Origin of the sequence: Streptomyces sp. NPDC060366 (genome assembly GCF_042725135.1) — a bacterium.
In the GTDB taxonomy this organism is placed as follows: domain Bacteria; phylum Actinomycetota; class Actinomycetes; order Streptomycetales; family Streptomycetaceae; genus Streptomyces.
In genome coordinates this window covers 57,672-173,014 of the sequence record NZ_JBHXDC010000009.1, presented here as the reverse complement: position 1 = coordinate 173,014, position 115,343 = coordinate 57,672, and the positions used below count along the sequence as shown (strand labels likewise).

General features: G+C 71.5%; 93 protein-coding genes, 2 tRNA genes, 1 pseudogene and 1 riboswitch (2 of these 97 cut by a window edge). Of the genes and pseudogenes, 56 read left to right on the top strand and 40 right to left on the bottom strand.

Annotated features, from left to right (window positions below; genetic code table 11):
• Nucleotides 1-1,965, top strand: the 3' portion of a protein-coding gene (gene ppc / locus ACFWHU_RS22775) for a phosphoenolpyruvate carboxylase (RefSeq protein WP_385797320.1). Its footprint begins 813 nt before the window's first position; only the last 1,965 of its 2,778 coding nucleotides appear in the window; its start codon lies off the left edge, out of view; its stop codon occupies nucleotides 1,963-1,965.
• Between the two features lie 64 nt (nucleotides 1,966-2,029).
• Here the strand turns inward: ppc and ACFWHU_RS22770 are convergent, their stop codons facing one another.
• The 6 genes from ACFWHU_RS22770 to ACFWHU_RS22745 form a co-directional block, all read right to left on the bottom strand.
• Nucleotides 2,030-2,500 carry a hypothetical protein gene (locus tag ACFWHU_RS22770; RefSeq protein ID WP_385797318.1) on the bottom strand — a complete coding sequence of 157 codons (471 nt, stop codon included), beginning with the start codon at nucleotides 2,498-2,500 and terminating at the stop codon, nucleotides 2,030-2,032.
• Nucleotides 2,501-2,565: 65 nt separating this feature from the next.
• Nucleotides 2,566-3,162 carry an aminoacyl-tRNA hydrolase gene (pth, locus tag ACFWHU_RS22765; protein ID WP_387226700.1) on the bottom strand — a complete coding sequence of 199 codons (597 nt, stop codon included), beginning with the start codon at nucleotides 3,160-3,162 and terminating at the stop codon, nucleotides 2,566-2,568.
• 133 nt (nucleotides 3,163-3,295) lie between these two features.
• Entirely contained in the window at nucleotides 3,296-3,886 is a 591-nt protein-coding gene (locus tag ACFWHU_RS22760) for a 50S ribosomal protein L25/general stress protein Ctc (RefSeq protein ID WP_385797313.1), read from the bottom strand.
• 197 nt (nucleotides 3,887-4,083) lie between these two features.
• Nucleotides 4,084-5,061, bottom strand: a complete 978-nt coding sequence (locus ACFWHU_RS22755) for a ribose-phosphate diphosphokinase (RefSeq protein ID WP_385797310.1) — start codon at nucleotides 5,059-5,061, stop codon at nucleotides 4,084-4,086.
• Nucleotides 5,062-5,171: 110 nt separating this feature from the next.
• Entirely contained in the window at nucleotides 5,172-6,620 is a 1,449-nt protein-coding gene (glmU, locus tag ACFWHU_RS22750) for a bifunctional UDP-N-acetylglucosamine diphosphorylase/glucosamine-1-phosphate N-acetyltransferase GlmU (RefSeq protein WP_385797308.1), read from the bottom strand.
• 118 nt (nucleotides 6,621-6,738) lie between these two features.
• Nucleotides 6,739-6,810 (bottom strand) — tRNA-Gln (locus ACFWHU_RS22745).
• Between the two features lie 186 nt (nucleotides 6,811-6,996).
• Here ACFWHU_RS22745 and ACFWHU_RS22740 point away from each other — a divergent pair.
• Entirely contained in the window at nucleotides 6,997-8,322 is a 1,326-nt protein-coding gene (locus ACFWHU_RS22740; RefSeq protein ID WP_385797303.1) for a sensor histidine kinase, read from the top strand.
• 23 nt (nucleotides 8,323-8,345) lie between these two features.
• Here the strand turns inward: ACFWHU_RS22740 and ACFWHU_RS22735 are convergent, their stop codons facing one another.
• Together ACFWHU_RS22735 and ACFWHU_RS22730 are read right to left on the bottom strand one after the other, a co-directional pair.
• Nucleotides 8,346-8,834 carry an SUKH-3 domain-containing protein gene (locus ACFWHU_RS22735; protein WP_385797300.1) on the bottom strand — a complete coding sequence of 163 codons (489 nt, stop codon included), beginning with the start codon at nucleotides 8,832-8,834 and terminating at the stop codon, nucleotides 8,346-8,348.
• Nucleotides 8,835-8,841: 7 nt separating this feature from the next.
• Nucleotides 8,842-9,366 (bottom strand): YwqJ-related putative deaminase, encoded by a 525-nt coding sequence (locus tag ACFWHU_RS22730; protein ID WP_385797384.1) that lies wholly within the window; start codon nucleotides 9,364-9,366, stop codon nucleotides 8,842-8,844.
• A 402-nt stretch (nucleotides 9,367-9,768) separates the two neighbouring features.
• Here ACFWHU_RS22730 and ACFWHU_RS22725 point away from each other — a divergent pair, with 402 nt between their 5' ends.
• From ACFWHU_RS22725 to ACFWHU_RS22715, 3 genes are all read left to right on the top strand, one after another.
• The gene (locus ACFWHU_RS22725) at nucleotides 9,769-10,746 is read left to right on the top strand and encodes an SMI1/KNR4 family protein (protein ID WP_385797298.1); all 978 of its coding nucleotides are present in this window, start codon (nucleotides 9,769-9,771) and stop codon (nucleotides 10,744-10,746) included.
• A gap of 5 nt (nucleotides 10,747-10,751) precedes the next feature.
• Nucleotides 10,752-13,295, top strand: a complete 2,544-nt coding sequence (locus ACFWHU_RS22720) for an SUKH-4 family immunity protein (protein WP_387226694.1) — start codon at nucleotides 10,752-10,754, stop codon at nucleotides 13,293-13,295.
• A 290-nt stretch (nucleotides 13,296-13,585) separates the two neighbouring features.
• Nucleotides 13,586-14,509, top strand: coding sequence for a cellulose-binding protein (locus tag ACFWHU_RS22715; protein ID WP_387226692.1), 924 nt, complete (start codon nucleotides 13,586-13,588; stop codon nucleotides 14,507-14,509).
• A 15-nt stretch (nucleotides 14,510-14,524) separates the two neighbouring features.
• On the opposite strand, the gene ACFWHU_RS22710 is transcribed toward ACFWHU_RS22715, so the two are convergent.
• On the bottom strand, nucleotides 14,525-16,090 hold the full coding sequence (locus ACFWHU_RS22710; protein ID WP_387226925.1) for an MFS transporter: 1,566 nt from the start codon (nucleotides 16,088-16,090) through the stop codon (nucleotides 14,525-14,527).
• 594 nt (nucleotides 16,091-16,684) lie between these two features.
• On the opposite strand from ACFWHU_RS22710, the gene ACFWHU_RS22705 reads away from it, so the two are divergent.
• From ACFWHU_RS22705 to ACFWHU_RS22645, 13 genes are all read left to right on the top strand, one after another.
• On the top strand, nucleotides 16,685-17,473 hold the full coding sequence (locus tag ACFWHU_RS22705; RefSeq protein ID WP_387226690.1) for an ABC transporter ATP-binding protein: 789 nt from the start codon (nucleotides 16,685-16,687) through the stop codon (nucleotides 17,471-17,473).
• Nucleotides 17,470-20,046, top strand: coding sequence for an ABC transporter permease (locus tag ACFWHU_RS22700; protein ID WP_387226688.1), 2,577 nt, complete (start codon nucleotides 17,470-17,472; stop codon nucleotides 20,044-20,046). Before ACFWHU_RS22705 ends, ACFWHU_RS22700 begins: the two co-directional genes overlap by 4 nt.
• A 256-nt stretch (nucleotides 20,047-20,302) precedes the next feature.
• Nucleotides 20,303-20,572 (top strand): hypothetical protein, encoded by a 270-nt coding sequence (locus tag ACFWHU_RS22695; protein ID WP_387226686.1) that lies wholly within the window; start codon nucleotides 20,303-20,305, stop codon nucleotides 20,570-20,572.
• A 9-nt stretch (nucleotides 20,573-20,581) separates the two neighbouring features.
• Entirely contained in the window at nucleotides 20,582-22,378 is a 1,797-nt protein-coding gene (locus tag ACFWHU_RS22690; RefSeq protein ID WP_385797284.1) for a BTAD domain-containing putative transcriptional regulator, read from the top strand.
• 5 nt (nucleotides 22,379-22,383) lie between these two features.
• Complete coding sequence (locus tag ACFWHU_RS22685; protein ID WP_387226684.1) at nucleotides 22,384-24,813, top strand: TOMM precursor leader peptide-binding protein; 2,430 nt, start codon at nucleotides 22,384-22,386, stop codon at nucleotides 24,811-24,813.
• 37 nt (nucleotides 24,814-24,850) lie between these two features.
• Nucleotides 24,851-26,740 (top strand): TOMM precursor leader peptide-binding protein, encoded by a 1,890-nt coding sequence (locus ACFWHU_RS22680; RefSeq protein ID WP_387226923.1) that lies wholly within the window; start codon nucleotides 24,851-24,853, stop codon nucleotides 26,738-26,740.
• A 26-nt stretch (nucleotides 26,741-26,766) separates the two neighbouring features.
• Nucleotides 26,767-28,401, top strand: a complete 1,635-nt coding sequence (locus ACFWHU_RS22675) for a nitroreductase family protein (RefSeq protein WP_385797279.1) — start codon at nucleotides 26,767-26,769, stop codon at nucleotides 28,399-28,401.
• A gap of 35 nt (nucleotides 28,402-28,436) precedes the next feature.
• Nucleotides 28,437-31,235 (top strand): lantibiotic dehydratase, encoded by a 2,799-nt coding sequence (locus ACFWHU_RS22670; RefSeq protein ID WP_387226682.1) that lies wholly within the window; start codon nucleotides 28,437-28,439, stop codon nucleotides 31,233-31,235.
• On the top strand, nucleotides 31,232-32,335 hold the full coding sequence (locus tag ACFWHU_RS22665) for a lantibiotic dehydratase C-terminal domain-containing protein (RefSeq protein ID WP_385797274.1): 1,104 nt from the start codon (nucleotides 31,232-31,234) through the stop codon (nucleotides 32,333-32,335). Before ACFWHU_RS22670 ends, ACFWHU_RS22665 begins: the two co-directional genes overlap by 4 nt.
• Nucleotides 32,332-33,465, top strand: a complete 1,134-nt coding sequence (locus ACFWHU_RS22660) for a metalloprotease (protein WP_387226679.1) — start codon at nucleotides 32,332-32,334, stop codon at nucleotides 33,463-33,465. Before ACFWHU_RS22665 ends, ACFWHU_RS22660 begins: the two co-directional genes overlap by 4 nt.
• Before the next feature lie 49 nt (nucleotides 33,466-33,514).
• Nucleotides 33,515-34,456: an ABC transporter ATP-binding protein gene (locus tag ACFWHU_RS22655; protein WP_385797270.1), complete on the top strand. Its 942-nt coding sequence runs from the start codon at nucleotides 33,515-33,517 to the stop codon at nucleotides 34,454-34,456.
• 123 nt (nucleotides 34,457-34,579) lie between these two features.
• Nucleotides 34,580-35,335, top strand: a complete 756-nt coding sequence (locus ACFWHU_RS22650) for an ABC transporter permease (protein ID WP_359810986.1) — start codon at nucleotides 34,580-34,582, stop codon at nucleotides 35,333-35,335.
• Nucleotides 35,332-37,341, top strand: a complete 2,010-nt coding sequence (locus ACFWHU_RS22645) for a TOMM precursor leader peptide-binding protein (RefSeq protein WP_387226677.1) — start codon at nucleotides 35,332-35,334, stop codon at nucleotides 37,339-37,341. The genes ACFWHU_RS22650 and ACFWHU_RS22645 overlap by 4 nt, the downstream gene beginning before the upstream one ends.
• A gap of 134 nt (nucleotides 37,342-37,475) precedes the next feature.
• Here the strand turns inward: ACFWHU_RS22645 and ACFWHU_RS22640 are convergent, their stop codons facing one another.
• Entirely contained in the window at nucleotides 37,476-37,652 is a 177-nt protein-coding gene (locus ACFWHU_RS22640) for a thiazolylpeptide-type bacteriocin (RefSeq protein WP_078076938.1), read from the bottom strand.
• A gap of 221 nt (nucleotides 37,653-37,873) precedes the next feature.
• On the opposite strand from ACFWHU_RS22640, the gene ACFWHU_RS22635 reads away from it, so the two are divergent.
• Together ACFWHU_RS22635 and ACFWHU_RS22630 are read left to right on the top strand one after the other, a co-directional pair.
• A complete protein-coding gene (locus ACFWHU_RS22635; RefSeq protein WP_385797265.1) occupies nucleotides 37,874-39,154 on the top strand; it encodes an amidohydrolase in 1,281 nt (426 codons plus the stop codon).
• Entirely contained in the window at nucleotides 39,154-39,426 is a 273-nt protein-coding gene (locus ACFWHU_RS22630) for a hypothetical protein (protein ID WP_385797263.1), read from the top strand. Before ACFWHU_RS22635 ends, ACFWHU_RS22630 begins: the two co-directional genes overlap by 1 nt.
• Before the next feature lie 48 nt (nucleotides 39,427-39,474).
• On the opposite strand, the gene ACFWHU_RS22625 is transcribed toward ACFWHU_RS22630, so the two are convergent.
• Complete coding sequence (locus tag ACFWHU_RS22625; RefSeq protein ID WP_381901321.1) at nucleotides 39,475-40,470, bottom strand: helix-turn-helix transcriptional regulator; 996 nt, start codon at nucleotides 40,468-40,470, stop codon at nucleotides 39,475-39,477.
• Nucleotides 40,471-41,009: 539 nt separating this feature from the next.
• Here ACFWHU_RS22625 and mfd point away from each other — a divergent pair.
• The 5 genes from mfd (at nucleotide 41,010) to ACFWHU_RS22600 (ending at nucleotide 48,509) form a co-directional block, all read left to right on the top strand.
• Nucleotides 41,010-44,561: a transcription-repair coupling factor gene (gene mfd, locus ACFWHU_RS22620; protein ID WP_387226672.1), complete on the top strand. Its 3,552-nt coding sequence runs from the start codon at nucleotides 41,010-41,012 to the stop codon at nucleotides 44,559-44,561.
• The gene (locus ACFWHU_RS22615; protein ID WP_387226670.1) at nucleotides 44,558-45,367 is read left to right on the top strand and encodes an HNH endonuclease family protein; all 810 of its coding nucleotides are present in this window, start codon (nucleotides 44,558-44,560) and stop codon (nucleotides 45,365-45,367) included. The genes mfd and ACFWHU_RS22615 overlap by 4 nt, the downstream gene beginning before the upstream one ends.
• 64 nt (nucleotides 45,368-45,431) lie before the next feature.
• On the top strand, nucleotides 45,432-46,178 hold the full coding sequence (locus ACFWHU_RS22610) for an N-acetyltransferase (RefSeq protein WP_387226668.1): 747 nt from the start codon (nucleotides 45,432-45,434) through the stop codon (nucleotides 46,176-46,178).
• A gap of 115 nt (nucleotides 46,179-46,293) precedes the next feature.
• A complete protein-coding gene (locus ACFWHU_RS22605) occupies nucleotides 46,294-46,938 on the top strand; it encodes a hypothetical protein (protein WP_385797255.1) in 645 nt (214 codons plus the stop codon).
• Nucleotides 46,935-48,509 (top strand): protein kinase, encoded by a 1,575-nt coding sequence (locus tag ACFWHU_RS22600; RefSeq protein ID WP_385797252.1) that lies wholly within the window; start codon nucleotides 46,935-46,937, stop codon nucleotides 48,507-48,509. Before ACFWHU_RS22605 ends, ACFWHU_RS22600 begins: the two co-directional genes overlap by 4 nt.
• Here the strand turns inward: ACFWHU_RS22600 and ACFWHU_RS22595 are convergent.
• Complete coding sequence (locus tag ACFWHU_RS22595; protein WP_387226666.1) at nucleotides 48,450-50,978, bottom strand: YfhO family protein; 2,529 nt, start codon at nucleotides 50,976-50,978, stop codon at nucleotides 48,450-48,452. The genes ACFWHU_RS22600 and ACFWHU_RS22595 overlap by 60 nt on opposite strands.
• Before the next feature lie 124 nt (nucleotides 50,979-51,102).
• Here ACFWHU_RS22595 and ACFWHU_RS22590 point away from each other — a divergent pair, with 124 nt between their 5' ends.
• From ACFWHU_RS22590 to ACFWHU_RS22530, 13 genes are all read left to right on the top strand, one after another.
• The gene (locus ACFWHU_RS22590; RefSeq protein ID WP_385797246.1) at nucleotides 51,103-52,107 is read left to right on the top strand and encodes a glycosyltransferase family 2 protein; all 1,005 of its coding nucleotides are present in this window, start codon (nucleotides 51,103-51,105) and stop codon (nucleotides 52,105-52,107) included.
• Nucleotides 52,104-52,529, top strand: a complete 426-nt coding sequence (locus tag ACFWHU_RS22585; protein WP_387226663.1) for a GtrA family protein — start codon at nucleotides 52,104-52,106, stop codon at nucleotides 52,527-52,529. The genes ACFWHU_RS22590 and ACFWHU_RS22585 overlap by 4 nt, the downstream gene beginning before the upstream one ends.
• Before the next feature lie 142 nt (nucleotides 52,530-52,671).
• The gene (locus ACFWHU_RS22580) at nucleotides 52,672-53,331 is read left to right on the top strand and encodes a SurA N-terminal domain-containing protein (RefSeq protein WP_385797241.1); all 660 of its coding nucleotides are present in this window, start codon (nucleotides 52,672-52,674) and stop codon (nucleotides 53,329-53,331) included.
• Nucleotides 53,332-53,400: 69 nt separating this feature from the next.
• Entirely contained in the window at nucleotides 53,401-54,396 is a 996-nt protein-coding gene (locus tag ACFWHU_RS22575; RefSeq protein WP_385797238.1) for a nucleoside triphosphate pyrophosphohydrolase, read from the top strand.
• Nucleotides 54,393-55,658 (top strand): cytochrome P450, encoded by a 1,266-nt coding sequence (locus ACFWHU_RS22570; RefSeq protein ID WP_385797237.1) that lies wholly within the window; start codon nucleotides 54,393-54,395, stop codon nucleotides 55,656-55,658. The genes ACFWHU_RS22575 and ACFWHU_RS22570 overlap by 4 nt, the downstream gene beginning before the upstream one ends.
• A 141-nt stretch (nucleotides 55,659-55,799) precedes the next feature.
• Nucleotides 55,800-56,735, top strand: coding sequence for a transglycosylase family protein (locus ACFWHU_RS22565; protein WP_387226660.1), 936 nt, complete (start codon nucleotides 55,800-55,802; stop codon nucleotides 56,733-56,735).
• Between the two features lie 258 nt (nucleotides 56,736-56,993).
• A riboswitch (cyclic di-AMP (ydaO/yuaA leader) is annotated at nucleotides 56,994-57,170 on the top strand.
• A 3-nt stretch (nucleotides 57,171-57,173) separates the two neighbouring features.
• The gene (locus ACFWHU_RS22560; protein WP_387226658.1) at nucleotides 57,174-57,851 is read left to right on the top strand and encodes a transglycosylase family protein; all 678 of its coding nucleotides are present in this window, start codon (nucleotides 57,174-57,176) and stop codon (nucleotides 57,849-57,851) included.
• A gap of 282 nt (nucleotides 57,852-58,133) precedes the next feature.
• On the top strand, nucleotides 58,134-59,420 hold the full coding sequence (eno, locus tag ACFWHU_RS22555) for a phosphopyruvate hydratase (RefSeq protein ID WP_203233592.1): 1,287 nt from the start codon (nucleotides 58,134-58,136) through the stop codon (nucleotides 59,418-59,420).
• Nucleotides 59,421-59,618: 198 nt separating this feature from the next.
• Nucleotides 59,619-60,092 carry a septum formation initiator family protein gene (locus ACFWHU_RS22550; RefSeq protein ID WP_385797228.1) on the top strand — a complete coding sequence of 158 codons (474 nt, stop codon included), beginning with the start codon at nucleotides 59,619-59,621 and terminating at the stop codon, nucleotides 60,090-60,092.
• A 23-nt stretch (nucleotides 60,093-60,115) separates the two neighbouring features.
• Complete coding sequence (locus ACFWHU_RS22545) at nucleotides 60,116-60,700, top strand: DUF501 domain-containing protein (RefSeq protein WP_385797226.1); 585 nt, start codon at nucleotides 60,116-60,118, stop codon at nucleotides 60,698-60,700.
• A complete protein-coding gene (locus ACFWHU_RS22540) occupies nucleotides 60,697-61,623 on the top strand; it encodes an exopolyphosphatase (protein WP_387226655.1) in 927 nt (308 codons plus the stop codon). Before ACFWHU_RS22545 ends, ACFWHU_RS22540 begins: the two co-directional genes overlap by 4 nt.
• A 423-nt stretch (nucleotides 61,624-62,046) precedes the next feature.
• Nucleotides 62,047-63,489, top strand: coding sequence for an NAD(P)/FAD-dependent oxidoreductase (locus ACFWHU_RS22535; protein WP_385797221.1), 1,443 nt, complete (start codon nucleotides 62,047-62,049; stop codon nucleotides 63,487-63,489).
• Between the two features lie 258 nt (nucleotides 63,490-63,747).
• The gene (locus tag ACFWHU_RS22530; protein ID WP_385797219.1) at nucleotides 63,748-65,040 is read left to right on the top strand and encodes a class I SAM-dependent methyltransferase; all 1,293 of its coding nucleotides are present in this window, start codon (nucleotides 63,748-63,750) and stop codon (nucleotides 65,038-65,040) included.
• Between the two features lie 93 nt (nucleotides 65,041-65,133).
• Here ACFWHU_RS22530 and ACFWHU_RS22525 read toward each other — a convergent pair whose 3' ends face one another.
• A complete protein-coding gene (locus ACFWHU_RS22525) occupies nucleotides 65,134-67,674 on the bottom strand; it encodes an ABC transporter permease (protein ID WP_387226651.1) in 2,541 nt (846 codons plus the stop codon).
• Between the two features lie 156 nt (nucleotides 67,675-67,830).
• Nucleotides 67,831-68,589, bottom strand: coding sequence for an ABC transporter ATP-binding protein (locus ACFWHU_RS22520; RefSeq protein WP_385797378.1), 759 nt, complete (start codon nucleotides 68,587-68,589; stop codon nucleotides 67,831-67,833).
• A 436-nt stretch (nucleotides 68,590-69,025) separates the two neighbouring features.
• Here ACFWHU_RS22520 and ACFWHU_RS22515 point away from each other — a divergent pair.
• Nucleotides 69,026-69,109, top strand: a tRNA-Leu gene (locus ACFWHU_RS22515).
• A 435-nt stretch (nucleotides 69,110-69,544) separates the two neighbouring features.
• Nucleotides 69,545-70,435, top strand: a complete 891-nt coding sequence (locus ACFWHU_RS22510; RefSeq protein ID WP_385797215.1) for a Bax inhibitor-1/YccA family protein — start codon at nucleotides 69,545-69,547, stop codon at nucleotides 70,433-70,435.
• Nucleotides 70,436-70,531: 96 nt separating this feature from the next.
• Here ACFWHU_RS22510 and ACFWHU_RS22505 read toward each other — a convergent pair whose 3' ends face one another.
• On the bottom strand, nucleotides 70,532-70,762 hold the full coding sequence (locus ACFWHU_RS22505; RefSeq protein ID WP_078079724.1) for a DUF4287 domain-containing protein: 231 nt from the start codon (nucleotides 70,760-70,762) through the stop codon (nucleotides 70,532-70,534).
• Nucleotides 70,763-70,863: 101 nt separating this feature from the next.
• Here ACFWHU_RS22505 and ACFWHU_RS22500 point away from each other — a divergent pair, with 101 nt between their 5' ends.
• Complete coding sequence (locus tag ACFWHU_RS22500; protein ID WP_385797213.1) at nucleotides 70,864-71,196, top strand: hypothetical protein; 333 nt, start codon at nucleotides 70,864-70,866, stop codon at nucleotides 71,194-71,196.
• On the opposite strand, the gene ACFWHU_RS22495 is transcribed toward ACFWHU_RS22500, so the two are convergent.
• The 3 genes from ACFWHU_RS22495 to ACFWHU_RS22485 form a co-directional block, all read right to left on the bottom strand.
• Nucleotides 71,180-72,265, bottom strand: coding sequence for a hypothetical protein (locus tag ACFWHU_RS22495; RefSeq protein WP_385797211.1), 1,086 nt, complete (start codon nucleotides 72,263-72,265; stop codon nucleotides 71,180-71,182). The two genes, ACFWHU_RS22500 and ACFWHU_RS22495, sit on opposite strands and share 17 nt — an antisense overlap.
• A gap of 290 nt (nucleotides 72,266-72,555) precedes the next feature.
• On the bottom strand, nucleotides 72,556-73,776 hold the full coding sequence (locus tag ACFWHU_RS22490) for an acetyl-CoA C-acetyltransferase (protein ID WP_387226648.1): 1,221 nt from the start codon (nucleotides 73,774-73,776) through the stop codon (nucleotides 72,556-72,558).
• Between the two features lie 204 nt (nucleotides 73,777-73,980).
• Complete coding sequence (locus tag ACFWHU_RS22485; RefSeq protein ID WP_385797376.1) at nucleotides 73,981-74,994, bottom strand: SGNH/GDSL hydrolase family protein; 1,014 nt, start codon at nucleotides 74,992-74,994, stop codon at nucleotides 73,981-73,983.
• Nucleotides 74,995-75,183: 189 nt separating this feature from the next.
• On the opposite strand from ACFWHU_RS22485, the gene ACFWHU_RS22480 reads away from it, so the two are divergent.
• Nucleotides 75,184-76,581 carry a cystathionine beta-synthase gene (locus ACFWHU_RS22480; protein WP_385797206.1) on the top strand — a complete coding sequence of 466 codons (1,398 nt, stop codon included), beginning with the start codon at nucleotides 75,184-75,186 and terminating at the stop codon, nucleotides 76,579-76,581.
• 332 nt (nucleotides 76,582-76,913) lie between these two features.
• Here the strand turns inward: ACFWHU_RS22480 and ACFWHU_RS22475 are convergent, their stop codons facing one another.
• Entirely contained in the window at nucleotides 76,914-77,339 is a 426-nt protein-coding gene (locus ACFWHU_RS22475; RefSeq protein WP_385797203.1) for a hypothetical protein, read from the bottom strand.
• A gap of 192 nt (nucleotides 77,340-77,531) precedes the next feature.
• Between ACFWHU_RS22475 and ACFWHU_RS22470 the strand changes: the two genes are divergently transcribed.
• From ACFWHU_RS22470 to ACFWHU_RS22460, 3 genes and pseudogenes are all read left to right on the top strand, one after another.
• Nucleotides 77,532-79,100, top strand: a complete 1,569-nt coding sequence (locus ACFWHU_RS22470) for an aromatic amino acid ammonia-lyase (protein ID WP_385797200.1) — start codon at nucleotides 77,532-77,534, stop codon at nucleotides 79,098-79,100.
• Nucleotides 79,097-79,933: a MurR/RpiR family transcriptional regulator gene (locus ACFWHU_RS22465; RefSeq protein ID WP_385797197.1), complete on the top strand. Its 837-nt coding sequence runs from the start codon at nucleotides 79,097-79,099 to the stop codon at nucleotides 79,931-79,933. Before ACFWHU_RS22470 ends, ACFWHU_RS22465 begins: the two co-directional genes overlap by 4 nt.
• A gap of 95 nt (nucleotides 79,934-80,028) precedes the next feature.
• Nucleotides 80,029-80,595, top strand: a pseudogene (locus tag ACFWHU_RS22460) (hypothetical protein); the annotation flags it as partial.
• A gap of 91 nt (nucleotides 80,596-80,686) precedes the next feature.
• Here the strand turns inward: ACFWHU_RS22460 and ACFWHU_RS22455 are convergent.
• The 6 genes from ACFWHU_RS22455 to ACFWHU_RS22430 form a co-directional block, all read right to left on the bottom strand.
• Nucleotides 80,687-81,061 (bottom strand): hypothetical protein, encoded by a 375-nt coding sequence (locus ACFWHU_RS22455; protein ID WP_385797195.1) that lies wholly within the window; start codon nucleotides 81,059-81,061, stop codon nucleotides 80,687-80,689.
• Nucleotides 81,062-81,154: 93 nt separating this feature from the next.
• A complete protein-coding gene (locus ACFWHU_RS22450) occupies nucleotides 81,155-81,577 on the bottom strand; it encodes a roadblock/LC7 domain-containing protein (RefSeq protein ID WP_385797374.1) in 423 nt (140 codons plus the stop codon).
• A gap of 38 nt (nucleotides 81,578-81,615) precedes the next feature.
• Nucleotides 81,616-82,440 (bottom strand): transcriptional regulator, encoded by an 825-nt coding sequence (locus tag ACFWHU_RS22445; protein WP_387226645.1) that lies wholly within the window; start codon nucleotides 82,438-82,440, stop codon nucleotides 81,616-81,618.
• The gene (locus ACFWHU_RS22440) at nucleotides 82,437-82,868 is read right to left on the bottom strand and encodes a hypothetical protein (RefSeq protein WP_387226642.1); all 432 of its coding nucleotides are present in this window, start codon (nucleotides 82,866-82,868) and stop codon (nucleotides 82,437-82,439) included. Before ACFWHU_RS22440 ends, ACFWHU_RS22445 begins: the two co-directional genes overlap by 4 nt.
• A 178-nt stretch (nucleotides 82,869-83,046) precedes the next feature.
• Complete coding sequence (locus ACFWHU_RS22435) at nucleotides 83,047-84,453, bottom strand: APC family permease (protein WP_385797191.1); 1,407 nt, start codon at nucleotides 84,451-84,453, stop codon at nucleotides 83,047-83,049.
• A gap of 108 nt (nucleotides 84,454-84,561) precedes the next feature.
• Complete coding sequence (locus ACFWHU_RS22430) at nucleotides 84,562-85,962, bottom strand: diaminopimelate decarboxylase (protein ID WP_387226639.1); 1,401 nt, start codon at nucleotides 85,960-85,962, stop codon at nucleotides 84,562-84,564.
• A 115-nt stretch (nucleotides 85,963-86,077) separates the two neighbouring features.
• Between ACFWHU_RS22430 and hutU the strand changes: the two genes are divergently transcribed.
• From hutU to hutI, 4 genes are read left to right on the top strand one after another with little or no spacing between them, the layout of a single operon-like run.
• Entirely contained in the window at nucleotides 86,078-87,751 is a 1,674-nt protein-coding gene (gene hutU / locus ACFWHU_RS22425) for a urocanate hydratase (protein WP_387226637.1), read from the top strand.
• A complete protein-coding gene (locus ACFWHU_RS22420) occupies nucleotides 87,748-88,989 on the top strand; it encodes an allantoate amidohydrolase (protein WP_387226635.1) in 1,242 nt (413 codons plus the stop codon). Before hutU ends, ACFWHU_RS22420 begins: the two co-directional genes overlap by 4 nt.
• Complete coding sequence (locus ACFWHU_RS22415; protein ID WP_385797184.1) at nucleotides 88,980-90,347, top strand: formimidoylglutamate deiminase; 1,368 nt, start codon at nucleotides 88,980-88,982, stop codon at nucleotides 90,345-90,347. The genes ACFWHU_RS22420 and ACFWHU_RS22415 overlap by 10 nt, the downstream gene beginning before the upstream one ends.
• Before the next feature lie 17 nt (nucleotides 90,348-90,364).
• Nucleotides 90,365-91,588 (top strand): imidazolonepropionase, encoded by a 1,224-nt coding sequence (gene hutI, locus ACFWHU_RS22410; protein ID WP_387226632.1) that lies wholly within the window; start codon nucleotides 90,365-90,367, stop codon nucleotides 91,586-91,588.
• Nucleotides 91,589-91,672: 84 nt separating this feature from the next.
• On the opposite strand, the gene ACFWHU_RS22405 is transcribed toward hutI, so the two are convergent.
• From ACFWHU_RS22405 to ACFWHU_RS22375, 7 genes are all read right to left on the bottom strand, one after another.
• The gene (locus ACFWHU_RS22405) at nucleotides 91,673-92,881 is read right to left on the bottom strand and encodes a family 16 glycosylhydrolase (protein WP_385797179.1); all 1,209 of its coding nucleotides are present in this window, start codon (nucleotides 92,879-92,881) and stop codon (nucleotides 91,673-91,675) included.
• A gap of 254 nt (nucleotides 92,882-93,135) precedes the next feature.
• Nucleotides 93,136-94,347, bottom strand: a complete 1,212-nt coding sequence (locus ACFWHU_RS22400; protein WP_387226920.1) for a cytochrome P450 — start codon at nucleotides 94,345-94,347, stop codon at nucleotides 93,136-93,138.
• 100 nt (nucleotides 94,348-94,447) lie between these two features.
• The gene (locus tag ACFWHU_RS22395) at nucleotides 94,448-95,740 is read right to left on the bottom strand and encodes a cytochrome P450 (protein WP_387226630.1); all 1,293 of its coding nucleotides are present in this window, start codon (nucleotides 95,738-95,740) and stop codon (nucleotides 94,448-94,450) included.
• A gap of 30 nt (nucleotides 95,741-95,770) precedes the next feature.
• Nucleotides 95,771-96,295, bottom strand: a complete 525-nt coding sequence (locus ACFWHU_RS22390) for an ATP/GTP-binding protein (RefSeq protein WP_385797369.1) — start codon at nucleotides 96,293-96,295, stop codon at nucleotides 95,771-95,773.
• 124 nt (nucleotides 96,296-96,419) lie between these two features.
• Nucleotides 96,420-96,782, bottom strand: a complete 363-nt coding sequence (locus tag ACFWHU_RS22385) for a DUF742 domain-containing protein (protein ID WP_385797176.1) — start codon at nucleotides 96,780-96,782, stop codon at nucleotides 96,420-96,422.
• On the bottom strand, nucleotides 96,779-97,225 hold the full coding sequence (locus ACFWHU_RS22380; RefSeq protein ID WP_385797367.1) for a roadblock/LC7 domain-containing protein: 447 nt from the start codon (nucleotides 97,223-97,225) through the stop codon (nucleotides 96,779-96,781). The genes ACFWHU_RS22385 and ACFWHU_RS22380 overlap by 4 nt, the downstream gene beginning before the upstream one ends.
• Before the next feature lie 8 nt (nucleotides 97,226-97,233).
• The gene (locus ACFWHU_RS22375) at nucleotides 97,234-98,697 is read right to left on the bottom strand and encodes an ATP-binding protein (protein ID WP_387226918.1); all 1,464 of its coding nucleotides are present in this window, start codon (nucleotides 98,695-98,697) and stop codon (nucleotides 97,234-97,236) included.
• Nucleotides 98,698-99,247: 550 nt separating this feature from the next.
• Between ACFWHU_RS22375 and ACFWHU_RS22370 the strand changes: the two genes are divergently transcribed.
• The 6 genes from ACFWHU_RS22370 to ACFWHU_RS22345 all read left to right on the top strand — a co-directional run bounded on the left by ACFWHU_RS22370 (nucleotide 99,248) and on the right by ACFWHU_RS22345 (nucleotide 106,194).
• Complete coding sequence (locus ACFWHU_RS22370) at nucleotides 99,248-100,324, top strand: GNAT family N-acetyltransferase (protein WP_387226916.1); 1,077 nt, start codon at nucleotides 99,248-99,250, stop codon at nucleotides 100,322-100,324.
• A gap of 125 nt (nucleotides 100,325-100,449) precedes the next feature.
• Nucleotides 100,450-101,778: a glycosyltransferase gene (locus ACFWHU_RS22365; protein ID WP_387226914.1), complete on the top strand. Its 1,329-nt coding sequence runs from the start codon at nucleotides 100,450-100,452 to the stop codon at nucleotides 101,776-101,778.
• A complete protein-coding gene (locus ACFWHU_RS22360) occupies nucleotides 101,778-102,587 on the top strand; it encodes a polysaccharide deacetylase family protein (protein WP_387226628.1) in 810 nt (269 codons plus the stop codon). The genes ACFWHU_RS22365 and ACFWHU_RS22360 overlap by 1 nt, the downstream gene beginning before the upstream one ends.
• 333 nt (nucleotides 102,588-102,920) lie before the next feature.
• On the top strand, nucleotides 102,921-104,699 hold the full coding sequence (locus ACFWHU_RS22355) for a hypothetical protein (protein ID WP_387226626.1): 1,779 nt from the start codon (nucleotides 102,921-102,923) through the stop codon (nucleotides 104,697-104,699).
• Nucleotides 104,696-105,085, top strand: coding sequence for a hypothetical protein (locus tag ACFWHU_RS22350; RefSeq protein WP_387226623.1), 390 nt, complete (start codon nucleotides 104,696-104,698; stop codon nucleotides 105,083-105,085). Before ACFWHU_RS22355 ends, ACFWHU_RS22350 begins: the two co-directional genes overlap by 4 nt.
• Nucleotides 105,085-106,194 carry a glycoside hydrolase family 26 protein gene (locus ACFWHU_RS22345; RefSeq protein ID WP_385797168.1) on the top strand — a complete coding sequence of 370 codons (1,110 nt, stop codon included), beginning with the start codon at nucleotides 105,085-105,087 and terminating at the stop codon, nucleotides 106,192-106,194. The genes ACFWHU_RS22350 and ACFWHU_RS22345 overlap by 1 nt, the downstream gene beginning before the upstream one ends.
• A 29-nt stretch (nucleotides 106,195-106,223) precedes the next feature.
• Here ACFWHU_RS22345 and ACFWHU_RS22340 read toward each other — a convergent pair whose 3' ends face one another.
• From ACFWHU_RS22340 to ACFWHU_RS22305, 8 genes are all read right to left on the bottom strand, one after another.
• Nucleotides 106,224-107,273: a serine hydrolase domain-containing protein gene (locus ACFWHU_RS22340; RefSeq protein WP_387226621.1), complete on the bottom strand. Its 1,050-nt coding sequence runs from the start codon at nucleotides 107,271-107,273 to the stop codon at nucleotides 106,224-106,226.
• The gene (locus ACFWHU_RS22335) at nucleotides 107,270-108,232 is read right to left on the bottom strand and encodes a DUF6895 family protein (protein WP_385797163.1); all 963 of its coding nucleotides are present in this window, start codon (nucleotides 108,230-108,232) and stop codon (nucleotides 107,270-107,272) included. Before ACFWHU_RS22335 ends, ACFWHU_RS22340 begins: the two co-directional genes overlap by 4 nt.
• Nucleotides 108,229-109,209 carry a DUF6895 family protein gene (locus ACFWHU_RS22330; protein ID WP_387226618.1) on the bottom strand — a complete coding sequence of 327 codons (981 nt, stop codon included), beginning with the start codon at nucleotides 109,207-109,209 and terminating at the stop codon, nucleotides 108,229-108,231. Before ACFWHU_RS22330 ends, ACFWHU_RS22335 begins: the two co-directional genes overlap by 4 nt.
• Nucleotides 109,206-109,898 (bottom strand): hypothetical protein, encoded by a 693-nt coding sequence (locus tag ACFWHU_RS22325; RefSeq protein ID WP_387226616.1) that lies wholly within the window; start codon nucleotides 109,896-109,898, stop codon nucleotides 109,206-109,208. The genes ACFWHU_RS22330 and ACFWHU_RS22325 overlap by 4 nt, the downstream gene beginning before the upstream one ends.
• Before the next feature lie 13 nt (nucleotides 109,899-109,911).
• Nucleotides 109,912-110,097 (bottom strand): hypothetical protein, encoded by a 186-nt coding sequence (locus tag ACFWHU_RS22320; RefSeq protein WP_385797157.1) that lies wholly within the window; start codon nucleotides 110,095-110,097, stop codon nucleotides 109,912-109,914.
• A 78-nt stretch (nucleotides 110,098-110,175) separates the two neighbouring features.
• On the bottom strand, nucleotides 110,176-112,356 hold the full coding sequence (locus ACFWHU_RS22315; RefSeq protein WP_387226912.1) for a lipopolysaccharide biosynthesis protein: 2,181 nt from the start codon (nucleotides 112,354-112,356) through the stop codon (nucleotides 110,176-110,178).
• 19 nt (nucleotides 112,357-112,375) lie between these two features.
• On the bottom strand, nucleotides 112,376-113,527 hold the full coding sequence (locus ACFWHU_RS22310) for a DegT/DnrJ/EryC1/StrS family aminotransferase (protein WP_387226910.1): 1,152 nt from the start codon (nucleotides 113,525-113,527) through the stop codon (nucleotides 112,376-112,378).
• A gap of 100 nt (nucleotides 113,528-113,627) precedes the next feature.
• On the bottom strand, nucleotides 113,628-114,527 hold the full coding sequence (locus ACFWHU_RS22305) for a MarR family transcriptional regulator (protein ID WP_387226614.1): 900 nt from the start codon (nucleotides 114,525-114,527) through the stop codon (nucleotides 113,628-113,630).
• Nucleotides 114,528-114,776: 249 nt separating this feature from the next.
• Between ACFWHU_RS22305 and ACFWHU_RS22300 the strand changes: the two genes are divergently transcribed.
• On the top strand, nucleotides 114,777-115,343 hold the 5' portion of the coding sequence (locus tag ACFWHU_RS22300) for an ABC transporter ATP-binding protein (RefSeq protein ID WP_387226908.1). Its footprint extends 279 nt past the window's final position; the window shows 567 of its 846 coding nt (coding positions 1-567); it begins with the start codon at nucleotides 114,777-114,779; the stop codon falls past the right edge of the window.

The window sequence follows — 115,343 nt, the reverse complement described above, 5'->3', positions numbered from 1 at the left end:
ACCTGGGAAGTGCTGATCCTCCAGCACGAACACGGCATCACCGACGCGCTCGAACTCATCGACCAGCTGCGCGGCCAGCTCTCCAACTCCATCCGGTACGCGGGCGCCACCCAGGAACTCCTCGACTCGCTCGCCACCGACCTGGACCGCCTCCCCGAGATCAGCCCCCGCTACAAGCGCCTCAACGCCGAAGAGCCGTACCGCCTCAAGGCCACCTGCATCCGGCAGAAGCTCGTCAACACCCGTGAGCGCCTCGCCAAGGGCACCCCGCACAGCGCGGGCCGCGACTACCTCGGCACCTCACAGCTGCTGGATGACCTCACCCTCATCCAGGAGTCCCTGCGCTCCCACCGCGGCGGCCTCTTCGCCGACGGCCGCATGGACCGCACCATCCGCACCCTCGCCGCGTTCGGGCTCCAGCTCGCCACCATGGACGTACGCGAACACGCCGACGCCCACCACCACGCGCTCGGCCAGCTCTTCGACCGCCTCGGTGAAGAGTCCTGGCGGTACGCGGACATGCCGCGCGAGTACCGGCAGAAGCTCCTCGCCAAGGAACTGCGCTCGCGGCGCCCCCTCGCCCCCACCCCCGCGCCGCTCGACGCCGCCGGCGAGAAGACCCTCGGCGTCTTCCACACCGTCAAGCAGGCGTTCGAACGCTTCGGCCCCGAAGTCATCGAGTCCTACATCATCTCGATGTGCCAGGGCGCCGACGACGTCTTCGCCGCCGCCGTCCTCGCCCGCGAGGCCGGACTGCTCGACCTGCACTCCGGCTGGGCGAAGATCGGCATCGTGCCGCTCCTGGAGACCACCGACGAGCTGCGCGCCGCCGACATCATCCTCGACGAGATGCTCGCCGACCCCTCCTACCGACGGCTCGTCTCCCTGCGCGGCGACGTCCAGGAGGTCATGCTCGGCTACTCCGACTCCTCCAAGTTCGGCGGCATCACCACCAGCCAGTGGGAGATCCACCGCGCCCAGCGCCGCCTCCGCGACGTCGCCCACCGCTACGGCGTACGGCTCCGCCTCTTCCACGGCCGCGGCGGCACCGTCGGCCGCGGCGGCGGCCCCTCGCACGACGCGATCCTCGCGCAGCCCTGGGGCACCCTGGAGGGCGAGATCAAGGTGACCGAGCAGGGCGAGGTCATCTCCGACAAGTACCTGATCCCGGCCCTCGCCAGGGAGAACCTGGAACTGACCGTCGCCGCCACCCTCCAGGCATCCGCCCTGCACACCGCGCCCCGCCAGTCCGACGAGGCGCTGGCGCGCTGGGACGCCGCCATGGACACCGTCTCCGACGCGGCCCACGGCGCGTACCGCAAGCTCGTCGAGGACCCGGACCTGCCCGCGTACTTCTTCGCCGCGACGCCCGTCGACCAGCTCGCCGACCTGCACCTCGGCTCACGCCCCTCGCGGCGCCCGGACTCCGGCGCCGGACTCGACGGGCTGCGCGCCATCCCGTGGGTCTTCGGCTGGACGCAGTCGCGGCAGATCGTGCCCGGCTGGTACGGGGTCGGCTCCGGCCTCAAGGCGCTGCGGGAGTCGGGTCTCGACCCGGTCCTGGACGAGATGCACGAACACTGGCACTTCTTCCAGAACTTCCTCTCCAACGTCGAGATGACCCTCGCCAAGACCGACCTGCGGATCGCCAGGCACTACGTCGACACCCTGGTGCCCGACGAGCTCAAGCACGTCTTCACCGCCATCGAGGAGGAGCACGCGCTCACGGTGCGGGAAGTCCTGCGGATCACCGGCAACGAGCAGCTGCTGGGCTCCAACCCGGTACTGCGGCAGACGTTCGCCATCCGCGACGCCTACCTCGACCCGATCTCCTACCTCCAGGTCTCGCTGCTCGCGCGCCAGCGCGCGGCGGCGGCCCGCGAGGAAGCACCGGACCCGCTGCTCTCGCGGGCTCTGCTGCTGACGGTCAACGGAGTGGCGGCAGGGCTGCGCAACACAGGCTGAGCCAACGCCGAGTGGGGCGCCGGACGGGCCGATGGCGGCTCGTCCGGCGCTTTCGTGCCAGGTGTCAGAGTGCGAAGAACGCCGCCGCCAGGAGGAGCGCGCCCGCCAGCGCCGTACCCCATCCCGTACGCGTCAGCCGCATCCCGCCGCCGACCACCGGCGCCGCCAGCAGCAGCGCGCCGCCCAGCGGCACCCATGCCAGCAGTGCGCCGGACGAGCCCGCGCGGACCAGTTCCTCGGTGCCGGGCTTCAGTACCACCTCGTACTCGCGGCCCTTCTTCACCGCCACCGACCGCTCGATGGGCGCCCCGGCGCGCGGTGGCGGCGGCCCCTCGGGGTCGTACTTCCCCGTACAGGTCGTATCGCCGCACTCGGTGACCGACAGCGTGCCGTGCTCACGGCCCTTGGAGAGCAGTACGTGCTGCGCCGTGTCCCAGGACGTCCAGAAACCCGCGACGAGCAACAGCCCGGCGACGCACGCCATCGCGACGCGGCGGCCCACCGACAGGGCGAGTTGGGACGAGCTCGGCTTCATGGACCGCGATCCTTGGCCATTCGGACGCGGTCGGTCAACTTGTGCTCAAGAAATGGTCGTTGTTGTCAGGAGTTGTACGCGCTCTGCGCGCGCTCAAGCCCCTCCGTCACCAGACACTCCACGGCGTCGGCCGCCCGGTCCACGAGGAAGTCCAGCTCCTTGCGCTCCACGGACGAGAAGTCCTTCAGTACGAAGTCGGCCACCTGCATCCGTCCCGGCGGCCGGCCGATCCCGAAGCGGACCCGGTGATAGTCGGGGCCCATCGACTTCGTCATCGACTTCAGACCGTTGTGGCCGTTGTCCCCGCCGCCCAGCTTCAGCCGCAGGGTGCCGTAGTCGATGTCCAACTCGTCATGGATCGCCACGATATTGGCCGTCGGCACCTTGTAGAAGTCCCGCAGCCCGGCGACCGGCCCACCGGACAGATTCATGAACGACAGCGGCTTCGCCAGCACCACCCGCCGGCTGCCCGGTCCCATCGGCCCCACCCGGCCCTCAAGGACCTGCGCCTGTGCCTTCTGCGCGCGCTTGAACGAGCCGCCGATCCGGCCCGCGAGGAGATCGGCCACCATGTAACCCACGTTGTGACGGTTGGCCGCGTAACCCGGGCCGGGATTGCCCAGGCCCACGATCAGCCACGGGGCGGTGACATCGGTCGTCATCTGCGCTGCGTCTCCTCAGGACGAAGAAGAACGGGGTGGCGGGCACCGGCCCGCCACCCCGTCGGGCAAAGCGTTTTTCTCGGAAACCCGCCGGATCTCAGGATCCGGCGGAAACTCACATCCGGGCGGAGGCTCAGACCTCGGCGGCGGCCTCGTCGGCCGCGTCCTCGGCACTCGGCTCCTCGGCCTGCGCGGCCAGGATCTGGATGACGACCGCGTCCTCGTCGGTCACCAGCGTCGTGCCCTCGGGCAGCGGGACATCCTTCGCCAGGATGGAGGCACCGGCCTCCAGGCCCTCGACGGAGACCGTGACGGACTCGGGGATGTGCGTCGCCTCGGCCTCGACGGTCAGGGTGCTCAGCACGTTCTCCAGCAGGAACGGACCCGGGGCCAGCTCGCCCTCGGTGTGCACCGCGACCTCGACCGTGACCTTCTCGCCGAGCTTCACCGCGAGCAGGTCGACGTGCTTGATGAAGCCCTTGAGCGCGTCACGCTGGACGGCCTTGGGGATCACGAGCTCCTTGCGGCCCTCGATGTCGATGCTCAGGAGGGCGTTGGCCGTCTTGAGCGCCATCATCAGGTCGTGACCCGGCAGGGAGATGTGAACGGGGTCGGCGCCGTGACCGTAGATGACCGCGGGAACCTTGTTCTCACGACGGGTACGGCGGGCGGCGCCCTTGCCGAACTCGGACCGGACCTCAGCGCTGATCTTGACCTCAGCCATGGCTGCACTCCTCGTAGATGACACATAGGTGACGATGAGACTGGTGGTCACCCGGCCACGACAGGCCTGCTACGAAGAGCGCGTCGATAACGGACAGCCGCGAATGAAAGCGGCCTCCCTCGCCGAGCAACTCCGTGAGTCTACCCGGCGGGGAGGCCGCCCAGAAATCGATCTTCAGAACCGGTGCGGGGGCTGTGCTACGCCTGCTCGTCGAAGAGGCTGGTCACCGAACCGTCCTCGAACACCTCACGCACCGCACGCGCGATCGTCGGCGCGATCGACAGCACCGTGATCTTGTCCATCTCCAGATTGCCCGGGTCCGGCAGCGTGTCCGTGAAGATGAACTCGCTCACCTTCGAATTCTTCAGCCGGTCCCCGGCCGGACCGGACAGCACACCGTGCGTCGCCGTCACGATGACGTCCTCGGCGCCGTGCGCGAACAGCGCGTCCGCGGCGGCGCAGATCGTGCCACCGGTGTCGATCATGTCGTCCACCAGGACACAGACCCGGCCCTCGACGTTGCCCACGACCTCATGGACCGTCACCTCGTTCGCGACATCCTTGTCGCGACGCTTGTGCACGATCGCCAGCGGCGCGTCCAGCCGGTCGCACCAGCGGTCCGCCACCCGTACACGGCCGGCGTCCGGCGAGACCACCGTCAGCTTCGACCGGTCGACCTTCGTCGCCACGTAGTCCGCCAGGATCGGCAGCGCGAACAGATGGTCCACCGGACCGTCGAAGAAGCCCTGGATCTGGTCCGTGTGGAGGTCCACGGTCAGAATGCGGTGCGCGCCCGCCGTCTTCATCAGGTCCGCCACCATGCGGGCCGAGATCGGCTCGCGCCCACGGTGCTTCTTGTCCTGCCGGGCGTATCCGTAGAAGGGAACGATCACCGTGATGCTCCGGGCGGAGGCCCGCTTCAGAGCGTCGATCATGATCAACTGTTCCATGATCCATTTATTGATCGGAGCCGTGTGGCTCTGGATCAGAAAACAGTCCGCACCACGAGCCGACTCCTGATAGCGCACGTAGATCTCACCGTTGGCGAAATCGAACGCCTTGGTCGGCACTATCCCGACACCCAGCGTATGGGCGACAGCCTCGGCCAGCTCGGGGTGGGCGCGGCCGGAAAAGAGCATCAGCTTCTTCTCGCCGGTCGTCTTGATCCCGGTCACAGCACAGTCTCCTCAGACGTGTTGATTGCCGCTGAGCCCGCGCGTCCCTGCGAGCCAGCCGAACGTGAGCATCTATCACGGTACGCGCTGCACGAGGCGCCTGTTTCCGGTCAGCTTTCGACCGCGAGCTCCTCGGCCGCGGCGGCGGCGGCCTGCGCGGCGGCACTGCCAGGCCGCTTTCGGGCCACCCAACCCTCGATATTCCTTTGCTGGCCCCGCGCGACGGCCAGCGAACCCGACGGGACGTCCTTCGTGATGACCGACCCGGCGGCGGTGTAAGCACCGTCCCCGACAGTGACAGGCGCCACAAACATGTTGTCCGAGCCCGTCTTGCAGTGCGAGCCGATCGTCGTGTGGTGCTTCGACTCGCCGTCGTAGTTCACGAACACGCTCGCCGCACCGATGTTCGTCTGCTCACCGATCGTCGCGTCACCCACGTAACTCAGGTGCGGCACCTTCGAACCGGCGCCGATCGTCGCCTTCTTCATCTCGACGAACGTCCCGGCCTTCGACCTCACGCCGAGCTTCGTGCCCGGACGCAGATACGCGAACGGGCCCACCGAGGCCGACTCGCCCACCTCCGCGTCGATGGCCACCGTGTTGTCCACCCGGGCGCCCACGCCCACCTTCGTGTCCGTAAGCCGCGAGTTGGGACCCACCTCCGCGCCCTCCGACAGATGCGTCGCGCCCAGCAGCTGCGTACCCGGGTGCACGATCGAGTCCGGCTCGTACGTCACCGTCACATCGATCAGCACCGACCCCGGGTCCACCACGGTCACGCCGGCCGTCATCGCCCGCTCCAGCAGCCGCTCGTTCAGCAGCCCGCGCGCCGCGGCCAGTTGTACGCGGTTGTTGATGCCCAGGATCTCCCGGTGATCACCGGCCACCGAGGCGCCGACGCGGTGCCCCGCCGACCGCAGGATGCCGAGGACGTCGGTCAGATACTCCTCGCCCTGGCTGTTGTCCGTACGGACCTTGCCGAGCGCGTCCGCGAGCAGCCGACCGTCGAAGGCGAACACCCCCGAGTTGATCTCCCGCACCGCGAGCTGCTCGTCCGTCGCGTCCTTGTGCTCCACGATCCCTACGACGGCGCCGCTCGCCTCGTCCCGCACGATCCGCCCGTAACCGGTCGCGTCCGGCACCTCGGCGGTCAGCACGGTGACGGCGTTGCCGTCCTTCTCGTGCTGCGCGGCGAGCGCGGCGAGCGTCGAGCCGGACAGCAGCGGGGTGTCGCCGCACACGACGACGACGGTGCCGTCGGGGGCCTGCCCCAGCTCCTCGACGGCCATCCGGACGGCGTGCCCGGTGCCGTTCTGCTCGGCCTGGAAGGCGGTCCGCACCCCGTCGTACGAGGCGGCCAGATGCCCCTCGACCAGCTCCCGCGCGTGCCCGACGACGACGACGAGATGCTCCGGCTCCAGCTCACGCGCGGCGGAGACGACATGACCGACGAGCGAGCGCCCGCAGATCTCGTGCAGAACCTTGGGTGTCTTCGACTTCATGCGGGTGCCCTCACCCGCTGCGAGGACGACGACGGCGGCCGGGCGATTGGCGCTCACGGGAATGCCCTTCGGCTTCGGATGCTTGGCGTGGCGGACATCCGCAGGATACCGGGGGGTTTCGGGACGGAAACGAAGGCGGGTCCTGACCGGAGAGGTCAGGACCCGAGAAAGCCGGCTCCCCCGCCAGGACTCGAACCTGGACAGATGGCACCAAAAGCCACAGTGCTGCCAATTACACCACGGGGGAACATTGTGACCTAAACGGACATTCTGTCAGGTCGTTGATTCTGCACCCAACACTATGCCGTACCGGGTGCTGTCCACGCGACGTCATAGATCGGCGCTCTTGGTGACGGGGGCGACCGGGCGCCTGCGTGGACGGCGGTTCGCACTCGCCGGAAATTGGGTCGCGGCCGCCCGTAGGCTGGGAGGTATGACCACAACGGGGGCACCCCAGGAGGCCGAGGGTTTGACCACTCGCGGCTTCTGGTGGTGGAGACGGCGCCGCAGCGTCGTGCTGGATGTGGGGCTGGCCGTCGTGTCCGCCCTGGAGTGCGCGTTCGAGGGGATCCGGTTCGCGGGCAGTGCTCAGCTGCCGGTCGCTCTCGGGGTCGTTTTCGGCGTGTTGGTCGGGTCCGTGCTGCTGTTGCGGCGGCGGTGGCCGATGACCGTCGTGCTGGTCTCCGTCGCCGTCACACCGGCCGAGATGGGCGTGCTGCTCGCGATCGTCGGGCTGTACACGCTCGCCGCGTCCGACGCGCCCCGCCGCATCATCGGCGCGCTCGCCGGGATGTCGCTCGTGGGGACGCTCATCGTCGTCTTCGTACGGACGCGGCAGGACGTCAGTGGCGTGGACATCGACTCCGCCCGCTGGTACATCCCGCTCATCGCCGTCTTCATGGCGCTGAGCATGTCGTTGCCGCCCGTGCTCCTCGGTCTCTACGTGGGGGCCAGGCGCCGGCTGATGGAGAGCCTGCGGGAGCGGGCGGACAGTCTGGAGCAGGAGTTGTCGCTGCTGGCCGACCGGGCCGAGCAGCGGGCGGAGTGGGCTCGTACGGAGGAGCGCACGCGTATCGCGCGTGAGATGCACGACGTGGTGGCGCACCGGGTGAGTCTGATGGTGGTGCACGCCGCCGCGTTGCAGGCGGTGGCGTTGAAGGATCCGCAGAAGGCCGTGAAGAACGCCGCGCTGGTGGGGGACATGGGGCGGCAGGCGCTGACGGAGCTGCGGGAGATGCTGGGTGTGCTGCGGGCGGGGGAGCAGCAGGCGGCGCGGAAGGTGGCGGGTGCGGACCGTTCGACGGTGCCGTTGGCGTCGGTGGGTGTCGCCGCCGCGGCGGCAGCGGCCGCGGCGGCGGACGACGGCCCCGGTATGGAGGACATCGAGGCGCTGGTGGGTCAGTCGCGCGACGCCGGGATGGTCGTGGAGCTCGCGGTGCAGGGGGTGACGCGGGTGTACGCGCCGGAGGTGGAGCAGACGGCGTACCGGGTGGTGCAGGAGGCGCTGACGAATGTGCACAAGCACGCTGCGGGGGCGAAGGTGATGGTGCGGCTGGCGCACCGGGAGGCCGAGATCGCGATGCAGGTGGAGAACGGTCCCTCGTACGGCGAGGCCGACGCCGGGCTGCCCAGTGGCGGGAACGGGCTGGTGGGGATGCGGGAGCGGGTGCTCGCGCTGGGCGGGGTGTTCGTGTCCGGCGAGACGGACGCGGGAGGTTTCCGGGTGTCGGCGGTGCTGCCGTACCGGGACGCCGCGTAGGGGCGCTCGGTTCGAAGGGGCGCTCAGTTCGATGTGAGCCGTTGCGGCTGCGTTCCGGTCACCAGCGCCGCGAGCGCGTGGTCGATGTGCGGGCCGAGGTACCAGTCGCCGGTGTGGTCGATGGAGTAGACGCGTCCCGTCGCGTCGACGGCGACCACGGCCCGGCCGTCGCCTTCCTCACCGATGGGGCTGATCTCGGTGTCCAGGGAGCGTCCGAGGTCCCCGAGGGTACGGGCGAGATGGATGCCGGCCAGCGGGTCGAACCGTACGGACGTGGGGGCGATCTGCCGCCCGGGTCCGGGCCCGGTCACGGTCAGCCCGCCGAACTCCGCCCAGATCTCGACGACGGCCGCGAACACGGCGTGCATGTGTCCCGCCGGGGTGACGTGGGCGCGCAGCGCGTCCGCCCACTCCTCTGCCTGCCGCATGTCCCAGCGGCCCGGCTGCCAGCCGGCTTCGCGCAGGGCGGCGTCGACGGCGACGGGGAAGCGGGTCGTGGTGAGATCGGGCACGGGGTCGTCAGCCGTTCTGCGTCGGGTCGACGGGGCGTACGCCGAACTGGGCGAGCATCGCCGTACAGGAGCGGCAGGGCGGCGCGTAACTGCCGTGGAGCGGGTCGCCGTCCTCACGGATGCGGCGTGCGGTGAGTTTGGCGTGCTTGAGGGAGCGGCGGGCCTCGCCGGTGGTGAGGGGTTTGCGCTGGGCGCGTTTGGAGCGGGCGCCCTCGACGGCGGTCAGGTGCCGGGACAGCAGGATGGCTTCGGGGCAGCGTCCGGTGAATCGTTCACGCTGGCCGCTGGTGAGGGTGTCCAGGAAGTCCTGTACGAGGGGATGCAGGGCGGGCGGTTGGTCGGCCTTGCCCGCGGTGCAGGTGAGATTTTCACCACGCACGGAGAGCGCGGCGGCGACGGCGGGCAGGATTCCGTCGCGGCGCTGCCGCAGTACGGGCGGTCGGTGCGGTTCGGTGCTGCTCCAGCTGAGGCGCGGGTCTCCGGAGGTCTCGCCGGCCGCGGTCCCGGTGGTCCCGTCCGAAGTCCGGTTCAGCGGCCCGTCCGAGGTCCCGGCGGTGGTGCCGGGCCGGCCGGTCCCGGCGATGTCCGTGACAGGGCGCCCCGGCGTCGCTCCCGGGCGGCTCGGTGAACCGAGTCGAGGATCTCCCGATGTGTCCTGTTGTGCTGTGTGCAAAGCGTTGTCCCTCCCTACGCAATCCCCACGCAATCCCCCGAGTTGCGGGGGACAGCCTGCCAAATGTGACACGTCGTGGGGAAGCCGGGGCGGGTTCGGGGCGTGGCGTCGCCGCTGCGTGACCTGCGGTGACCCGTTGTCACCGGCACCCGAACGAGTGCCGTGGCGAGGGCCGTCGACGGAACGGAGGGGCAGCGTCCCCTGTTGCTTCACCGCATAGGCTGTGCCGAACCAGTCAGAAGCCAGCAGGGGGCATCCGCCATGACGACAGGTCGGCTCGGGCAGCAAGCCGCGCCACCGAATGCGGCCTATGCCGGGCAGGTCGTGCTTTTCCCGGACCCCGTCCGGGCCTCCCGCCACCCCAGGGGTGTGCCGGTGGACGGCAACGGCTTCCCGGACTTCTCGCCGTACGCGCGCGCCGCCGCCGAGATCGCCGAGCCCCCCGAGGGGTTCGGCGTCGACGAGTTGCGGCTCACGGACTACGTGTCTGCCAACGCCGCGCTGCACGCCGACGGCCATGAACTGTGGGACACGATCCCCGCCGTGGCGACCCCGCACGGCTGGACCTGGCACCACGCGCCGGGATCGCGCCGGCTGCTGCTGGTGCCGGTGGAGGTGAAGGCGCTGCTGCGCCATCACGGCGGGCTGGCGACGACTCCGGTGGATCACGGCAAGCGCGGAACGCGTCCTCTTCAGGAGACGCGGCCGGTGCACTTCGGGCTGCCGAAGAGTTCGGTGTCCGTGACCGAGCAGCAGTTGCTCGGTGTCGAGGAGGACCTCGGCTACCGGCTGCCCGGCGCGTACCGCACCTTCCTCAAGGCGGCGGGCGGCTGCGCCCCGGTGGGCGCGGCGCTGGACGCGGAGCTGGGGCTGCTGGTGGACCAGCCGTTCTTCACGGTGCGTGAAGAGGCGGCGGTCAACGACCTGTTGTACGTCAACAAGTGTCTGCGGGACCATCTGACCAAGGACTATCTGGGCGTGGCGTTCGTCCAGGGCGGCATCCTCGCGGTGAAGGTGCGGGGCGAGTCGGCCGGTTCGGTGTGGTTCTGCGCGTACGACGACGCACGCGACCGGGACGGCTGGAGTGTGCAGGAGCGGGTCGAGCGCCTGCTGCTGCCCTGCGGTGAGGACTTCGACGCCTTCCTCACACGACTGGCGGGCAATCCGCCGGAGCTGGACACGGTGGCGAACCTGATGGTGGACGGCGGCTTCGCCCGCGCCGTCCCGGTGGAGGGATGAGCGCGATGGTGACATTCGCTCAGGCGCAGGAACGCGCGGACGAGTGGGTCAACGGCGACGTGCCCGCGTATCAGCACCGTGAGGTGCGGGTGCGGGAGTTCGAGCTGGGGTTCGTGGTGTGGGCCGAGGACCGCGCGGACGGTCCGAGGTCGGACGGCGGGCTCCAGCGGCTGGTGATCGCGAGGGACAGCGGTGAGGCGACGCTGTGGCCGGGGCTGCCGGTGGGTGAGGTGATCCGGCGGTACGAGGAGGAGTACGGGTCGCAGGCGCAGGCCCCGGAGCCGCCGCAGGCGCCGCAGCGCATCGATCTGAATCAGACGTCGTTCCTGTTGACGCCGCCGGAGTGGTTGCAGGACGCGGCGGACAGGATGGGTGTTCCCGGGGGGCCCTCGGCGTCGTCCTCGTCGTCGGGCGCGGGCTCGTCAGCGGGCTCGGGCCCCGGCGCGGGTTCCTCCGGTGGTGGCGGGTACGGGCAGGGTGCGCCCGCGGCGCCGGTCTCGGCGTCGCAGAGCAGCAGTTCGCCGTGGCCCGACGCCGACCGCAGTGGGGATCACGGGCCCGCGGGGTCCGGCGCCGCGCCGCAGGCCGGGGCGACTCCCTGGGCCGGTACGGACACCAACGCCGCCGGTGAGGACGTGTCGGTGGGCCTTCCGGCGACGGTCTTCGCGCCGCCGCTCTCGGGCGCGGACGACGACACGCCGCCGCCCGGTGTGGCGGCCGAGGCGCCGACGGCGCTGATGTCGGGTGGCAGTCAACTGCCGCGTACGGCCATGGCCCCGGCTCTCGGCTCGGGGACTCCCGATCGGGGCGGGCCGAGTGCGCCCGGCCCCGGTTCCGGTCCCGGTGACATCGCCGACGCGGCGACGAGCAAGGCGACGGCGCCGCCGCGCGGTGCGCGTGGCGCGGGCTCCACGACCCCGCCGCCGCCCGGTGCTCCCGGCGTGCCCGGGGTTCCCGGCCCGCCCGGTCCTCCCGGCGCCCCGGCCGGTGGGTACCAGCCGACACAGCTCGCCCCGCACCTCGGTCCCGGCGGTCCGGGTGGTCCGCAGCCGCCCGGTCCTCCGGGCGCTCCCGGCGCCCCTGGTGCTCCCGGTACGCCGCCGCCCGGTGGTGTGCATCACGCGGCGACGATGTTCGCGGATCCGAGCCAGGGTGGTCAGTCCCCGTCGTCGGGCGGTCCTCGTCCTCCGGGTCCTCCGGGTCCGCCCGGTGCTCCGGGCGCTCCCGGCATGCCGCCGGGTCCGCCTGGTCCCCCCGGTGCTCCTGGGACGCCGCCGCCCGGTGGTGTCCACCATGCGGCGACGATGCTGGCGGACCCGAGCCAGGGCGGTCAGCACGGTGTTCCGGGCGTGCCTCCTGGGATGCCGCCCGGTCCTCCAGGCGCCCCCGGCGCTCCCGGTGCTCCTGGGACGCCGCCGCCCGGTGGTGTCCACCACGCCGCGACGATGCTGGCCGGCCCCGGTGCCGTACCCGGCCCGCCGCCCGGTGCCCCCGGTCCGCATCCGCCCGGCCCGCCCGGTGCGCCTCCCGGTGCCCCGCCCGGCTCGTACGGCTATCCGCAACAGGCCGCCGGCATGCCGACGGTCGGCCCCGGCTATCAGGCCGTACTGCGCTACCGCGCGCCCGACGGCTCCGAGGCCCAGCTCATCCGCCGTTCGGCGCCCGGCACTCCGCACCCCGAGTGGCAGATACTGCACGAGCTGCGCGCCATGAACGTGCCGCCGCAGCAGGTGCTCGAACTCCACACGGAGCTGGAGTCCTGCGAGCTGCCCGGTGGTTACTGCGCGCGGATGATCCGCGAGACCTGGCCCCAGGTGCGGATCACCAGCGTCGCCCCGTACGGCAGGGACCACTCCAGCCGCCAGCAGGGCATGCAGCATCTGCTCACCCACCAGGGCGAGTTGCACCAGGTCGCGGACGGTCCGGCGCGGCCGGCCCCGGTACGCGCCCCGCTGCCGCAGGTGCCGCCCGCGCAGCCGGTCCCGCCTGAGGCGATCGCGCAGGAGCTGGCGGGCGCGTTCGGCCCGCAGGGCATCTGCCGCTTCGACCAGCGGGCGGTGTCCCGTCAGGGCGTACCGGAAGTCGTTGCGCGCACGCTCGTGTGGGCGGGGCTGCCGGGCGACTTCGGCCCGTTCTTCTGGGCGCAGCCCCCGCAGCCGGTGGTGCCGACGCTGGCCGAGCTGGCCGCGCAGCGGCAGGTGCAGCCGGCGGCGGACGCGGGCTCGTACCTGGTGATGGGCAGCGACTTCGGCCGCGCGATCTGTGTCCAGTACGGCACGGCGCACATCATGGCCGTGTCGGTCGAGACGGGTCCGGGCGGTCAGACGATCCCGCCGCAGTTCGTGAACACCGGACTGCCGGAGTTCACTCGCTCGATGGCGCTGCTCGGCCGCATGTGGCGGCTGCGTTTCGGTCTGAATCCGGAGCAGGCAGGTCGCTGGACGGTCGATTTCCAGGCGCAGCTCGCCGCGATCGACCCGGCGGCGCTGTCGTCGCCGGAGAGCTGGTGGTCGGTGCTGCTGGAGCAGATGTGGGACGGGCTGCTCTGATCGACCCGGCGGTGCTCCGACCGTACGGAGCCGGTTTGGCGACGCCGACCGGGCGGTGAGATCCGCCACGTACGACCCCGCGCGCAGGCGCCCCCGTGGTTCACGGTGGGCGCCTTCGCCGTTCCGGCACCGGGATCGGGAATGGCTTGAACGCGTCGGCCGCGTCATCGGTACGGAAGCGGAGTCAGGCACCCGGCGTCAAATGCCGCATCCTTGAGAAGGATGGACGGGTGGGGCGTTTCGTAAGGACGTCTCATCTCGTCACCATCGGTCGGAGAGAGGCTTCACGAATGGCTGCTGCACGGGCTTCGGCTCACGGTTTCGATCCCGTCCGGGGCCGTGGTTACCGCCCCGAGCAGGTCGACCGGCGGGTCACGGAACTGGCCGGGGACCGGGAGGACGCCCAGGCGCACGAGCGGCGGCTCACGGAGCTCGCCGAGCGTCTGGAGGTGGAGGTCGAGCTGCTGCGGCGGCAGGTCGAGGCCCTGCCGCCGCAGACGTACGACTCCCTGAGCGACCGCGCCCGGCAGATCCTGGCTCTGGCCGCCGAGGAGGCGGACGCGGCGCGCACGGCCGCTCGGGAGGACGCGCAGGCTCTGTCCGACGAGGCGGACGACGGTGGCCGGCGGACGCGCGAGGCGGCCCGCGCGCACGCGGAGGCGGTCACGGCCGACGCGGACGCGCACGCGGCGCGGACGTTGGAGGGCGCGCGGGACGCGGCCGACGAGCTGCGGACGGCCGCGCGCCGGGACGCCGAGGGCGTACGGGGCGCGGCGCTGGCCCGTTTCGACGAGATCCGGCAGCGTACGGAGGCGCTGCTCACCGAGTTGTCGCGGGAGCACGCGGAGCGACTGGCCGCGACGGAACGGGAGTTCACCGACCGGGACGCGGCCGAGGAGGCCCAGCAGACGGAGGTGGCGACCCGCTCGGACGCTCGACTCGCGGACGCAAGGCGTGCTTTCGCGGAGGCGGAGGAGAACGCCCGGCACATCCGGGAGGACGCGGCCGCGCGCGCCGAGGAGTTGATCGGGCGGGCACGGGCGGCGCAGGAGCGGACGCTGCGGGAGACGGAGCGGATCCTGCGGGAGCACACCGAGATCCGTGAGGAGGTGCAGGCGCGGATGACGCATGTGCGCAACAGCCTGGCGGCGTTGACGGGCCGGGCTCCTGCGGAGGCCGAGGCCGGTCCGTCCGCCGATCGAGGATCCTCTTAAGGAGGAGCCCGTTCTTCAGGAGGCGTCCGTGGCGGGGTCGGTCGCCTTGCTGGGCCGCGCGTCCGGGGCCGGATCCGGTGTGGGGTCCTGGTGGACGGGGAAGCGGCGCGGCGCCACGAAGAGGAGCACCAGCAGGCAGAGCGCGGCGGCGCCGGCCGCTCCCAGGAAGACGGCGTCGACCGCCGAGTCGACCGCGCGGCGCAGGAAGTCGGCCGCGCGGGCGGTGAGGGCCGCCGGGTCGTCCAGGGCGTGTGCCACGGAGTCGAGGTCGCGCGGGAGGCCGCTGCCGGGCGCGTCGGCGAGCTTGTTGGTGAGGATGCCGTTGGCCAGCGCCCCGAAGAGCGCGGCGCCGACGCTCTGGCCGAGCTGGCGGCAGAAGAGTATCGACGCGGTGGCCGTACCGCGCTCCGACCAGCCGACCGTCCCCTGTACGGCGATGATCAGCGGGAGTTGGAACAGCCCGAGCGCCGCGCCGAGCAGCAGCATCAGCAGCGCGGGCTGCCATGCCTGGCCGGGGAAGGGCAGCAGGGGGAAGGCCAGCAGGACCAGCAGGGCGAAGGACATGCCGGTGATCGCGGTGCGGCGGAAGCCCACGCGGTTGTAGACGCGGTCGGAGAGGGCCGCGCTGATCGGCCAGGTCAGGGTCATCGCGGAGAGGACGAAGCCGGCGGCTATCGGTCCGAGGCCGAGGACGGACTGGGCGTACGTCGGCAGGAAGACCGTCGGGGCGATCATCAGCAGCCCGAGCGCGCCCAGCGCGAGGTTGACGGCGGCGATGGGGCGGCGGCGCCAGACCCAGCCGGGGATGATCGGTTCGGCCGCGCGCCGTTCGACGAGGAAGGTCACGACGGCGAGCAGCGCGCTGCCGCCGAGGAGCGCGATCGAGGGGGCGGAGAGCCAGGGCCAGGCGACACCGCCCTGTACGAGGGCGGTGACCAGGAGCGTGCCGGTGGCGAAGACGGCGAGCGCGCCCGCCCAGTCGATACGGGGCCGGGTGCCGGTCGCGGCGCGGGGACCCCGCTTCGTACGCGCGGTGTCCCCCCTCTCGCGGGTGCGCGTGCGGCCGGGCTCGTGGAGGTGGCGGACGGTCAGGTACAGCGCGAGCGCGCCCACCGGCAGATTGATCAGGAAGATCCAGCGCCAGTCGGCGTACCCCGCGAGCAGTCCGCCGACCGCCGGGCCCGCGATGGAGGACGTGGCCCAGACGGTGGAGAGCTTGGCCTGGATCTTGGGGCGTTCCTTCAGGGGGTAGAGGTCGGCGGCGATGGTCTGCACGGTGCCCTGGATCGCGCCGCCGCCGAGGCCCTGGACGACGCGGAAGGCGATCAGGGACCCCATGTTCCACGCGGTGGCGCAGAGGACGGAGCCGATGAGGAAGAGGATGATGCCCGCGATCAGCACGGGCTTGCGGCCGAAGGTGTCGGAGAGCTTTCCGTACACGGGGAGGGTGACCGTCGCGGCGAGCAGGTAGCCGGAGAAGAGCCAGGAGAAGACGGAGAAGCCGCCGAGGTCTCCGACGATCTGCGGGACGGCGGTGGAGAGGATCGTGCCGTCGAGCGCGGCCAGCGCCATGCCGAGCATGAGGGCGGCGACGACGGGACCGCGGCGGCGCTCGGGTGCGGCGCGCTCGGGTATGGCGGTCACAGGATCCCTTCCCTATGCAGGTATCTCCCCGGACACCATCTCACTTGACCCTCTCGTCGCGGCAGGGTGCAGCCTTCGACCCCGGAGGGAACCCTCAGGGCGGCTCCACCTGAGGGTGGAGAGCCCTTAGGTGGTTCTCCCTACTTACGGCCAGGGACGGTTCGTCCCGCTGGAGGAGGAGAAGAGGGGTGCCCATTCTTTAAGTTGGTCTTACACCGCGGGGGGCCGGTCGGGGGGCCGGGCGGTGAGGGGGAGCGGGCCCGAGGGGGGCTACCACCCGGAAATCCTGAGGAAAACCCCAGCAGAAGTCTGAGTTTTTCCCCAGCGCGCCGGAGGGGCTCGGGCGCGCAGACTCAAGTCGGAGCCGGCGGGACCACTCACCGGCCCACCTGCCGCACGACGGCCGGTCGCGCGACACCACGTCGCGCGACCACCCGCCGCATCACCGACACGTCACCACACCACCACACAGCGCGGGGCGCGCAGCGTGCCTCACGACGCCTGATTATCAACGGACTTAGGAGATTTACCGTGACAACGGCTATGACCATCCCCAAGCACGGGGGCACGGGAGGGCGTTTGGCCGTCGCCGCGCGAGCGCGGCAGGTCGTCAAGGCCTACGGCTCGGGGGAGACCCGGATCGTCGCGCTCGACCATGTCGATGTGGACATCGCCCGCGGGCAGTTCACCGCGATCATGGGCCCGTCCGGCTCCGGCAAGTCGACGCTGATGCACTGCCTCGCCGGGCTCGACACCGTGACTTCGGGGGAGATCTATCTCGACGAGACCGAGATCACGAAGCTCAAGGACAAGAAGCTCACGCAGCTGCGCAGGGACCGGATCGGCTTCATCTTCCAGGCCTACAACCTGCTGCCGACGCTGAACGCCCTGGAGAACATCACGCTGCCCATGGACATAGCGGGCCGCAAGCCCGACCGGCAGTGGCTCCAGCGGGTGGTGGAGACCGTCGGTCTGGCCGAGCGGCTCAAGCACCGGCCCACCCAGCTCTCCGGCGGCCAGCAGCAGCGCGTGGCCGTCGCCCGCGCGCTCGCCGCCCGTCCCGAGATCATCTTCGGTGACGAGCCGACCGGAAACCTGGACTCACGGGCCGGCGCCGAGGTGCTGAACTTCCTGCGCAAGTCGGTGGACGAGCTGGGACAGACCATGGTGATGGTCACGCACGACCCGGTCGCCGCCTCCTACGCGGACCGGGTGCTGTATCTCGCCGACGGCCGGATCGTCGACGAGATGCGCAGCCCGACCGCCGAGCAGGTCCTCGACCGCATGAAGAACTTCGACGCTCGGGGGCGGACGTCGTGACCGTCGTCAAGACTTCCGTGCGCAACTTCCTCGCGCACAAGGGCCGCATGGTGCTCTCCGCCGTCGCCGTCCTGCTGTCGGTGGCGTTCGTCTCGGGGACGCTCGTCTTCACGGACACGATGAACACCACGTTCGACAAACTCTTCGCCTCGACGTCGTCCGACGTCACCGTCAGCCCCAAGGGCGCGGCGGCGGCCGACGAAGCGCCGTCGCAGACCGGCAAGCCCGAGTCGCTGCCGGCCTCCGTCGTCGGACGCGTGGAGAAGTCGCCGGGCGTGAAGTCCGCCGAGGGCGCGGTCAGCAGCATGAGTGTCACGGTCGTCGACACGGAGAACAAGAACGTGGGCGCGACGTCCGGCGCCCCGACGATCGCCGGCAACTGGACGGACAACGACCTCAGGTCGATGGAGATCACCTCCGGGCACGCCCCGCGCGGTCCCACCGAGGTCATGGTCGACGCCGACACCGCGGACAAGCACGACCTGAAGCTCGGCGACGAGCTGCGCACCATCGTGGTCACGGGCGACCTCAAGGCGAAGATCGTCGGCATCGCCACCTTCAAGGTGACCAACCCGGGCGCCACCATCCTCTACTTCGACACCGAGACCGCCCAGCGTGGACTCCTCGGCGAGACCGGTCTGTTCACGCAAGTCAACGTCGTGGCCGACGACGGGGTGAGCGACGCCCGGCTGAAGGCGGACCTGGCGGGATCGCTCGGGGGCACGTACAAGCTCCAGACGCAGAAGGAGATGGCGGACGCGGGCCGGGACAGCGTCGGTTCGTTCCTCGACGTGATGAAGTACGCGATGCTCGGCTTCGCCGGAATCGCCTTCCTCGTCGGCATCTTCCTGATCGTCAACACCTTCTCCATGCTGGTCGCCCAGCGGACCCGCGAGATCGGCCTGATGCGGGCCATCGGGTCCAGCCGTAAGCAGGTCAACCGCTCGGTGCTGCTGGAGGCCGTCCTGCTCGGCGTCGTCGGCTCCATCGCCGGTGTCGCCGCGGGTGTGGGACTGGCCGTGGGTCTGATGGAACTGATGTCGTCCATGGGGATGGAGCTGTCCACCCAGGACCTCACCGTGAAGTGGACGACTCCCGCGATCGGGCTGGTGCTCGGCGTCGTCGTCACCGTCCTCGCCGCCTACATACCGGCCCGCAGGGCCGGGAAGATCTCGCCGATGGCGGCGCTGCGTGACGCCGGGACACCGGCCGACGGCCGCGCCGGACGGATCCGGGGCACGATCGGTCTGCTCCTCACCGCCGGTGGTGTCGCCGCGCTGCTCGTCTCGACGCAAGCCGAGAAGGCTAGTGAGGGCTCGCTGTTCCTCGGCGTGGGCGTCGTTCTCACGCTCATCGGCTTCGTCGTCATCGGCCCGCTGCTCGCCGGCTTCTTCGTCCGGATCCTGAGCACCGTGGTGCTGCGGGGCTTCGGCCCGGTCGGCCGGATGGCCGAGCGCAACGCGCTGCGCAACCCGCGGCGTACGGGAGCCACGGGCGCGGCCCTGATGATCGGCCTGGCCCTGGTGGCGTGTCTGTCGGTGGTCGGTTCGTCGATGGTCGCCTCGGCGACGGACGAGCTGGACAAGACCGTCGGCGCGGACTTCATCATCCAGTCCGACACCGGCCAGCCGATCGTGCCGCAGGCCCAGGAGGCGCTGGAGAAGGCCCCGGGAATCGCGCACGTCACCGAGTACAAGATGGTCGAGGCCAAGCTGACCACGCCCGACGGGAAGACCGTCAGCGAGGACCTGGCGGCGGCCGACTCGACGTACGCGCAGGATCTGCGCCGCGAGACCGTCGCGGGTGAGCTGTCCGCCGCCTACGACAAGGACTCCATGTCCGTCGGCGACATCTTCGCCGAGGAGCACGGCGTCAAGGTCGGGGACGAGCTGACCGTCGCGTTCAAGGGCGGCGAGAGCGCGAAGCTCAAGGTCGCGGCGATCACGTCGGACGACGTGTCGGTGGACAAGGGCGCCAAGTACCTGTCCATAGCGACCGCCGAGCGGTATCTGCCGGCCGAGAAGATGCCGAAGAACGTGATCATGTTCGCGGCGGCCGAGGACGGCAAGGAGAAGGAGGCGTACGCGGCGCTGAAGGACTCGCTCGCGGCGTACCCGCAGTACAAGGTCCAGGACCAGACGGACTTCAAGCAGGATCTGAAGGACCAGATCGGCCAACTGCTCAACATCGTCTACGGTCTGCTCGGACTCGCGATCATCGTCGCAGTGCTGGGTGTGGTGAACACCCTCGCGCTCTCGGTCGTGGAGCGGACCCGGGAGATCGGACTGCTGCGGGCCATCGGCCTGTCGCGCCGTCAACTGCGGCGGATGATCCGTCTGGAGTCGGTCGTCATCGCCCTCTTCGGAGCCCTGCTCGGACTCGGTCTGGGTATGGGCTGGGGCACGGCGGCACAGAAGCTCCTCGCCCTGGAGGGGTTGGGAGTCCTGGAGATCCCGTGGCCGACCATCATCGGGGTGTTCGTGGCCTCGGCCTTCGTGGGACTGTTCGCCGCGCTCGTCCCGGCGTTCCGGGCCGGCCGCATGAACGTCCTGAATGCGATCGCCACGGATTAGCGGTGCCCGGTGGTGCCCGGCGGTGACCGACCCGCCGCCACCGGCACGGCCTAGGTGATTTTCGGCTCCGGTGGGCGTCCTCGACGCCCATCGGAGCCGATTTTGTCTTCCCAGGTCAGAGCGGTGCTGACAACAAGCTGCGCGCGTAGATGCAACAAGCTGACACGCCCCGGCCCCCCATTTCGAGACACCCGCTGCCATGGTCGTGCCACCGGAAAGCGATCCGGTCCGACGGAACGATTCAACAGGGGGAATTGTGCTCGGTGTACCGCACTGCAACTCCAAGAAGATCATGGCCCGTTCGCGCACCGCTCGCACCGTCCGTACCGCACGAACCGCACTCGCTCTTGGTGTCTGTACGGCCGCACTGACCCTGTCCGCGGGGACCGCCTCGGCCTCCGCCCGCGTCGCCGGGCCGAGCGCGCCCGACCCGGTGACGGCGTGCCAGTCGGCCGCCGTCTTCGTCCCCGAGACGGTGGCCGGCGAGGCCCTGACGCTCTGCAAGCTTGTCAACGGCTGGGACTAGGCGTAGTCGGTGCGGTTTCAGCTCCTCGGGCCGCTCAGCATCACGGACGGTCCCGACACCGTCGTCCTCCAGCCGTCCAAGCCCACCATTCTCCTCGCCTCACTGCTCCTGCATGCCAACACGGTCGTCTCCGCCGACTACCTGCAGCGGACCATGTGGGGCGAGGAACAGCCCGCCACCTCCCGTGCCGCTCTCCAGACGTGCGTACTGCGGCTGCGCCGTCTGTTCACCAAGCACGGGGTGACCGAGACCCCCATCGAGGCCGTGCCCGGCGGATACCGGATCACGGCCGGGCCCCGGCATCTCGATCTGATCGGCTTCCGGGAAGAGGTACGGCGTGCCGCCGACGTCGCCGACCCGGAGAGTGAACTGCACGTGCTCAAAGGCGCGTTGTCGTTGTGGGAGGGCTCCGTCCTGGCCAACGTCCGCTCCGACGTACTGCACCGCGACGAAGTCCCCCGGCTCGTCGAGGAGCGGCTGCGGACCCTGGAGCGCGCCTGCGATCTCAAACTGCTGCTCGGCCGCTGCGGCGAGGCGCTGGTCGAGCTGTGGAGCGCCAGCCGGGCCCACCCCGGCCATGAGCGGTTCCGGGAACAGCTCATCGAGGCCCTGTACCGCACGGGCCGTCAGACCGAGGCGCTCGCCGAGTACCGGATGGTGAAGGAGTATCTGCACGACGAGTTGGGGGTGGACCCGTCGCCCGCGCTGCGCCGGCTGGAACTGGCCATCCTGCGCGGCGAGGACCTGGGGCCCGCCGACGACCGCCACCCCGCCGGCCCCGCGTACGTCTCCGCCGGCGGTGGCGAGCGCCGCCACACCACCGCCCCCGCCGCGCCGCCGTCGGCCGTGGTGGAACCCGTCGCGGCCGTGCACTCCTTCACCGGGCGCGCGGCCGAGACGACCGCCCTGCTGGAGCGGCTGACCGCGACCGGCCATGAACCCGTCACCCTCCTGGTGTCGGGGGCACCCGGAATCGGGAAGACCGCGCTGGCCCGGCACCTCGCCCACCAGGTCAAGGACAGCTTCCCCGCAGGGCTGTTCATGGTGCGGATGGTCGGCCCGGACGGTACGCCACGCAGCCCCGAAGACGCGGCCGCCGAGGTGGCGGCCGCCCTGCGCGACCAGGTGCGCGGCGAACGCGCCCTGCTCGTGCTGGACGACGTGGTCGACGCCGACCAGGTCAGGCCGCTGCTGCCGGCCGGCGCCGACGGCGCGGTGATCGTCACCAGCCGGCGCGGTCTCGCCGGTCTGGTCGCCACCCACGGCGGCTGGGTGCTGCGGCTCGGCACCTTCACCGAGGAGGAGTCGTACGCGCTGCTGGTCGCCGTCCTCGGCGCCGAACGCGTCGACGCGGAACCGGAGGAGGCCCGCCGCCTCGCCGAAGCCTGCGGTCACCATCCGCTCGCGCTGCGCATCATGTCGGCCCGGCTGCTCACCCGGCCGGCGCTGCGGCTGGCCGACTCGGTGAGCTGGCTGGCGGAGGACCCGCTGGCACGGCTCTCGCTCGCCGACTCGCCCGAGCTGTCGGTGCACCGGGTACTGGGCGGGGCGCTCGACCGGCTCGACCCGCGGCTCGTCGAGGCGTTCCTGAAGGTCGCCGCGCAGATCCCCGACCACTTCACGGCCGAGGACGGCGTGCGGGTGCTCGGGATGTCCCCCGTCGAGGCGGACGACGTACTGGACCGGCTCGCCGACGCCGGACTGCTGGAAGAAGGGCCGCCCGGCCCGTACCGGGTGCACGAACTGCTCCGTGTGTACGCGCGAAGAACCGCGCCGTTTCGATCCCGACCGATACAGAAGGTGTGAATCCCATGGCTGCAGAAGCGACAGCGACTCCCACGGCCGTCGCGCCTCCGGCGGCACAACAGACCGAGACGGCGTCCGCTTCGGCCTCGGATGCTTCGGCTGCCTCGGCACAGACCCCGGTGGCGCCCGCCGTGTCCGCCTTCGACTCCCTCGCGGGCACCAGACCCCGAGTCCGCCGGGACGTGCTGTTCACCGAGACGCCCGGCGGGGTCCTCTTCCACAACGCCGACGGCGGCTTCCACCTCACCGGCCGCACCGCCTACCGGTTCGCCTCGCTGATGGTGCCGCACCTCGCCGGCCACCACCGGCTCGGCGACATCTGCCAGGGCTTCGGCCCCGCCCAGCAGGCCATGGCCGCCGAACTGGTCAAGACGCTGTACGAGCGCGGCTTCGCCCGCGACATACCCGAGGACGAGACCGGCCCCGACGCCTCGGACGCGTCCGGCGCCCCTGCCCCCGACGTCCTCACCGACGCGGTCACCACCCGCTTCGCCGCCCAGATCGCGTACGCGGACCACTACGCCGACGGCGCCCTCGCCCGCTTCCGCCGCTACCGCACCACCCGTGTCGCGATCCTCGGCACCGGCCCCGTCGCCCGCTGGTGCGCGCTCAGCCTCGTCCGCAACGGCTGCGCCGGCCTCGCCGTCGAAGGCGACGCCGACAGCGACCCGACCCTGCTCGCCGAGATCGCCGAACTGGCCGCCCAGGACTGCCCGGTGACCCTCGACAGCCTCACCGCGCACCCCGGCTGGACCGCACTCGACGGCTACGACGTCGTCGTCGTGACCGGACCCGACGCCTCCGCCCGCACCCACGCCCTGCTTCTCGCGGGCGTGCCGGAGGGCACCACCCTCATCCCCGCCTGGACGTTCGGCCGCAGGTCGGTCACCGGCCCGCTCAGCAAGGCGGGTTCGACCGGCTGCTGGTCCTGCGCGGTGCTGCGCCTCGGTGGCAACACCGACGCCGGTACGGCCGCCGACATCTGGAGCGAGGTCGCGGGCGGCGCCACCGGCGGCGCCTCGGGACGGTCCGCACCGACCGGCCCCGTCGCCGCGATGTCCGGCAACCTCCTCGGCTACGAGATCTTCCGCCTCACCACCGGCGTGCTGCCCGCCGAGACCGAGGGGCAGGTCCTCGTCCAGGACCTCGAATCCCTCGACGTCATGGCCGAGCCCGTCCAGTCCCACCCGCGCTGCGCGCTGTGCGCGCCCGCCGCCGTGGCCCCGCGCCCCGCGCCGCCCGGCGGACTTACCCCGCCCGTCACGCCGACCGTGGAGAGCGCCGGCGACGCCGAGGCGCTGGTCGAGGACCTCAACCGGATCAGTACGGTGCTGGTGCGCCCCTTCACCGGTGTCTTCAGCCGGTACGACGACGAGAGCCTCACCCAGACCCCGCTCAAGATCAGCCGCGTCGAGCTGGCCGTCGGCCACGGACCGCGCAGGCGGATCGCCGCCTTCGACGTGCACCACCTGGCGGGCGCCCGGCTGCGCGCGCTGTACGCGGCGGCCGAGGCGTACGTCGAGCACGTCGTGCCCATCACCCCCGAGATCGTCGCGCCCGGCTCACCGGCACCCGACGAAGGGGTCGTCCCCGACCGTCTGACGACGGGCAGCGGCACCGGCGCGGGCGCCGGGGCGGTCGGCGCCTGGCTCACCGCGACGTCGCTGCTGACCAAGGAGTCCGTGAAGGTACCGGCCGCCGCCGTAAGGCCCTTCGGCCCGTACAACACCGAGCGTCTGCACCAGGCGACCACCGCCGGAGCGGGCGCGGGCCCCACCCCGCAGGAGGCGGCGGGCCGCGGTCTGCTGTCGGCGCTCGCCCACGGCGCGCTGCTGCGCGCGGTGCGGGGCGAGGCGCGCGGCGCGCTCGTCACCTCCCCGGCGGCCGGTGAGCCGGACGCCGACCCGGAGCTGGTGTTCCTGCTCAAGTCCGTGCCGAACGTGGGGATCCGGGCCGAACTCGTCGACCTCGGCGAGCAGGAGCACTCCGGCGCCCATGTCGTACTGGCCCGCGAGACGGGCGGCGTGGACGGGGACCGGCCCGAAGGGCTGGGACGCTGGGCCGTCGCCGCCGGGCTCTCCCGGACCGCGGCCGCGTGCTCCGCGCTGCGCGACCTCATCGGCCAGGTGCAGCTCGGCGCCGAGGACCCGGCGACCGCGGTCGACACCGGCGATCCGCTGATGGGTGAACTCGCCGCCGCGACCGTCCTGTTGACCGCCGAGCCGGTCGCCGCCGACGCGACGGCCACCACCTTCGACGCGGTTCTCGACCGGCTCCGCGAGGCCGGGCGCGACGTGCTGTACGTCGCCACCACCCCGGCCGACCTGCCCGCCGGCGGTATCAGCACGGCGCGCGTCCTGCTCACCACCGGTCCCACCACCGGTCGCGACGGCGCCGTCACCACCGGCGTGGAGGGTGCGCCCGATGCCCGTTGAGCCCTGGGCGAGGTCGGCCCTCGACCTCGCCACCCTGATGCGCCGCAGCTTCGACGCGGCCTTTGGGCCCGCGCCCGCGCTCGACGTCGCGCCGCTCGGCGTCCGCGACGCCTTCGCGGACGAGGGACCGGCCGACGGGGAGCCGGGGGACGGCGTGCCCGTGCGGTTCTACGGCCGCCACGCCGTCGTCGGACCCTTCCCGGAGCCCGGCGCGGCCACGCACCGCCCCTGCGCCCGCTGTCTCGCCCGCCGCTGGCAGGGCGTGCGCTCCGTCGCGCTGCGCGAGGCCCTGGAGCTGGGCTCCGGCACCAGGGCCGCCGGGGAGTCGCCGTACATCACCCCGTTCACCGCCGACGCCCTCGCCGGGATCGTCGCGGCCAGACTCGCCGGGAAGGGGCCGTCGACCGGCTCCTTCCCGGCGGTCCACCTCGTGGACCTCCAGACCCTTCAGGTCCGGCACTACCCGCTCGTGCCCGACCCCGAATGCCCGCGCTGCGGACGCGCCGAGGAGGACACCGCCGAGGCGGCCGTCCTCACGCTGAACCCCGCGCCCAAGCACAAGCCGGGGAGCTTCCGGCTGCGCGACATCAGCGCCTACGAGCTGCCCGTGGAGCCGTACGCCAATCCCGTCTGCGGCTCCCTCGGCCCCTCCGTCGTGCAGGACATCTCCTCCGCCTCGACCTCGGCCACCATCGGCTGCTTCTCGATGCGCAGCGGCGACTATCTGCGCGAGACGTTCTGGGGCGGGCACGCCGACACCTTCGCGCAGAGCGTGCGCATCGGTGTCCTGGAAGGGCTTGAGCGGTACGCCGGGATGCGCTCGCGCGCCAAGGTCGCGGGCGTGCACGGCTCACTCAGCGGTCTGCGGGCCGCCGGTGAACGCACGCTCGATCCGCGTGAAGTCGGCCTGTACTCCGAGGAGTTCCACCGCGCCAACCCGCGCGTCACGCCCTTCCACCCGGACCGTGAACTGCCCTGGGTCTGGGGCTACTCGCTCCGCGACCACCAGCCCGTCCTGGTGCCGGAGGTGCTGACGTACTATCACGCGCCCGGTCTGGAGAACCGGTTCGTGCAGGAGAGCTCCAACGGCTGCGCGTCCGGCGGCTGCATGGAAGAGGCCGTGTACTTCGGCCTCATGGAGGTCGTGGAACGCGACGCCTTCCTCCTCACCTGGTACGGGCGGGCCGCCCTCCCCGAGATCGACCCGCGCGCCAGTACCCGCGCCGCCACCCGGCAGATGGTCGACCGCCTGGAGATGTACGGCTACGAGGCCCGCTTCTTCGACACCCGGATCAGCTTCCCGATCCCCGTCATCACCGGTGTCGCCGTCCGCCCGGACGGCGGCAGGGGCCGGATGTGCTTCGGCGCGGGCGCCGGGCTCGACCCGGAGTCCGCGCTCTCCGGGGCGCTGTGCGAGATCGCCACCGACGCCGTCAACCTCCAGGGCCGCACCGAACGCGACGAGGTCAGGCTGCGCGCCATGGCCACCGACTACGACAAGGTCGCGGCGCTGCACGACCATCCGCTCGCCTACGGCATCCCGGAGATGGGGGACAACGCCCACTTCCTGATCGGCGAGCCCGGCGCGCCCCGGCCGCACAAGCGGTCACTGGCGCAGGCGTACGGCGACGGATCCGTACCGCCCGTCTCCGACGATCTGCGCGACGACCTCACACGGTGCGTAAGTGCCGTCACCGACAAGGGATTCGACGTGGTCGTCGTCGACCAGACCATGCCCGAACAGCGTGACCTCGGCCTGACGACGGTCTCCGTGATCGTCCCCGGCCTGCTGCCCATCGACTTCGGCTGGACCCGGCAGCGCGCGCTCGGCCTGCCCCGGTTGCGCACCGCGCTGCGCGAGGCGGGGATGCGTGAACGCGACCTGACCGACGCCGACCTGAACCTGGCGCCGCACCCCTTCCCCTGACCCGAACCCCCGAGAGGAGTCCCACCATGGGGTACGCCCATGACTACGCCGCCGCGATCATGCAGCGGGGCCGGGTCCCGATGGCACCGGCCGATTTCGTGCCGAACTGGTCCGACGGGCCCCGCAAGGCGAAGTACTACCCCGGGGCCGACAGCCTGCCGCTGCCCGTCGCCGGTTATCCGGCGGACGCGAGCCTGGACCGCGCCTTCGACGGCGGCGCGGGAGCGGCGGGCACGGCCACCGGCGACGGGGCGTTCGACCTGACGTCGCTCTCCGGCATGCTCCTCGACTCGTACGGACTGACCGGCCGCCGGCTCGGCGTCCAGGCCAACACCGATCTGAGCGCCCTGCCCTTCTACCCGCTCGCCAACTGGTCGCGCGGCTCCGCCTCCGGCGGCGGCCTCTACCCCGTGAGCGTCTACTGGGTCTCCGGGCCACGCGGCCCCGTCACGCCGGGCGTGCACTACTACTCCACCCGCCACCACACCATGCAGCGCCTGCTCACCGGCGACGTGTCCGGCGAGGTGCGCGCGTCGCTGGGCGAGCACGCCGACGACACCCTCACCGACCAGTACCTGGTCCTGGGCATCAAGTACTGGCAGAACTCGTTCAAGTACAACAGCTTCTCCTTCCACGCCGTGAGCATGGACCTCGGCGCCGCGGTGCAGACCTGGCGCATGTGGGCGGGCGCGCGGGGGCTGGCCGTCGAACCCGCGATGTGGTTCGACGAGGCGCGGCTCCAGAGGCTCCTCGGCCTACAGGGCGAGGAGGAGGGCGTGTTCGCGGTCATCCCGCTCAAGTGGGCGGGCAAGCAGGCCGGTTCGGCCCCGAGCCCCTCCGGGCCGGGCGCCGGGTCCGCCAACGCCTCCGTACAGCTCCGTGACGTCGAGCGCTCGCGCGAGGTCTTCACCTTCGACGCGCTGCTCAAGATGCAGGAGGCGACGTCAGCGCACGCCACCGAGCGCCCCGCCCCCGGCGCGCTCGCCCCGGCCGCCACGCCCCCGGCCGACCCGGATCTGCCGGTCGCGGCGCTGCCCGCCGCGCGGCCGATGCCCGCCGACGTACGGACCGTGCTGCGCCGCCGGCGCAGCAGCTTCGGCCGCTTCGACGCGAGCCGCCCCGTCACGGGCGAGCAGTTGGCCGCCTGCCTCGCCGCTTCCGCCGCGGGCTCCCGCCTCGGCGGTGACACCGGCACCGGCCGCGACGGCGACGGCGTACGGCTCACGAAGCTGTACGCGTTCGTCAACCACGTCGAGGGGATCGAGCCGGGCGCGTACGAGTACGACCCCGACGCCCGTGACCTGCGGCTGGTCAAGGCGGGCCGCCCCGGCGAATTCCTCCAGCGCAACTACTTCCTCTCCAACTACAACCTGGAGCAGGCCGGCGCCGTACTGGTGCCCACGATCCGTACCTCCGCCGTCCTCGACGCCGTCGGCGACCGCGGCTACCGCCTCGTCAACGCCACCATCGGCGCCGTCGCGCAGTCCGCCTACACGGCGTGCAGCGCACTGGAATTGGGCTGCGGTGTCGCCCTGGGCTTCGACAACGTCTCGTACATCGAGGAGTTGGGGCTCGACGCCACCGGCGAGGCCCCGCTCCTGATCATGATGATCGGCAACGAGCGCCCCGCACCCGCCGACTTCCGGTACGAGATCGCCTGAGCCTGAGCCGATGACCAACCGGATGGGGAAGCATGATGCCTGACCAGGCTTACGAATCGCGGGACCAGGACCCGAGACGCGCGTTCATGCTGCGCGTCGCCGGGCTGCCGATCGAGACCGTGCGCGCCCTGCGCTGCCCGGCGAGCCGCCGTTGGGCGGACGCCGTGCTCGCCGAGGACGAGCGGCTGCGGGCCGCGGGCGAGCGCGTCGGCGATCTGCTGCACGACCTGGTCGGCCGCACCGGCGACGGCGCGGACGCCGGGCCCGACGAGGCAGCCGACCGGCGCGCGCTGCTGAAACTGCGCCGCGAGGTGTTCAACAACCGGCTGCCGCAGCGGCCCGGCGAGGCCCTCGCGCTGGTCGCCGGGCGCGACGCGGCGACGGGCGAGGCCCTGTCGCGGTGGCTGCTCGACCGGCGGGACCTGGCCGCGCTGCGGGCCACCGGCGCGGAACTGTTCGCGGGCGAGAGCACCGAGGCGCGCGCCGCGCTGCGCGCCGTCGCGGGGGAGGAGCGGCTGCGCAAGGGGCTGCTGCTGGCCTCGCCGACGCTCGACGCGCAGATCGACGCGTTTCTGCGGCAGGGGGACGGCAAGCCCGACAAGCGCCGCAGGAAGATCGAGCGGTCGCTGCTGTCGTACCTCTACCGCACCGTCTGCAAGACCAGCCCGTTCTCGACGTTCACCGGGGTCGCGCTCGGTGAGTTCGACGACTTCCAGGAGGGTTCGGCCGCTGGCGGGTCGGGGCGCGGGAACGGCTTCGAGGTGCGGTTCGCCGAGAAGTGGACCGGGCACGCGCGGCTCAACGTCGTCGCGCTCGGCCGCCTCGCCGAGTGCGTGATCGCCGATCCCGTACGCCGTGCCGATCTGCCCGTCGCCCCCGCCTCCGGCTGGGGCAGGGACGACGACCGGGTGCGTTACGTACGCCGCTGGATCACCACCGGCGACGACGACACCGCCGTCACCTTCGACGCCGTGAAGGACCGGCTGTTCTTCCTGCGCCGCAGCGGCACCCTGGAGCGGCTGCTGGACTTCTTCGAGGAGAACCCGGCGCTGCGCTACGGCGAGCTGGCGGCATGGCTCGCCGAGGACGCCGAGGCCGGGGCGGAGGAGGTCGAGCAGTACCTCGCCGCGCTGCTGGACCTCGGCATGGTCCAAGTACCCGCGCTGCGCACGGCCGTTCACGACACCGACCCGCTGCGCGCCTTCCAGCGGTCGCTGCGCGAGCTGGACCGGCCGTGGGCCACCGAGCTGGCGGACCGGCTGACCGAGGCGGTCGCGCTGACCGACCGGTTCGCCGGGGCGGAGCCCGCCGAGCGCCGTGAGGTGCTCGCCGCGCTCCGGTCCACGATCAGCGACGTCCAGCTGGAACTGGGCGCCGAGAAGCCACGGGTGCCGCAGACCCTGCTGTACGAGGACGCGGCGGCCGGACGTGAGACGTCGATGGACCTCGGCGCCTGGCGCGAGCTGACGGCGGAGCCGCTCGGCAGGGTGGAGGGCGTACTGCCGGCCTTCGACCTGACCCTGCCCCAGCGCGTCACGTTCCGCGGCTTCTTCCTCGCGAGGTACGGACAGGGCGGGCGCTGCGACGATCTCCTCAAGCTGGTGCACGACTTCCACGAGGACTTCTTCGACCAGTACATGACGTTCACCGCGAGCCGTACGACCTTCGACGCGGACGGGCGGTACGTGCCCGAGGTGAACTGGCTCGGCCTGCCACAGCTCAAGGCCATCGACACGGCGCGCCAGATGTTCATCGACAGGATGCGCGCGCTCTGGGCCTCGGGAGCGGAGGGCGACGACGCGGACATCGACCTCGACGCCGGATTCCTCGCCGATGTCACCGCCGAAATCGCCCCGGCGGCACCGAGGTTCGCGCCGATGAGCCACCACATCCAGCTCGCCGACCGGCCGGACGACCCGCTGATCGTCCTCAACCGCTCCTACGGCGGCCTGTCCTTCCCCTTCAGCCGCTTCACCCAGTGCTTCGAAGGACTCGACACCGCCCTGCTGGCCGCCGCGGACCAAGTGCGCCCGCCCGGCGCGGTGTTCGCCGAGGTCACCGGTGGCACGGTCACCAGCAACCTCAATCTGCACGGGCAGCTCACCGAGTACGAGATCGTCTGCCCCGGCGAGAGCGGCACACTGCCCGAGGAGTACCGGATCCACCTGGACGACCTGTACATCGAGCACGACGAGACCGCGGACCGGCTGGTGCTGCGCTCGACACGGCTCGGCCGCGAGGTCATTCCCGTCTACCTCGGCTATCTCGTGCCGCTCGCCCTGCCCGAACTGCCCCGCACCCTGCTGCTCCTCTCGCCGACCTCGATGGCCCCGCTGAATGTGTGGGGCGGGGTCCCGGAGAGCGCGCCGGTGGGCGGAGTCACCCGCAGGCCGCGTGTGCGGCACGGCAGCGTCGTACTGAGCAGGCGCAGCTGGAGCGCGCCCGCCTCGGAGCTCCCGCTGCACACGCCGGGGACGTCCGACGACGAGTGGTTCCTCGGCTGGCACCGCTTCCGGCGCGCGACCGGGCTGCCGGACCGGGTCTTCGTGACCGTCTCGGACTCCGGAGCGCGCGGTGCGACGGGCGCCAAGCCGCAGTATCTGGACTTCGACAGCGCGCTCTCGCTCACCGCGTTCGAGGCGCTGCTCAAGACGGCCGGGGCACGCGTCGTGTTCCGCGAGATGCTGCCGGACGAGGACGGCCTGCACGCCGTCTCCGACCGCGGCGTCCATGTCGCCGAACTGGCCGTCGAAACAATGGCCGGCGTGCCCGAGCGTGCCCCGGCCGTCCCCGAACTCGTATCCGCCGACTCCGCACGGAAGGACGCCTCATGACCGGCCCCGGCAACTGGCAGGCCACGCATGTCTTCTACGCCGCCAACCCGCGGCCCTTCCTGCTCCAGTGCGTGCGCCCGCTCGTCGCCGAGCTGGAGTCGGAAGGTCTGATCGACAACTACTTCTTCATGAACTACTGGCTCGAAGGCCCGCACGTACGGCTGCGCCTCAAGCCCGTCAGCGAGGCGGCGGCCCCCGCCGTACGCGCCCGCACCGAGCAGGCCGTCGACACCTTCCTGGCCGAGCGCCCGGCGCTGTACGAGGTCGACTCCGGGTTCCTCAACGACTTCTACAACACGCTGTTCGAGATAGAGTTCCCCGGCAGCGAGCGCGGCCACTACATGGACGACAAGGGCCGGATGAATCTGCGCCCCAACAACTCGCGCAGCGCGGAGCCGTACGAGCCCGAGTACGGCAAGTACGGCGGCCCCGCCGGGATCGAGCTGGCCGAGTGGCACTTCAGGCACTCGAGCGATCTCGTCATCGAGGCCCTGCGCACCAAGAACCTCCATCTGCGGACCGTGCTGCTCGGCACATCGGCGCAGCTGATGATGGTCATGTCGGGGACCTTCCTGCCCGACGACCGTGAGCTGACCGACTACCTGGAGAGCTACTACGAGTTCTGGCACACGGCGTTCCCCGGCACCGGCTTCATCGGGACCTCCGAGTACGACAAGAACTACGCGGCGATGGCCCCCGGTCTCACCAGCCACTTCGCCCGTATCAGGGCCGCCGTCGGCGCCGGTGAACCCGGCCGGCTGCCCGACTTCCTGGCGGGCTGGGCCGAACACTGCGCCGAACTGAACGAGCGCGCACGGAAGTTGACGCTCGACGGTGACCTGGTGTTCCGGTCCTGGGACGGGGAGCGGGACGAGCGGGTCACCGACCCGGCGGTCGCGCTGCCGCTGCTGCTGTCCCCGTACATGCATATGACCAACAACCGGCTGCACGTGACCATCCGCGACGAGGCGTATCTGTCGCACGTACTGGGCCGGACACTGCGGGAGTCCGTCGCGCCTTCGAAGTCCGGGGCGGAGACGACCGGGGCGAAGTCCGAGACGGAGAAGGAGACGGAGGCGGAGGCGGTGGCCGCGCCATGACCGCCCCCGCGGACCGCGTCCCGACCGACCGGTACCGTCCGACTCTCCGCCCCGACGTGCTGGTCAGCGACGAGTTCCTGCTCGGCGCCAGGAGTGTGCACCTCGTCAAGAACCCGCGGAGCGGCAAGTCCTACGAGGTCGGGGTCAAGGAACACTTCCTGATGGCGCGCATGGACGGCACGCGCGGTCTGGACGAGCTGGGCGCGGAGTACGCGGCGGAGTACGGCAAACGACTCGGCGACGCCAACTGGCAGCGGCTGCTGGGCATGCTGGGGGTCCGCGGGCTGCTGGAGGGCGGTCCCGCGGCCCCACCCGCCGAGACCGCCGAGACGGCTGCCACCGCCGACGAGCCGCCGAGGCGCACCCTGCTGCGCGGCACGCTCCCGCTGGTCGCCGACGCCGACGCGACGGCCGACCGGCTCCACCGCGCCTTCGGCTTCCTGCTCGCCGCCCCCTTCATGGTCCCGCTGCTCCTGCTGATCACCGTCATGGAAGTGGTCGCGGTCGCGCGGCTCGGCGAACTCGTCGACGGAGCGTCGGCCCTCTTCACCAACCCGGTCCTGCTCGCCGGCGTCGCCGCGCTGCTCTGGTTCAGCACCGCGCTGCACGAACTGGCCCACGGGGTGGTGGCGAGACGCTACGGCGGGCAGGTGGCCGAGATCGGACTGCGCTGGCGCCTGCCCGTCGTGATCATGTACTGCACGGTCGACAACTACCTCTATCTGCGGACGCGTTGGCACCGGATCGCGACCGCCGTCGCGGGCGCGGTGATGAATCTCGTCGTGCTGCTGCCGTTCTGCGCGGTCTGGCTGTTCGTGCCGGTGGACGACGCCACCGGCGAGGCGCTGGCCGGGCTGCTGCTCCTCGGCAGTGTGCAGGCGCTGGCCATGCTCGTACCGTTCCCGCCGCTCGACGGGTACAAGATCGCCGCGCAACTGTGCGGCGCGACCGGCCTCGCCGCGTCCAGCCGGGAGTACGTGCGGCTGGCCGTGCGGCGCGACCCGGCGGCGAAGGCGTACCCGCGCCGGGCCCGTACCGCCTACCTCGGCTACACGGCGGGCTCGCTGCTCGTGTTCGCCGGGATCGTGGCGGCCGTCGTCGCGCTGGTCGTCCATCTCGTCGCCACCTGAGCCCGTATCCGCACCCCCGCACACCCGTCCCGCCCGCAAGGAGACCCGCATGACCGCCACCCCCACCGACGACTCCGCCGGCGGCTCCACCGCAGGACCCGCCGTCGTCCTCGACACGATCCACAAGCGGTACGGGGAGAAGCGGGCCGTCGACGGCATCTCGCTGACCGTCCCGCGCGGTGAGTTCTTCGGGCTCCTCGGCCCGAACGGCGCCGGCAAGACGACCCTCGTCGAGATCATGGAGGGCCTGCGCCGCCCCGACTCGGGCTCGGTCACCGTCCTCGGCCGCCACCCCTGGCCGCGCGACCCCGAACTGCTGCCCCGGCTCGGTGTCCAGACGCAGGCGTCCGCCTTCTTCGTACGGCTCACGGCCCGCGAGCATCTGGAGACGGTCGCCGCGCTCTACAAGGCCGACCGGGAGGCCGCCGAGCGCGGACTCGCCGCCGTCGACCTCACCGAACAGGCCGACGTCCGCGTCGACGACCTCTCCGGCGGCCAGCGCCAGCGGCTGGCCATCGCGTCCGCGCTCGTCCACGACCCCGAGCTGATCTTCCTCGACGAGCCGACGGCCGCGCTCGACCCGCAGGCCCGCCGCGCGCTGTGGCAGGTGCTTCGCGCGCTCAAGGGTGCCGGGCGGACCATCGTCTACACCACCCACCACCTGGACGAGGCCGAGGCGCTCTGCGACCGCGTCGCGATCGTCATCGACGGAAAGATCGTCGCGCTGGACACCCCGGGCAAGCTGGTCGCCGCCAGCAGCTCGGTCACCCGGCTGGTGGTCCCCGCCGACCGCCTCTCACTCACCGACGCGCGGGCCATCCCCGGTGTGCTGCGGGCCACCGAGGACGGCGACTCGATCGTGCTGGAGACCGAGGACTCGGGTCCGGTGCTGTCGGCGGTCGACGCGCTCGCCGGACTGCACGGCGTACAGACACGCACCGCCAGCCTGGAGGACGTGTACCTCGAACTGACCGGCAGCCCGCAGGCGTAGCCAGACGCCCCGGACCCCGACGCCCGCACTGAGAGACGGAGCACCGACACGATGAGCACCACGAGCGCCGCCGGCAACTCGCCCGGTCCCGGTACGACCACGACCACGGTGCGTCCGCGCGCCATGAGCGCCTACTCCGCGCTGAGCAAGGCCGGTTACAAGGCGTACACGCGCGACAAGACCACCCTCTTCTTCACCTTCGCCTTCCCCCTCCTCTTCCTGATCGTCTTCGGCCTGATCTTCCACGGCATGACGGTCGAGGAGAGCGGGCGTCCCTACATCAACTACATCGCCCCCGGTGTGCTGTCGTGGGGCGTCGCCAACGCCGCCGTCTTCGGCGTCGGGTTCGTCATCATGCAGTGGCGCCGCGACGACCTCCTGCGGCTGATCCGGATGACGCCGACCCCGCTGCCGACGATCCTCGGCTCGCGCTACGTGCTGGCGCTCGCCATCGGCACCGTGCAGGCCGCGATGTTCGTGCTCGTCGCGATGCTGCCGTTCTTCGGTCTCGAACCGGCCGGGAGCTGGCCGCTGGCGCTGCCGGTGCTGTTCCTCGGCATCACCGCGTTCCTCGCGATCGGCGTGATCGTCGGCTCGTTCGCGAGGACACCGGAGGCCGTCGCCGCCGTCGCCAACTGCCTGATGGTGCCGATGGCGTTCCTCTCCGGGTCGTTCTTCCCGCTCGACGCCATGCCCGGGTGGATGCAGAACGTGTCTCTGGTCCTGCCGCTGCGCTACTTCAACGACGGCATCTCCGCCGCCATCACCGGTGACGGAGGCGGCGGCGACATCCTGGTGGCCTGCGGTGGCATAACCGCCTTCGCCGTCGTCTTCGGCGCGATCGCGCTGAAGACCTTCCGCTGGAGCGACCAGTCATGACGACAGGGACCGCTACGGGAACAGTCGCGGGGGAGGAGGCGGGGGCGGCTGTGGCCCTCGCCGACGACAGCCCTCTGGAGCGCGGCCGCGCGCATCTCCAACACGCCCTGAATGTACGGTTCGAGGCCGCCGGATCCGCCGGGGGAGCCCTGCCCGCACCGCTCGTGGTGCCGCTCGGCGCCGCCGACGTCCTCGGCTTCGGGCTCCCCGACCCGTACGCCGCCGTACGCCCCCGGGCCAACGTCCAGCTCACCGCGCGCGCCGTCCTCGTCGGCCCGTGGGGCGGTGCCGACCTCATCGGGACCGCCGCCTGCGGCCAGTGCCTCGCCATCCGCTGGCAGCGGCTGCGCAGCCGCTCCGAGCGCGAGGCGCTGGAACTGGGCCACGAACCGCACGGCTCCGCCGACTGGCCGCTGCTCACCGACTACACCGTGGACGCGGTCTGGGCGGCGTATCTCGCCGTGCGTACAGGGGAGTTCACCCCGCCCGCCACCGCCGCCCCCGACCGGGAGCTGCCGCAGGTCACCCGGATCGACCTCGGCACCCTCGCCCTCGCGACGTTCCCGCTGCTGCCCGAACCGATCTGCCCGTCCTGCGTCCCCGAGCGTCCGGACACCGCCGACGCCGCGCGCATGCTGCTGACGGCGAAGCCCAAGCCGGACCCCGACGGCTACCGGCTGCACCCGCTCGGCTCGTACCCGCTGCCTACCGCCGCGCTCGCCAACCCCGTCTGCGGCGCGCTCGGCTCGGACACCTGGATCAACCCGACGTCCACCACGACCGCCCCCGTCGCGGGCACCAATTTCGTACGCGGCTACGCCGGTCTCAACGACGTCACCTGGAGCGGTCAGGCCAACAGCTACTCCACCAGCCGGACTCTGGCCTTCCTGGAGGGACTTGAGCGGTACGCGGGCACCCACCGCCGCCGTGGCACGAGCCCGGTCGTCGACTCGTACAACAATCTCGCGGCCGACGCGCTGAACCCCGCGGACCGCGGCTTCTACTCCGACGCGACGTACGAGAAGGACCACCTGGTCAGCCCGTTCGACCCCGACCGGCCGATCCCCTGGGTGTGGGGCCACTCGCTGCGCGACGAGCGCCCGATCCTGGTCCCCGCGCGTCTCGCGCACTACAGCGCGGGCGTCGAGGCCGACAACTTCGTCTTCGAGTGCTCCAACGGCTGTGCTACCGGCGGGAGTCTGGAGGAGGCGATCCTCTTCGGCCTGCTGGAGCTGATCGAACGCGACGCGTTCCTGCTCGCCTGGTACGGCCGTGCCAGGCTCACCGAGATCGACCTCGACTCGTGCGGCAGCGGCACGATCCGCACGATGCTCGACCGGGCCGCGCTGCACGGCTACGACGTGCACGCCTTCGACACCCGGATGGATCTCTCCGTGCCCGTCGTCACGGCCCTCGCCGTGCGGCGCGACGGCGGACTCGGCACGCTGTCCTTCAGTGCCGCCGCCGGCTTCGACCCGGAGGGTACGGTCGACGCCGCTCTCTCCGAAGTCCTCACCTACATACCGCACCTGCCCTACCAGGTCGCCGAACGCGAGGGCGAGCTGCGCGACATGGCGGGCGACTTCCGCAAGGTCCTGCATCTCAAGGACCACGCGCAGCTGTACGGCCTGCCGGAGATGGCGCGGCACGCGCGCGAGTACCTGGAGCCGACCGCCGTGCGCACGCTCGGCGAGACGTACGCCGACTGGGCCCCGGTCCGGCCGCGCACCGGCGATCTGCTGGACGATCTGCGGCTGCTGCGCGACGAGTTGGCGGGCGCGGGGTACGACGTGATCGCCGTGGACCAGACGACACCGGAGCAGCGGCGGATGGGGCTGCACACGGTCAGCACGATCGTGCCCGGTCTGCTGCCGCTCGACTTCGGGTGGACGCGGCAGCGCGCCCTGCTGATGCCGAGACTGCGGACGGCGCTGCGGGTGGCCGGGCGGCGTACGGACGACCTGCCGGAGTCGGAGATCAAGGCGGTTCCGCATCCGTTCCCGTAAGTTCCCGGGCGTCCTTGGGCGTTGCGGGCCGTCGGGCCCTCGGGCACGACGGCAGCCGGCCCCTCGCCCGGTGGGGGTTCCCACGGGGAAAGGGGCCGGCAGGAGCCGAAACAGACCCTGACTGCGAAGCCGGATCAGGCGGAGCAGGAGGTGGTGCTGGTGGTGCTGGAGCAGGTGGACGTCGAGGAGCACGACGTGGAACCGGCGAGGACGACCTCGGACGCGTCCGAGTAGTCCGAGATCTCGAAGGTCTCCGACTCGAGCTCCAGGATCTCGTCGGCGAGGGTGGCGAGAACGGTCTTCGGGGCCATGGGGGTCTCCTTCGGTCACCGGGGCTCCACCGGCTTGTCCGGTGCAGTTCCCTTGCGATGGCCCCATTCCACCGGTGGGCACTGTCAGTTGGGCCCGGCTTTCGCTGTCACTTCGCTGACACCTGGTGTCAGCGGAACGCATGTCGGGTGCGCGTGCTCTGACGCACCCTCGAAACCTCAAGAAATGCTCAACCACGTTCAAGCAAGGAGGTGAGCGGCGCATGACCGAAGCGCCGAACGGGGACACACTCCGAGCATCCACGCCCGCACCGGAACCGGATTCCGCGACCGCCGGCCCCGCCGCCGTCCCGCGCGAGACCCTGCGGGCCGCCCTCGGGCTCTATCTCGAACTGCACGCCCACCCGGAGCTGTCCGGCACCGAGACCAGGACCGCCGAACGCTTCGCCACCCACCTGGAGGGAGAGGGCGCCACCGTCACCCGTGGCGTCGGCGGCCACGGCGTCGTCGGCGTCCTGCGCAACGGACCGGGACCGACCATCCTGATCCGCGCCGAACTGGACGCCCTGCCGATCGGGGAACGCACCGGCCTGGCGTACGCGAGCACGGTGCCCGGCACCATGCACGCCTGCGGCCACGACCTCCATCTGGCGTCCGCCGCAGGCGCGTTCGCCCTGCTCGCGGCGGAGGCGGACACCTGGAACGGGACCCTCCTCGTCGTCGGCCAGCCCGCCGAGGAGACCCTGGAGGGGGCCGGCGCGATGCTCGCGGACGGTCTCTACGAGCGGTTCGGCACCCCCGGCACCGTCCTCGCCCAGCACACCGCGCCCCTGCCCGCCGGGACCCTCGCGCACGGCCGGGGCCCGATGATGGCGGCGAGCGCCGCGCTGGACGTCGTCATCCACGGCCGCGGCGGCCACGCCGGCACCCCGCAGCTCACCGTGGACCCCGTCGTGACGGCCGCCGCGACCGTCATGCGCCTCCAGACGGTGGTCTCCCGCGAGACGGCGCCGTCCGACCAGGTCGTCCTGACCGTCGGCTCCCTGCGCGCGGGCCGTCTGGGCAACGTTGTCCCCGACGAAGCGGAGCTGAGCATCACCGTCCGCGCGGCGAGCGACCAGGCCCTGGAACGGGCCGTGGAAGCGGCGACGCGGATCGTACGAGCCGAGTGCGCGGCCTCCGGATGCCCAGAGGACCCCGACATCACGCTCGCCTCCCGCTCCCCGGCACTGCTCCCCGACCCGGCGGCCACGGCGACCGTACGCGCCGCCCACGAGCGGGAGTTCGGCCGGCACCGGGTGTTGGACTGGCCGGGCTCGATGGCCACCGAGGACTTCCCGCGCTTCGCGGTCGACGGTGTGCGGACGGCATACTGGATGGTCGGTACGACGTCCCCGCGCCAGTGGCGCGCGGCACAGTCCGCGGCCCGGCCGGTACCGCCCAACCACTCGGCCGAGTTCGCCCCGGACGTACGGACCGCCCTGCCGGCCGGTATCGCGGCCATGGCGACGGCCGCCAGGCAACTGTTCAAGGAGACACGGTGATGATGACGGCCCAGTGGGACGTCGGGGAAACCCCCGGTTACGTAGAGGTGGTGACGGTCCGCGAGGACAGCACGGCCCCGTCCGCCGAAACGACGGTCATCCGCCTGCTCGGCCTGCTGCCCGCCCACTGGAGATGCGTACCGGAGGCCGCGGAGGACCGGATCCGCCTGTGGATCGCGCGGGACGGCGCGACGACGGACACCGACATCCACCGCGCCGTCCGCGCGGTCCTCTCGGACACGGCGCTGTGGGGCTGGGCGGAACAGAGCTGATCGCGTCGCGAGGCCCTTGGTCCGCGTTCTGTCGGCCCCCGCCGTAGTTCAGATCCAGCCCCGTTCGCGGGCCAGCAGTGCGCCCTGGGCGCGGCTCGCGGCGCCCAGGGACTGGAGGAGGTCCGCCACGTGTCTTCGGTAGGTGCGGACCGAGATGCCCAGTTCACGGGCGCCCGCCTCGTCCTTGCCCACCGTGCACATCGAGATCAGCACCTGCTGCTCGATCTCGCTGAGCCCGCCCACCGCGTCGGAGGCCTCCTTCGTGACGGTCAGAAGGTCGTCGGCCTGCGTCCAGATCTTCTCGAAGAGGGCGATGATGTTGGAGACGAGTCCGCTCTTGTGGGCCAGCAGCGCCCCGCGTGCCGTGTTCTGGGGGTCCACCGGCACCAGGGCCGTGCGGCCGTCGTACACCAGGATCCGTTCCGTGATGTTCTCCGCGACGCGGATCTGAGCCCCGCGTTTGACCAGCTCGCGCAGGTACTCGCGGGTCGGCAGGTCGTCGAGCGCGGCGGCGAGCACCACATTGCGGATGCGCACCCCGCGCCGCAGACATCGCAGGTCCAGCGGACGGGACCGCTCGATGTTCTCGGCCGAGAGTTTCGTGTACGGCTCCACGGACAGGATCTCGTCCCGCGCGAAGAACGCGAGGTCGTCGATCCGGTTCCGTATCTCCGACAGACCCTCCAACTGCTCGATGCCCTGCACCGGGGGCAGCCGCGAACCCTGTTCGGCGCGCAGGCCGTCGACGAGGTCGCGGGCCTGCATCACGCGGCGCAGCTCCTCGTGGAGCGCGTTGAGCCGCGCGTCCGTCAGCCGGGCCAGCGCCACACCGGGATCGGCGGGGGAGACGCACTCGTGGCTGCTGTCGGGGTGGAGCAGACCCAGCTCCCGCAGCCGGTCGAGACTGCGCCTGGCGTCGTCCTGTTCGGTGTGGACCAGCAGATGGATGTCGTCCGCAGATGTATCGGGATTACGGAGAAAATGCCGGTAGATCTCTTCCTCGGCCGGAGAGACGCCGAAGACGGACATCTCGTTGTCGCCCAAGACTTGGCCTCCGCTACTTGATCAATTCACGCCGAGGACGGGTGGGGGTGTCGGTGCCGGGTGGTGCGGTCCGCCGGGCTCGCCGCACGGCTCGGAGGGACCTTGGAGAGAGTAAAGGCAATGCCATGACTCTGTAACTGATCTTGCGTGGAACTGTGCCGTAGATATGGGTGAACCGTGCGTGTCGTGACTTACCGCCGTCCGCCCGGCGCGCCGGGTTGCGCGACGGTCCGGCGGACTGGTGTCCGTCTCCCCGTGTGTGGTCTTCGGGCAGTCTCCCCACGGTCTCCAGGGACTACACGGAGTGCGCGTGGAGTACGCGGGGAGCAGAGGCGCGAGATCCTCCCCCCGGAGTTTCCCCCACTTCCCGCCCCGGCGCCCCGGTTCCGCGGGGCCGGTCCCGTCCCGCGCGACGGGTGTCCGTCCGGAGTCGTACGCTGGAGGGCCCCCGGCCCGTGACACGTGTCGGGCCCTTCGCGTTGCTCACAGGGCGCGACCACCCGCAGCACCACCCCCGGAACCGGACGGAAACACCCTTCATGAGCCTGCACGGTCTGCTCGACGCCGTAGTACGAGACCCGGCGCTCGCCGAAGCGGTCGGCGCCGCCGCCGACGGGCACCGCACGCATGTCGATCTGGTCGGACCGCCCGCCGCCCGCCCCTTCGCCGTGGCGGCCCTCGCGCGGGACGCGGGCCGCCCCGTGCTCGCCGTCACCGCGACCGGCCGGGAGGCCGAGGACCTCGCCGCCGCGCTGCGCTCCCTGCTGCCCGCCGACTCCGTCGCGGAGTTCCCGTCCTGGGAGACGCTGCCGCACGAGCGCCTGTCGCCCCGCAGCGACACCGTCGGCCGCCGGCTCGCCGTGCTGCGCCGCCTCGCGCACCCCCGCGCCGACGACCCGGGCGCCGGCCCGGTCAGCGTCGTCGTCGCGCCCATCCGTTCCGTGCTCCAGCCGCAGGTGAAGGGCCTCGGCGACCTGGAGCCCGTCTCGCTGCGCGGCGGCGGCACCGCCGACCTGAACGAGGTGACCGAGGCGCTGGCCGCCGCCGCTTACTCCCGCGTCGAACTGGTGGAGAAGCGCGGCGAGTTCGCCGTACGCGGCGGCATCCTGGACGTCTTCCCGCCCACCGAGGAGCACCCGCTGCGCGTGGAGTTCTGGGGCGACGACATCGAGGAGATCCGCTACTTCAAGGTCGCCGACCAGCGGTCCCTCGAAGTCGCCCAGCACGGCCTGTGGGCGCCGCCCTGCCGCGAGCTGCTGCTCACGCCGCAGGTACGGGAGCGGGCCGCCGCCCTCGCCGAGGTGCATCCCGAGCTGAGCGAGATGCTCGGCAAGATCGCGGAGGGCATCGCGGTGGAGGGCATGGAGGCCCTGGCCCCGGTCCTCGTCGACGACATGGAGCTGCTGCTCGACGTACTGCCCAAGGGCTCGATGGCGCTGGTCTGCGACCCCGAGCGGGTCCGGACCCGGGCCGCCGACCTGGTCGCCACCAGCCAGGAGTTCCTCCAGGCGTCCTGGGCGGCTGGGGCCGGCGGCGGCGAGGCGCCCATCGACGTCGGCGCGGCGTCGCTGTGGGGCATCGCGGACGTCCGCGAGCGGGCCCGCGAGCTGGGGATGATGTGGTGGTCGGTGGCGCCGTTCGCCGCCGACGAGGAGCTCTCGCAGGACACCCTCAAGCTCGGCATGCGCGCCCCGGAGACGTACCGGGGCGACACCGCCCGCGCACTCGCCGACACCAAGGGCTGGCTCGCCGACGGCTGGCGCACCGTCTACGTCACCGAGGGCCACGGCACCGCCGCCCGTACCGTCGAGGTGCTCGGCGGCGAGGGCATCGCCGCCCGTCTCGACACCCCCGAGGCGCACGGCGGCAAGGGCCTGGGCGAGATCACCCCCTCCCTGGTGCACGTCGCGTGCGGCTCGATCGAGTACGGCTTCGTGGACCGGGAGCTGGGGCTCGCCGTCCTCACGGAGACAGACCTGTCCGGCCAGAAGGCGGCGGGCAAGGACGGCGTACGGATGCCGACCAAGCGCCGCAAGACGATCGACCCGCTGACGCTGGAGCAGGGCGACTACATCGTCCACGAACAGCACGGCGTCGGCCGGTACGTCGAGATGGTGCAGCGCACCGTCCAGGACGCGACGCGCGAGTACCTGCTCGTCGAGTACGCCCCCGCCAAGCGCGGCCAGCCAGGCGACCGTCTCTACATCCCCACCGACCAGCTCGAACAGGTCACCAAGTACGTGGGCGGCGAGGCACCCACCCTGCACCGCCTCGGCGGCGCCGACTGGACGAAGACCAAGCAGCGCGCCAAGAAGGCGGTCAAGGAGATCGCCGCCGACCTGATCAAGCTCTACTCGGCGCGGATGGCCGCCCCCGGCCACGCCTTCGGCGCGGACACGCCCTGGCAGCGGGAGCTGGAGGACGCGTTCCCGTACGTGGAGACGCCCGACCAGCTCTCCACCATCGCCGAGGTCAAGGAGGACATGGAGAAGACGGTCCCGATGGACCGTCTCGTCTGCGGCGACGTCGGCTACGGCAAGACGGAGATCGCAGTGCGCGCCGCCTTCAAGGCCGTTCAGGACGGCAAGCAGGTCGCGGTGCTCGTACCGACGACGCTCCTCGTGCAGCAGCACTTCGGCACGTTCTCCGAGCGGTACGCGCAGTTCCCCGTCGTCGTGCGGGCCCTGTCCCGCTTCCAGAGCGACGCGGAGGCGAAGGCGACCCTCGAAGGGCTGCGCGAGGGGTCGGTCGACATCGTCATCGGCACGCACCGCCTGTTCTCCTCCGAGACGAAGTTCAAGGACCTCGGCCTGGTCATCGTGGACGAGGAGCAGCGCTTCGGCGTCGAGCACAAGGAGCAGCTGAAGAAGCTGCGCGCCAACGTCGACGTACTGACGATGTCCGCGACACCGATCCCGCGCACCCTGGAGATGGCGGTGACCGGCATCCGCGAGATGTCGACCATCACCACCCCGCCGGAGGAGCGGCACCCGGTGCTGACCTTCGTCGGCCCGTACGAGGAGAAGCAGATCGGCGCGGCGATCCGCCGTGAACTGCTGCGCGAGGGCCAGGTCTTCTACATCCACAACCGCGTCGAGTCGATCGACCGCGCCACCTCGCGGCTGCGTCAGATCGTGCCCGAGGCGCGCATCGCGACCGCGCACGGCCAGATGTCCGAACAGGCCCTGGAACAAGTCGTGGTGGACTTCTGGGAGAAGAAGTTCGACGTCCTCGTCTCCACCACGATCGTGGAGTCCGGCATCGACATCGCCAACGCCAACACACTCGTGGTGGAACGCGGCGACAACTTCGGCCTGTCCCAACTCCACCAGCTGCGCGGCCGGGTGGGCCGGGGCCGGGAGCGCGGCTACGCGTACTTCCTCTACCCGCCGGAGAAGCCGCTGACCGAGACCGCGCACGAACGCCTCGCGACGATCGCCCAGCACACCGAGATGGGCGCCGGCATGTACGTCGCGATGAAGGACCTGGAGATCCGCGGCGCGGGCAACCTGCTCGGCGGCGAACAGTCCGGGCACATCGCGGGTGTCGGCTTCGACCTGTACGTACGTATGGTCGGCGAGGCCGTCGCGGACTACCGCGCGGCCGTCGACGGCACGGTGCAGGAGGAGCCGCCGCTGGAGGTCAAGATCGAGCTGCCGGTCGACGCGCACGTCCCGCACGACTACGCGCCCGGCGAGCGGCTGCGACTCCAGGCGTACCGCGCGATCGCCTCCGCCAACTCCGAGGCCGACATCACCGCCGTACGCGAGGAGCTGACGGACCGCTACGGCAAGCTCCCCGAGCCGGTGGAGAACCTGCTGCTGGTGGCGGGGCTGCGCATGCTGGCGCGGGCCTGCGGGGTCGGCGAGATCGTCCTCCAGGGGTCCAACATCCGCTTCGCGCCGGTGGAGTTGAGGGAGTCGCAGGAGCTCCGGCTCAGGCGTCTGCACCCTCGTACCGTCATCAAGCCGACGGCCCATCAGATTCTCGTACCGCGCCCGACGGCGGGCAAGATCGGCGGCAAGCCGGTGGTCGGCCGCGAACTGCTGTCGTGGACGGGGGAGTTCCTGGCGACCATCCTGGGGTCGTGACCGCTTCCAGAAGACGTACGCCCCCACGCACCGCCCGCCCGGTACTTCCGCTGCTCGTCGTCGTCCTCGCGGCCTCGCTGCTCGCGGGGTGCGACGCCATCGATGCCGCCGGGTCCGCCGGTTCTTCCGGGTCTTCCGGGTCCGGCGAAGCCGACGGCAGCGCGCCGGATGGGCGGGCGACCAGCCCGCTGAAGAACACCGACGGCACCGAGCCGGGTCTCGCGCCCCTCACCGGGGACGCGGACCTGGCGGCGGCCCGCAAGCTGATCGGGACGCTGGAGGTGAAGGGGCGCGGGCCGAGGACCGGTTACGACCGGGACGAGTTCGGCTACGCGTGGATGGACTCGGCCGACGGCGTTCCGTACGCCCGCAACGGCTGCGACACCCGCAACGACCTGCTGAAGCGCGACGGCCAGGACGTCGAGTTCCGGTCGGGCTCCACCTGCGTGATCGTCTCGATGACGCTCCACGACCCGTACACCGGCAAGGACATCGCCTGGAAGAAGCGGAAGGCGACGGCCGTCCAGATAGACCACATGGTGCCGCTCTCCTACAGCTGGCAGATGGGCGCCGCCCGCTGGAACGAGGACAAGCGGAAGCAGTTGGCTAACGACCCGCTGAACCTGCTCCCGGTCGACGGCCCCACGAACAGCGGCAAGAGGGACTCGGGCCCGGCCTCCTGGCTGCCGCCGAGCAAGCCGGTGCGCTGCGCGTACGTGGTGCGCTTCGCGCAGGTCGCCGTCAAGTACGAGATGCCGGTGACCGCGGCCGACAGGAGGACGATGCTGACGCAGTGCGGCGGCTGACACAGGTCCGCGGCCGGTTCAAAAGCAGTGGGAGCACCTGTCCGCGCGCCGATAGCGTGCCCGCATGGCTCTCACCGTCACCACCCTCGCCGAACGGCCCGAACTCGTCGGGCCGATGTGGCAGATGCTCGACACCTGGCCGGAGTTCATGCTCCACGACCCCGTGGGCTGGGCGAACATCGGCCGGATCGTCGCCGAGCTGCCCGAGTTCACACTCGTCGGCACGGACGAGGAGGGGACCGTCGTGGCGCGCGCCTTCAGCGTTCCCTTCCAGCTCCGCGCCGAGGGACGCGAGACGCTGCCGGCGACCGGCTGGGACCAGGCGCTGCTGTGGGCGTTCTCCGATCTGCGGCACGGCAGGAAGCCCGACACCGTCAGCGCCATCGAGATCACGATCGCCACCGACCGGCAGGGGCGGGGCCTGTCCGGCATCATGCTCGCCGCGATGCGGGAGAACGCCCGCAGCCGCGGCTTCGCCGAACTGGTCGCCCCGGTACGGCCCAGCGCCAAGCACCGGGAGCCGCACACCGCGATGGAGGAGTACGCCCATCGCGTACGGGACGAGGACGGACTGCCCTACGACCCCTGGCTCCGCGTCCACGTGCGCGCGGGCGGGGTCATCGACTCGGTCGCGCCCGCTTCCATGACGGTCACCGGATCGGTCGGCCAGTGGCGCGGGTGGACGGGGCTTCCGTTCGACATCGACGGGCCCGTCGTCGTACCGGGAGCGCTCTTGCCCGTGCACTGCGAGGCCACACGCGGATACGGTGTCTACGTCGAACCCAATGTGTGGGTGCGTCACCGGATCTGACCGATGGGACAGGTCCGGGGGCAGGGGGATCCATGGATGCGGGTTCGGCAGGTCGTGCCGCTGGATACTCTCGATACGCTTTCGCAGTCGTCCCCCCTGGCCTGTCAGGAGCAGCATGCACGGCCCCGGAATAGCGCAGCCTCCGCCGAACGGCACGTCCTCGCCGGGGATGCTCGCCTTCATAAGAGTGATCTTCGTCGGATTGCCGCTGATCAGCTGCGGTTTTCTCGCCTGGACGGCGACGCTGCGGCTCGCGATCGTGACCCGGTCCGCCCTGAACTGGTGGCTGTTCGTCGGGAACGTGGCCCTCAACATCCTGTGGGTCGTCTTCCTCGCCCAGGACAACACCGACGACTTCAGCAGCACGGCGGGCAACACCGGCATGGGCGGCATGCTGACGACCGGCGCCGCCGCCATCGCCTACTACCTGTACGCGGACTTCAAGCACTACGGGCCCCAGCGGCACATGTACGCGGGCTACTACCCGCCGCAGGTCACGCCGCAGCAGGGGTACCAGCCGCCCGCCAACACCGGTTACGGGTACGGCGGTCCCACCCGGCCCATGACAGGCCCGCCGGTGCAGAACCAGCCGCAACCCCAGCCGCAGCCGCAGAACCAGCCGCCGCGGCCCGGCCCCGCGACCACCGGCCCGGCACAGCCCAACCACACCGCGCCGCCCCGCATCGACCAGGTCCGCGCCGAACTGGACGAGCTCAGCGATCTCCTGCGCCGGGACAGCGGCGAGGACAACAAGCGGTGAACGCCCGCGTCGTCGCGGGCCGTTACGAGATGGCCACGCTCATCGGGCAGGGCGGCATGGGCCAGGTCTGGACGGCGTACGACCAGCGCCTCGGCCGCCGCGTCGCCGTGAAACTGCTGCGCCCCGACAAGATGGCCGCCGACACCGGCGCCGAGGACATGCGCCGCCGCTTCATCCGCGAATGCCGGGTCACCGCCCAGGTCAACCACCCCGGTCTGGTCACCGTGCACGACGCGGGCAGCGACGGCGACGAGCTCTACCTGATCATGCAGTACGTCGAAGGGACCGACCTCGCGGCCCACTTCACCACGCACGCGCCCTACCCGTGGCAGTGGGCGGCCTCGGTCGCCGCCCAGCTGTGCGCCGTCCTCGCCGCCGTACACGCGGTGCCCATCGTGCACCGCGACCTCAAGCCGCGGAACGTGATGGTCAAGCCCGACGGCACGGTCCTCGTACTCGACCTCGGCGTCGCCTCCGTCATCGACACCGACACCACCCGCCTCACCCACACCGGATCGGTCATCGGCAGCCCCGCCTACATGGCCCCCGAGCAGGTGATGGGAGGCGCCGTCGGCCCGTACACCGACCTCTACGCCCTCGGCGTGGTCCTGCACGAACTCCTCAGCGGCACCGTCCCGTTCCCCGGCGCGACCGCCCTCGGCGTCCTGCACCGGCATCTGTACGAGCCGCCTATGCCGGTCCGCCGGATCCGCCCGGAGATCCCCGAGACGCTGGAGGCGCTCGTCCTGCGCCTGCTCGCCAAGGACCCGCAGCACCGACCCGCCGGAGCGCAGGAGGTGTACGAGGCGCTCGCCCCACTGCTGCCCACGCGCGGCGTGGTCGGCGCGCCCGGCTCCGCGAGCACCGGCACACCTCTCGACCCGACCCGCCCCTTCCTGCGCCCGCACGCGCCCTGGCCCGACCGCGCCACCGCCCCGCCGTCCGCGCCCCTGCCGCCGCCCAGACCGGAGCACGTCCCCGCCCAGCGCCCCGACGTCGCGGCGGCCGTGGACGAGGCCAAGCGTCTCCTCGGCGAGGGCAGCATCACCCAGGCCGTGGACATCCTCGGCGGGATCCTCCCCGCCGCCGCTGCCGAGCACGGCGAACGCTCACCGGTCGTGCGGATCCTGCGCAAGCAGTACGCGACGACGCTGATGGACGACGGCCAGTACCGCCGCGCCCTGCCCGAGCTGCGCCGCCTCGCCGACGACCGCGCGGCCGAGGCCGGCCCCGGCGACCCGCAGACGCTCCAGTTCCGCTACGACGCGGCGCAGTGCCTCGAACAGCTCGGCGAGGCGGGCGCGGCACTGGAGGAGTACCGCGCGGTGCTGCCCTTCTACGAAGGCGCCGGGCAACCGGGCGGCGACCAGTCGCGCTCCTTCGACATCAGGCACCGCATCGGACATCTGTTGCTCGCGGTGGGCGACCACACGGCGGCGCAGCAGCAGTTGCAGTACCTGCTGTACGACGCGGAGCGGGTGTACGGCCCGTACCATCCGCTGCCGATCGAACTACGGCGCGGGCTCGACCGCCGGCAGCAGTTCAGGGGCGGCACCACCCGGCGCAAATAGCCCCTCCGGACCCGGCCGTTCACGACGTCGCCTCCTTACGGAGAGCGCGGCTACGCCCAGCAGCACCAGTAGCGACGCGCCTCCCACGGCCGCCCCCGAGCGCAGCCCCGGCGGCCGGAACGAGCAGTCGACCGAGGTGGTCGTGCCGTCCGGGTCCAGCGGGACGGCGACCAGGCCCAGGTAGGAGTCGGCGGGCCGCCCGGCGCAGCTCCAGCCGGCGATACGGGGCGCCGCGACGACGGCCGTTCCCGTGCTGCCGGGCGGCAGTTGGGCCCGTATGCCGTGGTCCGAGACCTGCACGGACACGGCGCCGGTCTTCTTCATCCGGTCCACGGTGGCGGCGAGCCGCGTCCGGTCCAGACAGGCCACCGTCCGCGTGCTCGGCGCCTCACGGTCGAACGTGACGCGCTCACCGGCTCGTTCGGCGATCCCGAGCGACGTCACGGCCGCGCGCCAGCGGGGCTTGTCGCCGCGCAACGTGACGGGCGGGGCGTCGCCGAGCCGGGCGGTGCCGTAGTAGTCGGGCGCCCAGAGGAAGACCTCGCGGCCCGCCGGGCAGGCGCCGGCCACGGGGGAGGAGTAGACGCGCGAGCCGAGCAGCGACTCCTGGTTGCGGAAGGGCGAGCGCCCGTAGTGCGGTCGCCCGCTCGTGGGCGGCCGTACGGTCACCAGCGGCGGCACCTCGGCGCGGCTCAGGTGCGGCGTCCCGTCCTGCGCCCGGTCCTGCGCCCCGTCCGGCGTCCCGTCCTGCGCCTCCGTACGGAGGCGCGCGCCCACCGCGAACACGGCGTCCACGACCGGGTTGTCCAGGCTCTGCACGGCCCGCCCATTCGACGTCCAGCCGGCGCCCAGCGCGCCGAGGGTGCGCGTCAGCACCTCGGGAGTGTGACTGCTGTAGTAGGAGGCGCCCTGACCGCCCAGCAGCAGCGGATCGTTGGCGGTGATCTGGGTGCGTCCCGGATCGGTGCGGTAGCGCGGCCACCCGTCCGCGTCGGCCAGCGCGGCGGCGCGCCTGTCGTGATCCCCGGCCCACGCCGGGTAGTGGTCGAGCCGCTTCAGCCGCGCTCGGTCGGCGTACGCGGTGGTCGCCGCCGCCTGCCCTACCAGCCCGCCCACGAGCAGCAGCGCGGCCACAGCCGCGTACCGCCGCCGGGACGGCACGGACGCCCCGGGCAGCCGTATCACCAGCAGCGCCGCGAGCGCCGCCGCGACCCCGCACGCGAAGAGCAGGAGGGCGCGGCGCCCGGTCAGCGCGTCGGTCGCGGCGACGAGCCCGACCGCGACCAGCACACCGGTACCGCCCAGCAGCGCGCGGCGCCCCGGCCGGCCGTACGCCAGACACCGCCAAGCCGCGATCACCAGCAGCCCCGACAGCACGAACGTCTGCCGGAACGGACTGCCGTTGGGCGTCGCGAAGGCGTGCCACACCAGATGGGTCGGCCCCCACTGGAGGGAGAGCGCGACGGCGCCCGCGAGCCCCGCCCATGCCAGCCGCTCGCGCCCGGGCACCGCGCGGTTGAACGGCAGCGCGGCGGCGAGCAGCAGCGCGCCGCCGCCCAGGAAGACGGCGGGCGTGAAGAAGTCGTACGTCGCGGGCAGCGTCCGCGCGAACACCTCGCTCCAGGTGGCCCGTTCGAACTCCGTCGTCCAGCCCGGATACGCGTGCCGCGTTCCCATCACCACCGGCACCAGCACGGGCGCGGCGAGCCCGATGCCGAGCAGCACGGTCCCCGCGCCGTGCAGCAGGACGCGCAGCCGCAGGCGCACCGGCTCCTGGGCGAGCAGGAGTTGGACGCAGAGCACGAGTGCGGCGCCGAGCGTCGCCATGTACGCGGTGTAGAAGTTGGCGACCCACACGAGGGCGACGACGAGCGGCCCGAGCACCGGCCGGCGCCCGGCCCGTACCCACTCGCCGACCAGACAGAGCAGCGGGAAGCCGATGAGCCCGTCGAGCCACATCGGGTTGTACGACGCCTCGATGACGGACCATCCGCAGAGCGCGTACGTGGCGCCGAGCACCCCGGCGCCCCACCACGGCGCGGCGAACCGCCCCGGCCCGGTGTCGCGCCGCTCCCGTACGGAGGCGAGCAGCAGCCATGCCATCGCCGCGCCCGCCGCCGCCATCTTGAGCACGGTGATCACATAGACGGCGAGGTCGATCCGGTCCCGTGGGAAGAGCCCCACCAGCAGGGCGAACGGACTCGTCAGATAGGTGCCGAGGTCCGGCAGGAACGCGGTGCCGTACCCGGACTGCCAGTTGAGCAGCAGCCCGCCGTCCCCGCGCCCGTGCAGAAGGTCCCACAGCTTGGCGTGGAAGGGGACGAACTGATTGCCCAGGTCATTGACGCTCCGGGTGCCGGAGCCGAACGGAAAGCTCCGTGCCGCGGCGTCACCCGCGCAGACGGCGGTCACGGTGATGAGGGCGGCGAACGCGGCTGCCCGGCCACGTACGGATTCCAGGGTCGGCATAGTGATCGAATATGTCAGCGTGCATCCCGACAAAGGGGCTGTTAATGCTTCAGTTCACTCGATGGCCGCTTGTAATTCACCAGGTGACTCCACCGGTGACATTCCGGTGGGATGTCGTTCTACGGTGCTGATCTCAATAGTGGTCCCGTGCTTCAACGAAGAGGAGATCGTCGACCGCTTCCACGACCGTGTGACCGGTGAACTCGCACTGCTCGAAGGGGAACTCGGGCATGAATTCGAGCTGGTCTACGTGGACGACGGAAGCCGGGACGGCACTCTGGAGCGGCTGGAGAAGATCGCCGCGGCCGACCCCCGCACCCGATACGTCTCCTTCAGCCGCAACTTCGGCAAGGAGTCGGCGATGCTCGCCGGGCTCCAGTACGCCAAGGGCGCGGCCGTCGTCATCATGGACGCGGACCTCCAGCACCCGCCGGAACTGGTCCGCCGCATGCTCGACCTGCACGAGCAGGGCTACGAGCAGGTCATCGCCCGCCGCACCCGCACCGGCGACCGCGTCACCCGCACCCTGGCCGCCCGCGCGTACTACCGGCTCATCAACCGGCTGATCGACGTCGAACTCGTCGACGGCGTCGGTGATTTCCGGCTGCTCTCGCGCCGCGCGGTGGACGCGGTGCTGGGTCTGGCCGAGTACAACCGCTTCTCCAAGGGAATCTTCGCGTGGGTCGGATTCCGCTCCACCACATTCGAGTACGAGAACGCGGTGCGTGAGCAGGGCCGTTCCAAATGGAGCTTCGGAAAGCTGCTCAACTACGGGCTCGACGGCATGCTCTCCTTCAACAACAAACCGTTGCGGGCCGCGCTCTATCTCGGACTGCTGCTGCTGTCGCTCGCCTCCGTGTACGCGGCGTGGATTGTCGGCGTCGCCATGGTGAACGGGGTCGACACCCCCGGCTATGTCACACTTCTGGTGGCCGTCACGGCACTGTCGGGCGTACAGATGGTGATGGTGGGAGTCGTCGGCGAGTACGTCGGCCGCATCTATTACGAGGTGAAGCGGCGCCCCCACTATCTGGTGGCGGCGACCGACGCGGACCGGCCGCGGCGGACTCGTCCGACGGCGGACCCGACGACGGATCAGGATCAGGAGCAGGAGCTCGTAGGCACATGACGGTGCGAGGCCAGCTGATCAGATTCGCGCTCGTCGGAGTCGTCAACACCGGTACGTACTACGCCTGTTATCTGGCGCTGCTGACCCGGCTGCCGTATGTCGCCGCGCATGTCGTCGCCTTCGTGCTCAGCATGACCGGCTCCTTCTTCCTCAACTCCCGCTTCACCTACCGGACCCGGCCGACCTGGCGGAAGTTCCTGCTGTTCCCGCTCACCAACGCGGCGAATTTCACCATCACCACCAGCGGCGTCTATCTGCTGGTGGACGTGCTCCACCTCAGCAGCAGATACGCGCCGCTGATCGCCGCCGCCGCGGCGATCCCGATCACGTTCGTCGTCTCCCGCACGATCATGCTGCGCCCCGACCGGGGCGATCCGGCGCCGGAGCCCGTCGCCGCGGCCCCGGCCCGTATCGAGGGATAACGGTGGCCGGGCCCGCCCGTCGCAAACGCGATCGTGTATTCGGCGAAGTTTTCGAAAAAACTCCGGCTGACTGGATCGGATCCGCCGCCACTGCCTAACATCGATCAACGCACGGTCGTTGTCACGATCCAGGAGGCACCCTTTGCACCGCCGCCGTCGCACAGCGCTCACCCTCACAGCCGCGCTCCTCGCAGCGGCCCCGCTCCTCACCGCCTGCGGCAACGACGCCCACCCCGGCGCCGCGGCCGTCGTCGGCGGCGAGCGCATCGAGGTGTCCGCGCTGCAGGCCCAGGTACGGGACGTACGCGACGCGCAGGAGGCGTCCCCGCAGGCGGCCGAGCTCATCAAGAACACCGGCCAGCTCGGCCAGGTCAAGCTCAACAGCATGATCTTCGACCGCATCCTCCAGAAGGCCGCGGACGACGCCGGTGTGACGGTGTCCCGCAAGGAGATCCAGACCACCCGGCAGGCGGCTGCCCAGCAGTCCGGCGGCGAGGACCAGCTCGCGGCGATGCTGCTCCAGCAGGGCGCGCTCACCGCGGACCAGATCGACACCGCGATCCGCCGCGAGGTGCTGATGTCGAAGCTGGCGGCGTCGCTCGGCGCCAACACGACGACGCCGGAGGGCCAGCAGCAGGTCCTCGGCACGCTGGTCAAGACGTCCGAGGAGCTGGGCATCGACGTCAATCCGCGGTACGGCGCCTGGGACGTGAAGCAGGTCAGGCTCGGCGAGGCGAGGACGCCGTGGCTCACCCAGGTCACGAAGGAGGCACCGCCGGAGCAGGTCCCCGCCGGAGCGTGAGCGCCCGCGCGTGAGCTGAGCGCGCCCGCGCGTGAGGGACGGCCGGCGGCCGGGGGTAGGTTGCTTCGGGTGACTGAAGAACCCGCCGTCGACCCCGGCCGTATCGTCCTGCTGACCGTCAGCCACCGGGTCGCCCCCGGTGTGCTGTCCTGGCCCGCCTGGCAGACGCTCCACGAGGCCGACCAGGTCCTGTGCGCGGACGCCGCGCACCCCCAGCTGCCGTATCTGCGCGAGGCCGGTGTCACCGTCGAACGCTCCGCGCCCACCGCCGCGGAGCTCGTCGACGCCTGCTCCGGCGGCCGTACGGTCGTGGTCCTGCCCTCCGGCGAGGGCGACCAGGCCCTCACCGACGGCCTCTCCCGCCTCGCGGGCTCCGGCAGGGTCCAGATGCCCGATCTGGAACTGCTCCCCGGCTCGTACGACCTGCCGGGCGCCCGGCTCCTCGACCTCGTCCAGGTCATGGACCGGATCCGCGCCGAGTGCCCGTGGTCGTCCACCCGGACGCACAAGGGTCTCGCCAAGTACGCCATCGAGGAGGCGTACGAACTGGTCGAGGCGATCGAGAGCGGCGACCGCGACGAGCTGCGCGAGGAGCTGGGGGACGTACTGCTCCAGGTGGTCTTCCACGCCCGTATCGCGGAGGAGGGCGGCACGCAGGAGGACGACGAACCGTTCTCCATCGACGACGTCGCCGCCACGATCGTCGAGAAGCTCATCCACCGCCATCCCCATGTCTTCGGCGACGAGACGGCCGAGACACCGGCCGACGTCAAGGCCCACTGGCTGCGCACCAAGGCGGAGGAGAAACAGCGCGACTCCGTCACGGACGGCGTCCCGCTGGGCCAGCCGGCGCTCGCCCTGGCCGCCAAACTCACCTCCCGCGTCGCCGCCGCGCCCCTGGACGTCCCGCTCCCGCGGGGCGAGGGCATCGGCTACGAACTCCTCGCCCTGGCCGCCCGCGCGGAACAGACGGGCGTCGACCCGGAGGCCGCCCTGCGCGCGGCGGCCCGCACCTACCGTGACGCGATTCTCGCGGCGGAGGCCGAAGCGGCCACCGACCGGTGACCGGGAACCCCGCCGGCGCCGGCGCACCACCCCCCGCGCCCGAACTCTTCACCTGGGAGTTCGCCACCGACCCCTACCCCGCCTACGCCTGGCTGCGCGAGCACGCGCCCGTGCACCGGACCCGGCTGCCCAGCGGCGTCGACGCGTGGCTCGTGACGCGGTACGCGGACGCCAGGCGCGCCCTCGCCGATCCCCGGCTGTCCAAGAACCCCGTGCACCACGCCGAGCAGCCGCACGCCAAGGGGAAGACGGGGATCCCGGGGGAGCGCGGCGCGGAGTTGATGACGCATCTGCTGAACATCGATCCGCCCGACCACACCCGGCTGCGGCGGCTGGTGTCGCAGGCGTTCACACCCCGGCGGGTGGCCGAATTCGCGCCACGCGTGCAGGAGTTGACGGACGGTCTCATCGACGCCTTCGCGGCGAAGGGGGAGGCCGACCTCATCCACGACTTCGCCTTCCCGCTGCCCATCTACGCGATCTGCGATCTGCTCGGCGTCCCGCGCGAGGACCAGGACGACTTCCGCGACTGGGCCGGGATGATGATCCGGCACGGCGGCGGGCCGCGCGGCGGGGTCGCGCGGTCCGTGAAGAAGATGCGCGGCTACCTCGCCGACCTCATCCACCGCAAGCGGGACGACCCCGGCGACGACCTGATCTCCGGTCTGATCCGGGCGAGCGACGACGGCGAGCACCTCACCGAGAACGAGGCCGCCGCGATGGCGTTCATCCTTCTCTTCGCCGGATTCGAGACCACCGTGAATCTGGTGGGTAACGGGACATACGCCCTGCTCCGTAACCCTGATCAGCGTGAGCGCCTCCAGCGCTCGCTCGACGCGGGCGAGAGCGCGCTGCTCGCGACCGGGATCGAGGAACTGCTGCGCCACGACGGGCCGGTGGAGATGGCCACCTGGCGCTACGCCACCGAGCCCGTCGAACTCGGCGGGCAGAGCGTCGCGGTGGGCGACCCCGTACTCGTCGTACTCGCCGCCGCCGACCGCGACCCGGAACGCTTCGCCGATCCGGACCGGCTCGACCTGTCGCGAGGTGACAACAAACACCTCGGATACGGCCACGGCATCCACTACTGCCTCGGCGCGCCGCTCGCCCGGCTGGAGGGGCAGACCGCGCTCCGTACCCTTCTGACCCGCCTGCCCGACTTGCGACTTGCGGTCGATCCATCCGATTTGCGGTGGCGTGGGGGGCTCATCATGCGTGGACTGCGCACGCTCCCGGTGCAGTTCACAGCGGTGCGTGACTGACGAAACGTCAGCACTGTGACTTTCACGTGATCTCCGCTGCATCGACTTGTGACAGACGTTCGAGTACCGCTACGTTCACGACGGTCTCAGCAGTCACGTGTTCGGAATTCACGTTTCAGCAGTCTCAAGGAAGGCAACCGCATGCGCTCCGGGAACGGCCGGCACCGTCGGCCCCGCCAAGCCCCCGCCCTCGTCGTCGCGGCAGGGGTGACAGGCTCGGCGATCGCCATCCCGCTGCTCGGCGCGACCGGCGCCAGTGCGGCCGACGCCGGCACCTGGGACCGGGTCGCCGAGTGCGAGAGCGGCGGCATGTGGAGCGCCGACCTCGGCAACGGGTACTACGGCGGACTCCAGATCTCCCAGGAGACCTGGGCCGACTTCGGCGGTACGACGTACGCCCCCACCGCCGACCAGGCCAGCCGCAGCCAGCAGATAGCCGTCGCGGAGAAGATCCTCGCCGCGCAGGGACCGGCCGCGTGGCCGACGTGCGCGCTCATCACCGGCCTCACGGCGGACGCCGATACGGACGGCGAGCCCTCCGGCGACGCCACGCAGAAGCCCGAGACGCCCGCGGAGCCCGAGCCGAGCGAGACGGCCGTCCTGCCCGCCGCTCCCGAGTCGACGCCCCCCTCGGGTCAGTTCGGCCGGGACTCCGCCTCCGGGGCCGAGAAGCCCGCCACGCGGGAGTCGAGCGCGAAGCCGAGCACCGAGGCCGGCAGCGGCCAGGGCAAGCACCGCGGTGAGGCGGCCCCCGAGAGCGGCGCGACGGCCGGTTCGGGCGAGTCGGCCGAGACCGGTACGGACGGGTCGACCGAAGCGGGCAAGCCGGGCAAGTCCGGCGAAGAACGCGAAAGTGGCCGTCATGCCTCACGGGGTGACGGTTCGGCACGCGGCGACGACGCCGCCGACGGCTCGTACACCGTCCGCTCCGGCGACAACCTGTGGGCCATCGCCGACGAGCAGAAGGTGGAGGGCGGCTGGCCCGCCCTCTACGAGGCGAACCGCGAGGTCGTGGGGTCCGACGCCGATCTGATCCTGCCGGGCCAGAGCCTCGATCTGACCGCGAAGCAGGGGTAGTTAAGCGGGCTATGTCCGCATCTGGGCAAGTGAGACAAGCGTCTCTTCGTCCCAACTGACACGGTCTGACCGGCAGCTCACCCCGGTCCCTTCCCGACCTGCGTAAACAGAGGTTTCCTCGCGGCAGGATGGGCGAATCATCCCGGATGTTCCGTCTTTGAACATCCGGGATGTCTGTGTTTACGGTCTGAACCGCTCGCACCGCGGGCACCGTCGACCGTCACGCCGAATCCTGCCGTCGGTCGGGGGGAGTACTCGTCGCGTCAAGCGCCGAAGGCAGGAGCGGGGGACCCAAAGGTAAGTGCCGGTCATCACGGCCGGCTCGGGGTGCAGCCGTGCGCAGGGGGACGTGAAGACGTTCCCGGGTCGCACGGCCGGGCAACTCACTTGGCCCGAACCCGACAGCTCACCTCGTAGGCGTCGGTGAGGAGATCTCGCATGCTGTTTTCCAGCAACTCCGGCAAGGGCAAGCACCGCCGTCCCTCCAAGACCGTCCGCTACGCCACGCTCGCCGGCATCACCGGTGCCGCTGTCGCGGCCCCGCTGATCGGCGCCACCTCCGCCTCCGCCGCCACCACCTCCGAGTGGGACGCCGTCGCCCAGTGCGAGTCCGGCGGCGACTGGTCGATCAACACCGGCAACGGCTACTACGGCGGTCTGCAGTTCTCCGCCTCGACCTGGTCCGCGTACGGCGGCAGCGCCTTCGCCTCCAGCGCCGACCAGGCCTCGAAGTCCCAGCAGATACAGGTCGCCGAGAAGGTCCTGGCGGGCCAGGGCAAGGGTGCCTGGCCGAGCTGTGGCGTGGGCCTGTCCAACGCCTCGAACGACGCCGGCTCCGCCGGCCCGGCCCCGGAGCAGTCCGCCCCGAAGGCCCAGCCGGCCCCGCAGAAGGCCGAGCCGCGCGCCGAGCAGGAGCAGCCCGCCTCGCGCGGTGAGACCCGCGGTCCGGTCAAGAAGGGCGACGGCGAGTACAAGGTCAAGGCCGGCGACACCCTCTCCAAGATCGCCGAGGCCAAGAAGGTCGAAGGCGGCTGGAAGAAGCTGTTCAAGCTGAACAAGGACATCATCGAGAAGGCCGATGTCATCTTCCCGGGTCAGCAGCTCCACCTGAGCTGACCCGTTCCCCAGAACCCGGCCCCGGCCCGGCGCGCCTCACTCCCCCCGGACGCGCCGGTCCGGGGCCGGGGCCTGTCACGGGCCCGGACCCCGTCCGCCACGTGAACCCCACGACAACGGCGTGAACCCGTGACAATCGCGCGACATTCGTCGCCCACCACGCATTCCGGACTCTTTTCGTCCCAGCGGGCGGGCATCGGCCGACCGCCGCCCGGGAGCCGGTTAGGCTCATGCCGCGGGGCCAATGAGGCCCCGCACCAACGCGTCACATCCCAGAAGGAGATGCTCGTGCCGTCCATCGACGTCGTCGTAGCCCGGGAAATCCTTGACTCCCGAGGCAACCCAACGGTCGAGGTCGAGGTCGGCCTCGACGACGGCAGCACCGGTCGTGCTGCTGTCCCCTCCGGTGCGTCCACCGGCGCGTTCGAGGCCCTCGAACTCCGCGACGGTGACCCGAACCGCTACCAGGGCAAGGGTGTCGAGAAGGCCGTCCTTGCCGTCATCGAGCAGATCGGCCCGGAGCTCGTCGGCTACGACGCCACCGAGCAGCGGCTGATCGACCAGGCGATGTTCGACCTGGACGCCACGCCCGACAAGTCCTCGCTCGGCGCCAACGCGATCCTCGGTGTCTCGCTGGCCGTGGCGCACGCCGCCTCCGAGGCCTCGGACCTGCCGCTGTTCCGCTACCTCGGCGGCCCGAACGCGCACCTGCTGCCCGTGCCGATGATGAACATCCTCAACGGCGGGTCGCACGCCGACTCCAACGTGGACATCCAGGAGTTCATGATCGCGCCGATCGGCGCCGAGTCGTTCTCCGAGGCCCTGCGCTGGGGCGCCGAGGTCTACCACACGCTGAAGAAGGTCCTGAAGGAGAAGGGGCTCTCCACGGGCCTCGGCGACGAGGGCGGCTTCGCGCCGAACCTGGAGTCCAACCGCGCCGCGCTCGACCTGATCCTCGTGGCCATCAAGGAAGCCGGCTACGCCCCGGGCAAGGACATCGCGCTCGCGCTCGACGTGGCGGCCTCCGAGTTCTACAAGGACGGCTCCTACGAGTTCGAGGGCAAGTCCCGCTCGGCCGCCGAGATGACCGAGTACTACGAGGAGCTCGTCGCCTCGTACCCGCTGGTCTCCATCGAGGACCCGCTCTTCGAGGACGACTGGGCCGGCTGGAAGGTCCTCAACGACAAGCTGGGCACCAAGGTCCAGATCGTCGGCGACGACCTCTTCGTCACCAACCCCGAGCGTCTCGCCCGCGGCATCGAGGAGGGCTCGGCCAACGCCCTGCTCGTCAAGGTCAACCAGATCGGTTCGCTGACCGAGACCCTGGACGCGGTCGAGCTGGCGCAGCGCAGCGGCTTCAAGTGCATGATGTCGCACCGCTCCGGCGAGACCGAGGACGTCACCATCGCCGACCTGGCCGTCGCCACCAACTGCGGCCAGATCAAGACCGGCGCCCCGGCCCGCTCCGAGCGCGTCGCCAAGTACAACCAGCTCCTGCGCATCGAGGAGATCCTGGACGACGCGGCCGTGTACGCGGGCCGCAGCGCGTTCCCCCGCTTCAAGGACTGATCCTCTCCAGGGCTGATCCGTCGGAGGGCTGATCCTCGAAGCACCTGATCCGGCCTCCGGCGCGGCCCGGCACAGCCAGTCGTGCGTACGTCCCCGTCCCCGGTCCCGTACCGTGTCCGGGGACGTACGCGCGTACAGAGGCAGTACGGCAGTACCAGAGGCACGAGGCCCGCTCAGACCTCTGAGGGAGGCGGGACCATGGCCGCGAACCGGGACCGGTTCTCCACCGCGACCAAGATCAGGATCCTGGGCGAGCAGACCGCCGCCCGGGTCTACCGCTCGCAGACCCGCAGGCAGGCCCGCCGCTCCCGGCTCACCGGACGCGCCGCGTTCCTCGTGCTCGTCGTCTGCTCGCTGATCGTGGCGCTCGCCTACCCGATGCGGCAGTACGTGTCGCAGCGCGGCGAGATCGCCGAGCAGCAGCGGCTGGCGCACGAGGCCCGCAAGCGGGTCGAGGAGCTGCGCGACGAGAAGGCCCGCCTCCAGGACGACGCGTACATCCAGCGCCTGGCGCGCGAGCATCTGCACTACGTGATGCCTGGGGAGACCGGCTACATCATGTCCGACCCCCGGGCGACCGAGGAGCGCCGCACCGATCAGGGCGCGGCCGACCGGCCCTGGTACTCCAATCTCCTGGACGGCGTGGACAGCGCCGACCGGACGGACAGATAGACATCAAGGAAACCGACGCAGGTATGGAAACGCCCCCTCCGCAGACCGAACGCACCGAACCCACCGAGGCGGACGTCGCGGCGTTCAGGCAACAGCTCGGCCGGCCCCCGCGCGGTCTGCGCGCCATCGCGCACCGCTGTCCCTGCGGGCAGCCCGATGTGGTGGAGACCGCCCCGCGGCTGCCCGACGGCACGCCGTTCCCGACGCTCTACTACCTGACCTGCCCGCGCGCGGCCTCGGCCATCGGCACGCTGGAGGCGAACGGCGTCATGAAGGAGATGTCCGAACGCCTGGCGTCCGACCCCGAGTTGGCCGCCGCGTACCGCAAGGCCCACGAGGACTACCTCGCGCGCCGCGACGCGATCGAGCTGCTGGCGGGCTTCCCGAGCGCGGGCGGTATGCCGGACCGCGTGAAGTGCCTGCATGTGCTCGTCGGCCACTCGCTCGCGGCGGGCCCGGGAGTCAACCCGCTGGGTGACGAGGCGCTGGCGATGCTGCCCGAGTGGTGGCGCAAGGGCCCCTGTGTGATCCCGTTCACAAACGACGAACCCGCCGACGGACCCGCAGAGGGCGAGACCGCGGCCGCCCCCGAAGGAGACACCGTATGACCAGGGTCGCGGCGATCGACTGCGGTACGAACTCCATCCGGCTACTGGTCGCCGACGCCGACCCCGCCACCGGCGAACTGGTCGAGCTGGACCGGCGCATGACGATCGTGCGGCTCGGCCAGGACGTCGACCGGACGGGCCGGCTCGCCCCCGAGGCGCTTGAGCGGACCTTCGCGGCCTGCCGCGAGTACGCGGGCGTCATCAAGGAACACGGCGTGGACCGGATCCGCTTCGTGGCCACCTCCGCCTCCCGTGACGCCGAGAACCGCGACGAGTTCGTCCGCGGTGTCCTCGACATCCTCGGTGTCGAACCCGAGGTGATCACCGGCGACCAGGAGGCGGAGTTCTCCTTCACCGGCGCCACCAGGGAGCTGACCGGCCGCACCGACCTGGAGAAGCCCTACCTGGTCGTCGACATCGGCGGCGGCTCCACCGAGTTCGTCGTCGGGGCCGACCGGGTCATCGCGGCCCGGTCGGTCGACATCGGCTGTGTACGGCTGACCGAGCGGCACCGTCCGGCCGACCCGGCCACCCTTGCCGACATCACCGCCCTGCGCGCGGACATCGCCACCGCCCTCGACCTGGCGGGGCGGGACGTCCCGTTCGGCGAGGCCCGCACCCTCGTCGGCCTCGCCGGCTCCGTCACCACGGTCGCGGCGATCGCGCTGGGTCTGACGGCGTACGACTCGGAAGTGATCCACCACTCGCGCATCCCCTTCGACATTGTCCGGGAGATCACCACGACGCTGCTGTCCTCCACCCACGCCGAACGCGAGACGATCCCGGTGATGCATCCGGGGCGGGTGGACGTGATCGGGGCGGGTGCGCTGATCCTGCTCACGATCATGGAGCGGACCGGTGCGCGGGAGGTCGTCGTGAGCGAACACGACATCCTCGACGGCATCGGCTGGTCGATCGCCTGAGCGGGTGACGGGGGGGCTGTCGCGGGGGCCTTCCAGGGCCCCCCGAGCCTCTTTACGGGGGTCTTACGGGGTCTCTGCGCCACACTCCGGAACGAAGTTCGTGAAGTTCTTCACAAGGAAAAACGCCGGGTTGGGCGCACATCACTCTCCGGGGGCCGCCGGCACCGGCCCGGCGCCTGTGCGGGGCCCGTCAACGGGCCGTACCGGCCGTGTTGCGGGCGTGTGAACCACCCGGTGGTCCACCCCCGTCAAACCTCTCAAGGGCCAGCTCACGAGGGGTGCGGAACGTCCCGCGACACCGCCTGGTTCCATCGCGGGACCATGGGGTGGATCAAGCGGGCCGCGCAGTGTAGCAGAGGTATGGGGGGTGCTTGTGAAGGGGCTCACGAGCACCCCCTCCTGGGCAGGTGGATACTCGATGGCATGAGCACCACGGAGCGTCCCAGGATCCTTGTTGTAGGCGGAGGGTACGTAGGCCTGTACGCAGCTCGTCGCATTCTGAAGAAGATGCGCTACGGGGAGGCGACGGTCACCGTTGTCGACCCTCGCTCGTACATGACGTACCAGCCCTTCCTCCCCGAAGCCGCCGCCGGAAACATCTCGCCTCGGCACGTCGTCGTACCGCTGCGACGCGTGCTGCCCAAGGCCGAGGTGCTCACCGGCCGAGTCACGACCATCGACCAGGACCGCAAGGTCGCCACGATCTCCCCGCTCGTCGGTGAGGCCTATGAGCTGCCCTTCGACTATCTGATCGTCGCGCTCGGCGCCGTCTCCCGTACCTTCCCGATCCCCGGCCTCGCCGAGCAGGGCATCGGTATGAAGGGCATCGAGGAGGCGATCGGCCTGCGGAACCACGTGCTCGAACAGCTCGACAAGGCCGACTCCACGACCGACGAGGACGTCCGCCGCAAGGCGTTGACCTTCGTCTTCGTCGGCGGCGGCTTCGCCGGCGCCGAGACCGTCGGTGAGGTCGAGGACCTGGCGCGCGACGCCGCGAAGTACTACACGAGCGTCAAGCGCGAGGACATGCGCTTCCTGCTCGTCGACGTCGCCGACAAGATCCTTCCCGAGGTCGGCCCGAAGCTGGGCTCCTGGGGCAAGGAGCACCTGGAGAGCCGCGGCGTCGAGGTCTACCTCAAGACCGGCATGGAGTCCTGCGTCGACGGCCGTGTGGTGCTGGGCAACGGACTCGAGGTCGACTCCAACACCATTGTGTGGACCGCGGGCGTCAAGCCCAACCCGGCGCTCGCCCGCTACGGTCTGCCGCTCGGGCCGCGCGGTCACGTCGACACCGACGCCAAGCTCCAGGTGCGGGGCACCGATTACATCTGGGCCGCCGGCGACAACGCCCAGGTTCCCGACATGGCCGCCCGCAAGGCCGGCGTCGAGAACGCCTGGTGCCCGCCGAACGCCCAGCACGCGCTGCGTCAGTCGAAGGTCCTCGGCGACAACGTGATCTCCGCTCTGCGTGGCTTCCCGCAGCAGGAGTACAGCCACGCGAACAAGGGCGCGGTCGCCGGTCTCGGCATGCACAAGGGTGTCGCGATGATCGTCGTCGGCAAGATGAAGATCAAGTTCCGTGGCCGGCTGGCCTGGTACATGCACCGTGGCTACCACGGCATGGCGATGCCGACCTGGAACCGCAAGATCCGTGTCTTCGCCGACTGGACGCTCTCGGCGTTCCTCAAGCGCGAGGTCGTCTCGCTCGGCGCGATGGAGACACCGCGCGAGGAGTTCTACGAGGCCGCCAAGCCCGCGCCGACGCGTCAGTCCGCCGTCGCCCCGAAGCCCGAATCCGGCTCGGAGTCGGACTCGGACTCGAAGCAGGTGAAGGCCGAGGCCGGGACGACCGTCAAGGCGTCCTGACCGCGCGCACTCCCGAACCGACCCGAAAGGGCCGCCCGCCATCCGTGGTGCGGGCGGCCCTTTCGCGTGCGCCCGGCTCGTAGATGGGTACGACATATCAGGTAAGGGTGCGCATGGGTAGAAGTCGGTATAAATTACATGGCCTGTGCAGCTATTTTTGCCCACCCATTGCGTGCCGCCGGGACTGCGACACCCCGTCGGCGGTGTTTACGTGTGAGTTGAGCATTTCTGGGATTGCCTTTCACGGAGGTGTGCGCCATGGCCGATGCCGCACTGCGGCTGACCACTCTCGCCGAGGAACTGCTGGGAGCCCCGCTCCCGGTGCGTATCCGTGCCTGGGACGGCAGCGAGTCGGGCCCGCCGGGCGCGCCGACACTCGTCGTCCGGCACCGCAGGGCCCTGCGCCGTCTGCTGTGGAAGCCGGGCGAGTTGGGACTGGCCCGCGGCTGGGTGGCCGGCGAGATCGACATCGACGGTGATCTGTACGCCGCCCTGTCACTGATCGCCGGACTCCTCTGGGAGCGCGGCGCCGACGCAAAGGACCCGGTGCACCCGCTGCGCGACCCGCGGATGCGCGCCGCGGCCAAGGGCCTCGTGGAGATCGCCGGCCCCTGGCCGCCGCCCCCGCCGCCGCCCGAGGAAGTACGGCGCAGAAGCGGCACGCTGCACACCAAGCACCGGGACCGGGCGGCCATCAGCCACCACTACGACGTGGGCAACGACTTCTACGAGATGGTCCTCGGACCGTCGATGGTCTACTCGTGCGCCTACTTCGAGGAGCCCGGCGCCGCGCTGGAGGACGCGCAGCGCGACAAGCTCGACCTCGTCTGCCGCAAGCTCGGGCTGACGGAGGGCGAGCGGCTGCTCGACGTCGGCTGCGGCTGGGGCTCCATGGCCATCCACGCGGCGCGCGAGTACGGCGTCCAGGTCACCGGGGTGACGCTCTCCCGCGAGCAGGCCACGTACGCCCGCAAGCGCATCGCGGACGAGGGTCTGACCGACCGGATCGAGATCCGGGTCCAGGACTACCGGGACGTCGGTGACGGTCCGTACGACGCCATCTCGTCCATCGGCATGGCCGAACACGTCGGCTCGGTCCGCTACCGCGAATACGCGGACGACCTCTTCGCCCTCCTCAAGCCGGGCGGCCGGCTGCTCAACCACCAGATCGCGCGCCGTCCCGAGCGGGACGAATCCGAGTACCGCATCGACGACTTCATCGACGCGTACGTCTTCCCCGACGGTGAACTGGCCCCGCTCGGGCGCACCGTCGGCACGCTGGAGGAGGCGGGCTTCGAGGTCAGGGACGTGGAATCCCTGCGCGAGCACTACGCGCTGACGCTCCGTCAGTGGGTACGGAATCTGGAGCGGCACTGGCCCGAGGCGGTCCGGATCACCTCACCCGGCCGCGCCCGCGTGTGGCGCCTCTACATGGCCGCGTCGGCGCTCTCCTTCGAGCACAACAGGATCGGCGTCAACCAGATCCTGGCGGTACGGTCCCGGGAATCGGGCGACGCGGACGTCCCGCTGCGCGCGCGGACCTGGAACTGACACGAGTCGTGCGGGCCCGTGCGCGCACGCACGGACAAGCGCCGGGCGGACCGCATACGCGGCCCGCCCGGCGCTCGACGGCACAGCCCGCACTCACTCCGTCTTGATCGCCGTCAGCATGTTCAGCTTCGCCGCGCTGCGCGCCGGCCAGAGCGCGGCCAGCACGCCCACCAGCCCCGCGAGCACCAGGAAGATCCCGATCCGCTCCCACGGCATGACCAGCACATAGCCGGGGATCGACGAGCGGATCGTCTCGCCGATGGCCCAGGCCAGGAACGTGCCGAGCCCGACACCGACCAGCGCGCCGAAGACCGAGATCACCACGGCCTCCAGCCGGATCATGCGCTTGACCCTGCGGCGGTCCAGACCGATGGCCCGCAGCATGCCGATCTCCTGCTGACGCTCGAAGACGGACATCGCGAGGGTGTTGACGACACCGAGCACCGCGATGATCAGCGCCATCCCCAGCAGCCCGTACATGATGTTCAGCGCGGTGTTGATCATGCCGCCGAACATGTTCCTGATGTCCTGCTGGTCGGAGACGCTGATCGCGGGGTTGTCGCCGAGCGCGTTCACCAGGGCCAGTTCGTTGGCCTCGGTCATGCCGCCGTCCATCGACACGTACACCTCGGGGGTGTACGGCTTCGCCTCGTGCGGCCCCACCAGATCGGTCGAGATCAGGACCGGGGAGACGAACTCGTTGGCCTCGTACGTGGCGCCGATCTTCAGCCGCGCCTTCTTGTCGTCCTGGTACTTCACCGAGACGGTGTCGCCGGTCTTCAGACCCCGCGACTTCGCGGTGTCCGAGTCCATCGCGATCGCGTCACCGCTCAGCGAGTCCAGCGAACCGCTCTCCGTTTTCAGCGCGAGAACCCGCTGGATGTCCCCGGGGGTCACGCCCGATGCGGAGGTGTCCTCGCCCTTGATCTCCAGGTACGAGGCCCGCTGCGGGGAGACCGCGCTGACGCCCGGCGCCTTCTCCAGTGCCTCGACCGCCGACTCGTCGAGACCGCCTCCGCTGGCCATCGTGACCATGTAGTCGGCCTTGATGTTGTCGGTGGTCATCTTGTCGATGGCCTGACCGAGCGTCACACCGATGACGGTCAGACCGGTGACCAGCGTGAGGCCGATCGCCAGCGCGGAGGCGGTGGCACCCGTTCGGCGCGGGTTGCGCACCGCGTTCTGCCCGGCCAGCTTGCCGGCGACGCCGTACAGACGGTTCAGCAGCGGCTGTACGAGGGCGATGACCGGGCGCGACAGCAGCGGGATCAGCACGATGATGCCGACGAGCGAGAAGAAGGCGCCGCCGCCGATCAGCAGCTTGCCGTCCTTCCCGGCCGAGGCGCCCGCGACGATCCCCGCGGCGCCGATGAGCGTGAGCACGGCGCCGATCGAGTTGCGCAGGACGAGCGACTTCACCGTGGCCACGGCGTGCACGCTGCTCATGGCGGCGACCGGCGGGATCTTCGCGGCCCGTCGGGACGGCAGCCAGGCGGCGATCAGGGTGATCACCACGCCGACACCGAAGGCGGCGGCGACGGCGACCGGCGTGATCACCAGCGGTCCGGCGGGCACCTTCGCACCGAACGAGCCCATGGCCGAGCGCAGTCCGACGGCGAGACCGATACCGAGGACGAAGCCGACGGCGGACGCGAAGAGGCCCACGACCAGCGCCTCGATCATCACCGAGCGCTTGACCTGGCGGCGCGAGGCGCCGACGGCGCGCAGCAGCGCGAGCTCCTTGGTGCGCTGGGCGACGAGCATGGTGAAGGTGTTGGAGATCAGGAAGATGCCGACGAAGAGCGCGATGGCCGCGAAGGCGAGCAGCATCTGGTTGATGCCGCTGAGCTGGCGCTCGATCTGGTCGGCCTGGTCGGCGGCCAGCTGAGTGCCGGTCTGGGCCTCGGCGTCCTTGGGCAGCAGGGGCTCGACCGCGTCGAGGATCTTCGCGTCGGAGGCGCCGGGCGCCGCCGTGACGGTGGCGTCCTGGAAGAAGCCCGGCTCCAGGTAGAGCTTCTGGGCGACCGCCGTCTCGAAGAGCACCAGGCTGCCGCCCGCGTTGACCGCGCCGTCCTCGGTGGTGAAGACACCGGAGAGGGTGTACTCCTTGACCGGCCCGTTGGTCGAGACCCGCACGGGCTTGCCGACCTCGTACTCACCGCGGGACGCGGTGGACTTGTCGAGCGCGATCTCGTCGGCCTTGGTGGGGCCCGACCCGTCGGTGAAGTCGTAGGCGGCGTCCTTGCCGTCCTGGTCCGGGGAGAAGTTGGTGCCGGTGTTGGACCAGCCGTTGCCGATCAGCTTGCCGTCCGGGTCGGCCACGCCGGCGAAGCCGTCGACCCGGCCGGTGACGGAGGCCACTCCGTCGATGGCGCCGATCTTGTCGAGGGTCTTCGGGCTGAGTCCCGGCTCCGGCTTCTTCCCGTCGGAGCCACTCTCGTTGGAGGCGTAGCTGGAGACGGAGACGGCTACGTCCTTGTAGCTCTTGGCCGACTGTTTGTTGAAGGCGTTGCCGAGGGTGTCGGTGAAGACCAGCGTGCCGGAGACGAAGGCCACGCCGAGCATCACGGCGAGCACGGTCATCAGCAGCCGGGCCTTGTGCGCGAGCACGGTGCGCAGGGCGGTACGGAACATGGTGGGAGTCCAGGTGAAGTGGGCAGGGCGAACGGACGGCGGAGCCGCGTGAGGGCAGGGCGGACCGACCGCGGTGGAGTGGCGGATCGGTCGCGGCGAAGGGCGGACGGCCGGCGTCGGCCGGCGCGGGGCGTCAGGGGTGCCGGGCGGCCGGCGTCAGCTCGTACGGCCCTTGGAGTCGAAGGCCTTCATACGGTCGAGCACGCCCTCGGCGGTGGGGTTCTGCATCTCGTCGACGATCCGGCCGTCGGCGAGGAAGATCACCCGGTCCGCGTACGAGGCGGCCACCGGGTCGTGCGTCACCATGACGACGGTCTGGCCCAGCTCCCGTACGGAGTTGCGCATGAAGCTCAGGACCTCGGCCCCGGCCCGTGAGTCCAGATTGCCGGTCGGTTCGTCGCCGAAGATGATCTCGGGCCGGGAGGCGAGCGCGCGGGCGACGGCCACGCGCTGCTGCTGGCCGCCGGAGAGCGCGGTGGGACGGTGGTGGAGCCGGTCCTTGAGGCCGATCATCGTGATCACGTTGTCCAGCCACTGCTTGTCGGGCTTACGGCCGGCGATGTCCATGGGGAGCGTGATGTTCTCCAGGGCCGTCAGCGTCGGCAGCAGGTTGAACGCCTGGAAGATGAAGCCGATCTTGTCCCGGCGGAGCTGGGTGAGCTGCTTGTCCTTGAGCGTGCCCAGCTCGGTGTCGCCGATGCGTACCGAGCCGCTGCTGAAGCTGTCGAGCCCCGCGACGCAGTGCATCAGGGTCGACTTGCCGGACCCGGAGGGGCCCATGATCGCGGTGAACTGGCCCTGCCGGAAGTCGACGGTGACCTGGTCGAGGGCCACGACCTGCGTCTCGCCCTGCCCGTAGACCTTGGACAAGGCGGAGGCGTGGGCCGCCACGGCGCTGGCGCGGAGGAGAGGCATGGTCGTCACGGGTGGGGCTCCTGTCGGGGTGCATGTGGTGGATTGACTTCATCCTCTCCGCCGTCCGGCGCCGAGTCGTCACTCCGCATGCCCGTTCCTGTGGCCCTCTCGGGTCGGACCGGGACGCCCCTCCGTCCTCCTCCGGTATGACGTCGACCCCTACTCATGTCATCCGGTCGTCGGCCTGTCACGTGAACGACGGCTCCACGCAATCCGTGTGCGGGGAGTGGCGAATAGTAGACAGAGAGCGGCGACTTTCCGTCATATCCCGAGGGTCGTATCAAGACCTTCGTCCTGCTTCCGGCATGTGCCGATGGCGTGTTACCAGGGCTGACACACCCTCAGGTGCCAATAAAATCAGACAGGATCGTCCAGGTACTCGGCTGTCCGAGGGGTCCTCCCGGATAGGCTCGTGAGCCAACGCGGAGCCGCGTACGCCCGGATGGTGGAATGCAGACACGGCGAGCTTAAACCTCGCTGCCCCAAATGGGGCGTACCGGTTCAAGTCCGGTTCCGGGCACACTCTCTGAACGTGTGCTGACCTGCGAAGATCGATTCTTCCCCGCTTTTCCTGCCTTTGGGGCACAGTACTGCTGAAACGTGCCTGCAGATCAGCCGGATCGGTCAACTCGGTTGAAGTGTAAAGCTCTTGACGAATAGTCAGCTTTGAAACGCGACGAAACCGCAGCTCAGGCCCTTGATCATCTTGTCGGGTGCGCGTCAATCCGCTGAATCCGGCGTTCCGTCCCGGTCGTCGGAGGGAGCGCTCTCCGAATGTCCCCGGGGAGTCGCGACGCGCCACCGGGCGACACTCCGGGCCGGCCCGCGGTCCCCGGCCCGGCCTCCCTCGCGTCACGATCGAGGAAAGATCCTCCTGGGGCACTAGGGTGTTCCCTTTGCTCCCGCATTACTCTTGTGCCAAGGCCGCGCAGGGTGGCCGCCATGGAGGAGTGAGATGAGGAGCAGCAACCCGGTCTTCTCGCGACGGGGCTTCAGTCGCGACAACGGCCAAGCGGGCTTCAACGCGGCGCCGCAGGCCGGGGGCCCCGCCGTAGGAACCACGCAGAACCCGTACGCGACCAACCCGTACGCCACCAACCCCTACGCCCCGCAGACCGACGGTCAGTACGGCGGCGCCGGACCGCAGGCGCCCGCACGCGCCGGGGTCATGACGATCGACGACGTCGTGACGCGCACCGCGTCGACGCTCGGCACGGTCGTCCTCACCGCCGTCCTCGCCTGGGTCCTGCTCCCGGTCGACCAGGACAACGTGGGCAAGTCGTACGGCATCGCCATCGGCGCGGCCGTCGTGGCCCTGGTCCTGGCGCTGGTCCAGTCGTTCAAGCGCAAGCCGGTCCCGGCGCTGATCCTGAGCTACGCCGCGTTCGAGGGTGTCTTCCTCGGCGTGATCAGCAGCGCGGTGAGCACGTACCTCTCGCCGGGTGTGGTCGTCCAGGCGGTGATGGGCACGATGGCGGTCTTCGCCGGTGTGCTGATCGCCTACAAGATGCGCTGGATCCGCGTCACGCGCCGCTTCTACGGCTTCGTGATGGCCGCCGCGATGGGCTTCGTCCTCCTCATGGTCGCCAACCTGCTGTTCAGCGTCTTCGGCGGCGGTGACGGCCTCGGCTTCCGCAGCGGCGGCCTCGGCATCCTCTTCGGTGTGCTCGGCATCATCCTCGGCGCGTGCTTCCTGGCCCTCGACTTCAAGCAGGTCGAGGACGGCGTCACGTACGGCGCGCCGCGCGAGGAGTCCTGGATGGCGGCCTTCGGCCTCACCATGACGCTGGTGTGGATCTACCTGGAGATGCTGCGTCTCTTCTCGATCCTGAGCGGCAACGACTAGCTGGTGCGATGACCGGATCGGTTTCACCGCGCTTACGACGGAGGGGTCCACGGGCAACAGCCCGTGGACCCCTCCGTCGTTGTGCCGGCGGTGCGTTCAGCCGAGGCGGCGCGCCGCCCGCCTCAGATCGTGCTCGTGGATGATCGCCTTCGCGTGCCCGTACGCGAGATCGTGCTCGCCGCGGAGCCAGGCGACCTTCTCGTCGAAACGGACGAGGGCGGGACCTTCGTCGACCGTGCGGAGCCAGTCGGAGATCTCGCGACCGGTGCAGTGTGGGATGCGGGACAGCAGGTTGCGATGGGTCTCTTCGGAGAAAACAAGGGACATCGGCGCCTCCGGACGCTGCTTCACGTACTGGTCCTTCACGTCACCGTGCCTGAGCGTTCGCCCGTTGGCAACAGTTCGGCAAGGGCGCGTAGGGTCGCGGCGTGCTTGATACGACGCGCCTGACCGCCGCCGTGGACCGATTCGCCGACCGGCTGCGGGCAGCCCCGCAGAGCAGGTTGCAGCGAGGGGCCGCGGCCGAAGGGCTGGCTCTGGCCAGGGAACTGTCCGCGACGGCCCAGCGCCTGGAAGCCGTGGACGGCGGCGCACCTGAGCCGCCCAGGATCATGCCGGACGTCGGTGTCTTCGTCGTCGCCGATCAACTCACCGTCGCGGCGGGTGATTTGGCCGAGGCACTGAGAACGGCCCCATCCGTGGAAGAACTGGACGAGGCCGTGCGGGCGGTGGAGCGGGCCGTGGCTAGAGCGAAGCTATGACCCGGTCGGCGAGAATGTAGATGTGGTCGTCGGCCGCGGCGCTCTCACCCGTCGCATCCATGTTCCCGGCGCTGTCGGTGTCGTCCGCGCCGGTGTTCACGCCGCAGGAGAACGTGAGGGCGTACGCCCCCGAGATACCCGAGCCGCCGAGCAGGAACGGCGTACCGCCGTCGCGCAGCGCGCCCGCGAGGCGCTCAGCGGTCTCGCGGTGGCCCGGGGTCATGCAGAGCGTCGTACCGTCCGTGAAGACGTACACGTCCAGCGTGCCCAGCGGGCCGGGGCGGACGTCGGCGAGCGCGGTACGGGCGTCGGCCAGCTCCTCGAGCCGAGCGACCGTGCGCTCGTGGTCGGTGACGACCGGGGTGCGGACCGGAACGAAGTCCGGGTGCGAGGGGTGCCTGCGGCGGGCCGCGGCCAGCTCCGGGGAGTCCTCGGCGAACTCACCGACCTCGCTGACCTCACTCACCTCGCTCAGCTCGGGCAGTCCGTCGTACTCCCCGAGGTCGTCCAGGTCGTCCAGGTCGTCGAAGCCGGCGAGACGTGCGGCGTCGGCCTGGTCGTCCAGCTCGGCTCGCTCCCGCAGCTCGGCGAGTTCCGCCAGCTCCGTGAGGTCGTCGTAGTCGTCGTCCGTGACCCGGCGGGCCCGGTCGGCGCGGTCGAGGGCGTCGAGGTCCAGCGCCTCCAGGCCCACGAAGTCGGCCTGGCGCGGCACGTAGAACGGTCCGTCGTCGGTGCCGGGGCCGGTGAGGCCGCCCAGCAGCGACGGTGCGTCGCCGGCGTCGCGGGCCTCCTGCGCGGCCCAGAAGGCGCGCGCCTCGGCCAGCTCCCGCTCGCGCTCCTCGGCCAGGGCCTCGGCCACCGCGAGCCGTATGTCCTCGGTGGACGTGGCGGCGGCCGGAGCGGCTTCGCCGGAGCGTGCGTGCGGTACGGCGGCGTGGCCGCCCGGATTGGCCAGGGACAGGTCGCCGCGCAGGGCTGTGACCTCGCGCCGCAGCCCATGAGCGGCGTGCAGGGCGGCGACGCCCACGGCCGTGGCGGCGGCCGTGGTAAGCAGCAGGGCAATAGACATGGCGCTCACTGACTTACTCCCGGTCTTCAATGGTCCCCCGACTTCCTACATCAGCTTGTCGTGGGGGCGCGCACGTCGGCAGTGCATTACGTCATGAATTGGACAGGTCTTTCGGCCTTAGGGCCGGCCCCAATACTGCCGTGACCAGCGTAAATGGGTCTCCCCCAGGAGGTAGGTCACATCCTGGGGGAGATTGAGTCACGACTGGGGCTCGACGGGGTTCGGTGCGGCTGCCCGGTGTCCGCGGCCGTGCTCGCCGCCGCGGCTCAGTCTCTGTGGTCGCGTTCGCTTCAGCTCAGCCGCTCGATGACCATCGCCATGCCCTGGCCGCCACCCACGCACATCGTCTCCAGGCCGAACTGCTTGTCGTGGAACTGGAGCCCGTTGATGAGCGTGCCCGTGATCCGCGCGCCCGTCATGCCGAAGGGATGGCCGACCGCGATCGCGCCGCCGTTGACGTTCAGCTTGTCGAGGTCGACGCCGAGGTCCCGGTAGGAGGGGATGACCTGCGCGGCGAACGCCTCGTTGATCTCCACCAGGTCGATGTCGTCGATACCCAGGCCCGCGCGGCGCAGCGCCTGCTTGCTGGCCTCGACCGGGCCGTATCCCATGATCTCGGGCGACAGGCCGGAGACGCCGGTGGAGACGATCCGGGCCAGCGGGGTCAGGCCCAGTTCGCGCGCCTTGGTGTCCGACATGATCACGAGGGCGGCGGCGCCGTCGTTGAGCGGGCAGCAGTTGCCGGCGGTGACCAGTCCGTCGGGGCGGAAGACGGGCTTGAGGCCCTGGGTGCCCTCCAGGGTGACGCCCGCGCGGGGGCCGTCGTCCTTGGCCACCACCGTGCCGTCCGGTGTGGTGACGGGGGTGATCTCGCGCTCCCAGAAGCCGTTCTTGATGGCTTCCTCGGCGAGATTCTGGGACCGCACGCCGAACTCGTCCATGTCGCGCCGGGTGATGCCCTTGAGACGGGCCAGGTTCTCGGCGGTCTGGCCCATCGCGATGTACGCGTCGGGGAGCAGACCGTCCTCGCGCGGGTCGTGCCAGTCCGCGCCCTCGGAGGCGGCGACGGTGGCCGTACGGGTCTCGGCGTCGGCGAAGACCGGGTTGTGGGTGCCGGGCATGCCGTCGCTGGAGCCGTTGGCGGAGCGGGACACCATCTCGACACCGGCGGAGATGAAGACGTCACCCTCACCGGCCTTGATGGCGTGCAGCGCCATGCGGGAGGTCTGGAGCGAGGACGAACAGTAACGGGTGATCGTGCAGCCGGGGAGGTGGTCCATCCCCATCTGTACGGCCACGATCCGGCCCAGGTTGTGACCCTGCTCGCCGCCGGGGAGCCCGCAGCCGAGCATCAGGTCGTCGATGTCGTGCGGATCGAGCTCGGGGATCTTGGCGAGCGCGGCCTGGATGATGGTGGCGGTCAGGTCGTCGGGCCGCAGCTCCTTCAGGGAGCCCTTGAAGGCCCGGCCGATGGGGGAGCGGGCGGCGGAGACGATCACGGCTTCGGGCATCACGGGCTCCAGAGGGGCGGGTGCGGTACGGCGGTAGTGCCGTCTGGTGAAGTTACCCGCACGTACGGCTCGGGTCACCGGGCCGGACGTGTGACGAGGGCCGCATCCCGGCTCCGCCCGGTTGCCCGGTCGGTCCTCAATCGCCGGAGGGGCTTGTGGGCAAACCCAGCCCGTCCGGCGATTGAGGACAGGCGCGGCCGCGCGTCATGTGCGGTTGGCGTCCTCCTTCGAGGGGGGCGGCGGCGCGGCCGGCTCCGTCTGGGTCGGCTCGGCCTCCGGCAGACGCCGGCGCCTGCGGTGCTTGAGCAGGGCCCACGGCGCCCGTGCGCCCGTGACCTCCGTGCCCGCCTCGGCCGCCGCCGCGGACGCCGCCTTCGCGACCGGCAGCATGTCCTCGTCGCGCGCGGAGTCCAGATGGTCCGTCTCCGGCCAGAGACCGAGCACCGCGCAGAGCGTCGGCAGGACGGCCATCGCCGCCGTCGCGTACCCCTCCGTCGACGGGTGGTAGTTGTCCGCGCCGAACATCTCCCGGGGATTCGCCTCGAACTCGGGCCCCAGCAGATCGCCGAGCGAGACCGTCCGGCTGCCCTGCTCGACCGCCACGATCGTCTGCGCCGCCGCGAGCTGCCTGCTCACCCGGCGGGCCAGCCAGCGCAGCGGCTGGTACACCGGCTCGATCGTCCCCAGGTCGGGACAGGTGCCGACGACGACCTCCGCGCCCGCCGTCCGCAGCCGCCGCACCGCCGTCGCGAGATACCGGACCGAGGCGGTGGCCGACATCCGGTGGGTGACGTCGTTCGCGCCGACGATGATCACGCAGACGTCCGGGGTCCGGAACGTGTCCGAGAGCAGCACCGTCACCTGGCGTTCCAGATCGTCGGACTGCGCCCCCGGCTGCGCCACGTTCCGCAGATCGACCGGGCGCTCCGCCACCGCCGCCAGGCCCGAGGCGAGAAGCGCTCCGGGTGTCTGGCCCGCCCGCCGCACGCCCTGCCCGGCCGCCGTCGAGTCACCGAGGATGCCCATCCGCAGCGGGTCCGTGTGCCCGTACGCCAGTCCGTACCAGCCGTTGCCGCGGGGCGGGATCGGCGCCGTACCGCCGCCGACCGACCGTTTCGCCAGCTGGACCTCGGCCAGGACGAGACCCACCCCCGCCGCTCCCAGCAGACCGACGCTCCCGCCGCCGAAGGCGGCACCCGCCGCGATCCGCCGTGCCACCCTCGCTCTCGACACAGTCCGGGTCACCTCCCTCTAGTCCCGCCGGTCCCTCTAGCCGTACACACGATGTAGCGGTTCGCACACCGGTGTAGGACCAGCAAGAGGTAATTGCCCCGTAACGGCCGTGGCCCAATCTCTTCCGCGTACGCATACGCTGGCCGGACCATCACGGAGACCCCGGAGACAACGGTGCAATTCCACGACTCGATGATCAGTCTGGTTGGCAATACCCCGCTGCTGAAGCTGGGCAATGTGACCTCGGGCATCCAGGCGACAGTCCTGGCCAAGGTCGAATACTTCAATCCGGGCGGTTCGGTGAAGGACCGGATCGCCCTGCGCATGATCGAGGCGGCGGAGGAGAGCGGCGAACTCCTGCCCGGTGGCACCATCGTCGAACCGACGAGCGGCAACACCGGCGTCGGACTGGCGATCGTGGCCCAACAGAAGGGCTACCACTGCATTTTCGTCTGCCCCGACAAAGTCTCCACGGACAAGATCAACGTGCTGCGGGCGTACGGCGCGGACGTCGTCGTCTGCCCCACGGCGGTCGACCCCGACCACCCCGACTCGTACTACAACGTCTCCGACCGGCTGGTACGTGAGACGCCGGGCGCCTGGAAGCCGGACCAGTACAGCAACCCGAACAACCCGCGCTCGCACTACGAGACCACCGGTCCCGAGCTGTGGGACCAGACGGACGGGCGGATCACCCACTTCGTCACCGGTATCGGCACGGGCGGCACGATCAGCGGCACCGGCCGGTATCTGAAGGAGGTCAGCGAGGGGCGCGTCACGGTCGTCGGCGCCGACCCCGAGGGATCCGTCTACTCCGGCGGCTCGGGCCGGCCGTATCTGGTCGAGGGCGTCGGCGAGGACTTCTGGCCGAGCGCGTACGACCGGACCGTCACCGACGAGATCGTCGCCGTGTCCGACAAGGACTCCTTCCAGATGACGCGCCGCCTCGCCAAGGAGGAGGGCCTGCTGGTCGGCGGCTCCTGCGGCATGGCGGTCGTGGCGGCGCTGCGGGTCGCGGAGCGGCTCGGCCCCGACGACGTCGTGGTCGTGCTGCTGCCCGACAGCGGCCGGGGCTACCTCAGCAAGATCTTCAACGACGAGTGGATGAACGACTACGGCTTCCTGGAGCAGGCCGGGGACGCCCCGCGGGTCGGTGACGTCCTGCGGTACAAGGAGGGCGGCGGCCTTCCCTCCCTCGTGCACATGCACCCCGAGGAGACGGTCGGCCAGGCGATCGAGGTCCTTCGCGAGTACGGCGTCTCCCAGATGCCGATCGTGAAGCCCGGCGCCGGCCACCCGGACGTCATGGCGGCCGAGGTCATCGGCTCCGTCGTGGAGCGCGAACTGCTCGACGCGCTCTTCACCCAGCGCGCCTCGCTCGGCGACCCGCTGGAGAAGCACATGTCGGGGCCGCTGCCGCAGGTCGGCTCCGGCGAGCCCGTGGCCGACCTGATGACCGCGCTGAGCGGTGCCAACGCCGCCGCGGCCGCGATCGTGCTGGTGGAGGGGAAGCCGACGGGTGTGGTGAGCCGTCAGGACCTGCTCGCGTTCCTCGCGAAGGACGCCAAGTAGGGGCATGCGGGCCTTCGTGAAAGTGGTACCAGCGCGACATCTACGCGCAGCACGCACTTAACACGGCTCGGCCACAGTAGTTGTTGTCGGCGTCAGTGATCTCCGGAGCGGCTCCCGGACCCACATGGACGCCAGGACACGGTGCCGGTACTGACCCGGCCCCGGGTCCCTCGCGGGGACCGCCGTCGTCCCGCCCTCCGGAAACGGGGGTGCGGCGGTCCTCGCGACCACTCCCGTCCAGCAACGGCCGGTCCGCCCGCGGACCGGCCGTTCGCGCTGCGCGACCAGGCCCTGTCCCCCCGAACAGGGCCTGCGAAGACGCGCCGTCCGTCCTAGTCCTCCCAGTCGGACGACTGCTTCGACTCCCGCGAGCGCCGGCGCGCCCAGGGCACACCGCCGGCCGCCTGCGCCACGTTCACCCCGACGATGCCGAGCCAGGCCACGCACAGACCACCGAAGTCCGCCTGCACCACGGCGATCGCGGAGAGCGGGATGGCCAGCACCAGCGAGATGATGCCGAAGCCGTACCGCGCGGCGAACGTCTCCTCGGCGCTGCGCGGGCGGGCGCCGCGGGCGACGACCATCTGCTGTTCGGCGAGCTGACGCCGGACACGGCGGTCGGTCGTGCTGTCGAGGCGCTGATCGAGCTTCTCCAGGAACGACTCGATGAGCGCGGACTCGTACTCCGGCCCCAGCTCTCGGCGGGCCTGAAGGGTGGCATCGAGCTCTTTCGTGAGCTCAGGGTCGCGGGCTTCCATGCGCACAACGGTACGAAGCCGAAGGCCCCCGGAACAGTGGGGCTATCCCCCCTCTTTACCTGCGGGGTCCCCTCAGGCCGGCGCCCCGCGCTCCTTGTCGGGACAGCTCTTGCCGGGCTGCATATCGTCATGCAGAGTTCTCGTTGACTGAATAGTTTGTCGATGCCCGGAGTCCCGAGGAGGGCGGCATACATGCCGGACGACCGTGCCGCCGTCGCCGTACACCACGCCCTCGTCGTCCTCGACGGCCAGAGCCTCCCCGTCGCCGACATCGTCCGGCTGGCCGACGGGACCGCCCGGCCCGTGCCCGGTACCGATGCCATGAAGCGCGTCGAGCAGTCCTGGCACACCGCCCGTGAACTCGCCGCCTCCGGGCGGGTCTACGGTCGCTCCACCGGCGTCGGAGCCAACCGCACCGAGACCGTCCCCTCCGACACCGCCGCCGACCACGGACTGCGACTGCTGCGCAGCCACGCGGGCGCCATCGGCCGCCCGCTGCCCGCCCGCGAGGTCCGCGCCATGCTCGCGGTACGGGCCAACCAGCTCCTCGCCGGCGGCGCCGGACTGCGACCCACCGTCGTCACCGCGCTCTGCGACGCCCTGACCTCGGGCGCGCACCCGGTCGTCAACGAGTTCGGCTCGGTCGGCACCGGCGACATCGCCGCCCTCTCCCAGTTGGGCCTCGCCCTCGTCGGCGAACACCCTTGGCAGGGCGGCCCCCCGCCCGAGTCGCAGCCCCTCGACAACAACGACGCGCTCGCCCTCATCAGCAGCAACGCGCTGACGCTCGGTCAGGCAGCCCTCGCACTGGACGAGTTGGGGCGCCTCATCGCCGCCACCGAGCTCGTCGCCGCGCTCTCGCTGCTCGCCGTCGACGGCAGCTACGAGGCGTACGCCGAACCGGTCCACGCCGCGCGCCCGCACCCCGGCTCGTACGCCGTCGCCACCCGGATGCGGCACATCCTCGGCGCCCCCGAGCGCCCCACCCCGCCGCTCGGCCGGATCCAGGACCCGTACGGCTTCCGCTGTGTCCCGCAGATCCACGGACCGGCGCGGGACGCCGCCGACGCGCTGGAGAGGGCGCTCGCCGTCGAGATCAACTCGGCCGCCGAGAACCCGCTGATCTGCCCCGGCACGGACGACGACCTCGCGCCCGCCGCGTACCACCACGGCGGTTTCTACCTTGCCCAACTCGCCCTCGCCCTGGACCACTTCAGGCTCGCGGTCGTCCAGACCGCGCGGCTGTCCACCTCCCGGCTCTCCGCGCTGAACGAACCCGGCTTCACCCGTCTGCGCCCCTTCCTCGCCGACGCCGAGCCCGCGAGCTCCGGCGTGATGATCCTGGAGTACGCGGCCGGGGCCGCCCTCGGTGACCTGCGCGCCTTCTCCGCGCCGGCCTCGCTCGGCCACGCGGTACTGTCCCGTGGCGTGGAGGAGCAGGCCAGCTTCGCCTCGCTGGCCGCGCGGCAGACACTGCGGGCGTGCGAGGCGTACCGTCTCGTTGTCGGGTGCGAACTCGTGGCCGCCGTAAGGGCGTTGCGCCAGCGTGGGCTGCGGCCCGAGGCCGAACTGCCCGTCGGCAGAGCCTTCGTCCTCGCCGAGTCCGTGCTGGAGGCGGAGGTCGCCGACCGGCCGCTGACCGACGACGTGACGGCGGCGACGCGGCTGCTGGACCAACTCGCCACCGCGGCGGACGACATGACACAGACGAGCACGGTGGGTGGCACCGGCATGACAGGCACCACAAGGGGGATCGCGTGAGCGACAGTCCGGCCGCCCGGCTCCAGCAGCTCTTCGAGGGCCACCGGCTCACCCCCACCCAGCGGCGCATCGCGCACAGCATGGTGCGCCGGGCCGCCGACGCGCCGTTCCTGTCCAGTGTCGAGCTGGCGGAACTCGCCGGTGTCAGCCAGCCCTCGGTGACGCGTTTCGCCGTCGCGCTCGGCTTCGACGGCTACCCGGCGCTGCGCAGGCATCTGCGGGAGGTCACGCCCGCCGACCAGGCGGCGGGCACCGCCGAGTACAACGAGTACCAGCAGGCCGTGCACGCCGAGTTGGAGAACCTGCGCCAGCTCGCCGATCTGCTCGCCGACCCGGGCCCGGTCGAGCGGGCCGGGCGCGTACTCGCCGCGTCCACCCCGCTGCCCGTCCTCGGTCTGCGCGCCGCGTCCGCCCAGGCCAAGGGCTTCGCCTACTTCGCCGCCAAGGTCCATCCCGACATCCGGCTCCTCGACGAGGGCGGCACGATGCTCGCCGACCGGATCGACGCGGCGCGCCGCGCCGGTGCGAGCGCCCTGCTCTGCTTCGCGCTGCCGCGCCATCCCAAGGAGGTCGTGGAGGCGCTGGACCACGCGCGCGCGGCCGGGCTGTTCGTGGTCACCGTCGCCGACTCGGCGTTCGCACCCGTCGCCGCCCACAGCGACCTGCTGATCCCGGCCGCCGTCGGCACGGGCCTCGCCTTCGACACGGCGTGCGCGCCGATGCTCCTGGGACGGGTGCTGCTGGAGGCGATGTGCGACGACCTGCCGGACGCGCAGGCGCGCCTGGAGGACTTCGACGTACGGGCCGCCGCCCGGGGCCTGTTCGTCGAATAGGGCCCGCAGGCTTCGCCGTTCTCAGGAAATGCTCAGGAAACAGCACTAATCTGCCCGCCAAAACTTCTGTGAGGTTCTGTGAAGGGGAGGCGGCCGTGGGGCGCGGAGGACAGCAGTCGCTGGCACGGGTGACGGTGATCGTGAGGGCCGGTGCGGCCCCGATGTGGTGGCTCGGGATCCTGGCCGCCGGGGCCGGAGTACTGATCCCCGGACTGACCGGCCGCCTGGTCGGGCTGTACGTCGGGGCGGCGCTGTTCGTGCTGACGGCGGCGGCCGTCGCGGCCGTACGGCGCAGGCGGTACGACGGCTGGGCGGAAGCCGCCTCGCGCGCCGGGAAGTTCGACTATCTCCAGGACCGCTCGGTGACGCTGCGGGTCTGGCGGCGGGCCCGTGTGTGGTGGCTGGCCGGCGGGTTCCTCGCGGCGGTGGCCCTCTCGTTCGCCGTACCGGTCGCGGGCGGCGCCGCCCTCGCGGGCGCCGGTGCCGGGCTGTGGCTCAAGGCCCTGCTGCTCGGCCGCCGTGAGCGCGCGGGAGCGGAACTGCTGTGGGTCCGTACCGACTGGGCCGGGCGTGGCAGCCCCGTCGGCGAGAAGGTCAAGGGCTTTTGTACGACCGGGCTCGAAGCCGGGGACGCCGCGCCCGGTGGGGCGCGGCGACCCCGCGACAAGGCGGCCAGGGGCACCAAGCCGATCAAGAGCGCCAAAGCGGCCAAGGTGACCGAGCCCGCGAAGGCCGAGCGGGAGGGGACCCCCGTCACACCTCCAGTTCGTTCTCGATCTTCTTGAGCTGGTGTCTGGCCATCGCCAGATTCGCCCGCTGCTTGTCCAGCGCCAGATAGAGGAACAGACCGTTGTTCCCCCGTCCCTTGAGCAGCCGGATCAGGTGGTACTGGCCGCCGAGGGTGATCAGGATGTCCTCGATCTCGTCCTTGAGGCCCAGCATCTCCATGGTGCGCACCTTGGCGCGCACCACATCGGTGTTCCCGGCGGCGGCGACCGTCAGATCGAGATCCTTGCCGCCGCCGACGGTGCCAAGAGCCATGCCGCTGGTGTAGTCGACGAGGGCGGCCCCGACGGCGCCTTCGATCGAGGTCGTCGCTTCTTTGAGAGCCGCTTCGGTGTTGGCCATGAACGTCGCACTTCCTTTTCGTCTCTGGGTTGTTCGGGTCTGGGTCGTTGAGGTCCGGGTCGTCCGGGCGGGTGTTCGGCTGGAGGCCATGGGTCAGGCGTTCTCCGGTCGTTCGAGGGCGCTGTCGACCAGGGCGCCGATCCGGGCGCCGGACCGGCGGGCCTCCAGATGGAGCCGGCCGACATTGATCCGCGGCTCGGCGAGCACGGTCAGGACGGCGGAGCCGCCGGCCGCGTACGTGGCCACATAGCCGCGCTCGCCCCTGATCAGCAGTTCGCGGAAGCCGCCCTGGCCCGTGCTGTCGGTCAGCCGCAGGGAGACGCCGAGCGCGGCGGCGGTCAGGGCCGCGACGCCCTCGGGCTCCGCGCCGGAGGCCCCCGCGCCCGAGTTCCCCGCGCCGGTCAGTTCCTCGGCGAGGACCAGACCGTCGGTGCTCGCGGCCAGCGCGCCCGTGAGCTGGGGGAGACGGGCCCGCAGGCGCCGCAGCTCCCCGAGGACTTCGGCCTCCGCCGTCATCAGCTGTCTCCTCTCGCTGCGCAGCCGCAGGGCGCGTCTCACAGGTTTGCCTCCAACGCGTCACGGAGCCGGCGGAGCAGGGCGATGTCCGGGTCGGCCGAGACCTCGGCGATCCAGGCGGGCAGGGCGGGGCGGGCAGGACGGCCGGTGCGGCCCGAGCGGGCCCCCGGCGGCGGATCGGGGGGCGTGTCGATCAGCCCGGCCGCCGCCAGCCGCCGCACCTCCAGCAGGGTGTGGAACGCGGGGCGGCCCAGGGCCCAGGCGATGGCCGCCGGGGTCCGTACGCCGTCGGCCAGCGCCAGCAGCGCGCGCTGCCGGCGGGTGACCGACTGGCCGGGCGCGGGCGCGCGGGGCACCACCGGCGCGGTGTCGACCGCCGGATACGGCCAGACCTGGTCGAGCAGTTCACGGCGCCGCAGCGTCTCGCGTTCGACCGCCGCCGCCGAGACGGGGCGCACCGGGCCGATCCAGTGGCCGACGCCGTAGCGGAACCGGGTGGGGCCGCTGCCCGGTGCCAGTGCGAAGAACGCGGCGTCGTACAGCGCGCCGAGATGGCAGATCTCCAGCTCACCGCCGCCGATCCGGCCGCTGTCGACGAGGAACCGCCCGACCTCGCGCCGGGCGCCCGCCTCGTCGACGGCCCGCAGCCAGCCCTCGCGCGGCAGCCGGCCGCCCGTGGTCAGCAGGATGTCGATGCCGGGCGCCGCGGGGCTCTCGGCGTGCACGACGCGTCCTTCGGCGAGATACAGGGTGCCGTGGTCGCGCAGCAGGGCGCCGGTGGCGCGCTCGTCGGCCAGCCGGACCAGCATGGGCGAGACGGGGGAGGCGTGCGGTGCGACGGGAGCCGCCGTGTCGGCGTTCATGCGAGTACCAGCCGTTCGGCGAGCTGTTGGAGCCTGAGCCGCGCGAGAGCGAGATTCCCCGCGTCCCGGTCGAGCCACAGATGGAGGAAGACGCTGCTGTCGAAGGTCGTCTCGACGAAACGCAGGACGTGGTAGCCGGTACGGCTGGTGACGATCAGGTCCTCGACCGGCGGGCCCTTGCCGTCACCCGCCGCCTCCGGTGTTCCGGGGCCGGCCGGCTCGGCGTCCGGCTCGGCCGGCGCGAACGCCGGGTACTCCGCGGCGGCCCGCGCCAGTTCGGCGGTCTCGGTCGCGGTCGTCTCGTGATCACCGTTGGGTGACTCACCCGCCGTACCGAGCGCCAGGCCGCTGGTCCAGTCGACGATCGCCGCTCCGCGGGCGCCGGGCAGGGCCATGATCTCGTGCAGACATGCGTCGATTCCGGGCACGCGGACTCCCCTCCCAGCCGGTCGTGCGTAGGCACCGTCGTGCGGCAGTGACGGCGAGATTACGCAACGTCCGCAACCTGGAAGGGATTTCGGGCAATTTCCGTTGGAACATGCCCCACGGGGATAGGGTCGGCGCACGGAGCGCCCGTGCGGCGCCCCGTGCGGTGTGCTGCCCGTCCTACTTCGTCACCTCACCGCCGGTCTTGGCGTGCTCCTCCGAACGCGCCTTGAGCACCAGCTTGTTGACCGCCCACAGCGCGATACCGATCGCGAGCAGCACACCGGCCCGGATGTAGACGTCGGCCGTGCGGTCGGCGAGCGGACTGGCCAGGATCAGCGCGGTGACCGCGCCCAGCACGGGCACGATCGTCGGCGCGCGGAAGTGCTTGTGCGACACCGGGTCGCGGCGCAGCACGAGCGCGGCGACGTTGACCACGAAGAACACGCACAGCAGCAGGAACGCCGTCGTGTCGCCGAGCCCCTGGATCTCGCCGGTCGACACCAGCCCGATGGCCAGGACGGACACGAAGACGATGCCGACGACCGGTGTACGGCGCGCGGGGAGCACCCGGCCCATGGCCTTGGGCAGGATGCGTTCGTTGGCCATCCCGTAGCAGAGCCGCGAGGCCATCATGATGTTGATCAGCGCGGAGTTGGTGACGGCGAACAGCGCGATCAGGGCGAAGAGTTTCGGTGGGAAGTCGACGCCGCCGGCCTTCACGACCTCCAGCAGCGGTCCGCTGGAGCCCTCCAGGGTCTTGTGGTCCACCAGGAGTGACGAGACGAGGGCGACCAGGACGTAGATGGTGCCGGTGACCGTGACGCCGATGAAGATGGCGCGCGGGAACGTACGGCTCGGATCCTTGGTCTCCTCGGCCATGTTGACCGAGTCCTCGAAGCCGACGAAGGCGAAGAAGGCGAGAGCCGTCGCACCGAGCACCCCGGTCATCAGGGAGAAGCCGGTGCCGCTCGCCTCGAAGTCGGTGAGCCGCGACGGCTCGCCGTCGCCGGACATGACGGCGTACGCGCCGATACCGAGGATGATCGCCAGACCGCTCAACTCGACCAGTGTGAGTACCACGTTGGTCTTCACGGACTCCGAGACGCCGCGCAGATTCAGCGCCGCGAGCGCGACGATGAACAGGATCGCGATCAGCGTGGGCGGCACCGCGTCGGTGAACTCCGCCAGATAGTCGCCGCTGAACGCGCGGGCCGCGGCGCTCGCCGACGACAGGCCCGAGCACATCACCATGAAGGCGACGATGAAGGTCAGGAACGGGACCTTGAACGCCTTCTGGGTGTAGAGCGCCGCGCCGGCCGCCTTCGGGTACTTGCCGACGAGCTCCACGTACGAGGCGGCCGTCAGGACCGCGACGACGAAGCCGATCGCGAACGGCACCCAGAGCGCGCCGCCGACCCGGCCGGCGACCTGGCCGGTGGTGGCGTAGATGCCGGTGCCCAGGATGTCGCCGATGACGAAGAGGATGAGCAGTTTGGGGCCGAGGGCGCGTTTGAGTTCGGGTGTGTCGCCGGCCGCTGCCGGTGCCGGTGTGTCCGACGCCGTCGGTGTTTCGGATGCGGGCATGGAATGACCTCCCCCGATCGATGGTGGGAAGTGTTCTGCCCTGTGCGGCCGGGCTGATTCCTCTCCGGTCCCGCTCCGCCCCCCATTCGCCTCATCCGGAGCCGGTGGTCAGTCCCGCACGAGCGCGTCCGGATGCCCGCCGCCCGACTCGGCGACGATCTCCGCCACGGTCTGCGGCGCCCGTACGGTGGCGAACCGCACGCCGTGCGTCGTCGTGTCCGTCCCCGGTGTCGTGAAGCCGTGGACGCCGGGCCGGGCGAGGCTGTTGTACGCGTAGTGGTTGGCGAAGTAGTACGCGCCGGTGTCCAGCGCCGCGACGAGATCGCCCTGCTCCAGCAGTGGCAGGGGCCGGTCGGTGGCCAGGACGTCGCCCGCGAAGCACGCCGGGCCCGCGATGTCCTGGGCGACGTCCGGGCCGTCCTTGGGCCGGCCCTCGGCGTCGTACGCGGCGATGCGCAGCGGCCACGACTCCGGGTTGTAGACGGTCCGGGTGGCGACCTGCACGCCCGCGTGGGTGACGGCGATGGGACGGCCGCCGGCGGACTTCGCGTACTCGACGCGGGCCAGCACCGTGCCGTGCTTGGCGAGCAGGGAGCGGCCGAACTCGGTGACGAGCCCGTAGCGGCCGTCGAACAGGCGGGGGACGGTGGACTTCAGCAGCCGGGCGTACTCGGCGTGGGTGGGGGTCTCGTCGTCGGAGGCGAAGTTGACCGGGAGGCCGCCGCCGATGTCGATGGTGTCGACCTGCTGTCGGCCGGTCGCCGCGTTGATCTCCTCGGCCAGTTCGTACACGGTCCGGACGCCCTCCGCCATCAGGGCGAGCGGGACGCCCTGGGAGCCGGAGTGGGTGTGCAGCCGGGTCAGCCAGGGCCGGTCCAGGAACGCCTGTACGACCCATGCGCGGGCGCCCTCGTCGCGCAGCGCGACGCCGAACTTCGAGGTGGCCGTCGCCGTGGACAGGGCGCCGATGGAGCCGCTGCCGGTCTGCGGGTTGACCCGCAGCCCGATCGGGGAACGGGTGGGCGCCGAGGGCAGGAGCGCGTCGAGGCGGGTGAGCTCCTGAGGGTTGTCGGCGTTGACGGCGATACCGAGCGCCAGCGCTTCGCGCAGTTCGGCGGGCGTCTTGGCGGGCGAGTCGAGGACGGTGCGGTCCGGCAGGATCCCGGCGGCGCGAGCCAGCCCCAGCTCGCCGGGGCTCGCGACCTCGGCGCCGATGCCCTCGGCGTGCAGCAGGCGCAGGACGGGGACGAGGGGCGACGCCTTCACGGCGAAGGCGTGCAGCACGCGGGTACCGGGGGCCCCGACGGCGGCGAACGCGGCGTGCAGCGCGGCGGCGGAGGCGCGGATGCCCGCCACGTCGAGGAGCGCGACGACGGGGGCGGTCTCGGTGAGGAGCCCCTGCTCCACGGCGGCTCTTACGGCGAGATCGCGCCTGCCGGCGGCTTCCACGCCCCCTCGTTCCTCGTAGTCCTTGCCTGCTTCCTCGTCCTTACGGGTGTCCTCGACCATGCGTGTCAGCCAATCATCCGGCCGCCGGTTACTCCACTGTTGACTACATCTATTCACCCGGCGAGGATGTGAATAGTTTGACCAACAGTGGAGCAGCGACGGAGGAGGCACCGCCATGTCAGGACCCCGACCCGTACGGGCACCGCGCGGTACGGAACTGAGCGCCCTGGGATGGCAGCAGGAGGCCGCCCTGCGCATGCTCCAGAACAACCTCGACCCCGAGGTCGCCGAACACCCCGACCAGCTCGTCGTCTACGGCGGCACGGGCAAGGCCGCGCGGGACTGGCGCTCGTTCGACGCGATGACGCGCACGCTGCGGACGCTGAAGCAGGACGAGACGATGCTCGTCCAGTCCGGCCGCCCGGTGGGCGTGATGCAGACCCATGAGTGGGCGCCTCGGGTGCTGATCGCCAACTCCAACCTCGTCGGCGACTGGGCCAACTGGGAGGAGTTCCGGCGGCTGGAACAGCTCGGCCTCACCATGTACGGCCAGATGACCGCCGGCTCCTGGATCTACATCGGCACGCAGGGCATCCTCCAGGGCACGTACGAGACGTTCGCCGCCGTCGCCGCCAAGAAGTTCGGCGGCACGCTCGCCGGGACGATCACGCTCACCGCCGGGCTCGGCGGGATGGGCGGCGCGCAGCCGCTGGCCGTCACCATGAACGACGGCGTCGCGATCTGTATCGACTGCGACCCGCGCGCCATCGAGCGCCGTATCGAACACGGCTTCCTCGACGTTCGGGCCGACTCACTGGAGCACGCGCTCCAGCTCGCCACCGAGGCCCGTGACGCGCGCCGGCCGCTGTCCGTCGGGCTGCTCGGCAACGCGGCGGAACTGCTGCCCCGGATGCTCGCGGAAGGCGCGCCGGTCGACATCGTCACCGACCAGACGTCGGCGCACGACCCGCTGGCCTATCTGCCGCTCGGCGTCGACTTCGACGACATGGCGTCGTACGCCGCCGAGAAGCCGGCCGACTTCACGCTGCGGGCCCGCGAGTCCATGGCGCGGCACGTGGAGGCGATGGTCGGCTTCATGGACGCGGGCGCCGAGGTCTTCGACTACGGCAACTCCATCCGGGGCGAGGCCCAACTGGCGGGATACGACCGGGCGTTCGCCTTCCCCGGATTCGTACCCGCGTACATCAGGCCGCTGTTCTGCGAAGGCCGGGGGCCGTTCCGCTGGGCGGCGCTGTCCGGTGAGGCGTCGGACATCCACAAGACCGACAAGGCGATCCTGGAGCTCTTCCCCGAGGGCGACTCCCTCCAGAACGCGTCCCTGCACCGCTGGATCAAGATGGCCGGCGAACGCGTCCACTTCCAGGGCCTGCCCGCGCGCATCTGCTGGCTCGGCCTCGGTGAGCGCGACAAGGCCGGTGAGCGCTTCAACGACATGGTCGCGAGCGGTGAACTCGCCGCTCCGGTCGTCATCGGCCGCGACCACCTGGACGCCGGATCGGTCGCGTCCCCGTACCGCGAGACCGAGGCGATGCTCGACGGCTCGGACGCGATCGCGGACTGGCCGCTGCTGAACGCCATGGTGAACGTCGCCTCCGGCGCCACCTGGGTCTCCATCCACCACGGCGGCGGCGTCGGCATGGGCCGCTCGATCCACGCCGGCCAGGTGACGGTCGCGGACGGGACGGAACTGGCCGGCGACAAGATCCGCCGCGTCCTGACGAACGACCCGGCCATGGGCGTCATCCGCCATGTCGACGCGGGCTACGACCTCGCGGAGTCGGCCGCCGCCGATCGCGGTGTCCGCATCCCGATGCGGGAGGGCGAATGACCCACCCCCCGATCTCGGACCCGAACCGGCAGGTCTCCTTCCAGGAGATGTGGCGGGAGCTGGCGCCCATCGGGCGGGACGCCGGCAGCCGGGGGTACCGGCGCTACGCCTGGAGCGGTGCGGACCTGGAGTGCCGGGAGTGGTTCCGGGGGCAGGCCGAGGTGCGCGGGCTGGTGTACGAGACCGACCGCAACGGCAACCAGTGGGGGTGGCTCGGTGACCCCCACGGCGGGGACGCCGTCGTCGTCGGGTCGCATCTGGACTCCGTGCCCGACGGCGGAGCCTTCGACGGGCCGCTCGGCGTGGTGTCCTCCTTCGCCGCGCTCGACGAACTCCGCCGCAGGGGAGCGGAGTTCACCCGGCCGGTCGCCGTCACCAACTTCGGCGACGAGGAGGGCGCCCGGTTCGGGCTCGCCTGCGTCGGCTCCCGGCTCACCGCCGGACAGCTCGGTCTCGCGCAGGCGCACGCCCTGTGCGACGGCGACGGCGTCCCGCTGCCCCGCGCCATGGAGGCGGCCGGGTACGACCCGGACGCCATCGGGCCCGACCCCGAACGCCTCGCCAGGATCGGCGCGTTCGTCGAACTGCACGTCGAGCAGGGGCGCGCGCTCGATCTGACCGGTGACCCCGTCGGTATCGCCTCCTCCATCTGGCCGCACGGCCGCTGGCGCTTCGACTTCCACGGCGAGGCCAACCACGCCGGCACCACCCGCCTGGCCGACCGCCGCGACCCGATGCTGAGCTACGCGCAGACCGTCCTCGCCGCCCGCCGCGAGGCGGAACTCGCCGGTGCCCTCGCCACCTTCGGCAAGGTCGCCGTCGAACCCAACGGCGTCAACGCCATCCCCTCCCTCGTACGCGGCTGGCTCGACTCCCGCGCCGCCGACCAGGCCACCCTGGACACCGTCGTCACCGCGATCGAGGCGGCGGCCCACGAGCACGCCGAGAGCGCGGGCATCGACCTGCGGGTCGTACGGGAGTCCTTCACGCCCGTCGTCGAATTCGCGCACGCCCTGCGCGACGAGCTCGGCAGGATCCTCGGCGGCAGGCTGCCCGTGCTCGGCACGGGGGCCGGTCACGACGCGGGTATTTTGTCCGGATCCATTCCGACCGCCATGCTGTTCGTACGGAACCCCACCGGCGTCTCGCACTCCCCGGCGGAATTCGCGGCCGAGGACGACTGCGTGGCCGGGGTCCTCGCACTCGCCGACGTACTGGAAGGGCTGGCGTGCACGTGACCACGTACTGGCTGGAGCACGCCTGGCTCGACACGCACGTCGAACCCGGCGTGACCGTGACCGTCGCCGACGGCCGGATCACCGACGTCCGCACCGGGGACGACACCCCGCCGCCCGGCGCCACGGCCCTGCGCGGGATCACGCTCCCCGGCCTGGCCAACACCCACTCGCACGCCTTCCACCGCGCGCTGCGCGGCAAGGTCCAGGTCGGCTCCGGCACCTTCTGGACCTGGCGCGAGATGATGTACCGGGCCGCGGCCAGGCTCACCCCGGACAACTACCACGCGCTCGCCCGCGCCGTGTACGCCGAGATGGCGCTGGCCGGTATCACCGCCGTCGGCGAGTTCCACTATCTGCACCACGCCCCTGGCGGAACGCCCTACGACAATCCCAACGCGATGGGCGAGGCGCTGATCGCCGCGGCCGCCGACGCGGGCATCCGGATCACCCTCCTCGACACCGCCTATCTCTCCTCCGGCATCTCCAAACGCCGCGGCGGCAAGCCCCCGGACCGGCACCAGGTCCGCTTCTCCGACGGCACCGCGCACGCCTGGGCGGAACGCGTGTCCGATCTCGCGGCCCGGTACGCCAAGGACGACGACCACGTGCGGATCGGCGCCGCCATCCACTCCGTACGCGCCGTGCCCGCCGAGCAGCTGTCCACCGTCGCCGAATGGGCCGAGGCCCGGCAGGCCCCGCTCCATGTCCATCTCTCCGAACAGACCGCCGAGAACGACGCCTGCCTCGCCACCCACGGCCGCACCCCCGCCCGTCTCCTCGCCGACCACGGGGTCCTCGGCCCGCGCACCACCGGCGTCCACAACACCCATCTCACCGACGAGGACATCGCCCTGGTGGGCTCCACCCGCACCGGCACCTGCATGTGCCCCACCACGGAACGCGACCTCGCCGACGGCATCGGCCCCGCCGCGCGCCTCCAGCTCGCCGGCTCCCCGCTGTCGCTGGGCAGCGACAGTCACGCCGTGATCGACATCCTCGAAGAGGCCCGCGCCCTGGAACTCAACGAACGCCTGCGCTCCCGCACGCGCGGCCACTGGACGGCCGCCGCGCTCGTCACCGCCGCCACGGCCGACGGCCACGCGGCCCTCGGCAGGCCCGAAGGGGGCCGGATCGAGCGCGGCGCGCTCGCCGACCTCGTCACCGTCGCCCTGGACTCCGTCAGAACAGTGGGGCAAGTGCCCCGGCTGGGCGCGGAGATCGCCGTATTCGCCGCGACAGCCGCCGACGTGCGCCACACGGTCGTGGCCGGCCGCCATCTCGTACGCGACGGTGCGCACACCCTGATCCCCGACGTGCCAGAAGCCCTCGCCCGGTCGATCGCGGCCGTACGCGGCTGAAGGAGAGCGCCCCCACGATGACATCCACGAACGCGCACACCAACAGGCCCACGAACACGCCCGCGAACACAACCACCACCGCCATCACCAACATCGCCGCACTGGTCACCAACGATCCCTCCCTCGGTGACGGATCCCGCATCGGTCTGATCCAGGACGCGGCCGTCGTCATCGGCGGCGACCGCGTCGTCTGGGTCGGTGAATCAAGCAAAGCACCCGCCACTGACAATTCGGTCGACGCGGGCGGCCGGGCCGCCGTCCCCGGCTACGTCGACTCCCACTCCCACCTCGTCTTCGCGGGCGACCGCACCCAGGAGTTCAACGCCCGCATGTCGGGCCGCCCCTACTCCGCCGGCGGCATCCGCACCACCGTCGCCGCGACCCGCGCCGCCACCGACGACGAACTGGGCGCCAACGTCGCGAAGTACCTCGCGGAAGCCCTCCACCAGGGCACCACCACCCAGGAGACCAAGTCCGGCTACGGCCTCACCGTCGCCGACGAGGCACGCGCGCTGCGCGTCGCCGCCCTGCACACGGACGAGGTCACCTACCTCGGCGCCCACATCGTCGCGCCCGAACTCGCCGACGACCCCGCCGCCTACGTCGGCCTCGTCACCGGCGAGATGCTCGACGCCTGCGCCCCGTACGCCCGTTGGGTCGACGTCTTCTGCGAGAAGGGCGCCTTCGACGGGGACCAGGCGCGCGCGATCCTCACCGCGGGCATGGCGAAGGGCCTGATCCCACGCGTCCACGCCAACCAGTTGTCGTACGGCCCCGGCGTCCAGCTCGCCGTCGAGCTGGACGCCGCGTCCGCAGACCACTGCACCCACCTCACCGACGCGGACGTCGACGCGCTCGCCCACTCGCGCACGGTCGCGACGCTGCTGCCCGGCGCCGAGTTCTCCACCCGCGCCGAGTGGCCGGACGCCCGCCGTCTCCTCGACGCGGGCGCCACGGTCGCGCTGTCCACCGACTGCAACCCCGGCTCGTCCTTCACCTCGTCGATGGCCTTCTGCATCGCCCTGGCCGTACGCGACATGGGGATGACGCCCGACGAGGCGATCTGGTCGGCCACGGCGGGCGGCGCCGCCGCGCTGCGCCGCACCGACGTCGGACGCCTCGCACCCGGCGCCCGCGCCGACCTCGTCCTGCTCGACGCCCCGAGCCATGTCCATCTCGCCTACCGGCCGGGAGTCCCGCTGACCCACGCGGTCTGGCGGGCCGGCGAACGCGTGCGCTAGGACGCCCCCGGAACGCGCGAACCCCGGTGGCGGGCAAGGGACTTGCCACGCCGCCGGGGCCGTTGGACCAGTGGTGCCGTACGGCTACGCGTTCACCGACCACTTCTGGTTGGCCGCGCCCGTGCATGTCCAGATCTGTGCCCGCGCCCCGTTGGTCGAGGTGCCGCCGGTCACGTCCATGCATTTGTTCGCCTGGATGTTCACGACATCGTTCGCGCCCGACACGGCCCAGCGCTGATTGCCACTGCCCGCGCAGTCCCAGAGCTGGAGCTGCGCGCCGTCGGCGGTGCTGTTGTCCTTCACGTCCAGGCACTTGCCGAGCGCCCGCAGCGAGTCGTTGGCGCCCCGGCTCCACTGCTGCGCGGCGGAGCCGTTGCAGTCGTAGAGCTGAACAGGCGTCCCGTTGGCCGAACTCGCCGCCGCCACGTCCAGGCACTTGCCGCCGAGACCGGTGATCGAGCCGCCCGTGCCTCCGCCGCCGTCGGTCGTGACCCGCACGTAGTCGACGGTCAGCGTGCTCGGGAAGGGGGTGCTGCTGTTGGGGTCGCCGGGCCAGTAGCCGCCCACGGCGAGGTTGAGGATCAGGAAGAACGGCTTGTTGAACACCCATTCCCGGCCGCCCAGATCGGCGGGCGTACGGGTCTGGAAGACGTTTCCGTCGACCGACCAGCGGATGGAGTTGGGCGACCAGTCGATCGCGAAGGTGTGGAAGGCGTCGGCGAACGCCTGGCCGCCGGGGAGGCTGTAGCCGGCGCCGATGCCGCCCGAGCCCGAGTAACCGGGACCGTGCAGGGTGCCGTGGACCGTGCCGGGCTCGAAGCCGACGTTCTCCATGATGTCGATCTCGCCGCTGTTGGGCCAGCCGACCTGGCCCATGTTGTTGCCGAGCATCCAGAACGCGGGCCACATGCCCTGGCCGCGCGGGATCTTCATCCGGGCCTCGACCCGGCCGTACTGCGCCGTGAACTTGCCGGCGGTGTTGAGCCGGGCGGAGGTGTACTCGCAACGGCCGTACCAGCACTGGTAGTTGCCGGGGTTGTTCTTGCGGGCGGTGATGACGAGATTGCCCTGGCCGTCGAGTGCGGCGTTGTTGTTGCCCGCCGTGTAGTACTGCCGTTCGTGGTTGTTGACGTTGTCGCCGGTCTCGATCTGCCATCTACTGCCGTTGACGGCCGATCCGGCGGGTCCGTCGAAGTTCTCGTCGAACGTCACGGCCATGGGCGCGGCGCTCGCGGCGGCGGTGCGGGGCTCGGGGGAGGGCGTCGCCGCCCCGGAGGGCACGGCGGTGGCCACGCTCGTACAGCAGAGAAGAGCCAGGGCGTACAGCGTCACACGACGCCGCAGGGGGGTTCGCACAGGTCATCACTTCACTTCTTGTGGAGGCATGAGCATGACATTCGGGGCGATTGAACGCGGGGCTGAACCCCGTTATTTCAATACTTGATTTAAGGGAGGGCGGGAGGGGCCGTCAAGGCGTTGGTATGGACCAAACTTCCTGACTGCCCGTCACCCGGCCTCCCGCGTGCGGCCTCCACCGCCCCGAGCAACTACCGCAACGTCACCGGCAGTTGCTGCACACTGTTCCCCACGAAGCTCGCGTGGCGCGGCAGCTCCCCTTCCGTGACCGCGACGTCCAGGTTCGGGAAGCGCGTGAACAGCCGCTCCAGCGCGATCGTCGCCTCCATCCGGGCCAGCGAAGAACCCAGACAGAAGTGGGCGCCGTGCCCGAGCGAGAGATGGCGCGTGGTCGGACCCGTGTACCTGGTGAGGTCGAACACGTCCGCGTCCTCGCCGTGCGCGGCCTTGTCGCGGCCCGCCGCCGAGTAGCCCGCGAGCACCGGCGTCCCCCGCGGGATCACCGTGCCGTCCACGGTCAGGTCCCGGGTCGGGTAGCGGAACGGGAAGAAGCTCACCGGGCTGTCCCAGCGCAGGGTCTCCTCGACCACGTCCGACCAGCTCGCCTTGCCGTTCTGTACCAGTTCGAGCTGATCGCGGTGGCGGCACAGCGCCCGTACCGCGTTGGTGATCAGATTCAGCGTCGTCTCGTGCCCCGCGATGATCATCAGCAGCAGGGTGCCGATGAGTTCGTGCCCGCTCAGCCGGTCGCCGTCCTCCTCGCGCGCCGCGATCAGCGCGCTCGTCAGGTCCTCGCCGGGCTTCTCGGTACGGGAGGCGGCCACCGCGCTCAGTACGGCCACGATGTCCCGGTTGGCGGCCATCGCGTCCTCGGGCGAGATGTCCGTCGCGACGATCTGGTTCGACAGATGGTGCAGCTGGTCCTGGTACTCCGCGTCCACGCCCAGCAGTTCACAGATCACGCCCATCGGCAGCGGCAGCGCGAAGTGCGCGCGGAGGTCGATCGCGTGGTGCCCACTCTCGCCGCCCGCCGCCTCCAGGGCGTCCAGCAGCTCCGCCGTCACCTCCTCCACCCGGCCGCGCAGGGCCTCCACCCGCCGCGTCGTGAACGCCTTGCTCACCAGCGAGCGCAGGCGCCGGTGGTCGTCGCCGTCCGCCGTCGTCATGCCCTGCACGGTCGCGAACGTCTTCAGCGGCCACCCGTCGGGGATCAGCCCCTCTTGCAGCGCCGTGAAGTGCGTGGCGCCCTTCGCGACATCGGGGTGCGACAGGAACTCCTTCAGCGCGTCGTGCCCGATGACCGCCATGGCCTCGACATCGCCGGGAAGTACGACGGGGGCCACCGCGCCCCGCGCGAGCAGGCGCGCGTTCGCGGCGTGCGGGCAGCCACCGGCCGGATCCATCCGGTGCGGGGCGGTGCCGGACGCGTCGGCGGACGGCGCGGACCCGTTTGTGGCAGACGTGTCCGGGGTGGTGCTCGGCTCGGGGCTCAACAGGCTCTCCTCAACTCCGCGTCGCCCGCGCGTCACGCGGCAACTGCGGCTCGGTGAAGCGGACGGGCAGGGCCGCCAGGCCCTTGCTCCAGGGCGACTTGATCCAGGCCAACTCGTGCTCCGGCACCGCCAGTTCGAGATCCGGCAGCCGGTGCCTGATCGTGTCGACCGCGGTACGCGTGATCAGCCTGGCCGGGTCCTGGGCCGGGCAGGTGTGCGGCCCGGCCCCGAACGCCAGATGGGACCGGTTGCCGACGACGGGCGTGCCGTCCTCCGGCAGGATGTCGGGGTCGGCGTTCGCCGCCGCCAGGCCGAGGATCAGCATGTCCCCGGACCGGATCTCCCGGCCGCCGAACCGCAGGTCGCGGGTGGCGTAGCGGGCGGGGAAGTTCTGCGTCGGCGGGAAGCGCCACAGCACCAGGTCCAGCGCGTCGTCGACGCTCAGATGACCGCCGCTGAGCGAGGACCGGAACGCCGGGTCGCACAGCAGGATGCGCAGGGTGGTGGCGATCCAGTTCACCGTCGTCTGGTTGCCGGCGACGAACATCACCACCAGGTTGTGCAGCACCTCCTCGTCCGTCAGCCGTGCCGGGTGGTGCAGCAGCGCGGACGTCACGTCGTTGCCGGGGCGGTGCCGCTTCTCGTCGATCAGGGCGAGCAGGATCGCGCCCATCCGCTTGCTGGCGTCGGCGGAGTCGGCGTTCGCCACGACCAGCCCCGCGATGGCCTGGACGAGTTTCTGCCCGGTCTGCTCGTCGAGCCCGAGCAGACCGGTGATCACCATCAGCGGCAGCTTGCGCGCGTAGTCGGAGACCAGATCCGCCCGCTTGCCGTCGGCGAATTCCGCGATGAGCCGCTCGGCCGTCGCCCGTACGCCGCGCCGCAGTTCGTGTCCGTTGATCCGGCCGAGCGCGTCCGACACGGCCGCCCGCATCCGGCGGTGCTGCGAGCCGTCGGCGAACAGCAGCGCCGGCCGCCAGCCGACCATCGGCAGGATCGGCGAGTCCGCGGGCACCCGGCCCTCGCGCAGCAGGCTCCAGCGGCGCGGGTCGTGCGAGAAGTCCTGCTCCTCACGGGTCAGCCGCAGCACCTCACGGTGCCCGAGCACCAGCCATGCCTCGATGCCGGGCGCGACGGTGACGGGGGCCACCGGGCCGAACTCGGCGCGCAGCCGCTCGTACAGGCGCGGCATCCCGTCACCGTCGAGCTGCTCCCCGTAGATCGGCGTCGCGGGCGAGTCCGCCGACAGCGGCATGGGCGCCGACATGGGCCCGTGCGCGGGCGTCGGTGTGGGCGTGGTCATGTGGACTCCGTGGTCATGCGGGCTCCGTCGTCATGAGGACTCGGCGGCGAGGACTAGGTGGCGTACGAGGGCGATGAGCGCCATGACCGAGGACCGCTCGTCCCGCGCGTCGCAGGACACCAGCGGTGTCTCCGGCAGCAGGTCGAGCGCCGCGCGCAGCTCACTGTCGCTGTGCAGGGGGCTGCCCGGGAAGACGTTGACGGCGACCGCGAACGGCAGCCCCAGATCCTCCAGATGGCCGAGCGCGTCGAACGACGCGGTCAGATCGCGGGTGTCCACCAGGGCGAGCGCGCCGAGCGCTCCCCGCGCCAGATCGCGCCAGGCGGGCAGGAAGCGCTGCTGCCCCGGCGTACCGAAGAGGTAGAGGACCAGCTCGCCGTCGATTGTCATACGGCCGAAGTCCAGGGCGACGGTGGTGGTGGCCTTGGCCTGGTCGACCGTCACGTCGACCGAGGCACCGGCCTGGGTCATGACGGCCTCGGTGCTGAGCGGCTTGATCTCGGAGACCGTACCGATGAACGTCGTCTTGCCGACGCCCAGCGGCCCGACGACCATGATCTTGGCCGCGCCGGCGACGCTGGACCTGACGTACTTGCCCGCGGCGGTGTCGCCCACCCCGGACGCGGCGGGCGCGGCGGACGCGGGGTCGCCGGATGTGTTCAGCGTGGACGCCTCGGCCTCAGAGGCGGCTTTCGAGGCCATGGAGGACCTTTCTCAGAATGGTCACATCGGCTCGTTCGGCCGGCGGTATGGGCGGACGGGTGACGATCAGTCCCCAGTCGATGAGGTCGGCGAGCAACACCTGTACGACGGAGGCCGGTTGACCGAGATGGGCCGACACCTCGGCCACCGACAGAAGTCCCTGACAGTGCGCCAGGATCGTTCGGTGCTCGGGCTGGAGCGTCGCCGGCGGGACCGCTTCCCTGGCCACCACGAGCGACTCCCAGGACAGCGGCTCGCCTCCGGCGTCCGCCCTTCCACCGGTGATCACGTACGGGCGAACCGCCGACGTGGTGGCCCGGTCGTCGGAACGCTCCGTCATGACGACGGGCTCACCGGATCCCGAGGCTGGCTGCTCAGGTGGCTGCCGATCTTCACGACGAGGAGCTGCATCTGCTGGGCCACCAGGCCCACATCGGCGTCGGTCTCGGTCGCGGCGCCCAACTGGGCGCCCACCCCCGCCGACGTGAAGAGGATGAAGCCGTGGTCGGACTCCAGCATCAACTGCCTCACACCCGCGCCGCTCCCGAACAGCAGCCCCGCCGTCGACCGGCCGGTCATGGTCAGCGCGGCGGACGCGGCGGAGAGCGATTCGGCCTCGGCGACGCTCAGTTCGGCCACCGGGCCCCTCAGATTGTCGGCGGACGCGTGGCCGAGCCGCAGACCGTCCTCGGAGACGACCACCGCGTGACGGACCCCGGGGATGTCGGTCAGCGGGCGGAGCATCCATCCCAGGTCGGGCAGTCGGGAGATCGTTCCGGTCACTCTTCCGGTCACTGCCGGCCTCCGTCGTGTTGGTCGGGCACTTCGGTGTCCTGGACGGCCTCCGCGCGGCCACGACGCGAGCCGGACAGCACGCTGGTGATCGACGCGCGTGCCGCTTCGGGGGTCCAGGGGCGGTCGGGCTTCGGGGGTGTCGGCTGCGACGGCTCTTCCTCCGCCCGGTCCTGACCGGCCGCGGCGGCGGAGGTCCGGCGCCGGCTGCGGCGGCGCGGCAGTCCGCCGGGTCCGTCCTCCGCGCGCACGGCGACGGCCGGCCGCTCGTGCTCACGCTCGCCGCCCACCGTGGAGTCGCCCACGGTCGAGTCGCCCACGGTCGAGTCGTCCGGCGACGAGTTCCCCGTCGACGAGCCGCCTGCCCGCGGGTCGCCCGCTTCCGGGTCGCCCGCCGTCGCGGACGCCGTCTCCCGTACCGGCACCGGCTCCGCCGGGAAGTGCGACAGCGGTTCGGTCAGCAGCCGGTGCGGTACGAAGGTGACGGCCCGCGTCCCGCCGTACGCCGACGCCCCCGTCAGCTCCACGTTGAAGCCCATCTCCCGGCTCCAGCGCCCCACGCACGCCAGCCCCAGCCGGGGTACGGCCCCGAGCCGTGTCAGGTCCAGCTCGTCCCTGAGCTGCGACATCGCCTGGTGCAGTACGTCCGGCGGCATACCCAGGCCCGCGTCGTCGATCTCCACGACGGCCCCGGCGCCCACTTCGCGGATCGTCACGATCACCTGGGTACGGGAGGGCGAGAACACGGTCGCGTTCTCCAGGAGTTCGGCGATCGCGTGCATCAGCCCCTCGACGGCCGGCGGCACCACGAACAGCGTCTGCCCGCCGTGCACCTCCACCCGCCCGAACTCCACGATCCGCGACTGCGCGCCACGCACGCAGTCGTACAGCGAGACCGGCTGCGACTCGCGCCTGGCCGGCCAGATCCCGCACATCACCAGCAGTGTCTGGGCCTTGCGGGTCATCTGGGAGGCCGCGTGGTCGGCCTTCATCACGTCCGCCATCAGGCGCGGATCGTCGATGGCGCGCTCCACGTGGTCGAGTACCTGCTGCTGCACCGTGGCCATCGCGTGCATGTTGCGGGCGACCGACTCGAAGGCCGTCTGCACCGAGTCGCGCAGACCGCGCTCGCGCCGTACCCCCTCGTCCGAGCCGAGCGCCGCGACCACCGCGGCCAGCGCCCGTGCGAAGTCCTCGCCGGTGTCGGCCTCGGGCGCGACCGGTCCGGGGACTCCGTCCAACCGCCTTCCCGCGCGGACCCGTTCGGCGATGGCGGGAACACGTACGGCGGCCAGATGGGCCACCTCGGCGCCTCGCGCGGTCGCGGTCCGCCGCTCCCGGTCCCGCTCGGCGCGCTCCGCGCCCAACTGCCGGTGCAGCACCAGGACCCAGGCCAGAAGCAGTACGGCCAGGGCCGCGCAGCCGCTCGCGAGTGCCTGTCTCCACTCCGCCGTGGACGCCAGTCCGATCAGCGCCGCGGCGACGGCGGCGGCCACGAGGGCCCCCAGCCACCACAGCGCCTGTCGGTTCCGTCTGTTCGGCCGCCGGCTCAGCACGGTGGCCCCGACATGGCAGGCGTGGATAGGGCTGACACGGGGACCGGGCCTCTTCCAGGACTCGTCGGACACGTGGGGGTGGCGAGCGGTTTATCGGCTCGCGTGATCGTGAGCACCCAGATACTACGAGCAATGAGCCTGATTAGGGCAGGAGTTGCGCAACTCCTGTCACTCGGCGGCACGGCGCGGGCACCATCCGCACACGTATGAGCCCCCGGCCGCCGGGCATATGTGCTGGCCGCGCGCCTGAACCCGTCCCGCACACCCGCATCCCCGTCCCCACCCGCCCCATGTACAGGTCGATCCGCCGTGTCGCTCGCGTTTCGTATCCGTCATGACATGGCCGACTGGCCCTGTACCGGAGTGATTTGGCCCGGTACCGTCCTTTTCGAGCGACCGGGGGGTCGAGTTGAGCGACGTACGCGTACGTGGAGGGGCCGCGGCCCGCATCCGGGTGATGCGGCCGGGGGAGCTGGACGCGGATCACATCGAACGCTGGCGGGAGTTACGGACGCTGTCCGGCGCGCCCGCCAATCCATTCATGGAGCCCGAGTTCACCCGGGCCGTCGGCCGCGTCCGACCGGGCGCGCGGGTCGCGGTCGTCGAGGGGGCGGGAGAGGCCGTCGTCGGCTTCTTCCCTTACGAGAGAGGGCCGTTGGGGCAGGGTCGCGCGATCGGGTTCGGGGTGTCCGACTGCCAGGGGCCGGTGCTGAGCCCCGAACACGGCCTCACGGCGGTGGAGTTGCTGCGCGCCTGCTCGCTCACCAGCTGGGAGTTCGACAACCTCGAAGCGGGACAGACGCTGTTCGCCCTCGACGCCACCGAGGAGTTCGACTCCCCGGTCATCGACATCGGCCAGGGATACGCGGCGTACGAGAGGGCGCTGCGCGCCGGATCGCCCAAGTTCTTCCGCACGACGACCGCCAAGGAACGCAGACTGGCCCGGCAGGCCGGCGAGGTCCGGTTCGTCTTCGACGAGCGCGATCCGGCGGCGCTGCGCACGCTGATGGAGTGGAAGTCGGCGCAGTACCGCAGGACGGGCCGCCGCGACCGCTTCGCGAAGGAGTGGATCAGCGCGCTGGTACGGCAGTTGGCGGCCGATCACACTCCCCGGAGCACGCCGGGCTGCTCGGGCGTGCTCTCCGTCCTGTACGTCGCGGACCGCCCGGTCGCCGCGCACTTCGGGCTCCGCTCGGGCACCGTCCTGTCCTGCTGGTTCCCCGCGTACGACACCGACTTCGCCAAGTACTCGCCGGGTCTGATCCTCCATCTGCGGATGGCCGAGGCGGCGGCCGGAGCCGGGATCGGCCTGCTCGACCTCGGGCGCGGCGCCGCCGAGTACAAGGACGCGCTCAAGACCGGGAACCTGCGGGTGCACGAGGGGGCCTCGGTACGGCCGGGGGCACGGGCGGCCCTGTACCGGCTCGGCCGCGAACCGTCGCGCCGCGCGCACAGCTTCGTACGGAACCGGCCGAAACTGGCCGGATACGCGCAACGCGCCCTGAACCGGGTGGGCCGGCTCCGGGACCGGTGACCGGTGAGTCGTTCTCAGTGCACACGAGCGGAGGCATGATGCCGCACACTCCGAGCACGTCCTCACGATCAACCTCAACCTCGACGCCGGCCCCGAAGCCGGGGTCGCGTTCGCCGCTTCGCGACATCGGCGTGGCAGACCTCGACCTCGACCTCGACCCGGACCTGGCCCTCGATCCAGGCCCGGGGACGAACCCGGACCGGGCCCCGGACCTCGATCCCGGCGGCGAGCCGCACGTACTGTCGCTGACCCCCGCCCCCGGCGGCCCGCCCCTGCGCGCGGGCGCCCTCTTCGCGCTCGTACGGCTCCGGGGCCGCCCCGTCGCGACCGTCCTCACCACGGTCCCGGACGGCGCCGACCCCGCCGGCGTACTCGTCACGGCCTTCCGCGCCCAGCACGGGCAGCGTGACCAACGCCACGCCGAAACAGACGAGTTGAGCGGTGCGCCACCCCGTACGACCGTCGTCGTCGCCACCCGCGAGCGCGCGGACCGGCTCGGCCGGGCGCTCGACTCCCTCCTCGCGCAGGACCATCCGGACTTCCACGTCGTGGTCGTCGACAACGCGCCCGTCACCACCGCCACGCGCGAACTGGTCGACGAGGCCTACGCGGGCCGCGTCACCTACGTCCACGAACCGGTGCCCGGACTGGCCGTCGCGCACAACCGGGGCGTCGCCGCCACCGACAGCCCCGTCGTCGCCTTCACGGACGACGACGTCGTCGCCGACCCGCGCTGGCTCTCCGCGCTCACCGCGCCGTTCGCGGCCGACCCCCGCACCGGGTGCGTCACGGGTCTGATCCTCCCCGCCCGGCTGACCACCCCCGCGCAGATTCTCCTGGAGAGCCACGGAGGCTTCGCGAAGGGCTTCGCCCCACGTCTCTACGACCCGGCCGCGCCACCCGCCGACGAGCCGCTCTTCCCGTTCACGGCGGGCAGCTTCGGCTCCGGCGCCAACATGGCGTTCCGCACCTCCGCGCTACGCGCCGTCGGCGGCTTCGACCCCGCCACCGGTACCGGCACACCCGCCAGGGGCGGCGACGACCTCTACGCGTTCGTCCGGATCCTGGCCGCCGGTCACCGCCTGCGCTACACACCCGACGCGCTCGTCTGGCACCACCACCGCGAGACCTGGCAGGACCTGCGGAACCAGGCGTACGGCTACGGCGCCGGCCTCACCGCGTACCTCACCGCCGTCCTGTGCCGTCACCCCTCCCTCCTGCCCTCGCTGCTCGCGAAGCTCCCGCGCGGACTGGCCCACGCCCGCGCCATCACCGCCCACCGGCCGGGGGAGACCGGGGCGGGGGCCGGGGCGGGTGCGCCCGGCACGCACGGCACCCACGGCACCCACGGCACCCACGGCCACCCGTGGCCGCGCTCGCTGTCCCGGCTGGAGCGCAGGGGCATGCTCTACGGCCCGCTGGGGTACGCCAGGGCGCGCTGGGGGAGACGATGATGCCGCAGGGAAACCACGCACCGCGCATCCCCGTGCTCCTCTACCACGCGGTCATGGACGACCCGCCCGCCTGGATCGCCGAATTCACCGTCACACCGAGGCAGTTCGCCGCGCATCTGGACGCGGTCGTGGCCAGTGGCCGTACCCCCGTCACCGTCGGCGCGCTCGCCGGCCGACTGACCGGCGGGACCGCGCTGCCGCCCCGCCCCGTCGTCCTCACCTTCGACGACGGGTTCGCCGATCTGCCCGGCCCGACGGCCGAAGCGCTCGCCGAACGCGCTCTGCCCGCCACCGCCTACCTCACCACCGGCGCCATCGCCCCCGGAGACGGCAGCCTGCTGCCGCCCGCGCCGATGATGACGCTCGCGCAGGTGCCGTCCCTGGAGCGGCACGGCCTGGAGGTCGGCGGACACACGGTCACGCACGCGCAGCTGGACACCCTTCGCCCGTCCCAACTGGACCGGGAGCTACGGGAGTCCAAGGCGGTGCTCGAAGACGTACTCGGCCACGAGGTCACCCATCTCGCCTACCCGCACGGCTACAACAGCCGCGCCGTACGCGGGGCTGCCCGCCGGGCCGGATACGCCTCGGCCGTCGCCGTACGCCACGCGCTCAGCTCCGAGACGGACGACTCGTACCGCATCGCCCGCCTCATCGTGCGCCGTGGCCACACGGTCGCGGACGTGGATGCGTGGATGGCGGGGGAGGGCGCCAGGGTGGCGCCGTTCCCCGACTCGGCGGCGACGGTGGGCTGGCGGCTCTACCGCAGGACCCGCGCGATGGTGAAGGGCCCGCGGTTCGCGGGCTAGGGAGTGTCGGGCGGGGGAGACCGAAGGCCGGGCGCCGGGCCCCTGTTCCAGCATGCGGCAGACATGTACGAGAGACACACAAAAGCGCAGAGAGTTCCTATAATTCGCTGAAGGGGACAGCGGCGTGACGGCCGCGACCACAGGGGTGGGGGGAGTCGCACCGTGCAACCACGCGTGCCCGCGCCGGACTTCGGGCCTCGTCCGGCCGAGGCCCAGCCTCGGGCCGAGGCCCCGGTTCCGGCACACCCACCGCCGGCGCCACCTCCGCCCCGTCGCGCGCTCCCACGGCCCCGACATCTCTTACGTCCTCAACTGCTGTTCACCTGGCTCCCGTTGCTCGCAGGGGCCGCGCTCTGGATGTACTCGCTGCCGCGCGTCGGTTTCCGCTCCATGGGCGACTACGGGCTCCTCGACCGCTTTCCCGCCACGTTCTACGCCGCGCTTCTGCTCCTGACCTGCGGATTCCTGGTCGCTCTGCGCCGCGCGGGAACCGCGCCGTGGTGGCCCGCCGGCTACTGCGTCGCCCTTCTCGTCGCGCTCAAGGCACCACCCGCCGTGCTGTACGACTCCGTGCGCTACCCCTGGGCGTCGAAGCACGACGCCGTCGTCAACCAGCTCCTGCTCAATGGCGAACTGCGCCCGAACGGCGCCCTGTCGGGCAACATGTCCGCCTACGACCAGTGGCCCGGCTTCTTCACGCTCACCGGCGGGCTGGTGCGCGCCTTCGGCGTGGACAGTGCCGCCGTGTTCCTCAACTGGGCGCCGATCGTGCTCGGTGTGCTGATCACGCCGGTGCTCGTACTGCTCTACCGCACCTTCACCGAGGACTGGCGGCTGGTGTGGACGGCCGTCTGGATCTTCCAGCTCGCCAACTGGGTCGGACAGGACTATCTGGCGCCGCAGGGCTTCGCGTATCTGCTGCATCTGTCCGTGATCGCTGTCGTGCTCCGGCACTTCGTGCTGCCGGGGTCGGCGGGCAGGCTGCGCGACCGGTCGTTCCTGGACCCGGCGTCCGCCGCCGTCCCACCCCCCACCGGCACCAGGCAGCGCGCCGTCGGCGTGGCGGTACTCGCGCCGCTGATCCTCGCCGTCAACGCCTCGCACCAGCTCACGCCGGTGATGCTCTGCGTCTCGCTGTTCGCCCTCACGCTCACCCGCCGCTACCGCAACTACGGCCTGCTGGCCGTCGCCGCGCTCATCATGCTGGCCTGGGACCTGACGATGGGACGGCCGCTGTTCCTTGAGACGCTGGGCACCCTGCGTGACTCGCTCGGCGAGCTGACCCAGAACTCCCGCGCCGGGTACGCCGGTGAACTCACCGGCCCCGGCCCCGAACTCGCCGGCCGCGCAAACGTGTTGATGGTGCTCGCCGTCGCCGCGCTGGCGGGCGCGGCGCTGCTCCTGCGGCGCCGGCTGGTCCGCGCCGCGCTGCCCCTGCTGCTCGTGTCGGTGGCGCCGGTCCCGCTGTTCGTCGTGAACGACTACGGCGGCGAAATGCTTTTCCGTGTCTACCTGTTCGGGCTGCCCGGCGCCGCGTTCTTCGCGGCGGCGACCCTCGTGCCCGCCGTCGGAGGTGTGCGACGGCCGCTGCGAAGACGGGCCAGGGCACTCACCCTCCACGGTGCGCTGCCCGTCGCCCTCCTCGTACTGCTGGCCGGCTTCCTGCCCTCGTACTACGGCAAGGAGAAGATGTACTACACCCCGCCCGCCGAGACCGCGCTCGTCACCCGCACCATCGACCGGGCGCCCGAGGACGCCCTGATCCTCGCCACCACCGGCTCCTTCCCGCAGGCGCTGCACCGCTACGACCACGTCGGGCACTGGTTCTTCGCCGAGCAGGAACTCCCCGAGAACGAGCGGATGCTGGCCGACCCCGCGCGCCATCTGTCCGACGGCATCCCGCCCGGCACCGACGCGTACGTGATCCTCACCCGCACGCAGGACATCTACGCGGCCGGCGAAGGACTGCTGCCGCCGGGCGGCTTCGACATGCTGCGCTCACGGCTGGCGGCGTCGCCGCTGTTCCGGGTCGTGGAGGAGCATCCGTACGGCATCGTCCTGGAGTACCTGCCACGCACGGGCACCACCGCCCCGGGGAGCGAGCGCCCATGACCTTGGATCATTTACGGCTCCGAATACCGCTGGCCCTCGCCGGCTGGGGCGCGGTGGCGGCGACCGCGCTGCCCGGCGGTTCACCACTGCGCTGGATCCCGGTCCTGCTGTTCGTCTCCTTCGGACCCGGCCTCGCGCTCCTCCACCCGCAGCGCGGCACGCTGCGCCCGGCCGCGAGGATCGAGGCCGTCGCGCTCGCCGCGCCGCTCAGTCTCTCCCTCGCGGTCACCGTCGCCACCACGCTCTTTCTGGTGCGCGGCTTCTCGGCGACGGCCCTGCTGGTGACGCTCGCGGCCGTCACGACCGTCGCCGCAGCCCTGCCGGGACTGCCGCTGCCGGCCGCGACGCGGGGCGCGGCCGGCGGCGAGCGCGGGAGGGGACGCTGATGGCGGCCCGGCTCAGCGAGGTCGAGAAGCAGGCCTACACCGTGATCGTCCTGGTCGCCGTCGGGCTGCTCATCGCCGGGATCGGCATCTGGGCCACCGAGTCGGACGGGCCGGCGGACGACGGCTGCGCGGCGACGGACCTGCTGGAGCCGCCGTGCGGCGCGTGGTGGGGGGCGTACGTCCCGTACGCGGAGGACGGCCCGGCGGACGGCTCGCTCACCAGGGCGGTGTACGCCTTCGAGAAGAAGATCGGCCGCAGGCTCGACCTCGTCTACAACTACCACGACATGTCGAACACCGAACTCGACGGCCAACTCCTCACCCCCGACGAGCGGGAGCTGGGCGAGGACCGGATGCTGATGCTGGCCTGGGAGTCCACGATCTGGCGCGAACCGCACCACGAGAACTGGACCGAGGACCAACTGGGCTGGGCGAACGTCGCCGCCGGGCAGTACGACGAGGAGATCATCGATCCCCAGGCGCGACGCATCAAGGAGTACGGCGAGGAGCACGGCAAACGGATCTTCCTCTCCTTCGACCAGGAGGTCGACGCCCGCATCAAGGAGGGCGCGGGCACGCCGGACGAGTACGTCGCCGCGTACCGCCATCTGCGTGACCGGTTCGAGGAGTTGGGGGTGGAGAACGTGGTGTGGGTGTGGACGGTCTCCGGCTATCTGGGCAGCGCGGACGAGATGAAGGCGCTGTATCCGGGGGACGACTACGTCGACTGGATCGGCATGGACCAGTACAACTACTACCTCTGCCACGACACCACCGACTGGAAGGACTTCGACCGCAGCCAGCGCCCCACGTACGACTGGCTCCGGGAGAACATCTCCGCCGAGAAGCCCCTGATGCTGGCGGAGTTCGGCACGGTGCCGGATCCGGCGGACCGCGACCGACAGCGCGACTGGTACACACGGATCCCCGAGTCGGTGCGGACGATGCCGTCGGTGAAGGCGCTGATCCAGTGGAACAGACCGATCCCGGGCGCCGACTGCGACCTGACGGTCAACGAGGGCCCGTCCTTGAAGGGCTACCGCGAAGCGGGCAAGAACCCGTACTTCGACCAACCACTGCCGGGCAATTTCAGCCCGTCCGGCGATTGAGGACAGAACCCGGCCCCGGGCGGACCCGGTCATCCCGACCCGAACAGCACCCCGTACGCCGTGGGCACAAACGCGTCGGCCCGCCGAAACCGCCGCGAGGCCACCGCCGCCACCGCCGTCCCCGTCCCCGGACAGAACCCCAGGAACGCCTGCTGCCCGCTCGTCGCCCCGCAGTGGAAGTACGCCGGACCGTCGTCCGTCGGGTGCTGGAACCACGTCAGGGTGTGCGTGTGCGCCTTGCCGAGGCCTCGGCGCAGTACGGGGCGGCGCACCGCGTGCAGCGCGTCCGCCAGTGACGGCGTGCGCTCCGGCCGGAGATGCGCCTCCAGGAAGGTGAGCAGGTCGTGCGGCGTGGCCCGCACCGCCCCGGCCGCCGCGAAGCCGCCGATACGCAGCGGGGGCACCTCGCTCACGCCGTCCCCGGCGTACCCGACGGCATCCGTCGCGTCGACCCCCGGCCCCGCCCCGCGCGTCGTCGTGCCCGCCAGCCCCAGCGGCGCCAGCACCTGCTCCTCCATCAGCGCGTCCCAGCCCGTCCGGGTCGCCGCGCCGAGCGCGTGACCGAGCACGGAGACGGCGAAGTTGGAGTAGTGCCAGCGGGTGCCGGGCCGGTGGCGGGGCCGTGCGCCCAGGAAGGCGTCGACCACCCGGTGCGCGGGATACCCGGCGAACGGGTTGGTGGTCCAGCGCGGCAGCGCCTGCGGGTAGAAGTCGCGCGGCAGCGCGGGCAGTCCGGACGTGTGGGTGATCAGATGCCGCAGGGTGATCGGCGCGACCCGGCGCGGCGGCCGGGTCCCGAAGCAGGCCGCCGCCGAGTCGTCGTACGCCACCCGGCCGGCCCCCGCGAGCCGCGCCAGCAGCAGCCCCGCGTACGGCTTGGACGCCGACCCGATCTCGTACCGCAGCCCCTCCGCGCCCGGCGAGGCGCGGACGGTGCGGTGCCCGTGCACGGAGACCGCGAAGACGACGTCCGGGGCGTCGACCGCGCGCACCGCCGCGTCGAGGCGGTCGTGCGGCGTACCGGCGAGCGCGGCGCGGGCGACCCGGGTCACCTGGCCGGCGAGTTCGTTCTCGCTCATGACGCGACGGGGGCCGTCAGCCGCGCCATGGCGCGCGAGGTGGCCAGCACGGAGGCGAGCGCGGCGACCAGGGTCGGGTGGTAGACGATGTCGAACACGTCGTCCGCGCTCCCCTCCGGCATCTCCTGCGCCACGGGCATCGCCCCGTCGGGCTGCTGCGCGGCGGCGAAGCCGCGCCACACCCGCTCGTCCAGGGTGGGTTCGGGCAGGCAGGCGTCCACGACGAGCAGTTCGCCGAGCAGGTCCCAGCGCTTCAGGTCGAGCCAGTCGTCCAGCCAGACCGGCAGCCAGAGCGCGAGATAGTCGGCGATGTCCGCCGGCAGTCCGGCGGGTTTCCGGCCCCAGTCGGTGAGGTGGAAGACCGTGTGGGTGATGTCGTACCCGATGTGGCCCTCCACGGTCCACGGCTCGGGCGTGCGGGCGAGCCAGGTGCGCCGGGTCGCGTCCTCGACCGGTGTGCCCGGCGCCAGCCCGAAGCGCTGCTCGTACGTGGAGATGCCCAGGCGCCGCACGGGCAGCACCTCCAGGGCGGCCCAGCTGCCGAGCCGGTGGTTGAGGCGTACGGCGCGCTCGGTCTCCGGCTCCTCGTAGCCCATCTCCTTGAACGGCAGATAGACCTCGAAGGGGATGGGCGAGATCGGCTCCAGCCGCTGGCCGCGCGCCAGCATCCGTCCGCCGTCGAGGGCGTCGCGCCACAGATGGTCCATGAGCCCGCGGGCGAGGGACGCCTGCCGTGAGCCCGCCACCCCTTCCCGGAAGAGGATCTTGCAGATCATGGCTGCTTCGCCGATCGGCTTGAAGCGCTCCAGGAAGCCGACTTCGGGGTCGGCGTCGGGTTCGAGCCGGAAACCGGCGCGGTGGGTGTGCAGCCAGTCCATCGCCCGAGCGCCGACACCGTGGATGAGCTTCGTGTGAGCGGCGCCGGTGCCGGCGGTGTCGTCGGTGCTGTCCGTCGTCATGCGACGCCTTCCTGTACTGGTGCCAGGCGGGCGTCGGCCAGCGTGGCGGCGAACGCGGCCATCAGCGTGGAGTGGTAGCAGTACGCGAAGTCCCGGGGCGGCTCGTGCGGGCGCCCCGCACCGTTCTCCGGGATGCCTCCGGCCGCGTCCTGGACCTCCGCGATCCGGGCCCACGCGGCCTCGACGGTCCGGGCCGTCTCCGGACATGACGAGACGTCGGGAAGGCTCGCGGCGACGGCGAGCAGCTCACAGCCGAGATCCCACTGCTCCGCCTCCAGACACGTGTCCAGCCAGGCGGGCAGCCACGTCGCCAGATAGTCGCCGAGCTCGGGCGGCATCCGGTGCGGCGCGTTGCCCCAGTCGGTGAGGTGGAAGACGACATGCGTCAGCCCGTACCCCGCCGTCCGCTCGAACGTCCACGGTTCCGGCAGCCCGCCCAGCCAGGTGCGCGCGAGCGCGGCCGACGGCTCCCCGTGCGGCGGAAGGCCCACGCGCCGCTCGGAGTTGAGCACGCCGAGCCGCCGGTTCGGCTCCTGTTCGATCCGCTCCCAGCCGCGCGTGCGCCGTACCGTGCCCGCCAACTCCTCGAAGCCGGAGTGCCGCAGGCCCGCGGCGGCGAAGGCCGCGTAGATCTCCAGCGGATACGTCGCGAAGGGCTCGCCGCGCAGCAGGTCGAGGAAGAGCCCCCCTCGCCGGGTCTGCTCCCACGCGAAGTCCAGCAGCTCCGAGGCCCGTCGGTGCCGGTCGGAGCCGGGGTCGCTGTACGCCCTGATGGAGAGGCTGAGCTGGGCCAGCTCCCCGAGCGGCTTCAGCGTCCGGTTGACGTCGGCGCCGGGGTCCAGCACGTCGTCCGGCAGACGGAAGGAGTCGCGGTGGCCGTCCACCCACTCCAGGGCGGTCCGCGAGACGCGGGCCGCCTGTGACACCTCGGCCGGCGGCGACGTCGCCGTCACCTCGGCCGTCCTGGGCGTACTCATCCGCGGCCCCCGGCGCGGATGTGCCGCGCGGCGTGCACGTGCAGGCGGACCCGGGCGTCGCCCCGGGCCATCTGCTCCACGAATTCGAGTCCGGTGTCCAGGCCGAGCGTGCCGGGGACACCGTCGATGACGCTCAGCCAGCGTCCGGCGCCGGCCGCCTGGAGCCAGTCACGGCGCCGTACGGCGCGTACGAAGCCCCGCGCCACGTCCACGGGTCTGCGGGCAGCCGCCTGGGCGACCCCGGAATCGGCGCCGGGTACGGCGAGCGACGCCAGCAGCGACAGTTGATGGGTGAGCCGCGGCCAGTCGAGGGCGTCCAGCCACGACGCGTCGGGCCCGGACTTCGCCCCGGTGCCGGACACATCGAGCCGGTGCAGGGTCTGGGTCATCGCCCAGTGGCTCCACACCGTCGTCTCGGACGACGTGGCGCCGGGGGCGTAGGTGAGGACGGCGCGCCGGAAGACCGCCAGGTCGTCCGGGAGCGGCCGACGGCGGGTCAGGACGCTCGGCAACAGGACGTCGGCGCCCAGTACGCGCACCGCCGCCAGACTGAGCCGGTCGTCCGCGAGGGTGCCGACGGTGCCGCCCACCACAGAGGAGTGGCCCCCGTCCCGTAGGACGGAGACCACCTCTGAAGCGAGGTCATGCACCACACCCGCCAGGCGGGGAGAGGTACCTGACTGCTCCATTCGACGTCTCCCGTCAGCCCTTCTTCGGGCGGGGGGTGGGCGGCGAGAGCAGGACCGCGCCCGCGCCCGCGGCCAGCGCCAGTGCGGCGCACTCCCGGCTGTCGCGGTAGGTGCCTTCGGCCTCGCTCGGGCTCAGGATCGCGTCGATGTCGACGTCCAAGTCCTTCGTGACGTCATGGGTGTTGGTCTCGGTGGACATGCCATCATCCCCTCAGGAGAAAGCTGAATTTGACGGACATAAGTCAGTTGACCTCACATATCGGACGCACGCAAACGCTCAGCTCCGGGAGTGGGCCGCTCGGGCGGCGACACGTACCAGTACGGCGGTGACCGCCAGCGCCAGAAGCCCTGCTGACAACGGAACGGCGACCGCGGCGAAGGCGCGCTGCGCCGCCCAGCCGCACACCACGAGCACCCAGACCGCCGCCCCGACGATCCGCCCGTCCACCCGCCCCTTCGCGTACGACACGCGGAGCACGACGGCGGCCAGCCCCAGACAGAGCAGTTGAAGGACGACCGGCAGGAGCTCCAACGCCCGTGCCTGACCGGTCAGCTGCGCGAGAGCGTCGGCGACCGGCCGGTGCCAGGGGCCGGACGCAGCATCGGGCCGTACGCCGAGGAGCGGCGGCATCCCGTGCAGTGCGCCGAACAGGGTCAGCGGAGCCGCCGTCAGCAGGAGCGGACGCGACCGTACGAGCGCCAGGGCCGCACACTGGACGACGATCAGCAGGACACCGGCGCCGACGGTCAACGGCGGCAGCGTGGCGAGGAGTTGGGCACCCGAAACCCGGCCGTCCCCGATGTCGCCCGCACCCCGCAGCGGCAGCCAGAGAAGCCCGGCGGCCAGTACGAGGAGCAGCCACAGGACAGCGGCGGACGGGTGACCGTTCCCGCGCGGGTGCGAGGCAGGTGCGGGCGGCTCCACCTGTTCCGGACGGGCCCTGGGCCTCGGTTCCTGGACGGGGATCCCGAACGCCGGAGTCGCCGTGTCGTGGACCCCGTGCAGATACGACGTCTGCCGCGCCCAGGCCGCCCGGTACTCGGCCTCCTCCACCGCGTCGGCGGGCGCCCCTCCCGTACGCCGTCTGCGCTCGGCCGCCTCGCGCGCCCAGGTCGTCCCGTACGGCTTGTCCCGCTCCCCGCCCCGGCGCCAACGGTCATGGCCGCGCCCGCTCAGCGCCGACCGCAGTCCCGGCGCCGCCACCAGCGCGATCAGCGTCATGGACAGCAGCATCGCCAGCCCGGCGCCCGAGATCCCGGCGGGCCCGAGCAGCAGCACCGCGCTGCCGAGGACGGAGACGCACATGGCGCCCTGGAGGGCGGCGAGCATGCCCGTACGGCCCTGGACGCGCAGCACTCCGATGTACAGCTCCACGACGACACGCGGCAGGGCGGCGGCGGCCAGCAGGCGCAGGACCGTCGAGCCGTGCTCGGCGTAGTCGGCGCCGAAGGGCGCGAGGACCTGGGGGGCGAAGACCACCAGCACCAGTACCACGGGCACCAGCAGCACCGTCATCCGGCGCAGCGCGCCCCGTACGCCGTCGGCCAGCCGCTCGGGGGAGTGCGAGGCGTGCGCGGTCAGGGACGAGGCCATGTTGATGGCCATGAACTCCATCGTCCCGCCGACGGTGTAGGCGGTGTAGAAGAACGCGTTGTGCGCCGCGTCGAAGCGGACGGCGACCATCACCGGCAGCAGATTTATCATCGCCAGGCTGAACAGGGCGCCGACCGAGTCACCGGCCAGGAACCGCCCGATCTCGGCCGGACGCGGCGGCTCGCGGTCCCGGTCGGCGGCGGCCTGCCGGGGGATGAGGCGGCGGAACACCAGCCAGCCGAGCGGCAGTACGGACAGCGCGATGGCCGCAGCCCAGGACACGAAGACGCCGAGGACCGGCAGCGCGGTGGCGAACGCGACGAGCAGCAGCAGCTTGCCGAGGGAGAAGACGGCGTTGCCCACCGGCACCCAGATGGCCTCGCGCAGCCCGGTCAGTACCCCGTCCTGGAGGGTGAGCAGCGCCCAGGCGACGCAGGCGCCGGTGAAGACGAGCCCGGCGGTGACGCCGCTGAGCGGCGCGTACGAGGGGCCCCACAGGTCGAGCGTCAGCAGGAAGACCACGCAGGCGACGCACACGACGGCCGAACTGAGCGCGTACGCCCGCCACACGAGCGCGCCGGTCGCCCGCCCGGCCCGTGGCACGTAACGCACCACCGCGCCGATCATGGTGGTCGCGGTGAGGGACGCGAGCAGCCGCATGGCGGCGATGGCGGCGGAGCCCTGGCCGACGGCCTCCTCGGTGTAGTAGCGGGCGGCGACCAGCCAGAAGCCGAGACCGAGGGCGGCGGAGACGCCGGTGGAGAGCATCAGCGCGTACGCGTTGCGGAACATCGAGTCGCCGTCGGCGTGGCCGTCGCCGCCGTCGGCGCTGTCCTGTCCGGTGGCGGGACCGCTTTTCGTCATCGAGTCCGTGCGCGCCGTGTCAGCCACCTTCGTGCCTCGGGGGTGACGCGGGCTCGGCCCCCGACTCGTCGAGTGCGGCGATGACTTGGCGGGCCCGTAACGGGTCGGCGGGCAGCGCGTGGCGGGCGAACCAGGCGGCGGGCGCGGGGCGCGGCGACGCGTCGGTGAAGACGTCACCCGCGTACACGTCGAGCGGCGGGTCGTACAGATAGCCGGTGGTGATCCGGCGCCGGGCGAGCGCGGCGACGGCCGCGTCCCGGTCGGCGACCAGCAACGGCACCCGGAACAGCGGACGGACGGGCCCCGGCGGCGCGGGCGCCGCCCACCGGGTCGCCAACAGCCGCTCCGTTCCCGCCCGGTGGGCCGCGAGCAGCGGATCGAGCCCGGACAGCAGCCGTTCGGTACGGCCGAGGCGCAGCCGGCCCGGTGTGATGCGGTACCCGCGCATGTCCACCCGTACCCACGAGTCGAAGCCGCGGAGCCCCGGCCCTTCGGCCAGCGCCTCCTTCAGTTCGCCGGGACGCAGCTCCATCCGGATGCCCCGGCGCTCCTCGGCGCCGACCGCCCGCAGCAGCCCGCGCGCGGCCCGGACCAGCCGCAGTCCGCGTACGCCCGCCTCCGCGTACGGCCGCAGGGCGTAGGTGAGTTCGGCGGCGAGCGTGGCCGGTTCGAGGAGCGCGTCGCGGGCCGCCGCCAGCTCCGCACGGAGCGCGGGATCGGCCATGGCGAGGAACCCGCCGGTCTTGGCGCCCACATGCTTGGAGAGGCTGAAGACGGCCGCGTCCCCGAAGGTCCCGACGGCCCGGCCCGCCACCTCGCCGCCGATGGCGTGGGCCGCGTCCTCGATCAGCGGGATCCCCAACGCGTCGCAGCGGGAGCGCAGTTCGGGCGCGGGGTCGGGATTCCCGTACAGATTCGTGGTCAGTACGGCCGAGAGCCCGCGCCAGTCGGACTCCGGGACGGCCGCAGGGTCGATCGAACCGTCCCGCGCGTTCAACGGCGCCTGGACCGGGCGCAGTCCGGCGGCGAGCACCACGAACATGATCACGTCGTCGTTGACCGGCGACATCAACACCCGGCCGCCGGGCGGGCACCAGTGGCGCAGCGCCACGTAGAGCCCGAGCCGGCACGACGGCACGTACAGACACTCTCTGCCGAGACGTCGCCGCATGAGCGATTCCAGCGCGGCGTACGGCGTCGGGCAGCCCTCCCCAAGAGCCATACCGTTTCCCCCTGCCCCCGGATCAATGTGGCCTTTGGGGATGCTCCCGTCAATACGGTCGCCGCGTACGCGGCCCGTCCGGCGCGGCGCGGCGCGGCGGGGCGAGCCGCTCGGGCCCGGCGTGCCGCAGCGCTTCCGTGACGCGGTCGGTGGACCAGCCCAGGGCCTCGGCCAGCGGGCCCGCGTCGGCCGGCGCCCCCGTGTGCACCAGCGCCGCGAGCACGGTCAGCGCGTCGTCCACGGCGGAAGGACCGCCCGCCATGTCGTCGCTGAGGGTCGAGAAGAAGTGGCCCATGTGATCGAGCCGGGCACCCGCCGGGGTACTTGCGCCGACGATCCCGGCCCCCCGCCGGGCCGTGTCCGCCCAAGCGGCGGTCGTACGTGTGTCGCGCGTCCAGGCCCGCAGCCAGACGTCGTCGTCCACGACGTACCGCTCGCGCCGCCGCAGGGGATCGCGCTCGCGCCGGACCATCTCCAGACCTTCGAGGTAGCCGATGGCCTTGGAGACCGACGCGGGGCTGACCCTCAGCCGCGCGACCAGGTCGGCGGCGGTGAGGGTGCCGGAGTCGGTGAGGAACAGCCGGACGAGGACGCGCGAGGCCATGCGCGGCAGCCCGGTCTCGACCAGCATCTCGACGAACTGCTCGGCGAAGCGCCGGAGTTCCTCTTGGTCGCGGTTGTCGTGTCCGGCCTGCCCGCCGTCGCCGACGGCGCCGTCGCGGGTTGCCGCGTCCGACGGTGCGGGCCTGCGCCGCCGGGCCCGTCGCTCGGTCGCACGCAGCGCGCGGTCCGCCCGGTAGCCGTCGGTCCCGCCGTTGCGGGCCACCTCCCGGCTGACGGTCGACGTCGGCCTGCCGAGGCGTCTGGCTATCTCGGCGTACCCCAGCCCCTCGGCCAGCCCCGCGCCGATGCTCCGGCGGTCCTCGTGCGTCAGCCTGCCTCCCGGCATCCGCGCTCGCCTCCTGGTGGGGTGTCGGTGAATGGTCCGCCCAGTATGCGTTCAGCGTCATCTCATTGCAACGATTTCATCGACTCCTTTCATTGCGTTCGCCTCCACCACCATTGCAATCGGCGTTGACGACTCATGAAACGCAACGTAGCTTTCACGGTTGTTGAAACGACTGTGCAAACGACCACGGCAAGGGGATTCGATGTGACGACGAGTCGGAGAGTCGTGCTCGATGTCGAGGGACTGCGAATGCGGTACGGCACGAGAGACGTCCTGCGCGATGTGCGGTTCCGGGCCCACCACGGCGAGGTGCTGGCCCTGCTCGGGCCGAACGGGGCGGGCAAGACCACCACGATCGAGATCCTGGAGGGCTTCCGCATGCGGTCGGCGGGCCGCGTCGACGTACTCGGCTCCGACCCGGCGCACGGCGACGAACGCTGGCGGGCCAGGCTCGGCGTGGTCCTCCAGTCCTGGCGCGACCACGGCAACTGGCGGGTACGCGAACTGCTCGCCCACCTCGGCACGTACTACGCCCCCTACTCCACCGACAGCGTGCAACGCCCCTGGGACACGGACGAGTTGGTCGAGGCGGTCGGCCTGACGGCGCACGCGGGCAGCAAGATCAGGACGCTCTCGGGCGGTCAGCGGCGCAGGCTGGACGTGGCGATCGGCATCGTCGGCCGCCCCGAACTGCTCTTCCTCGACGAGCCGACCGCGGGCTTCGACCCACGGGCGCGCCACGAGTTCCACGACCTCGTCCACCGCCTCGCCGACGACCACGCCACCACGGTCCTGCTCACCACCCATGACCTGGAC

What these genes read in the sequence shown, in the direction of transcription:
- ACFWHU_RS22770 (WP_385797318.1), bottom strand. Translation starts at nt 2,500, where the DNA reads ATGAAGCCGAGCTCGTCCCAACTCGCCCTGTCGGTGGGCCGCCGCGTC.
- pth (WP_387226700.1), bottom strand. Translation starts at nt 3,162, where the DNA reads ATGACGACCGATGTCACCGCCCCGTGGCTGATCGTGGGCCTGGGCAAT.
- ACFWHU_RS22760 (WP_385797313.1), bottom strand. Translation starts at nt 3,886, where the DNA reads ATGGCTGAGGTCAAGATCAGCGCTGAGGTCCGGTCCGAGTTCGGCAAG.
- ACFWHU_RS22740 (WP_385797303.1), top strand. Translation starts at nt 6,997, where the DNA reads ATGACCACAACGGGGGCACCCCAGGAGGCCGAGGGTTTGACCACTCGC.
- ACFWHU_RS22725 (WP_385797298.1), top strand. Translation starts at nt 9,769, where the DNA reads ATGACGACAGGTCGGCTCGGGCAGCAAGCCGCGCCACCGAATGCGGCC.
- ACFWHU_RS22720 (WP_387226694.1), top strand. Translation starts at nt 10,752, where the DNA reads ATGGTGACATTCGCTCAGGCGCAGGAACGCGCGGACGAGTGGGTCAAC.
- ACFWHU_RS22715 (WP_387226692.1), top strand. Translation starts at nt 13,586, where the DNA reads ATGGCTGCTGCACGGGCTTCGGCTCACGGTTTCGATCCCGTCCGGGGC.
- ACFWHU_RS22710 (WP_387226925.1), bottom strand. Translation starts at nt 16,090, where the DNA reads ATGCTCGGCATGGCGCTGGCCGCGCTCGACGGCACGATCCTCTCCACC.
- ACFWHU_RS22685 (WP_387226684.1), top strand. Translation starts at nt 22,384, where the DNA reads ATGGCTGCAGAAGCGACAGCGACTCCCACGGCCGTCGCGCCTCCGGCG.
- ACFWHU_RS22680 (WP_387226923.1), top strand. Translation starts at nt 24,851, where the DNA reads ATGCGCCGCAGCTTCGACGCGGCCTTTGGGCCCGCGCCCGCGCTCGAC.
- ACFWHU_RS22675 (WP_385797279.1), top strand. Translation starts at nt 26,767, where the DNA reads ATGGGGTACGCCCATGACTACGCCGCCGCGATCATGCAGCGGGGCCGG.
- ACFWHU_RS22670 (WP_387226682.1), top strand. Translation starts at nt 28,437, where the DNA reads ATGCCTGACCAGGCTTACGAATCGCGGGACCAGGACCCGAGACGCGCG.
- ACFWHU_RS22665 (WP_385797274.1), top strand. Translation starts at nt 31,232, where the DNA reads ATGACCGGCCCCGGCAACTGGCAGGCCACGCATGTCTTCTACGCCGCC.
- ACFWHU_RS22660 (WP_387226679.1), top strand. Translation starts at nt 32,332, where the DNA reads ATGACCGCCCCCGCGGACCGCGTCCCGACCGACCGGTACCGTCCGACT.
- ACFWHU_RS22655 (WP_385797270.1), top strand. Translation starts at nt 33,515, where the DNA reads ATGACCGCCACCCCCACCGACGACTCCGCCGGCGGCTCCACCGCAGGA.
- ACFWHU_RS22650 (WP_359810986.1), top strand. Translation starts at nt 34,580, where the DNA reads ATGAGCGCCTACTCCGCGCTGAGCAAGGCCGGTTACAAGGCGTACACG.
- ACFWHU_RS22645 (WP_387226677.1), top strand. Translation starts at nt 35,332, where the DNA reads ATGACGACAGGGACCGCTACGGGAACAGTCGCGGGGGAGGAGGCGGGG.
- ACFWHU_RS22640 (WP_078076938.1), bottom strand. Translation starts at nt 37,652, where the DNA reads ATGGCCCCGAAGACCGTTCTCGCCACCCTCGCCGACGAGATCCTGGAG.
- ACFWHU_RS22635 (WP_385797265.1), top strand. Translation starts at nt 37,874, where the DNA reads ATGACCGAAGCGCCGAACGGGGACACACTCCGAGCATCCACGCCCGCA.
- ACFWHU_RS22630 (WP_385797263.1), top strand. Translation starts at nt 39,154, where the DNA reads ATGATGACGGCCCAGTGGGACGTCGGGGAAACCCCCGGTTACGTAGAG.
- mfd (WP_387226672.1), top strand. Translation starts at nt 41,010, where the DNA reads ATGAGCCTGCACGGTCTGCTCGACGCCGTAGTACGAGACCCGGCGCTC.
- ACFWHU_RS22610 (WP_387226668.1), top strand. Translation starts at nt 45,432, where the DNA reads ATGGCTCTCACCGTCACCACCCTCGCCGAACGGCCCGAACTCGTCGGG.
- ACFWHU_RS22605 (WP_385797255.1), top strand. Translation starts at nt 46,294, where the DNA reads ATGCACGGCCCCGGAATAGCGCAGCCTCCGCCGAACGGCACGTCCTCG.
- ACFWHU_RS22595 (WP_387226666.1), bottom strand. Translation starts at nt 50,978, where the DNA reads ATGCCGACCCTGGAATCCGTACGTGGCCGGGCAGCCGCGTTCGCCGCC.
- ACFWHU_RS22585 (WP_387226663.1), top strand. Translation starts at nt 52,104, where the DNA reads ATGACGGTGCGAGGCCAGCTGATCAGATTCGCGCTCGTCGGAGTCGTC.
- ACFWHU_RS22565 (WP_387226660.1), top strand. Translation starts at nt 55,800, where the DNA reads ATGCGCTCCGGGAACGGCCGGCACCGTCGGCCCCGCCAAGCCCCCGCC.
- ACFWHU_RS22560 (WP_387226658.1), top strand. Translation starts at nt 57,174, where the DNA reads ATGCTGTTTTCCAGCAACTCCGGCAAGGGCAAGCACCGCCGTCCCTCC.
- eno (WP_203233592.1), top strand. Translation starts at nt 58,134, where the DNA reads ATGCTCGTGCCGTCCATCGACGTCGTCGTAGCCCGGGAAATCCTTGAC.
- ACFWHU_RS22550 (WP_385797228.1), top strand. Translation starts at nt 59,619, where the DNA reads ATGGCCGCGAACCGGGACCGGTTCTCCACCGCGACCAAGATCAGGATC.
- ACFWHU_RS22545 (WP_385797226.1), top strand. Translation starts at nt 60,116, where the DNA reads ATGGAAACGCCCCCTCCGCAGACCGAACGCACCGAACCCACCGAGGCG.
- ACFWHU_RS22540 (WP_387226655.1), top strand. Translation starts at nt 60,697, where the DNA reads ATGACCAGGGTCGCGGCGATCGACTGCGGTACGAACTCCATCCGGCTA.
- ACFWHU_RS22535 (WP_385797221.1), top strand. Translation starts at nt 62,047, where the DNA reads ATGAGCACCACGGAGCGTCCCAGGATCCTTGTTGTAGGCGGAGGGTAC.
- ACFWHU_RS22530 (WP_385797219.1), top strand. Translation starts at nt 63,748, where the DNA reads ATGGCCGATGCCGCACTGCGGCTGACCACTCTCGCCGAGGAACTGCTG.
- ACFWHU_RS22525 (WP_387226651.1), bottom strand. Translation starts at nt 67,674, where the DNA reads ATGTTCCGTACCGCCCTGCGCACCGTGCTCGCGCACAAGGCCCGGCTG.
- ACFWHU_RS22520 (WP_385797378.1), bottom strand. Translation starts at nt 68,589, where the DNA reads ATGCCTCTCCTCCGCGCCAGCGCCGTGGCGGCCCACGCCTCCGCCTTG.
- ACFWHU_RS22510 (WP_385797215.1), top strand. Translation starts at nt 69,545, where the DNA reads ATGAGGAGCAGCAACCCGGTCTTCTCGCGACGGGGCTTCAGTCGCGAC.
- ACFWHU_RS22505 (WP_078079724.1), bottom strand. Translation starts at nt 70,762, where the DNA reads ATGTCCCTTGTTTTCTCCGAAGAGACCCATCGCAACCTGCTGTCCCGC.
- ACFWHU_RS22495 (WP_385797211.1), bottom strand. Translation starts at nt 72,265, where the DNA reads ATGTCTATTGCCCTGCTGCTTACCACGGCCGCCGCCACGGCCGTGGGC.
- ACFWHU_RS22490 (WP_387226648.1), bottom strand. Translation starts at nt 73,776, where the DNA reads ATGCCCGAAGCCGTGATCGTCTCCGCCGCCCGCTCCCCCATCGGCCGG.
- ACFWHU_RS22475 (WP_385797203.1), bottom strand. Translation starts at nt 77,339, where the DNA reads ATGGAAGCCCGCGACCCTGAGCTCACGAAAGAGCTCGATGCCACCCTT.
- ACFWHU_RS22470 (WP_385797200.1), top strand. Translation starts at nt 77,532, where the DNA reads ATGCCGGACGACCGTGCCGCCGTCGCCGTACACCACGCCCTCGTCGTC.
- ACFWHU_RS22455 (WP_385797195.1), bottom strand. Translation starts at nt 81,061, where the DNA reads ATGGCCAACACCGAAGCGGCTCTCAAAGAAGCGACGACCTCGATCGAA.
- ACFWHU_RS22450 (WP_385797374.1), bottom strand. Translation starts at nt 81,577, where the DNA reads ATGACGGCGGAGGCCGAAGTCCTCGGGGAGCTGCGGCGCCTGCGGGCC.
- ACFWHU_RS22445 (WP_387226645.1), bottom strand. Translation starts at nt 82,440, where the DNA reads ATGAACGCCGACACGGCGGCTCCCGTCGCACCGCACGCCTCCCCCGTC.
- ACFWHU_RS22435 (WP_385797191.1), bottom strand. Translation starts at nt 84,453, where the DNA reads ATGCCCGCATCCGAAACACCGACGGCGTCGGACACACCGGCACCGGCA.
- ACFWHU_RS22430 (WP_387226639.1), bottom strand. Translation starts at nt 85,962, where the DNA reads ATGGTCGAGGACACCCGTAAGGACGAGGAAGCAGGCAAGGACTACGAG.
- hutU (WP_387226637.1), top strand. Translation starts at nt 86,078, where the DNA reads ATGTCAGGACCCCGACCCGTACGGGCACCGCGCGGTACGGAACTGAGC.
- ACFWHU_RS22420 (WP_387226635.1), top strand. Translation starts at nt 87,748, where the DNA reads ATGACCCACCCCCCGATCTCGGACCCGAACCGGCAGGTCTCCTTCCAG.
- hutI (WP_387226632.1), top strand. Translation starts at nt 90,365, where the DNA reads ATGACATCCACGAACGCGCACACCAACAGGCCCACGAACACGCCCGCG.
- ACFWHU_RS22400 (WP_387226920.1), bottom strand. Translation starts at nt 94,347, where the DNA reads ATGGATCCGGCCGGTGGCTGCCCGCACGCCGCGAACGCGCGCCTGCTC.
- ACFWHU_RS22395 (WP_387226630.1), bottom strand. Translation starts at nt 95,740, where the DNA reads ATGACCACGCCCACACCGACGCCCGCGCACGGGCCCATGTCGGCGCCC.
- ACFWHU_RS22390 (WP_385797369.1), bottom strand. Translation starts at nt 96,295, where the DNA reads ATGGTCGTCGGGCCGCTGGGCGTCGGCAAGACGACGTTCATCGGTACG.
- ACFWHU_RS22385 (WP_385797176.1), bottom strand. Translation starts at nt 96,782, where the DNA reads ATGACGGAGCGTTCCGACGACCGGGCCACCACGTCGGCGGTTCGCCCG.
- ACFWHU_RS22370 (WP_387226916.1), top strand. Translation starts at nt 99,248, where the DNA reads ATGCGGCCGGGGGAGCTGGACGCGGATCACATCGAACGCTGGCGGGAG.
- ACFWHU_RS22360 (WP_387226628.1), top strand. Translation starts at nt 101,778, where the DNA reads ATGCCGCAGGGAAACCACGCACCGCGCATCCCCGTGCTCCTCTACCAC.
- ACFWHU_RS22350 (WP_387226623.1), top strand. Translation starts at nt 104,696, where the DNA reads ATGACCTTGGATCATTTACGGCTCCGAATACCGCTGGCCCTCGCCGGC.
- ACFWHU_RS22345 (WP_385797168.1), top strand. Translation starts at nt 105,085, where the DNA reads ATGGCGGCCCGGCTCAGCGAGGTCGAGAAGCAGGCCTACACCGTGATC.
- ACFWHU_RS22340 (WP_387226621.1), bottom strand. Translation starts at nt 107,273, where the DNA reads ATGAGCGAGAACGAACTCGCCGGCCAGGTGACCCGGGTCGCCCGCGCC.
- ACFWHU_RS22335 (WP_385797163.1), bottom strand. Translation starts at nt 108,232, where the DNA reads ATGACGACGGACAGCACCGACGACACCGCCGGCACCGGCGCCGCTCAC.
- ACFWHU_RS22330 (WP_387226618.1), bottom strand. Translation starts at nt 109,209, where the DNA reads ATGAGTACGCCCAGGACGGCCGAGGTGACGGCGACGTCGCCGCCGGCC.
- ACFWHU_RS22325 (WP_387226616.1), bottom strand. Translation starts at nt 109,898, where the DNA reads ATGGAGCAGTCAGGTACCTCTCCCCGCCTGGCGGGTGTGGTGCATGAC.
- ACFWHU_RS22320 (WP_385797157.1), bottom strand. Translation starts at nt 110,097, where the DNA reads ATGTCCACCGAGACCAACACCCATGACGTCACGAAGGACTTGGACGTC.
- ACFWHU_RS22315 (WP_387226912.1), bottom strand. Translation starts at nt 112,356, where the DNA reads ATGACGAAAAGCGGTCCCGCCACCGGACAGGACAGCGCCGACGGCGGC.
- ACFWHU_RS22310 (WP_387226910.1), bottom strand. Translation starts at nt 113,527, where the DNA reads ATGCGGCGACGTCTCGGCAGAGAGTGTCTGTACGTGCCGTCGTGCCGG.
- ACFWHU_RS22305 (WP_387226614.1), bottom strand. Translation starts at nt 114,527, where the DNA reads ATGCCGGGAGGCAGGCTGACGCACGAGGACCGCCGGAGCATCGGCGCG.